The organism is Enterococcus sp. 12C11_DIV0727, from assembly GCF_002148425.2.
Taxonomy (GTDB): domain Bacteria; phylum Bacillota; class Bacilli; order Lactobacillales; family Enterococcaceae; genus Enterococcus_L; species Enterococcus_L lemimoniae.
The window spans coordinates 643528-758870 of the sequence record NZ_CP147248.1; the positions used below are offsets into that span (position 1 = coordinate 643528).

The window sequence follows — 115343 nt, forward strand, 5'->3', positions numbered from 1 at the left end:
ATTAGTAAAAGCTTGTATTTCGTCAGGAAAAGAAACTTCCTTCAATTTACCTTTTAAAGTAACTTTAACTGGCGTTTTTTTCTCAGCATTCCCGATGTAGTTAATAATTTCATAAGCGTCCATCAAATAACTCCCTTCAATTAGGTGTTTAGTTTATCAAAAAAATGAACAAAAGGGAAGAAAAATCAAATTACTTTCATTTCTCTAGACTCTCCTTCCGATTTTGGTAAAATGATATTTTTACGTTCTAGCTCGTGAGCCATATGATTGATCGCCTTTAACAATTCTTTGCGTGTAATGATTCCTTTGAAACATTGATTGTCATCAACAACTGGAAGAAAAGCCGCATCCACTAATAAGTGAAGGACATCTTCTAACTCCCATTGTTCACCGATCACTGGTACATTAACTTCCATAACATCTGCTACAGTAAAATCTTTTAATTTATCAAAGTCAATAGATGTAATGTCAAACATTTTATCCACTACATCAGATAAACTGATCAGCCCTACAAAGCGATCACCTTTATCCAATACAGGGATTTTTGAATACTTTACTTGAGATAAAACTAATAACGCATGACTCAACGGATTTAAGCACATCACGTTTGCGACATTTTCCGCAGGAATCAAAAAGGTTTCTTGTTTTTCTAATAATAATTCTTTTACAGCAGTTCCAATCATTTGGAGTGCCTCCATTTCATTTTCTTTGCCACAATTATCATTGTACAGAAAACGGATGCAAATGTCTTGAAATTCAAACTTTTTTCATAACTCTTAAAAAAAATTAACATTTGACCTTAGTTTCTTCATATTTGCTTTTTGGTAAAAGTAAGAACAGTGTTTGGGACAAAAATCGGTTCTCTTTTTGTTAAACACGCTAATCTCGAATAGACGGTGGATCGGAAGCAGGGACTACACTTCGTTTCGATCTCTTTAACCTCTACGCATGAAATATGCTAGAATTTGATATCTTCTGTCCCAAGCTCCATTTAATTATTTCCTATTAAAAACAAAATGAAGTTTTTTAAATGGTTGGTGATCTCGTCCATAATATTGAACGATAAAACGATCTGTCGTGCTCTCAATGATCGCGTATGATTTTAGTTGAATCGCGCCTCTAGGTTGGCTAATACTTCCAGGATTCAAATACAGAACATTGGCCCGAACCTCACAACCAATTTCATGCGTATGACCAAATAACACAATAGTCGCTTTGACTTGTTCTGCTTTTAAAGCAAGAGTAGTCAAGCCAGAACGCACATTAGCCAAATGTCCGTGTGTCATAAAAATTGTATCTTCATCTGTTTTTTCCACGATACTATCAGGAAACTCAGAACTATAATCACAATTTCCTCTCACGACGATAAAATCATTCCATAATACATCGTGAGCTTCCAATTCAGAATCACCACAATGAAACAGCTTATCTACTTTTCCTCGATAGTTTGCAACTAAATCAGCCAGTATGTCTCGATCACCATGATTATCACTTACTACTAAATACTTCATGCACAACCTCCTAGTTTTTCAACCAATTTTCCCATTGATCTTTTAGTTTGGCAACAGCTAACCCTCTATGGCTGATTTCATTTTTGCGTTCATCCGAAAGTTCTGCTGCTGTTTTTTGCTCTTCAGGCACAAAAAATAATGGATCATAGCCGAATCCATGATCACCACGCGGAATCGTACCGATTTCGCCTGCCCAATTGCCTTCTACGACTAAGCTCTCTTTATCTGGTGCTGCAAATACGAGCGTACAATGGAACATCGCTGTCCGTTTTTCTTTAGGTACTCCAGTTAATTCATGTAGTAATTTAGCGTTGTTTGCAGCATTATTCGTTGGTTCACCAGCAAAACGGGCTGAAAATATCCCTGGCATGCCATCTAGCGCATCGACGATTAAACCTGAATCATCTGCTAAAACAGGTTGTTTTAAAATAGCAGCAATTGTTTCTGCTTTTAAACGGGCGTTTTCTTCAAATGTTTTCCCTGTTTCCTCAACATCGGGTAATTCTGGATAATCTAATAGCGTTTTTACTTGATAGCCTTTTTCAGCGAAAAGTTTCGTGAATTCTTTGGCTTTTCCGGGATTTCTTGTTGCAATCACGATCGTTCTATCTTCTATTGGAAAACTCTTTTCACTTGTTTGATACATTAACGCTTCTTTTTGATAGGCGATCAAATGTTCAATCCCGGATTTGCCATAGAATAACAACGAGTTTAGTTCATCGCCTGAAAAAGTCGCTTCTTCCCCTGTACCTTGGAGCTCAACAAAATTACCTGATTCAGTCATCACCAAGTTCATATCTACAGCGGCTGTTGAGTCTTCTGTATAGTCCAAATCAAGAACACATTGGCCATCATTTAAAATCCCAGCGCTAACGGCAGCTAAGTACTCTTTGATTGGGTCTTCTTGTAAGTCGCCATTTTTCAGCATTTTAGCCACTGCGATTTTCATCGCAACAAAAGCACCTGTGATACTTGCAGTCCGAGTGCCACCATCGGCTTGGACAACATCACAATCCACGATAATACTTCTTTCACCCAATTTTTTCAAATCAATCACTGCACGTAATGATCGACCAATCAAACGTTGAATTTCCATTGTTCTTCCTGTTAATTTTCCTTTAGCACTTTCTCGGATATTTCTTGTATTTGTCGCTCTTGGAAGCATACTATACTCTGCAGTCACCCAGCCAGTCCCTTCACCTCTTAAAAATGGTGGAACTTTTTCTTCCACAGTCGCAGAACAAATTACTTTGGTATCACCAAAAGAAATCACGACAGATCCCTCTGGATGTTTGTAAACATTTGTCTCAATGGTGATTTTTCTTAATTCTTTCGCCTGTCTTCCATCATGTCTGATCATCATTCATTTCTCCTCATTTCTTAATAGGTAAGCGAACTTGCTCAACAGTTATAGTTTCTAGATTTAACCAATCATCAGCAATCGCTTTAAACATTTTCGCTGATCCAGTCGTATAAAATTCATTTGGCTCATTAACATAGTTTGGCATATTCGCTATATCAAAATAATCTAATAACATACTGACTTCACTTACCGTTTCAGCCCCCGAATCAATCAATTTTACTTGGCTACCCATAACATTTTGGATCAAAGGACGTAATAACGGATAATGCGTACAGCCTAAAATCAATGTATCTAATTTTTTCAATTGCAGTGGATTTAACGTTTCTGATACAACTTTTTTTGCTACAGAAGAGTGAAACTCATTACTTTCAACAATCGGAACAAACTTTGGACAGGCCAAACTTGAAACAAATGTATTCGGTGCTTTACTCTTTAATGCTGTTTCATAGGCACGGCTTTTGATGGTTCCAGCAGTTCCAATCACACCCACACGATTATTTTTTGTTGCTTTTAAGGCAGCTCTTGTACCAGGTAAAATCACGCCTACAACTGGGATATCCAATTCAGCTTTGATTTCTTCTAAGGCAACTGCAGTCGCTGTATTACATGCGATCACTAACATTTTAATGTTCTTCTCTAAAAGAAAATTGGTCATTTCCCAAGTAAATTGCACGACTTGCTCAGCCGGCCTAGGACCATACGGACAGCGTGCTGTATCACCAAGATAGATCAAACGCTCATTCGGAAGTTGCCTCATTGCTTCTTTTACTACCGTAAGTCCACCGACTCCGGAATCTATAAATCCTATTGCTTCATGATTATTCAAGTCAATCAACCTTTACAGTATTTTTTCAACACTCTTATTTTCTACTTTTTGGTGTCTTTTTTCAAGTTTTATTATCGTTTCTTCTATTATATCATTCTTTCTCTAATAATTTTTTATTTGATTATTAGTGTTGAAATTGTTCTTCTTTTTCAGCATTTCAAAAAAAACTGGTAATCTCATTTTCCATATGTTATAATTTCTAACATTAACAAACAGATAGATTTATGATGAAATCATTAGATATAAAAGAAAACTGTTTTTATAAAAAGAAAATAGAATAGTGCATTATTTTCTCAACAAAACCTATTCTACGTATACTATCCATTAATAAGTATTTCTTATCATTTTCTCAGTTTAACTTTTTGACGTTCTTTTTTTCATTTTTATCCAATCTATTCAATCACTGATAAATCAACAATCATTATAAATGATGTGATAATTTTATACATAAAGGAGAATGGCCATGATTTCGTTGGAACATGTAAATAAGTATTTTGGGGACCATCATGTATTGAAAGATGTTTCTTTAAAGGTCAACGAAGGAGAAAAAATTGTCATCATCGGACCTTCTGGCTCCGGTAAAAGCACTCTGATCCGTTGTATCAATCGTTTAGAAAAAGTTACCGACGGACACATATTAGTCGATGGCATCGATATCACAGAACCTAAAGCTCCCGTTCAAAAGGTTCGTCAAAAAGTAGCAATGGTTTTTCAAAGTTTTAACCTCTATGCACACAAAACAATTATTCAAAATCTTACATTAGCACCCATAAAAGTCAAAGGGGTCAGTAAAGAAGAAGCAACTAAAACAGGAATGGAATACTTAGAAAGAGTCGGTTTAGCAGATAAAGCAAATGCCTATCCTGCCCAGCTTTCTGGTGGGCAACAACAGCGTGTCGCGATTGCCAGAGCCTTAAATATGCATCCGGAAATCATCTTGTTTGATGAACCAACCTCAGCTCTTGACCCAGAAATGATCCAAGAAGTTTTAGATGTAATGGTTGACTTGTCTAAACAAAATATTACGATGATTTGCGTCACTCATGAAATGGGTTTCGCTCGTCAAGTCGCTGATAAAGTGATTTTTATGGATGATGGGCAAATCATCGAAACAGGAACACCAGAACATTTCTTTACTAGCACTGAAAACGAACGTGCTAAAGAGTTCTTAAGTAAAATCATTCATAATTAATACAATAAAATAGACCTAAGGAGGAATTTCAAATGAAAAAAACAAAAAAATTATTCGGTGCATTGTCTCTTGCGTTATTACTCGGCCTGATTGTCGGTTGTGGCAGTGGCGAAGATAAAAATTCGACTGATTCTGGTAACAAAGGAACGACTGATCTTCAAAAAATCAAAGATGCTGGTGTAATTAAAGTCGGTGTTAAAGAAGATGTTCCGAACTTTGGATATATGAATCCTGATACGAATAAAAATGAAGGTATGGAGCCAGATATCGCGCGCTTGATTGCAAAAGAATTAACTGGTAGTGAAGATAATGTTGAGTTTGTTGGTGTAACCGCAAAAACTCGGGGACCTCTATTAGATAATGGCGAACTGGATATGGTGATCGCAACGTTTACCATCACAGATGAACGCAAAGAAACCTATAATTTCACAACGCCATATTATAAAGACGAAGTTGGTTTTTTGGTTAGAAAAGCTGACAAATTTACCGACACTGCTAGTTTAGATGGTAAAACAATTGGTGTCGTTCAATCCGCAACGACCAAAGAAGCAATTGAAAAACAGGCAAAGGATTTGGGTGTAACGTTCAAATATCAAGAACTAGGCTCATATCCTGAACTAAAAACAGCCTTAACATCTAAAAGAATCGATGCTTTTTCAGTAGATAAATCAATTTTAACTGGTTATGTAGATGATAGTACCGAAATCTTGAAAGATGGTTTCTCACCACAAGAATACGGTATCGCTACGAAGAAAGCAAATACGGAATTAAACGATCAGTTAAATAAATCCATTGAAAAATGGGAAAAAGACGGTACTTTGGAAAAAATCTACAAAACGTGGAATCTGGACTAATTTTTCCCGATTCTATACAATTTCGTTAGAATTTGGGAGGAAATCAAATGTTCATTATAGCGAATTCAGGGCCATTTGCGCTTTATCGTTGGGAAGCTTTGCTTAAAGACTGGAGACTTTTTGGCGATGCTTTCCTTTATACCATTTTACTTGCGGTCGGATCATTGATCGTGGCGATGTTATTAGGGATATTTTTTGGGAGCCTCTCTGCGATGCACAACAAATTATTGAATCTAATCAGTCGAATTTATGTTGAATTTTTTCAGAACACCCCATTGTTGATTCAATTTATCGTTGTTTATTATGGTTTTCCATTGATTAGTCCAATGCTAACTTTTTCGACAACAACGATTGCGATCATTTGTGTGGGCCTTTATCATGGCGCCTATATCTCAGAAGTTGTTCGTTCAGGGATCGGTGCTGTGCCTAAAGGGCAATTTGAAGCAGCTTATTCTCAAGGTTTTTCTTATGGAAAAACAATGCGCTTTGTCGTATTGCCTCAAGCTTGGCGAATTATGCTACCGCCACTTACAAATCAAATCGTAAATTTAATCAAAAATACCTCAACAGTTGCGATTATTTCGGGAGCAGATGTGATGTTTACAGCAAATAGTTGGTCTTCGATCAATCTAAACTATATTCCGGCATTTGCGCTAGCAGGATTCCTTTACTTTATCCTGTGCTTCCCGTTAGCTAAATTGGCTCGGAAATTAGAAGAAAACAATAAGAAAGCTTATACCAGATAGGAGGTCGCAAATATGTCTTTTTCAGAACAAATGAGTCAACTTCTCACCGGCAATAACTTGCGCTTTTTATTCGATGGGTTGAAGCTTACTCTTTACATTTCTTTTGTATCAATTATTTTAAGTACGATTTTCGGTACTATTTTAGCTGTTTTAAGAAATCAAAAAAAAGGTCCTTTAAAGTTTCTAGCTAGTTTATATATCGAAATCGTTCGTAATATACCTAATTTACTATGGATCTATGTTATTTTCTTGATTTTTAAAATAAAGTCTACTCCTGCTGGAATTGTTAGCTTTACTGTTTTTACAACCGCTGCTTTAGCTGAAATTATCCGTGGCGGTTTAAATGGTGTTGACAAAGGACAAAAAGAAGCCGCCCGTTCTCAAGGCTTTAGCAATTTTCAAATTCTTATATATATCGTTTTACCTCAAGCCATTCGCAACGTATTGCCCGCAATTGTTTCACAATTTGTGACGGTAATTAAGGATACTAGTTTTTTATATTCCGTTATTGCGCTGCAAGAGCTCTTCGGGAAATCTTATATATTGATGGGCCGCTATGCTCAAACAAGTCAAGTTTTTGCAATTTACGGCCTTGTCGCCTTGATGTATTTTGTCATTAATTTTTCGATTTCTCAGTTTTCCAGATGGTTATCTAGAAATTGGGCTTAATCGACTAAAAAAAGTTCCGCAAAACTATTTAAGTTTTGCGGAACTTTTTCTTTTAGCGAATCTTCACAGCAAATTGCTCCACTAATGCCTTTTCTACTTTTTCCATTGATTGATTGATCTCTTCATCAACCAATGTTGCTTCAGCGTTGACAAACGTCAAGCTATAAGCCATTGATTTTTTCCCTTCAGCGATGTTCTCTCCTTGATAAACATCAAATAAGTGAACGGATTGCAAGAATTTTCCAGCATGTTTGGAAATAGTTCCTACTAATTCTTGGCTTGTTACTGATTCATCGACCAGTAAAGCAATATCCCGTGAAACTGCTGGGAATTTTGAGATTTGTTGATACACTAATGCGTCATTTTCTTCTGCGATGATTGCTTGAAGATTTAATTCAGCGGCGTATGTTTCTGGAATCTCGTATTCTTTTGCTACAGTTGGATGAACTTGCCCGATGAATCCGATGACCGTATCATTCAATTTTATCAAAGCCGTTCTTCCTGGATGTAGATCTTGATTTTCTTTTGTTGCTTCGTAAGAAATTTTATTTAAAATCCCAACAGAGTCAAATAATTCTTCAAGCATCCCTTTCACTGTGTAAAAATCAACAGTTGTTTCCTTGGTTTGCCAATCTTTCACTTTACTGTTTCCTGATAAGACGATCCCTAGATGGTTCTCTTCATAAGGCAATTCTTTTTTAGGATCATTGTCTTGATAAAAAACTCGTCCAACCTCATAAAGTGCAATATTGTTGTTTTTACGGGCAACATTATAGGCTACGTCATCTAATAATCCTGAAATCAAGTTCATTCTTAAGACAGAACGCTCTTCACTCATTGGCCATTGCAGACTTGTTGTTTGGCTTTCTCTCATCATAAATTGACGAGATTTTTCCTCAGTTGTCAAAGCATAGCTAATTGCCTCACTGGCACCGCATCCTTCAAGTAAACTCTTGATCTTACGAACTAATAGTTGTCCACTCGTTAAGCTACCTGCCACCGTTTCACCTTTTGGCAATGTGGAAGGTAAGTTATCATACCCATAAATCCGTGCCACTTCTTCGATCAAATCAGCTTCGATCTTAATATCCCAGCGTCTAGGGGGAACTGTCACAGTATATTTCTCTTGATCAAGTACATAGTCAAAACCTAGTGTGTCAAAAATTTCACTGACCGTTGCTTGATCCATTTTAGTCCCTAGATATTCATTGATTCTTGAAATCGTCACACTTACAATAACCTCTTCAAGTCTTACTTCTGAGCCAATCGCTTTACCTGAAACTACTGTTCCTCCAGCTAATTTAGCAATCATTGCAGCAGCCACATCCCCTGCTTCACCAATCGTTGCATGATTGATACCTTTTTCAAATCGGCTAGAAGACTCACTCCGCAAATTGAACTCTTTTGACGTTCTACGAACGGATAATGAATTAAACAAAGCTGACTCCAAAGCTACAGTTGTTGTTTCATCAGTAATTTCTGAGTCGGCTCCACCCATAACTCCAGCCAAAGCAACAGGAACTTGCCCATTTGTGATGACGATATTTCCTTCTGATACTTTGCGTGTTTCGCCATCTAACGTGACGATTTCTTCACCTGTTTTACCACGTCTTACTAAAATAGTTTTACTTGCTAGTTTATCATAATCAAACGCATGTAACGGTTGTCCGAATAATAAAAGAATATAGTTTGTGATATCAACTACATTATTGATTGGGCGAATCCCCTCATTCATTAAACGTGTTTGCAGCCATAGTGGGCTCTCAGCGATTTTTACATCTTTGATGACTCTGATTTGGTAGGCTGGTGTATCTTCTTTGTCGGTCACTTCCACAGAAATGTAATCTGCAGCTGTTTCACTTGTATCCTCTTTTAAGGGCTCATCATTAAACTTGGGTGTTTGACGGTAAATCGCCCCAACTTCATACGCAACACCACGCATACTCAATGCATCTGCACGATTTGGCGTGATTGATAATTCGATAATATGATCATCCATATCTAAGTATGAAAAAACATCATCGCCATTAACTGCGTCAGCTGGCATGTAATAAATTCCATCCGAATAGGCTTTCGGGATTACGTTATCGGAATAACCTAATTCTTGTAAAGAACAAATCATCCCATTTGACACTTCACCACGCATTTTACCTTTTTTGATTTTTTGATTACCAGTGATTCGAGAACCAGGCAAGGCCACAATTACTTTGATACCGACCTTGACATTCGGTGCACCACAAACGATTTGGGATAATTCTGCTTCACCGATATCCACTTGACAAATCGATAAATGATCTGAATTAGGATGAGGAACACATTCTTTGACCTCACCAACGACGATTTTTTTCAAACCATCTTCTGGAACTTCAACGCCTTCAACTTCGATCCCTGTCAAAGACATTTGATCAGATAATTCTTTTGCTGAGATTTTTGATAGATCTAAATATTCACTTAACCATTTATAAGAAACTAACATCGTCGACTACTCCTTTACCTTGAACTGATTTAAGAAACGTAAATCATTTTGATAGAAATTACGAATATCGTTAACGCCATAACGCAACATTGCAACACGATCTGGCCCTAAACCGAAAGCAAAACCAGTATATTCTTTTGGATCAATACCTGACATCGATAAAACATCTGGATGAACCATGCCGGCACCTAAAATTTCGATCCAGCCAGTTTGTTTACAGACATTACAGCCTGCACCACCACATTTGAAGCAACTAACATCCACTTCAACGGAAGGCTCAGTAAACGGAAAATAACTTGGGCGCAGACGAATCTTACGATCTTCACCAAACATTTTTTTCATCACAACTTCTAATGTGCCTTTTAGGTCACCCATTGTAATATTTTTATCGATAACTAGCCCTTCGATTTGATGGAATTGGTGGCTATGTGTTGCATCATCTGTATCTCTACGGAAAACTTTCCCAGGAGAAATCATGCGGAGTGCACCTTTTGAAAAATCATGTTTTTCCATCGTTCTTGCTTGTACAGGAGAAGTATGGGTGCGAATCAAGATATCATCTGAGATATAAAACGTGTCTTGCATATCACGTGCTGGGTGATCTTTTGGTAAATTCATCCGCTCAAAATTGTAATGATCAGACTCAACTTCATAGCCTTCTACAACTTGATAACCCATTCCTACAAAAATATCTTCGATTTCTTCCATCACTTGGGATAACACATGACGAGTGCCATGTGTCATCTGTTTACCTGGTAATGTTACATCAATTGTTTCCTGTTCTAAAGCTGCATTCAACGCCTCTGTTTCTAAAACTTCCTTGCGAGTTTCAACAGCTTCAGTCAATAAATCTCGGATTTCATTAGCAAAGCTCCCCACTACTGGACGTTCTTCTGCTGATAAATCTTTCATTCCCCTCAAGACTTCTGTAATGGGTCCTTTTTTACCTAGTGTTTCCACTCTGATTTGGTTTAAGGCTTTAAGATCCGCTACATTTTGAATATTCGTCAATGTTTCATCTCTTAAAGCTTCTAATTGAGCTTTTAATGTCATTTTTCTAATCCTTTCTTTTCTATAATAATTGAACTAAGTACATTAATTGTAGGTACTTGATAAAATAAAAAACGATAGCCCGCTCCTATCTAAAGGAACGAGCTATCGTGTTACCATCCTACTTCATGACAAAAAATCATGCACTCAATTCTTATAACGGCTTTCACCGGTCTGAACACTTGGAACAAACAAACTCCGGAAGTGAACTTCATTTTTCGATTACGTAACTTGTTTTCAGTCTAAGACAAGTTTTCCCTTTTCGTATCAGCCAAATTACTCTTTTCCATCAACGCTTTTTGCTATTCAATTGATTACAGTTTACAAGAAATTAGGTCTTAGGTCAACTGCATTCTTCAGCAGTGACCCATTTTTCTGCCCAATGTTGGATTTGTTCCATTGCTTGTTGTAAGTCCTTGCCTTTGATTGAGAGGAAATATTCAAGACGGCTACTCTCGTCACAGCGAACTGCTTTTGAGATGATCCCTTCACCTTCTAATTCTTTCAAGCGCTCGACTAATACGCGATCGCTTAGTTCAGGGATTTTTTGTCTTAACTCACCAAATCGTTGAGGACCGTTTTCCAACAAGACATCAATAATCAAACCATTCCATTTCTTCCCTAAAATCGCAAAAGCTTTTTCAAACTTAGGACATAATGAAAATTCGGTTGTTTTTACTTGCTCCATTTTCCTCACCTCGTGAACTGAGTATAGCACACAACTTACAATTTGTAAGTAGATTTGCTTTTGTTTTACTTCATTTTTTCAATGATCTGTTCTTCATCCATATCGATAATGATACCAGCAGATAATAAGACTAGAAAAACACTATTTACCTCTTTGCTCGTAGCTTGAGCAAGTGCTTTTCGATATAAATTTAACTGACCACGGTACCGCTGAATGACTTTCTTGATCTCTTGGACGTTTTCGATATCTTGGACAAAATCTGTTTTATAGTCGTAAAGAATGCAATTGTTGTCTTGTTCAAGATAACCATCAATCATTCCATGGATCAATAAATCATCTTGTGTTTCTCTGGGATAATCTTTGATCAATTCTTCTGCTCTCAACAACATTGAAAATGGTTGTTCTCGCACAACTTTAGTTGGATTTTCTAACAGTTGTTGGCCCAAGTGTGTCTGATAAAAAGAGAGTACCTGATCAATCTTGATTTGTTTTGCTACATTTTCTTGAATAATTTTCGTTTGGACTAATTCTTCGATCAATTGGGTAATACTATCTTTGGTTGGTTCTTCGTTTAAATCCAGCAATTGTAATAAATAATGAGTTGCTGAACCAACCTCCACTGCTGATGGTTTTCGGATCGTTTCAATAAATCTAGGTTTCCCCAACTCGCCTTCACTCATTCGGTGAACGATCATTGGAGTTGGCTGAAGTGTATTTTTTTCATCTACTTCGATTTTAGCGATTTCTTTATTATCCGGGTCTTCAAATACACGTTTGATTTCTGATACTGATTGGTAATTAGTCGTTTTGGTTGAGAGCTGGTAGGGGTAATCATAGTTTAAACGGTATAACCCTTGCTCTACTAATTTAGGATCACTACTTTTAGAATTTTCGGCTTTACTCAAACCTGTATCGATAAATTGAAAGGCAGCAAATTGTTCTTGGATGGCTTGTTCAGTCATGAATGAAACCGAGAATCCCGCTGGATGTTGTGTGATTCCCACAATTTTTTCAGTTGTAAACGCCGATTGGAATTCAGCCATTTTCTGATGACGAACCAAACTCATTCCCACCCAGTTCATCAAACTACTCTTTCCTTGTAACCGATTTTCGCTTGGTAATACTTTAGTTTGAACATCAGCCACTTTCAGCCACTCTTTAAATGTTGCTTCTTGATTGTTATATGACCCCACAAGATAAAGCTTTTGTTCTGCACGAGTCAACGCTACATACAATTTGCGCATCTCTTCTGAGAGTAATTTTTTTAATTTTGCCTGCTTGATTGCTAAAAACGGCAATGTCTCATAAAGCATCCGATCTGTTTGATCCAAATAACGAATCCCAACACCAAGTCGGTCGTCAAAGATATACCGTTCATTCAGATCGCCAAGGTTGAACTCTTTTGTCATATCTAAAATGAAAACAACTGGGAATTCCAATCCTTTACTAGCGTGGATCGTCATAACGCGAACAGCATTTTCTTCGCTCAAAATAACAGGTTCTGCTAAGTCCTTATCTTTTTCCTGCATTTTTTCAATAAACCGAACAAATTGAAATAGGCCACGGAAACTGGTTTGTTCATAACTGGCGGCTCGATCGATCAATGCAAATAAATTCGCCTGTCTTTGTTTCCCCGCTGGCATACCGCCTACGTAATCTAAATAAGCCGTATCTTGATAAATTTGCCAGATTAAAGTTGCTAATTGATTTCTTCGTGCCATTTCGCGCCATTGTTCAAGTTGAGCTGCAAATGCCTGTGTTTTTTCTTTCAATGCCAATTGAGCTGACTCTTTCGCCTCAATTTGATTAAAGGTCAGGAACGCTTCATAATAAGAACTTTTTTTAGCAGCTAACCGAAGCGTTACTAATTCATTTTCTTTTAATCCTACAATTGGCGAACGCAACACCGCGGCCAAGGGGATATCTTGATAGGGATTGTCAATAATTTGCAAAAGAGCCACCATTGTCTGAATTTCGGTTGCTTGAAAATAATTTTGGGCATCGTTTACTTGGATTGGGATACCTGCTAATTTAAATATCTCTAAAATCGTCAAATTATTTTTCTTAGTTGGCGTCAACAATACAATATCCTTATAAGTCAATGGTCGATTTTCTTTTGTTGTTTTGTCATAGATCAAAAATTTTTTATCGATCAATTCTCTGATTTTCAGCGCTGTCATATGCAATTCGCCTTCTGTTTTATCTTCCAAAATCAGCTGAGAATCGTCCAGTCCGAGTACTTCCTCCACACGTTCTGATTTTTTTTCATAGAGCAATAGTTCGGTATCATAATTTTCTGCTTCTGCAAACTGATCAAAACCATGAACGAGTTGGGCTGCTTCATCATAAGCGATTTGTCCGACACGTTCATCCATCAATTGTTCAAAAACTAAATTGGTAAAATCTAATACATTCCTTCTAGAGCGGAAATTCTCGGCTAAAACGATTCGCTTTCCCTCTTTATTTGCTCCATATTGATTGTATTTTTCGATAAATAAGGTTGGGTCAGCTAAACGAAATGAATAGATCGACTGCTTAACATCACCAACCATAAACAGGTTTCCTTCAGAAGCCGTTGGTCTTCTTAACCAATAAAGAATTGTTTCTTGTAATCGATTAATGTCTTGATATTCATCAACTAATACTTCATCAAACTTCTCACGATAATAGTTTGATGCTTCTGTTGGGAGCCACTCACTTACCTCTTTTTTTGCTAATATATTCAGGGTGAAATGTTCCAAATCATTGAAATCAACTAACCCTTTTTTTAGTTTCTGTTGGCTATAAGTATCAATGAAGGCTTTTCCAACTTGTGCCATTTCCTCAACTAGTGGTTGAGAACGTTCTAAAATTCCTTTCATTTCCTCTGGTGATAAAGTGAATAGGTTCTCTAAAATAGCATTGATTGCTTTTTTATTTTGTTCTCGTAAGTTTTTGGCTTGTGCGGCAGTTTCTTTTAATTCTTCTACTCGCACTGTTGGATAACGTCCAAATGTGATTGTTTTTGAAACGTCAAAGCCTGATTCTAGATCATTATCTGCTAGCTGGCTACTGAATGTTTCCACAAATTCTTTTTCATTTCTAGCAAGATTTGCAATTTTTTCTAGCTTTTCTTCTCCTTCAGTTAAACGAATCATCTCTTCGTAACGCTCTACACAACGGAATAGACTTTCCATAACTTGAGGTTTCAAATAGTCTTGGAATAGCACCGAGTCACCTAACTGCCCAGTCACTTGATAGCTGTCAGCTAAATGGGTCAACCATTCCTCTGGATCAGGATTAGCACGGGCAAAATCATACAAGGAAAAGATTAATCGAGTCAGTCCATCATCACTACGATCATTGGAAAAATTACTTGTCAGCTGATAAAAAGCTTCTTGGTTTTCACCATAAAATTGTTCCCTAAGTTCATCCCAAACATCTTCTTTCAAAAGTAACATTTCCGTTTCATCTGTCAATAGTCGGAAAACTGGATCCATTTCGATCAGATAATAAAAACGACGAATCACTGTTAAACAAAATGCGTGTAGCGTACTGATATTGGCAGTTGGAAGCAAGGTCAACTGTTTAATAAAATGGTTTTTTTTCTCTTGCTCACTCTCGTTTGTAATTACTTTTTGTAATGCTGCTTGGATTCTTTCTTTCATTTCCTTTGCGGCCGCTTCTGTATAGGTTACGATCAACAAGCGATCGATATTCACACCACTTTTGAGTTTTTCGATAACTCTGCGTACTAGAACCGTTGTTTTTCCAGAACCAGCAGAAGCAGAAACTAAAATGTTTTCATCACCATCAAAAACGGCTTGCCATTGATTATCAGTAAATTGCTCATTTTCTGGACGTAACGGGATAGTCTTACTCATCAATAGTTCCTCCTTCCGACTCATTTTCAAGTAAACGATCCATTACTTCTTTTTTCGTCAATGTTTCAATTCGATTATAGTTATTCTCCTTTAACATAACATCAAAATTGCAAACACTCCTAAACGGACAGTAACGGCAAGCAATTCGCTCTTTGCCTTGATAAGCTGGGTTTAAATCAATTTCGCCACTGGTAACTTTATTACCTGCTTCGATAAACTTGCTGCGGTTATGAATCAATAAGGCATCTAATTCAGGCTCTATCACAAATTTATCTTCTTGGCGGCGTCCTGGTTTAATAATTTCTTTAGCAGATTCTTCAATTGGAAAAATCAGCGAACTTTGTTTAGCTTGTAGACTTTTATCCAGATTTTCAAGCAAAACGGGATCATTCAATAACAGTCCGTCAAATTGGAATTTCTTTAAAAGCTGCTGTTCTTTCTTATCTTCTGTTTCATAAGGAAGAATCGGGTTATGAACATGTAGGTAGAATGAGCCCGCTGGTTTAGCTGATTGACCGACTAGATTCACAGCATCCATCAACGCGACGTCCAAATAGGTCAACATTTGCATCGCTAAACCATAGTAAGCTTCTGTAATATTAAATTTTTTGTGGCTTGATTTATAATCAACAACACCTAAATATAAAGAATCTGGTGTCACTAATTGATCTAAACGGTCGATTTTCCCTCTAACGCTGATATTACCACCGTTATCAAGTGGCAATTCTAAGCCCTTGATTCCCTTTTGACTGGCAATCTGACCAAACAAAACTTCTGTCTGAACCGTTGACATCCCACTACGCTCACTTTGACGTTTTAAAGCCCAACTAACTTTTTTGATCGTTTGACCTAATTGATAGCGAATATAATTCATCCGACTTGACGTATCAAGAATCGAAAATTTGATCTCACCAAATACGGCATTAAGGATTTGTTCTGTAAATTCGTTCACTTCACGATCAGTCAATTCAGATAGCTGCTTATTCTGCGTAATCAGTAATTTGAAAAACTGATCTAGTGCCTCATGGAAAAAATCTCCTGTTGCAGCAGGTGTCAGCCCAAAAACATCTCTTTCTTTTAGACCTAGACCAAATCGAATAAAATATTGATACTGACAACGATAGAAACTTTCCATTCTGGAAACGGATGTATAAATGTGTTTTGTATATAATTCATCAGCTAGCTGTTCCTCTAGGTTTTCTGGCAGATTTTTATGGCTTAAACTTTCAAAAACACGGTGAGCCAAATTCGCTTGTTCCTGTTTCATTAATTTGCGTTCCAAAGTAAGCCAAAAAGCTAGGATGCCTTCCTGTGTTTCTTTTTTCTGACGCTTTAAGTTCGTTAAATCACTGATCAATGTTCGATAAGTCCCTACATGCTCTAAACTAATTTGTTCGTTATCTAATATTGTCAGTGCATTTTTTAATTGCATTTGTACGCCGAAATCTTTTTGAATATTTTTTAAGTATGCCGAAACTTTAACGTCTTTAGCAGTATCTTTTACACTTGGGTAAGAAAAATACAACCGATCTGTTGCCGAAGCAAACATGATATAAGCCGTAAATGGCTCTTTGGCAATGCTTTTTCTAGTATCATTTAGTAAAAACTGCCCTTCCTCTAGATAGCCATTCACATATTGGCGCTCTTCATCGGAAAGTAATGTCTTATTATCAAATTTTTGTGGTAAAACTTGATCTGTCAAACCAATTGCAAAAACTATTTTGGCTTGTCCGGGTCGTGCTAGATCGAGTGAACGAATTTGAACTTGATCGATCGCTGTGGGAACTTTATTATAGCGTAAACCTTCTAAACCACTAGAAAAAATTTCTTCAAATACTGAGAGATCAAATGCTTCCTCCCCATAAATCGTGACGTATTCATCCAGTAACGTCATTAAAGCTTCCCAGGTCTGCTCATGGTTGCGAGCTGCTTCTAATTGACCGCTCTCAATGGCTTGATTCCGCCACATCATCAATTGCTTTTCGATACCGTTATTGACTAAAAATCGATAGAAATAATCCGCCGCTTCGATCCCTTTATGCGCTTTTTGCATTTGTTTGAAAAAAGCTGGTACTGTTTGTTGGACTCTATTTCGCACAGCATTGGCATCTTTTTCAATCAATTCTGTGTCGTCTTGTTGTTCGGCTTCAAAATCATAGCGGATAAAATGCCAGTCCTTATCTTTTTCCCAATGATATCCCTCATAACCATAAGCCAAGACAACATTCTCAGCTAGGTCGATTTTCCGCCGCCATTCATTGCGCTGTATTTTCCATTCTTCCATAGTCATTTGATCTTCTATAGGAAAAAATAGTTCTGTTCTTAAAAAGCGTAAGACATCTCGATAACGGTAATGGTAACTATTGATTGCAAATAATGATTGAATAAATTCAACTAACGGATGCTGTTCCATCGCCATATCTCGATCCAAATAGACAGGGATTTCATGCATGGAAAATAACGGTTCGATCATGGTTTCATAGCTGTCCAATTCTCGTGTTAGCACTTGAATATCTTTATACCGATAATTTTCTTCAGCAACTAATCTTCTGATTTCCTTTGCAATATGATTGATTTCTTCTTTAGGATTTTCTGCACACCAAAACTGAAGATGATCATCATTGATCCTTTCTTTTGCTTTCTTCGGATGACTTTCTTGGGCATTAACCCAATATTTTTCCAGTGTTTGAAGGCTGTCATTTTTAATCAACCTTTTCTTTTGTTCAACATAGTCAGGTAATATTGCTACATTAGAATTTCTAGCTAACTGATAAAGTTTATAATAAGTCGTACCCGTTTCGTAAAATAAATTCATCAACTGCGGCACGTCATTTGGGTATTTTTTATCTAAAACCAAAGATATTTTGACTTGACCACCACGACGCATCAATGTATCGAGCAATTTTAGCTCTCTAGCAGAAAAATTATGGTATCCATTGACTACAAATAGAACGTGACTTAAGTCTTTTGTTTCTAAATAGTCCGTCAAATAATTGATGATTTCTGCTGATTTTATGCCGTACTGACTCATAGTTTCTTCAAATTTTGAAAAAACTAATTTAATATCTTGGATTTTTAATTGTAGATCTTGCTCTTTACTATCTGAATTTGCTCCTGATAAATGAGCAAATAAGTCGTCTAAATCAACATTGCCTTCTTTTATTTCCTGATACAGATCAAATAATTGCTGAATAAACCCTGATTTATTGACTTCTCCACGAAAAACCTTTAATGCTTCCTCGTTTTCCGATAAGATTTTTCTAAAAACCATTGCAGCTCCAGCTTCAGTAAGTACTTCTGAACTGTAAAATTGAGTATGCTGTAAAAAATACCAAGCCAATCGATAAAAGCTAAACACTTGAAAACGCATTGTTGCGATAGAATCACTTTGATTATTTTGGATGATTTTAATGCGTTTAAGGGCATTGATTTCTTGTTCAAACTTCATATGGTTGGGCACTAAATAGAAAACTTCATGTGCATCATCTTCAGCTAACCACTGAACAGATGTTTGCAAAAGCGCCTCTTCCAAGTCCATCTCAGCTGTTCCTCGAATAAATTGCAAACTCATTTCATCACATCCTTTATTTCAGTCTTACCTTCTTAGTTTATCATAAAATCACCTTGAACACGCCTTTCATTGTCCAACAAAAAAAGCCTCTTAATTAAAAGAGAACTTTTTTATATTATATAACCAATACTTAGATGGTACCGAAACGATTTAATGGCCATAAGACGAATTTAACATCACCTGATATATCTTTTTTGTTGATAAATCCGATCATTCGTCCATCTTTTGAATTTCTGCGATTGTCTCCCATCACAAAATATTCCCCTTCAGGGACTTTTTTCTCACCAGTGACTTCACTTAAGGTAAAATCAAGCGTCAAGGGTGAGCCATCTGTTACTGCGCTTTTAAACTCATCCAAATAGGGTTCTTTTACTTCTTTGTCATTAATATACAGAACATCAGCTTTGTATTCCACGGTATCTCCTGGTAAGCCGATCACGCGTTTAATGTAACTTTTTTTCGGTTCATCTGGTGCTGGGAACGTCACAATATCAAAGCGTTTGATTTCCGTATTTTTTAATGCAATCACACGTTCACCATCTGCTAATGTTGGATCCATCGAATGCCCTTTGACCACAACTGGGGTAAAAACAAACTGCCTTAATAAAAATAGCAGCGCTGCTAGACCAAAAAAAAATAATATAGTATTTAATAACTCTTTAGATTTCAAATTCATTCCTCCAAAAACTTGCTTTCTATAGTTTACCACAGACCAAGAAATTTCTACAGATTTGTTTCCTTTTTGGGTAAATTTTTAGCATTTCTCTTAAGATTTCATGTATTCAATTATTTTGGGAATGAAGTTAAAAAGTTAAGACCATTTTAATCTTACATATCTTTTACAACGATATAACAAACAGCTAAAGGTCCATGTAATCCAACAACCAATTGCATTTCTATATCACCCGAATTGGAAGGTCCTGAAATAAAATGAATCGCTGACCCGACTTTCTCACCATTTTTCTGTTTTTCTCCATAGAACGCCGCAGCTTGAGTAGAGCGAGGTACAATTTTACTCATTGGGATAATTGAAATATAGTGTTGTGGCAAGAAATGGAATGAACGACCTTGACCTGCATTGGTTTCAACAACGATCGAGCCTGATTCAGCCAATAAAAATTCGGCAAAAGCTATTGCAATGTTAGCAGTTGCTACAGTTGCTATATTAGTCTCTCTATACTTTGGTCCAGGTTTCCAAAAAAGTAACAGTTCATCCTGCATTGCTTCTGATTCTTGATCTGGTGTAAACTGTTGCAAGCCAAATTCTGCAAATCGGTCATCAATCGGCAGCACTATTTTCCCGCCTCCAAATGATTCTACCATTTGATCGATCGTTTCTTTTAAGTTGGCTTTCGTGGTTTCAACAAGAGTGGTATTGATTTTCGCTACTCGTGCTTTAGCAATTTCTAACAATTCATCTTGAGTTTTATCTGCAAGCGTTGTTTCGGGCAAATCATTAATTGGCTTGAATGGATGCTCTAAAGTGTCTTGACGTTTTGTACCAAGTTTTTCCGTCAGCTTATTTAAAAAAGACTCTCTATTTTGTATATTGGCATTAGTCATTTTGTTCACCTGCTTTATGCTTTTTATACCAGCTTCTAAAATTTTCTGAACTTTTTGGCGGACGTGGTAAATCACGAACATCTGTCCAACCTTTCACAAGACCTGGTCCTTTTGCAACATAGCCACCGTACTGGAACATATTATCTACAGTAATTCCTTTTTTCTTACTTAATGGTGCTAATCCCATATGATCGACTTTCATGGCTGTTTTAAATAAGCTTGGCGTTGCTGTCGCTTTTCCTACAACCCGCATTTGAAAATCATCAAAGCCATGTTGCATCTTTAATTCATCGGTCATTACACGGCGATGCTCGATCAATAATTCATGTAATGGAATCTTCACTGGACAAGTATCCCTACACGCACCACAAAGACTAGAGGCATACGGTAACTCTCCAAATTGATTGTAGCCGCCTAACACTGGGGATAACACCGCGCCAATAGGGCCAGGATAAATTGATCCATAACCATGACCGCTAATATGGCGATATACTGGACAAACGTTTAAACAAGAACCGCAACGAATACACTGTAAAACAGGTTCAAAAGCTGTACCTAACGCATTAGAACGACCATTATCTAAAATCACAACATGAAACTCTTCAGGACCATCTGATTCATCTTTTTTTTTGATACCAGCAAAAGTGACATATGTTGTTAAACTTTGTCCAACAGCACTTCTAGCTAAGAGGTTATCTAGCACCTCAACCTCCCTCATGCTGGGTACGATTCGCTCCATCCCCATCAAGACGATTTGTGTTTTAGGGATACTTATTGTTAAATCAGCATTCCCCTCATTCGTATTCAGATTGATTAAGCCACTGTCAGCAATCGCAAAGTTACACCCTGTTATTCCTACTTCCGCTTCCAAGAAAAACTTACGCATAACCTCTCTAGCACATCGAGCTAAGTTAACTGGATCGTTATCCCCTTTATACCCTAATTTTTCTGCAAAAACTTGCCGAATTTGCTCGCGATTTTTATGAATGCTAGGGAAAACAATATGAGAAGGCTCATCCCAATCATCCATTTGCAAGATAAATTCCGCTAAATCTGTCTCCATAACACTGACACCATCTAGCTCTAACAACATAGGATCAATATCAACTTCTGTGGTTACCATTGATTTTGATTTCACTACTCTTTTTGCATTTTTCTCTAAAACCACTTGTTTTACATATTCCGTTGCTTCTTCCGCTGTCTGAGCAAAAAAGACTTTTCCACCTTGTTCAGCAACCATATCGCTAAACTGCTCTAGATAATCTGGTAAATACGAAATCGTATGCTGCCTGATTTGTTCTCCAAGTTCTCGCCAATGCTCCCAGTGACCGAGTTCTGCTCTTGCGCCTTCTCGTTTGATCCACTGATCATCTTGTGCTTTTGCTACAGCTTTTTGCATGAAAACATCGTTTTTGCTCTCTTCTAATCGTTGTTTGAAAGGCTTCGTACTAGTCGTTAATCCCACACTATTTCCCCCTAAATGACCGTCATTATTTTTGGTTGATCCATTCGTTTCTTATCCACCTGTTGATTTAAAACCTCTGCAATATGCATAATTTTGATTGGTTTACCGACTCGATTGAACTTCCCACCAATATTCATTAGGCAGCCCATATCTGCGCTAATTAAAATTTCAGCGCCAGTGTCGATCACATCATTCATTTTTTCTGTAACCATTTGTTCAGAGATTTCCGGCATTTTTACTGAAAAGGTACCGCCGAATCCACAACAATTTTCAATATGATTTAATGGAATCATCTCTAAGCCTGCTACATGGTCTAACAAGATAAATGGTGCTTCACGTTCCTTTAAAATTCTGGTCATGTGGCATGAACGGTGATAAGTTGCTTTGGCATTTAACGTTGCGCCAACATCAGTGACGCCTAAAACTTGGTATAGAAATTGGCTAAATTCAAATGATTTAGCCGCTAGAGCTTCCGCTTTGGGGCCATAAATAGGATCGTCTTTTAAAAAGTGGCGATACTCTCTTAGCATTCCCACACATGATCCAGCAGGTCCCACCACATACTCTGCATCCTCAAAACAATCGATTTGATTTTTCAGCGTGGCATAACTTTCCTCAACATAGCCACTATTATAAGTTGGCTGTCCACAACAAGTTTGCTTATCTGGGAACGTTGTTTCGCAACCTAACCGCTCCAAAACTTCTACCATCGCCTGTCCCACATTTGGAAATAGTAAATCAACAACACAAGTGGAAAAAATGCTTACTTTCAAAAAAAGCCCTCCTCGTAAGTTGTGCGAGCAGGACAAAGCAGTCATCTATATAGTCAAAAATAACGTTGGCATATACATTCGTTTTTACCTAGGTAAAAGTCGATCACTAGTCCAGTCATCATACAACTTATAATCAAAATCATTTTGTAACAATTATTATACAAGAATAATTTTATCAAGAATATGGCTATTTAGCAATCGATTTCAGTATGCTTTTTCGCATACTAACATTTCATTTAATCCGGTAATAGTGCAATTGAACGTACAGGGAAACCTGGAGCATTTAGTAGATTAGGAAAACTAGTTACAATCACACTCCCAACAGCAGGCACTTGATTTAGATTCCGCATCACTTCGACTTGATACTTGTTTTGCTTCAACCAATAATATTCACCTAGTAATCCCTGATTTTTTCTGAAATCAGCAGCACTATCCGTATCCAAAGTCTCATGCCCAATCGCCGCAACATTTCTTATCTCACTTAAATATTTCAACGCTGCTAGACTCCATCCTGGTGTATGAGCTGTCCCTTCTTTATCACAATTATAATAGGCTTCTGTAGATTTCCAGCGACTTGACCAACCACTTGCAAACGCAACAAAAGAGTCTTCTGGAATCGAACCAAATTCTGCTTCGAAATCAAGTATATCCTGAACCGTCAAACAATAATCATGGTCATTTTGAACAACGTCTTCTTTATGAATCACATACAATGGTAAAACTAATTCTTTTAATTTTATTTCATGTAAGTAACGTTTTCCTTCAGCAAAATGTATAGGCGCATCGATGTGTGTACTATATTGCGTTGGCAAGGTATATTCTTTAGCAAAAAAGCCATCTTTTTTAATTGTAAATAATGTTTTTTCTTGAGATCCGTTAAAAGCACCGAACCTAGGTATTGACTCATGTATCTCATGACTTAAATCAATCCACTTTTTCTTCTTTAAATAATTCATTGCGTCCAATGTATTCATCTCTATTCCCCCATTAATTCCCTATTTTTTATACTAATCAAACTTAATTACTAATATACAAGAAAAATAGATGACTGTATACGGATCTTTTGATAAACTGATGGAGTATAGGTTGAACAAAGGAGGGATAGCATTATGTTTATTTCATTCGGCATGTTTATTGGTTTAATTATAGTAACAATTATTATGATTGCATTAATTATTTATTTAACGTTTACAGGAGGTAATAAGCAACCGCGTCATAACAAGATACATCAAGCTGAAGAAGCTGCTAGAGAGCGATTAGCTCAAAACACCCCTACGCCTCCATCAGAGCAGCAATTTAGGCAAAATAATTCAGATTATCATAATAAATTCAGAACAGAGTCGGAAACAAAAAATCATTATGAGCAGAATTCACATTCTCAAGATATTATTGAAGAGGAAGATCCTTTACAGATTCTTCCTTATCCAAAAGATGATGATTTCAAATAAAAAAAGCGCAAAACTACAATTTAGTTTTGTGCTTTTTTTATTTTACAACTTTCATTGTCCTCTGAACTCAATAAAAAATACCGCTAGCAAGATTCTAGGTTCCTGCTAGCGGTACATAATTTATCATATTGATTACAGACGTGCATTCAATTCTTTCGCTAAATCTTCAAAGCCCGGTTTTCCAAGTAAAGCGAACATATTTTTCTTATAAGTTATTCTTTATTATAACTATCATAGTAGTCATGAATGGCTATTTATAGGCGTTTCCGTTATCTACTTTTATCATATAAATCTTTTTATTGGCACTTTTATCAAAATATGCCACCAAAATACCACCAAAAATTATCAATCATATATATTATATCTTGCTTTACTGAAGGTTAAATATCTCATGCTAGACAAACACGAACAAACGTTTGTATAATGTGTTTAGGTGATGATAATGAGATATGTAAAAACTGTACATTTAAAGGATCATATAAGACCAGCGCAATATTTTTACTCGTTGCATCTGGTCCCGTTCCGCAAAGTGTCATCCAAGCGGATTAATATCGAGGGTACTGTATACAATTTCTGGTCATTTCCCAAGATTAAAAAAAGAGATTACCTAATAGCATTTCCGCTGAAAAAAATTGATCATTTTATTGTTTTTGAATACGTAGACCCCTATCAATATCTAACTTTATCGAGTAAAAAAGTTTATCAGAAAACAGACTTTAAAATGCAAAAGAAGAAAGTTGAATATATCTACGATGATTGGGAGAGTGCGGAATCGTGAATTTAATCGATGAATATGAAGCTGGATTACTGACCTATCAAGAATTCCAGTCGTACATATAGAGCTGTGGACAACGGTTAATTAATGAGATCGGATTAGATAAGTTTGTTTTTTACTTAAACGATGAGGAGGGCGAATATTATGCAAAAGAATAGTTATGTAGGAGTAGTAGATAAGATCAGGGTTATAAAGTCGTTTCCCAATATGTTAGTACGTTTTACGCTACATGCTACCGCTGGTGACATTAACTGCCTAGTCAGCAAGAAAGAACTCGCTAACCTTATTCTTTTTCTTGAGGATGGTAAATTTGAACTTGCTACCTTTGGTCACTATAACAGTAGAAATCAACTTGTGATAGAAAAGTTTACCGTCAGAAATCCTGACAGTTTTGTTCGAGAATTTATATTAAAACCGATGAAGTCAATTGCTTAAGCCTACAACTCAACGAGTAGTAGGTTTTTATCATATTTTTAAGCCAACACGGCCGGACCAATAATGTAAATTTCACAATATTAAAGGGCATACATATAGACCAATTTATAAAAAAAAGCTATTTCTCTTGCAATTCTCCGAATTTAATAGTATTTTATTTTTAACTTAAAGAAAGGTTGTGTAATTATTTTAACCGTTTATTCTTCACAAAACTGCACTTCTTCTATCAAAACGAAAAGGTGGTTAGAAAAAAACAATGTTGACTTTATCGAAAAAAGTATTGCCCCTCAATCTATGAAATCAAAAGATATTAAGTTACTTTTGAGAATGATTGAAGATGGTCCCAGTGAACTTCTAAATATTTATTATAAAAACATTTACTGCGAATTCATAAATCATCTAAATATAAACGAACTTAAATTTTTTCTTAATGATAAACCATATGTTATACAGACACCTATTTTAGTGGATGAATTCCGAATTGTCACAGGTTATAATGAATTTGAGCTTTTGAGATTCTTACCCAAGAGGATTGAGAGATTTGACTTAGCTTCAATTTAATCATTTACGAAATTAACTTCTTTTACATACTCCGATAATATCTCGAAGGGATATACTTTAGAAACTTTAAAGTTTTCTTTGACTACAACTTTTATCTCTGTTCCTTTTCTATTCTATCATTTTTTGGAATCGTGGTAAGTATCCTTCCTTCGTTTGATATTGCTGAAATCAATTCTGTATCTGAGAATACTATTAAATAATTATCAGGTCCTTCATATTGAGTAGGATCATGTGAAAGCTCAGCCTTTATTCTAAAGTTTTTTTCTTTGTTAGATTTCATTACCCAACGCTAAAAAGAACAAAAACATTATAGAGATTGATATTAAGCACACTATAATAGCTCTCATCTTTATTTCGACCTCTCCTTTAAAATGAATTGGATTTTTTTAACGAAGATTAATTCCTATAGCCAACCGTTCATTTAAATATATATAGCTACATATAATTATTCAAATGAAAAGCTCAATAAAAAACACTGGAATGTGATCTTTGCGGGAATCACAACCAGGGCCTTTAACTACTTTAGGTATATAATATAACGAAAATCTTAATTCCAGTAAATTTATATGCTCAAAAAAACCGCCTCTTAAGAGACGGCAAACAATAAATAATTATTCTAGGGAATCTTCTGACTTACACTGAAAGAAGATACTCCTATAATAAGTTAGGCACACCTAAAAGTCAAGTGCTAAATAAAACCGCCCCGACGAAAGGGCGGCATTATGATTATGACGAACACATAGATAGGTGTGTCCATTTTTTAGTTTATAAATATTTGTCGGAATTGTCAAAAAGAACGAATGATACTTCTACTAGATATTAAAATGGACCTTGTAGGACTCGAACCTACGACCGGACGGTTATGAGCCGTCTGCTCTAACCAACTGAGCTAAAGGTCCTAAAAAATCCCACCTCGAAAGAGATGGGCAAGGAAATGATGTAAAAGTTATATGTCCTTATTAATAGAATATATTCGTTTACGACTGAATTCAAATGATATGCATTGTCTAATAAAAAAATCCAGTCCCCCAGGTCGTGTCCACGTGTCCATCATCTGGACCAACGGCAACGTATCGACGATTTCCACCGTAATCAATGTAGCTAATCCATGCATAACCATTGCCCAAGACGTAACCATCATACTCCATTGACTCAAACGGATCGTACCATGCTGATGCTGGACTCTCAACCGTGCTATCTGGTGACAATGGCAAACTTTGATCAGTCGTAAACGTCCCAACCATTGAAACTAAATTAGAATCTTGTGGTTTAGACGGTGCAGTAGGTTGACTGGGATTCCAAATTTCTACGATATCTCCATCATTAACATAACCTAATAACTTACCGCTATTTTCGACCTTGTAAAGATTTTTACGACCGTCTAGTTTTTGAGTGATAGTCCATTTTTGATCAGCATTGATATGCTTTTCTGTCGGATCATCAGGAGTATTGTAAATTGACGCAAAACGAATATGTTGACCAACTTTATATTTAGGTGTATTCGGCTTGTTAGGTTTAACGATTGTCTCTCTACCATCTTCAGGTAAACCGTTCATTAAAACTTGTGCTAAACGAGCTTTGCTTACTCCCCACTGTGCCAAATATCCATATCTGATTATAAGCTAAAGGATCACCAGGAGTACATCAATAATTTGTACGGTCTTGGATTGGCCACTACTACCATTAGATTAATAAACGGGACTTTGCATAATGCATTTAAAAAAGCCATCTCTTTGGGCATGATTGAAATTAACCCTTGTAACGGTGTTGAATTCAGGAAATCAATCACTTCTAAAGAAAAGGAGTTTCACTATTTCAATAAAGACCAAATCGAAACCTTTTTAGCATATGCCAAAGAGGAAAATGAATATATATATTATTACTTCTTTCTCACCGCCATCTATACTGGCATGCGTAAAGGAGAGTTAATGGCGTTGCAATGGAGTAATGTGGACTTCTTGAGGAATACGATTAAAATTGATCAGACACGCTTGTATCGCAAAGAAAAGCGCGGACAACTTGAACTGTCCACACCTAAGACTGAATCAGGATTCAGAACCCTTGTAATGTCAAAAACAGTGAAACAAGCATTGCTAGAATTAAAAAATAGGCAACAAAACTATCTCCCCTTCTACTCAGAAAGAAAATATCCTAACACAGATTTCGTGTTTTGTTTCAAAAATTTCAACCCGATAGCAGACAGAACGGTAAACGGTGCTTTTGAACGCATTAGTAAAAAAGCGAAGTTACCTAAAATCAAGGTTTATGATCTAAGGCACACGCATGCTGTCCTACTCCGTCAAGCCGGAGTTAGTCTAGAAGATATACAAGATATACTAGGACATAAAAATCCGACCGCTACCCTCATCTATGCTCACATAACAGAAGAAGTAAAGCAGAGCGCTATGGATAAATTAGATAGCCATATGGAAACCAAAACTAAATCGAATGCCACCAAAGCAATTTTAGCACATGCTTTAGTGGCATTCTTTTTACTATTACAAACACGATATAAACGTTGTTCTATAAGCGATCATTCAATTCTTTCGCTAAATCTTCAAAGCCCGGTTTTCCAAGTAAAGCGAACATATTTTTCTTGTATGCTTCAACGCCCTCTTGGTCAAATGGATTCACACCATTCAAGTAACCAGAAATACCGACCGCAATCTCAAAGAAATACATAACATAACCTAATGAGTAAGCATCCATTGCTGGAATCTTAACGATCATATTTGGCACACCGCCATCAGTATGAGCAAGTAAGGTTCCTTGGAAGGCTTTTGTATTGACGAAGTCGATTTCTTTGCCTTGTAGGTAGCCTAATCCGTCTAAGTCTTCAGCCAATTCAGGGATTGATACAGCATGACGTGGTGTTTCCACTTTTACAACTGTTTCAAATAAGTTGCGCATGCCATCCTGCACGTATTGTCCCATTGAGTGTAAGTCAGTTGAAAAATCAGCAGCAGCTGGGAAAATACCTTTTTGATCTTTTCCTTCTGATTCACCGAAAAGTTGTTTCCACCATTCAGAAAAATAATGCATCCCAGGTTCATAGTTGATCAACATTTCAGTTGTTTTACCTTTACGATATAAAATATTTCTTAACGCTGCATATTGGTAAGCTTGATTTTTGCTTAAATCAGTTGTAGAAGCATATTCCTTACGGGCGTCATTAGCACCTGTCATTAGGCCATCGATATCAGCACCGCTAACGGCAATTGGTAATAAACCTACTGGTGTCAACACAGTGAAACGACCACCAACATCGTCAGGAATCACAAATGTTTCCCAACCTTGCGCATCAGCCTCAACTTTAACAGCACCTTTGGCACGATCCGTTGTAGCATAAATCCGTTTGTTTGCTTCTTCTTTACCATATTTTTTCACTAATAATTCTTTAAATACTCTAAAAGCGATTGCTGGCTCTGTTGTTGTTCCAGATTTAGAAATCACATTAACAGAGAAATCACGGTCACCGATCACATTGATCAAATCAGCTAGATAAGTTGAGCTGATGCTATTTCCAGCAAAGAAAATTTGTGGCGTTTTTCTTTCATCTGCGGGTAGTAAATTATTAAATGAATGATGTAAAAATTCGATAGCTGCTCTTGCACCTAAGTAAGAACCACCAATACCGATCACAACTAAAACTTCTGAGTCAGATTGGATTTTTTCAGCCGCTTTTTTAATACGGGCAAATTCGTCTTTATCATAATTTTCTGGTAGGTCAATCCAGCCAGTAAAATCACTGCCAGCTCCAGTTCCTTCTCTTAATGCTTTGTCCACTGCAGTCACTTGTGTTTGCATGTATTCCAATTCATGATCAGCAACAAATGGTGTCAAATTGGAATAATCGAATTGAATGTGTGACATTCCTTCTCCTCCTTGAAATTAAACTTAATACAGTATCTACTTTACGTTCTTTTCACCCTTTTTTCAAGCAATTTATGAACGTCTGTACCAATTTTATTTTAAAACACTTAAAAAGGTAATTTTCTAATGCAAATTTTGAGTGGTTCTTCCAAAATGAAAGAATGACCGTGAGAAAAAATCACGGTCATTCTTTTTTAACCATCCTCTATTAAACTAAACCTTGACTAAGCATCGCTGTTGCAACTTTTTCAAATCCAGCAATATTCGCGCCCAGCACAAAATTATTAGCGGCATCATATTTATTGGCCGTATCACGACAAGTTTCATAAATATTTTTCATAATGTCGTCTAACATACCATCAACTTTTTCAAAAGACCAAGATAAACGTTCTGAATTTTGACTCATTTCTAATGCAGAAACGGCTACTCCGCCAGCATTAGCAGCTTTACCTGGGCAATATAGAACACCAGCGTTATCAAATACTTCAACAGCAGCTAGTGTACAAGGCATATTTGCTCCTTCTGCCACAACTTTGGCGCCGTTTTTCACTAAGAGTTCAGCTTGTTGATCATTGATTTCATTTTGAGTCGCACAAGGTAAAGCAATATCATAAGCGACTTCGAAATCCCAAACAGACTGACCATCATAGTAAGTAGCATCGCTGCGTGTCTCAACATATTTTGAAATTCGTTCACGATTTTTTTCTTTTAATTCTTTGACTAATTCAACATCAATACCAGCTGGATCATAGATAAAACCATTTGAATCAGAACACGTTAACACTGTTGCGCCTAATTCTTTCGCTTTTTCCATAGCATAGATTGATACATTACCGCTTCCTGAAACAACGACTTTTTTACCTGCAAACGAATCATCTGCATCAGCTAACAGGTGTTTTACAAAATAAACACAGCCATAACCTGTTGCTTCCGTTCTAGCCTGGCTTCCCCAGTACCCTAACGGTTTACCTGTTAAAACGCCTGCATCGTAATTTCTCAAGCGCTTGTACGTCCCAAATAAGTAACCGATCTCCCGTGCACCTACACCGATATCACCTGCTGGTACATCAGTGCTTGGTCCAATATGTTTTTGCAACTCTGTCATAAAGCTTTGGCAAAAACGCATGACCTCAGCATCTGATTTCCCTTTAGGATCAAAATCGCTACCGCCTTTGCCGCCACCGATCGGTAATCCAGTTAGGCTATTCTTGAAAATTTGTTCAAATGCTAAAAACTTCATCACACTTAAATTCACGCTAGGGTGAAAACGTAAGCCACCTTTATAAGGACCAATCGCTGAATTGTACTGTACTCGGTAACCACGGTTTACGCGCCAATTGCCTTGATCATCCTGCCACGGTACTCTGAATTGTAACATTCGTTCAGGCTCAATTAAAACCCCTAAAATGTTGGCTTCAATGAATGCTGGATTCTCTTTTAAGAATACCTCAACCGTTGGTAAAAATTCGTCTACTGCTTGCAAGTATTCCACTTGCCCTCGATCGTTTTCATGAATCTTCTTTTGAATCTCTTCCACGTACTGTTTTGCTTCCATTTAATCACCCTCTCATCGTTATAATCCTATTTTAACCTAAATTCTGAAAATTTCCACAATTTTTTACTATGAATTGCAAAAAAAGTAGAAAAAGTTTTGAAAATTGTGTTAAACTACCATTGAATCGGAGGAGAATGTATGAAATTATATGACGTTATTGTCGTTGGCGCTGGAACTAGTGGAATGATGGCCGCTATCGCAGCAGCAACAGCCGGCAGCAAAACTTTACTAATAGAAAAAAACAAACGTGTCGGAAAAAAACTATTATTGACTGGTGGTGGGCGGTGTAATGTCACTAATAACCGACCCGCTGATGAGATCATTGCCCACATCCCAGGAAATGGTAAATTTTTATATAGTGCTTTTTCACAATTCAATAATTATGATATTATGGAATTTTTTGAGTCAAATGGCACCCACTTAAAAGAAGAGGATCATGGACGGATGTTTCCTGTTACTGATCGTTCTAAAACAATTGTAGAAACACTCTTCAACCAATTAGAACAACTTGGTGTGACAATTTATACGGAAGCAAAAGTGGAGAAAGTATTACACAAAGACGGTCAAACGATTGGAATCGCATTGGAACATGAAAAAATTTATGCACCATGTGTCATTTTAACAACAGGTGGACGCACCTATCCTTCTACCGGTTCCACAGGTGATGGATATAAGTTAGCAAAAAGACTTGGACATACCATCAGTCCTTTATATGCCACAGAATCACCTATTATCTCAAATGATTACTTTATTCAAGAGAAAACACTACAAGGACTTTCATTACAAAATATTGCTCTTTCTGTTTTAAATGAGAAAGGCAAAGTAGTTGTTACACATCAGATGGATTTGCTCTTCACTCATTTTGGTATTTCAGGACCTGCTGCTTTAAGATGTTCAAGCTTTGTGAATCAAGAACTGACTAAACACGAACAGCATCCCGTTACTTTACAATTAGATCTGTTCCCCGAAGTAGAAAGGCAAAATCTGAAAAAAGAAGTTAATACAAAGTTTTTCGAGCAACCTGAAAAATCTGTCAAAAATGCTTTGAAAAATTTTATTCCAGAACGTCTAATGGATTTTATTTTAAGCCAACTTATCATGTCTGATCTTTCAGCTAAACAAGTCTCTGATCAACAACTAGATCAATTTATCCAGCAATTAAAGTCTTTTAAGATAACTGCTGAAAAAACTTTGCCAATTGAAAAGTCTTTTGTAACTGGAGGAGGTATTTCGTTAAAAGAGATTCAACCTAAAACAATGGAAAGTAAATTAGTTAATGGTTTATTCTTTGCTGGCGAACTACTGGATATTAATGGCTATACAGGCGGTTATAATGTTACAGCAGCTTTTGTGACAGGGCATGTTGCAGGAACCCATGCTGCCGCTATTGCCGAATATACTTGTTTACCTGATCTAGAATCTGATTAAGCTTTTTAATTCGTACTAAGACTTTAGCATGAGAAAAAATATGAAATAAATCAGCCTTTTGCTTGATTCTCATGAGCAACTTTCATGAGAAAATAATCTCAAGAGGTGATTAGGATGAAAATTAACTTAAAAAGACAAACTACTTGGGGTTGTGTCCGCTATTTTACAGTCTATAAAAATGGCATTCGCCAAGGAAATTTATTTAACAATATTCCGACAGAAATGGATGTTGAATTAGGTGATACACTTGAGTTCAGAGAAGGTCTTTTCCGTTTTTCTCAAAAAGTCGTCGTTACAACAGAGACCAAAGAAATTTCAATTACAAACAGTTATCGTCTTCAGCAATTATTTTCTTTATTCATTATCTTATTTTTAGCAATTTCTCTACTTTGTCTGTCTATCAATTCCATTCAAGTTTTTTTGGCAGTTGAAATAACTTCTTTTGTCATTTTAAACCATTTGTTTCGTTATCGTTCTTATCAATTCAATGTTGAAACAAACCGACCAATACAGTCATTGTTGAAGTCTATCAGTGGTATTAAACCCGCTTGATTCTTGCTGCTTGATCTTTTTCGATAGATAACTAAAAATGTGAACCGTTTCTCTGAAAAAACTTTTTCAGGAAACGGTTCACATTTTTATAGTTAAGTGTCAATTTTATTAATTAATTACTTTTCATCAATTCTGTCACGTAAGCAACTGTCTCTGGTTGTTCACTTTCAATTTTAGCAATTGCTTCAGCAAAGTTTGGTAGATGATCTTTATGAGCAATCAATAACTCATCTAATAATGTTTTAGCCATTGAACCACCAGGCACTAAAGGATTGATCGTAAATGCGTGTAATGCTGCGCCATAATTCCCTTCAATCGCTGCACGAATCACTGTTTCTTCCATGCCTTTCATTACTTGGATGATCCCACGTGCTGCCGGTGGAAAGGCACCCCAGTTATAAGGTTCATGGCCGTGTGCTGTTACTGGACCTGAAACTTCAACAACACAGTCATATGGTAAATCAGTGATCGTTCCATTATTTTCAGTTGAAACAACCATATCCGTACGTTTATCGTTATGGATGGATGCAATCAATTCACAAGCAGCATCACTATAATGCGTGCCTCCACGTTGCTCTAGCTCTTTTGGTTTGTAATCTAAATTAGGATCTTTATATAATTCAAACAAACGAGCTTCCGTTTCTTTTACAACTTGTGCTCTAGTTTCCCCTTTTTCGAATTCTTCAATCGAATGTTTTAGCATTTCATCTTCAATATAGTAATAACGATGATAACCACAAGGCAACATACCTAAATCTTTGATTTGTTCGTAGTGGAATGGTGCATTATGAATATTTTTTAAGTGACTTTCAGAATCTTCTTGTGGTCCATAAATCAAATCGATCAATTCTTGTGTGCGTTCATTGCCTTGTTTATCCCATACACGGTGCCAATGGAAGTGGTTGATCCCAGCAAATTTGAAGAATAAATCATCTTCTGGAATGCCTAGCTTTTCAGCTGCTTGTTTTCTATGACCTATCGGCACATTACATAATCCTGCTGTTTTTTTCCAACCGCCATGTTTGATAGCAGCTTCTGTAACCATTCCGGCAGGATTGGTAAAGTTGACTAACCAAGCATCTGGACATAGCTCTTTCATATCTTCGATGATACCAAGGATCACAGGAATCGTACGGAACGCTTTAAACATACCGCCTGCTCCATTTGTTTCTTGGCCTAACACCCCATGTGACAATGGAATACGTTCGTCTTTGATTCGCGCATCAAGTAATCCTACACGGAATTGTGTGGAAACGAAGTCAGCATCTTTCAAAGCCGCACGACGATCTAATGTTAAATGAACTTCCCAATCTAATCCAGCTGCTTTGACCATACGCTTAGCCATAGCACCAACTGTTTCTAATTTTTCTTTTCCTGCTTCAATATCTACTAACCAAATCTCTTTGATTGGCAACTCATCTTTTCTTTTGATATATCCTTCGATTAATTCTGGTGTATAACTTGATCCGCCACCAATTGTTGCGATTTTCAATGCATCTCTTGTCATGTGTTTCCCTCCTGATTTCTTGTTCAGAATATGTTCTGATATCGTTTACATTCTTATCATAATATGTGGGAATGTTCCCATGTCAAGCTCTTTTTTTAATTTTTTTATGTTATACTGATAAAGTAAAAAGGTCTCAACCCTGTATAGAAAGTAAGATTCAGCTAAATGAAATAAACTCGGTAGTGAGGAGTATTTATGACAACTATTATTGATGTAGCAAAACAAGCGAACGTATCAAAATCAACTGTCTCTAGAGTTATTTCTGGAAATGGTTATGTTAGTCAAGAAAGTCGAAAAAAAGTGTTGGAAGCAATGGAAGCGTTATCGTATTCTCCTAATCTGATTGCACGAAACCTTCAAAGCGGCGAGACCAAGACGATTGGTTTTCTCGCTCAAGGCTTTTTCGATCCTTTAGGTATTTTTCTTCAAAGTTTTATTTCTATTGCCAAAAAATACAACTATTATGTTACATTATACTTTACTGACGGAGATAAAAAGAAGGAAATCGATGCCTTGAACCAAATGAAATACAAACAAATCGATGGTGTTTTTATTTTAACCCGAGCCAATAAATGGGACCTAATCGAGCCATATAGCATCTATGGTCCAATTTCTACTTGGCATCGTATTGACTCTGAGCGTATCTATTCTTCTTACATTGACCACTATTCTGGTTATTATCGCTCATTGGATTACCTTTATCAACGTGGATACCGTTCGATTGGTCATGTTTTAGGGAATTTTGAAAATTTGAATACTAAGGCCCGTTTAAAAGCTATTGATGATTTTCATCGAGCTAAACAGATTCCAATCAACGATGAGTGGATTTTCCAAGATAAATCCAGAATCAACAATGGACGGACGATTGCACAACTTTGGCATAAAATGACCAGTAAAACAGATGCAATGGCTTTTTATACAGATTCAGTTGCCGCAGAATTCATATCCGAACTTCAATTATTAGGCTATTCTGTTCCAGAAGATGTTGCTGTAATCGGATTCGATAACAGTGAAATTAGTCGTTTAATGCATATAACAACTGTGGATTATTCAATCAAGCGTCAAGCGGAAAATTCGTTTATCTATCTTCATAATCAACTCAATAAAGCGACGATCCCCGAACAAGAAATCAGTGTCCAGCTTATTGAAAGACAAACTGTTCCCTTGCGAAAACAAGAAAAAGAGCACTGAGATTTTTTCCTCAGTGCTCTTTTTTGGCTATTTCGTTACTTTTTTACGTTCATTTTTTAAGATCGAAATTGATTGTTTCAATGATTTCAAGACGCCACCTTCACTATAAACCAAGACATTTGATTTATACAATTTCGCTGAAAACATCGTCAATAATACTCCGAAAACAACTAGAATCAAAACAGAAATCATTGCCCCTGTATTTGTTACTGTTTCGCTGGCTAAACGAATCGGCATAATAAACGATGAAATCAATGGGATGTAAGAAGAGACTTTAATGACAATATTTTGCGGATCCGTTGTACCTAACGAAATCCCAATAAAATACCCAATCATTGCGATATAAATAATGGGTTGAACCGCTTTGGCAGTATCTTCTGGTTTTGATACTAACGAACCACAAAGTGCTGCTAAAACAGAATAAACTAAGACTCCTAAAACAAAGAATGCTAATGTGAAGTATAAGAAACTACCAAAAATATTGGTCGTTGAAAGTCCTTCCAACAAGCTCTTCACCATATCTAAGTTTTTCAACTGTGAATAACCAATACCAATTGCTGCAGCATAAATCACGATTTGAGTCAGCGCAACCAAAATGACACCTGTTAACTTCCCATAGAAATGAGTTTGAGCTTTTGTACTTGATAAAATAACTTCCATGATCCGAGTGCCTTTTTCAGAGGCAATCTCTTGAGCGATAATGGATGCATACGTGATGATAATCACCCAAAGAATAATCGTAATGACAAATGACATCGCTGACTGAATCCCAGTATTATCTTGTCCTGTCGTCATTTTACCATTATCATCAAAACTGACTTTTGTTTTTTCAAAATTAGCTGGTTGACTTAAACTGGCTAACTGGTCAGCTGTTAAATTTAATTTACTTGCTTTTAGTGAAGATTGCAGTCCGTTGAGCATTTGGCTCATCATTAGTTCGGTCGTTGTGCCTAAAGAAGATTCAGCATACAATTTTCCTTGAACTTGATCATTTTTCGTATCTAAAACTAGAAATGCTTCAAGATCTTTATCCTTTAACTGTTTTTCTGCCTCATCTTGTGAGGAAACCACTTTAAACGTATAATCATCTGTTTTCGATTTAGCTAATTGGGTTGCTAATTCTTGATTATCGGACACAAGCCCAACTTTCGTCTCTTCTGAAAAACCGCCTGCTAGTGAACCCGCAGCATAAATTATCCCCATCACAATAAATGGTACCAATATCATAATAACAAAAGAAACAGATTTTACATTCTTTTTATAAACATCACTTGCTATGATCCAGAATTTACTCATTTGGTTCACCTGCTTTCATCTTAAAGATTTCTTCTAAGGTTGGTGGCTGCTGATTAAACATGGGAATATAACCGAATTGTGTGGCCCGTGCAAAAATTTCTTCCCCGGCTTTTGGATCAGCTAACGTTACTTCAACCACACCATCACCACGTTTGACAGCTGTTTTTACACCATCGATAGCTAATACGTCTTCTGGAGTCAAAGGCGATTCCAAGAACACTTTTGTACGACCAAAGCTTTCACGAATATCATGAACTTTGCCATTGAGTACCATCTCGCCACTACGTAGCATCACAAGATGATCACAGATTTTTTCAACATTATCCATATTATGGCTGGAGAAAATGACACAAGAGCCTTTTTCTTTTAATGCCAGAATGCCATCTTTTAAAAGCTCAGCATTAACTGGATCTAATCCGCTAAAAGGTTCATCCAAAATAACTAATTTAGGTTCATGGATCAACGTTGCGATCAGTTGAACTTTTTGTTGGTTCCCTTTAGAAAGTGATTTTACTTTATCTGTTTTTTTGCCTTTAACTTTGAATTTTTCCATCCATTCGTCGATTTTTGGTTCAATTTCTTTTTTCGATTTCCCTCTCAATTCTGCAAAATAAATCAGTTGTTCTTGAATGGAGACCTTAGGATACAAGCCACGTTCTTCTGGTAAATAGCCAATATCATTGTAATCTTTACCACTTAATTGATGACCGTTCCAAAGTACAACCCCGCTGTCTTGGGTTAAAAAATCTAGAATCAAACGGAATGTTGTTGTTTTCCCTGCACCATTTTGACCAATCAGCCCAAGTATTTTTCCATCTGGGATTTCAAAAGACATATTGTCTACAGCTGTATAATCACCAAATGTTTTAACCAAATTCTTTACTTCTAACATTTCCCATCCTCCTATATTCAGTTCTTATTTAAAAAGTATCTTACCCGATTTAATGGTCCTGTTTTTAGTTGATGCTGAACAGATTTTACCACGTATTTGCGGTTTTTAAAAAGAATTCCTTAGTAAGATACTGACTAACATACCTACAATAAAACCAATCATTGCCAGTATTATAGAATCCCTCAAAACTTTTTGCTTTCTAGCAAATCGTTCTGGCTGATTGTAGTATTTTGTCCGATCTCTATAAATAACCAATGAAAAAATAACGCTGATCGCAACACCTAGTGGTAATACGGTAAATAACATTCCAAAAAAAATCAGTATCGTTCGAATCCACAGGTTAGCAAAAAAAATAGTTTTAGATGTTTTAGTAAAAAATAGCATGATTAGCAAAACTATCCCAATAGGTAGGTAAGCCAACGAACGAATCAGCAACCAGTTCCATTCTTTTTTCATGCGAATCCAATAGCTTTCAGCATCTGAATAAATAGTTGCCGTACCACAATCCGCTTTAAAATAGAAATATCTCTTTTTATAATTTGCTATGTTTTCCCAACCAGCTTGTTTGTAGATTACTAAATATTCAGATAATTCTTCTGATGAACCGTCAAAAAAATCTACTGAATATTCCTTTTCTTCTGACTTTCCTTTTTCAAAAACCAATAACCCAACTTGATTCATTTTTCTAAAATGCCAACCCTTTTCTCCTTGTTTCTTTAGTAGCTGCATTTCCTTCTCAGGATAAAAGGCAATTCCTCTAGAAAAAATATATTTCTTCCCCCTAAATATCTCCATTCATATCTCCCTTTTTTCAGCTAACAGACGATTTCCAGCTCGATAAAGAAGTTTACGGCGCTCAATATCCTTCTGCAAGATATCGTATCCTTTCTCTGTAATCAAATACGTTTTTTTTCGTTCATTACTATCTTCCAGAGTAATAAACTCATTTTTTTGTAGCTTTTTTAATATGGTATACATACTTGCCGGACCAATATCTACCTGCCCATTTGTTAAAACATTCACTTCTTTCATGATAGCATAACCATGTTGCGGTTTCAGTAACGCTAACAGAATTAGATAAGTAGAGTCCGTCAGTGTATCTTCCATGATATCTTACTCCTTTATATCACCTAATGATATATCACATACTGATATAATACCGAAACTTGACCTTACTGTCAAACCTTGATTTAAAATCCAAGGCATATTACTTGACAATCCATTAAAGAATAAAATGACTAGGTTACAACTCACAGAGTTATATCCTAGCCACATGAAAGTCAACTAAATAGTGAGAGCAACAGGAATTCCTTTAGAAGTAAAAAGGTTTAGATCCTCATCTCATCCTCAATCAGTTATGGATTATTTTCTTCTAAATTTATTTTTTCTTGATGCAAATGATCATACACATTTTTAGCGACATTTTTCGGTAAACCAGAGGCAATTAATTCATCAATAGTTGCTGCTGTAATATTCTTCAATGACTTAAATTGTTTTAACAGTTCTTTTTTTCGCTTCGGTCCCAATCCTTCAATATTATCTAAACGAGAAGCAAAACTGTTTTTACTACGTAATTGTCGATGAAAAGTAATCGCAAATCGATGAACTTCATCTTGGATACGCTGCAGCAAAAAGAATTCCTGGGAGTTTCTTTCTAAAGGAACAATTTCTAAATTAGGACCAAATAATAATTCACTTGTTTTGTGCTTATCATTTTTTGCAAGCCCCGCTATCGGAATGTCTAAGCCTAATTGATTATCCAATACTTCTTTTGCTGCATCTACTTGCCCTTTTCCACCATCGATCACAATCAAATCAGGGAACGGCAGATTCTCTTTTAAAACTCTTGCGTAACGGCGATAGATGACTTCACGCATCGATGCATAATCATCTGGACCTTTGACTGTTTTGATTTTGTATTTACGATATTCTTTTTTATCAGGACGTCCATCGATAAACACAACCATCGCTGAAACTGGATCAGTTCCCATGATATTCGAGTTATCAAACGCTTCGATTCTGATAGGTGCTGGAATATTCATGGCATTTCCTAATTTTTCAACTGCTCCGATTGTACGTTCTTGTTTACGCACAATAAGATCAAATTTTTCTTGCAAAGCAACTGTCGCATTCTTTCCAGCTAATTTGACTAATTTCTTTTTCTCGCCTCTTTGCGGTTGGATGACCTTAGTCGATAGCATGGCTTCAACACTAGCAATATCAATATGATCTGGAATCAAGACTTCTTTTGGAATAAAATGCTCGTTTTCTTGATAGAATTGTCCAACGAATGTTAGAAAATCCTCTTCTTCTTCATTATAAAAAGGAAAAATAGAGACATCTCGCTCAATCAATTTTCCTTGGCGAATAAAGAATACTTGCACACACATCCAACCTTTATCAACAGCAAATCCAAAAACGTCTCGATCAACTAAATCAGCATTGGTCATTTTTTGACGTGTCATCACCGTCTCGATTGCTTTGATCTGATCACGATATTCTGCCGCTTTTTCAAATTCCATGTTTTCAGCGGCTTCGTTCATCTTCCTTTGAATTTCTTCTTGAATTACAGGGTGCCCACCATTTAAAAAACTTTTGATTTCCGCAACCATTTTTGTGTACGTAGATTTAGGAATATCAAAGACACAGGGCGCTAAACATTGCCCCATATGATAATACAAACAAACTTCCTTTGGTAAGACTCGGCATTTTCTTAAAGGAAAAAGTCGATCTAACAAACGTTTAGTTTCATTGGCTGCACCTACATCTGGATACGGACCAAAATATAATGCTTTATCCTTTGATACTTTCCTAGTAATTAATAAGCGTGGATAATCTTCATTGGTGATTTTGATAAATGGGTAACTTTTATCATCTTTCAGCATTATATTATATTTAGGATCATTTTTGTGAATCAAATTAATTTCCAGTAGTAGGGCTTCAATATTGGATTCTGTTACAATATATTCAAAATCTTCGATCTCACTAACGAGCCGTTCTGTCTTTGTATCATGGCTACCAGTAAAATAAGAGCGTACGCGATTTTTTAACACTTTGGCTTTCCCAACGTAAATGATCGTACCGTTTTTATCTTTCATCAAGTAACAACCTGGTTGGTCAGGAAGTAAGGCTAACTTATTTTTGATTCTTTCGTTCATAGTACTTCCTTTCTAATCCATTGATAGAGTATATTATACCATTTTCTCCATACTTAGGCATAAAAAATAGGATGAAGAAATACTCCATCCTAAGTTTTTTTTACAGATGTTTGTCGATCAATGCACGTAACTGTTCTTTTGAATGAACACCTACTGCTTTTTCTACAACTTCTCCATCTTTTTTTAAAAGTAAAGTTGGAATACTCATGATTCCGAATGAAGCTGGTGTTGCTGGATTTTCATCTACATCCATTTTCGCAATTTTTACTTCACTTTCATCATATTCTTCACTTAATTGTTCTAAAATCGGTGATTGCATCCGACAAGGACCACACCAAGTTGCCCAAAAATCGATCAAAACAAGACCGTTATCTGTTTCTGCTGAAAAATCTTTATCTGTAATTACTTGTGTCATATTATAGACCTCCTAATTTTTAAAGCATAGCGGGTTCATCTAGCCTTGACAGGAAAATAGTAAAAATTGATTGGGATGATTTTAGTCTCACTCCATTTTATCTTTTTTCTGAAGAGTTAACCCGTGAAGCTCGGTAATCATTTCTAAAATTAGTATAGCACTGGTTCGCTGATTCGACCAGTTTTCTGCTTACTAAAGGTAAGCATCTTATTTAAACTTTACGATAGTAGCGCCATTGCCACCTTGATTGCCTGGCGCAAACTCAAAGCTACTAACACTGCGATGATTTTTTAAATAGTCAGTAATCCCTGTTCTTAAAGCACCTGTTCCTTTGCCGTGAACGATCGTGACTTGAGGGTAACCTGCTAAAATTGCTGCATCAAGATACTGATCAACTTCAGCCAGAGCCTCTTCATAGCGTTTTCCACGTAGATCCAATTGGTTCGCTACATGACTACTTTCATTTGAGCGAACAGCGGTTACTCTTTGTGTAGGTTCCTTTTCAGGTGCAACTGGGGTCATATCGCTTTCTGCAACAGACATCTTTAAGATCCCTAATTGCACTTGCCATTCATTATCGCTAGACTTACGAATTAATGTGCCTCGTTGCCCAAACGTATTAACGATAACTTCATCACCTGATTTAAGTTTCTTTTGTTCTTTCGCTTTTTTCAGCACTTTATTTTTTTCTAAATGGGTTTCTTCCTGATGCAGTTGAGAGAGTTTTGACTTAGCATCGATCAATTGGTGTTCTTTCACACCACCTTGGTTTCCACTAGTCAACTGCATTTTACGGATATCTGAGATAATACCGCTCGCTTCTTCTTCTGCTTGAGAAACCAATTCATTGGCTTTTTGACGAGCTTTTGCCATTTCTTTTTCACGCTCATCGAAAAAGTACCCATAGGCTTCTTTTAATTCTTTATGCAAGCGTTCAGCCTCATCCACGTAATGACGAACCTCTAAATACTCAGTTTCAGCCATTTTACGACGGTTTTCCAAATCAGCAATCATTTCATTTAAATCTTGGCTTTCACCATCCATGATATGTTTTGCTTCATCGATGATTGATGTATCTAACCCTAGACGTTTTGAAATTTCAAATGCATTACTACGTCCTGGAACACCAATCAATAGGCGATAAGTCGGGCTTAGTGTGTCTACGTCAAACTCCATACTAGCATTGATTGTGCCTGCTCGATTGTAGCCATAAACTTTTAACTCAGGGTAATGAGTTGTTGCCATCACATAAGCACTTTTGCTACCCAGTGCATCTAAAATGGAAATGGCTAGTGCTGCCCCTTCTTGAGGATCCGTTCCAGCACCTAATTCGTCAAATAGGACTAAACTATGGTTATCAACTTTTTTCAACACCTCAACAATGTTTGTCATGTGCGAAGAAAAAGTACTCAAACTTTGCTCGATCGATTGTTCGTCACCGATATCTGCAAAAACTTCGTCAAAAATCCCCATACGGCTTTCTTCGCCTGCTGGAATTGGCAAGCCTGATTGTCCCATCAATTGAAGTAACCCGAGCGTTTTCAATGTAATCGTCTTACCACCCGTATTGGGTCCTGTGATCACGACAGCTTGATACTCTTTACCAATTGTTATGTCGTTTGGAACAGCCTTCTCTTGATCTAAAAGAGGATGTCTCGCTTGTTTAAAATAAATGTGATTTTCTGCACTGATTTCAGGAACGACTGCTTTTAATTCCTTACCAAAACGAGCTTTTGCGTTTACAAAGTCTAATTTGCCGATAACATACGCATTGTGCATGATATCATTGCGATGAGGAACTAACTCTGCTGATAACTCAGCTAAAATCCGTTCAATTTCATTGCGCTCTGCAATTTGATGCTGACGCAAGCGATTATTCAGATCAACGATTTGTTTTGGTTCAACAAATAATGTTTGTCCTGAAGCACTTTGGTCATGGACTACACCGCCAAAAATACTTTTGTATTCTTGTTTAACTGGAATTACATAGCGTTCATTTCTCATTGTCACAATTGCATCACTTAAATATTTAGCATTTTTCCCTCTAACAATGCCATCTAATTGTTCACGAATTGTTTGTTCGCTTCTACGAATATTATTGCGAATGATTTTTAATTCAGGTGACGCTTCATCTGTCACTCGACCATCTTCATCGATTGACTCTTTTAATCTGCGACTTAATTCTGGTAAAACAATCAATTGATCGATCCAAGAATACAGTCGAAGTAATTCGATTTCGCTCTCCTGCAAATCGTTAAAAAAGCGAATAACTTCAGAGGTGGTAGAGAGTACTCGCCCTACATGAGCCAATTCGATACCATTCAAATCAGCGCCTATTTCGATACGTTTCATATGAGGACGAATATTCTCTAGCTTAGGAATTGGGATACCCCCTCGTAAGCGTTGGATTTTTAATCCATCTTCCGTTTCTTCCAACCAAGCCTGAATTGTCATTGCATCATTTACAGGGACAAGCTGTTCGATCTCTTCTCCCCCTTGAGCTGTAACGACGTATTGGGAGATCAACTGTTTGACCTTGTCAAAGCCTAGTGTTGTTAAAATTCGTGTATTCATTTTTTCACCTTCTGTTCTTGTAAGACTTGCTACAAGTACTACTTGAAACTATTTAATCATCTGTTCTACCCACAAATGATAGATTTGCTTTGAAAATATTGGTGTATCTTTTACAATATAACTTGCCAAGCCACTATTTTTGAATTGGTTTTGGACGGCATCAACAGGTAACATCGATAACGTACTCAATACTAAAAATATTCCGATATAGATGACTACTAAGCTGATTAATCCGCCTGCTAGCCAATTTGCTTGTTTTAATACAGGTATGAAAACTAAGCCATGGGCAAAAATAGCCAAAAATCGGACCACTAACCAACCAGCTGCTAGAATGAGTAAAAATGCCACTGCTCCATAAAAAGCTTGATCTAAATCAAGCGTAAGCTCCTGATTGAAAAAGACCAATTTAGTATCAGCTGTCGGCGAAGGATACGGGATGAACAATTCCAGATGAGAGGCTAAACTCTTATAATACGTTTTAGCTACAAAATAAGTAATCAGATAACCAAATGTATATAAAACTTGTAGAATCAGTCCGCGCCTAGCGCCTGTATAAAAACCAATGGCTAATAGTAGTAAAATAAGTAATGTTAACATCCTGTCATCCTCTCAGATTATTAGTCTTGAGTACTTTTGCTTTGAATCTGTTGTTTACGATTTTCATTTAAGATTTGTTGTGCTTCCATATGATTATGGATCTCAACATCTTCTTGTCCATTCTTTTTCAAGACACCTCTGGCTTCTTCTTCAATTGCTTCGATGCGTTTGATCCGATTTTCCAATTCAGCTAATCGAATGGTTCTTTTCTTTAATTCAGCAACTTCTTGCTCTAAATTAAGCACTTTTTCTTGTTTTTTCAATTGATCAGAAATTGCATTGATCGCAAGTAAAACAGATGCTTGTTCGTCATTTGTTTGTGGTGATATGTGTTTAATTTCAGCTAATTGTTCATTAACTAATTTAGTGACTAAATCCATATGTTGTTTGCTTTCTTGACCGATAATTGTGTACGTATGATCGGCAATTACAGCTTTATATCTTGTTTTTTCTTTAACCATGATAGTGTTCCCTCCTGTATAGATCCATTACATGCTATTGTACCATGAAAATCACCAATATGTGTTTTCAAATAACCCTTTACTATTATATGCTACTAAAACGGAAAATTAAAGGTTTAGTGTTATTATTATAACTTTTATTAGGTTTCTCTCTCCACCTAAAATACAAAACCACTACCTTAGTAAAATTCGAATAGCATAAATAAGAGAGTGAAACAAAACTGAAAATCAGTCTTGTTTCACTCTCTAAACCTGAATAAACCCTTTCATCTCGTTTATAACATATCAAACAGTGATAATTGATTTTCATCTGGTAAATCTTTTAAAACACCATTTTCAGTCATATACTCAATCAACGTTTTAGAAACTTTTCCGCGACTTGCAAGATCTTCCTTAGACAAGAAGGGTTCTTCTCTTGCTTCCACAATCGATTTAGCTACGTTAAGTCCTAAGCTTGGAACTGCTCTAAAAGGAGCAATCAACGTATCACCATCGATCACAAAATTTTCAGCATCCGATTTATACAAATCGATCATACCAAACTTGAAACCACGCTCAATCATTTCATTGGCAAGTTCCAAAACTGTTAATAGATTTTTTTCTTTTGTAGACGCTTCTAAGCCTTTATCTTGAATTTCTTTCATACGCGCTTTGACCGCTTCTTTTCCTTGTGACATTGCAACTAAATCAAAATCATCCGCACGTACTGAAAAATAAGCACAGTAGTAAAGGATTGGGAAATAAACTTTAAAGTAAGCAACACGTAAGGCCATCAAAACGTAAGCTGCCGCATGGGCTTTCGGGAACATATATTTAATTTTAGAACAAGAATCAATATACCAATCTGGTACGTTATTCTCTTTCATCGCCGTTAAATACTCTTCCCTTAGTTCATCAGGGATTTTGTTCCAAAGTCCCTTACGTACGGTTTCCATGATCTTAAATGCCATACCACTATCTAATCCAGCATGGATCAGGTAGACCATAATATCATCCCGACAACCGATAACTTCAGCCAAGGTCGCTTCGCCTTGACGGATCAGTTCTTCAGCGTTTCCTAACCAAACATCGGTACCATGAGATAGACCAGATATTTGCAGTAATTCTGCAAACGTTGACGGATGTGTTTCTTCTAACATACCTCGAACAAAACGAGTTCCAAACTCGGGAATGCCCAATGTACCTGTTTTAGAATAGATTTGTTCCGGTGTTACACCTAGAACTTCTGGTCCTGCAAAAATCCGCATCATTTCCGGGTCATCTGTCGGAATCGTTTTTGGATCGATTCCAGACAGATCCTGCAGCATCCGGATCACAGTGGGATCATCATGTCCTAGTATATCAAGTTTCAAAATATTATCATGGATCGAATGGAAATCAAAGTGAGTCGTTTTCCATTCAGAATTTTGATCATCAGCGGGATATTGAATTGGCGTAAAATCATAAACATCCATATAATCAGGAATAACGATGATCCCCCCAGGATGCTGTCCGGTCGTCCGCTTCACACCAGTCGAGCCTTTTGCTAAACGATCCACTTCAGCTCCTCTAAAATGAAGATTATGATCACGTTCATACCCTTTTACGAAACCGTAGGCGGTTTTATCTGCAACAGTACCAATCGTACCAGCTCGATACACATATTCCTCACCAAATAAAACTTTTGTGTAGTTGTGCGCTTCCGCTTGATAATCCCCTGAAAAATTCAAATCAATATCGGGTACTTTATCTCCATGGAACCCTAAGAAGGTTTCAAATGGAATATCATGACCGTCTTTAAATAGTCGTTGACCACAATTGGGACAATTTTTCTCTGGCATATCAAAACCAGAACCATACGAACCATCTTCAAAAAACTCAGAATGTTTACAATTAACGCAATGATAGTGCGGTGCTAAAGGATTGACCTCCGTGATACCAGTCATCGTTGCAACAAAACTCGAGCCAACCGAGCCACGTGAACCAACTAAGTAACCATCTTCCATACTTTTATGCACTAATTTTTGTGAAATCAAATAGATAACTGAAAATCCATTCCCAATGATACTATCTAGTTCTTTTTTTAAACGTTTTTCAACAATATCAGGTAATGGATCCCCGTAAAGCTCTTTTGCACGTGTGTAACTCAAATTTCGAATTTCATCTTCTGAACCTGGAATTTTTGGTGTATACAAATCGTACTTCACCGGGGTGATTTCATCACACATGTCAGCAATAGCATTAGGATTTTCGACAACAAGGCGATGAGCCGTTTCTTCTCCTAAAAATTGGAAGGCAGTCAACATTTCATCTGTTGTCCTAAAATGAACATCTGGCAAACTATGACGATTGAGCGGATTTGCTCCTCCCATAGAACCAACTAATATTTTACGGTAAATACTATCTTCTTCATTTAGATAATGAACATTTCCAGTCGCCACAACAGGCTTATCAAGTTCATCACCAATTTTGACTAAGTTTGCAATGATTTCTTCTAAATCTGCCTCACTTTTTACTAATTCTTGTTCAAGTAAAGGAGCATAAACGGCTTTGGGCATCACTTCAATATAATCGTAAAACTTCGCTCGATTCTTTGCTTCTTCTACCCCTTTTTGCATCATCGCTTCAAAAATTTCACCACTTGAACAAGCTGAACCAATGATCAGCCCTTCCCGTAATTTGCTTAATTGAGAACGAGGGATTCTTGGAATTCTGAAAAAATAATCGATGTTAGACATGGAAATTAATTTAAAGAGATTTTTTAACCCTGCTTGTGTGGTTGCTAAAATCGTGGCGTGAAACGGTCTTGCTCGTTTATAAGAATCCCCTTCCCCGATATGCATATTCAATTCATCATGATAGTTCATATTATGGTTTTCTTTCGCATCTTTCAAAAAGATCCAACATAAATGTCCCGTTGATTCAGAATCATAGATAGCTCGGTGATGTTGTTCTAGATTAACGCCAAATTTCTTCGACAAAGTATTTAATCGATGACTTTTGAAGGTCGGATTTAAATAACGTGATAGTTCCAATGTATCAATGACCGGATTTTCAGCTTCCGGAATATCATATTTTCCATAACTCGTATTTAAAAAGCCCATATCAAAAGACGCATTGTGGGCAACTAAAATAGTGTCCTCTGAAAACTCTCTAAATAAACGCAGAACTTCTTCTTCTGATTTTGATCCACGAACCATTTCATCTGTAATTCCTGTTAAATTGATCGTAGTTTGCGATAAAGGATGACCTGGATCGATAAATTGTTCAAACGTATCGATAATATTTCCCTTATGCATTTTCACAGCGGCCAATTCAATAATCGTGTCATAAACAGCTGATAACCCGGTCGTTTCAACGTCAAATACTACATAAGTTGCATCTGTCAATTCGATATGAGCTTCGTTATAGGCAATTGGCACACCGTCATCTACTACGTTGGCTTCAACTCCATATAAAATTTTTACACCCGCTTTTTTTCCTGCACTATGAGCATCGGGAAAGCCTTGCGCACCACCATGATCAGTGATTGCAATTGCCTTATGCCCCCATTTACCCGCTTGTGCCACGTAATCAGCAACATTATTTGTTGCATCCATCGTGCTCATATTGCTATGTAAATGAAGTTCAACCCGTTTATCGCCTTCTGGAGCGTAATCTTTACGTGGTGCATGTTTGACTTCCATTAAATCTTGACAGTTCATAACTAAGTCCCGCATAAATGTATCTTCTTGAATACTTCCGCGTACTCTTACCCAGCTATGTTTTTGGATCGCATCAAAAACTTGTTCATCTTTCTCACCATTAGAGAATTTTTTTACAATAAAAGATGATGTATAATCCGTAATTTTTAATATCAAGATTTTCCGTTTAGAACGTAATTCCCGCACTTCAACATCAAAGACAAACCCTTCGATCGTTACGCGACGTTCTTCTTCTAGAATATTACCCATCGGCATAATTGGTTCGTCATTTGGAATGTTCCGACCAAGTCGAATGGGGCCTTCAAGTGCCGGACCTTGTTGTTGCTGTTGTTTTTTCTTTTGCTCATGTTTAACCAGTGATTCAGCTGCTTGTTGTTGGAATGCAGCATCTTGCTCTTGCTTACGTTCTTCAAATAGCGCTAATACACGTTTCGCTTGCTGTTCATCCATTTTTGGTTCGATATGAAATTTTTGAAAGCCGTAATTGATATATAGCTCCTCAATAATTGGTAGATATTGTTGTTTTAGATATGGAATCACAGCATCGTTATCGACAGGTAAAATAATTTTTTTATCTTCAATAATCGGTGTTTGGTTTTTGATTACACGTTGAACTAAAGGCGTATCACATTGACTATTCAATAATGCTAGTTGCCAATAATCCGTCAATTGCTCTTCTGTAAATTCACTTTTATCAGTCGAAATTTTTACAGTTACACCTGCAATTTGTTGAAAAGCAAGTTCTAATTGCTGCATAAATGATTTATACAACATCACTGGTAAAATCTCAGCAAAGCCTAAATGAAATTCCCATAAACGACTTTGCTGATGAACAACGACTTTATCGATTCTTCCCTGTTGAATAAGCGGATGTTGCCGCTCTTGTTCATTTAATTGAATTTGATCAATCAACTGTGCAAATAACTCTTGTGCCTTTTCTGCCATTAAATGAACCTCCTTATAATAAAAGCGTAGCGGGCTCGTTCAACTCCGACTGAAAAATCGATTGTGGTGCTTTTTACCACAAACTATTTTTATCTTTTTCCTAAGGAGTTATCCCGTGCAGCTAGATAACGCATGGTAACGACGTTCCGCTTTGCTACACCTTGTACTTTTCAACATCAGTTCATTTTATTCACTGTGTTTCAAAGCAAAAGCGTAGCGGGCTCGTTCAGCTCTGTCTGAAAAATAGGAAAAATTAAATGTAATGTTTCTTTATCACATTTAATTTTTATCTTTTTTCCGAGAGACTAGCCCATGCAGCTAGATAAACTACTCCAGCCTCTATAATCCAAATATAGTCAAAAATCATCCGTTTTAAACTGGACATTTTTATAAGAAAGAGGCCCTTAAACATTTCTGCCAAGTGCCTCGCCACAATTAAGTATACTATTTTTTCCGAGGAAATACAATGTAAAGTAAGAACACTCCGAACCAATTTAACTCACTCACAAAGTAATAGACATGCTAATAGATAAAGCCTATGAAACCAATCATTGATTAGTTTCACAGGCTTATTTGTCTTAGTCTTTATCTGCATTCAACAATATAGATAATGTACTTTCAAGCTCTTCTTTCCGAACTTCAACCATTTCGCCAGTGCGCTTGATTTTGACTTCTACGACACCATCAACAGCCTTTTTACCGACAGTGATGCGGATTGGACAACCGATCAAATCAGCATCAGCAAATTTTACCCCTGCTCGCTCATTTCGATCATCTACTAATACTTCATAACCAGCTGCTGACATCATTTCTTCAACTTCTTGTGCTAGTTTTATTTGATATTCATCTTTTATGTTCATTTGAACAACATGTAGATCAAATGGTGAAATGCCAGCTGGCCAATTAATACCATTCTCATCGATATTTTGTTCAACGATTGCAGAAAGTAAACGGCTTACACCGATTCCATAACAGCCCATGATCACATGTTTTTCTCGACCATTTTCATCTAAAACTGTTGCACCCATTGCTTCACTATAGCGAGTACCTAGTTTAAAGATATGACCGATTTCGATTCCTTTAGTAAATTCTAAAGCACCGTTGCCATCTGGTGAAGGATCTCCTTCTTGAACAAATCGTAAATCTTCATAGCTGATTGGTGTAAAATCACGTCCAGGATTAACATTGCTTAAGTGGAAACCTGTTTCATTAGCACCCGTGATCGCATTCGCTAAATCTTGAACATGAAGATCAGCAAATAGCTTCACTTCTTCTGATAATTCAACGGGACCAACTGAACCAAAATCAGCACCTAAATATTTCCGTGCATCTTCATCCGTTGCTTCCTCTAGGAAATCAACACCCAAGAAGTTTTTTAATTTAACGTCGTTTACTTCATGATCACCACGAACTAGTACTAACACAGGTTCTTCGTCGGCCATAAATAAAACAGACTTGATAATGCGCTGTGGTTCCACGTTGAAAAATGCTGCAACTTGTTCAATTGAGCTAACATCAGGTGTTGCAATTTTTTCGATGTCTAATTGCGTTTCATGTGATTTTTTCGGAGTATATAGACTCGTTGCCATTTCTAGATTGGCAGCATAATCACCATCTGTTGAAAAACAAATTGTATCTTCACCGATTTCAGAAATCGCCATAAATTCTTTAGAATCTTTTCCACCCATTGCTCCGCCATCACCAATGATTGCTCGGAAATTCAAACCGCAACGCTCAAATATAGCAGAATACGCTTTTTCATAATCGCGATAAGATTGGTCCAAACTTTCTTCATCTGCATGAAATGAATAACCGTCTTTCATGATAAATTCTCGACCCCTCAATAAGCCAAAGCGAGGACGTTTTTCATCACGGTATTTTGTCTGAATTTGATAAAGATTTAACGGTAACCGTTTGTATGAGTTCACTTCATCTCGGATCAATTCTGTAAACGTTTCTTCATGTGTAGGACCAAGAATATAGTCCCGTTCATTACGGTCTTTTAAACGATATAAATTAGGACCATAAGTTTCGTAACGACCAGATTCTTTCCATAGCTCTGCAGGTAGCAACGCTGGCATCAACATTTCGATCGCATCGATCTTATCAAACTCTTCTCGCATGATTCTTTTTAATTTTTCAAGTACTCGATTTGCTAATGGTAAATAAGAATAAATCCCTGCTGAGACTTGGCGAATATACCCTGCTCTAAGTAACATTTGGTGGCTCAAGACTTCTGCATCATTAGGCACCTCACGTAAAGTTGGGATTAGCATTTTTGACTGTTTCATTAGAACTCTCCTTTGTTTAAACGAATAATTGACACTCCTCAAGTGCTTCGTTGTAAAATCAAATTATTTAAAAGAAAAAACGTTGAATATCATTCCAAGTCACTAACACCATCAATAGCATGATGAAACCAAAACCAATCAATGTTAGTAAACCTTCTTTTTCTTGACTTAAAGGTTTGCCTCTAAGTCCTTCAAAAATATTTAATACGATTTTACCGCCATCAAGTGCTGGTATTGGCAATAAATTGATGATACCTAGATTGACTGATAACATTGCCATTAACCAAATCACCGTGTTGACACCTGCTTTTGAAGCTTCTGCAGACATTTGAAACATCATTACTGGACCACCCAATTTATCTAAACTAAATCCAGTAAATAATGATTTTAGCGCTGTAAATATTTGCATAGAACTACTTAATGTTGTTTGAACTCCACCAAGTAACTTATCAGCTAGACCCGTTTTCTTTGGTGGCAAGATCCCTATCACACCAATTTCTTCCTTACCAGATTTTTGACTTTTAGGCGTTATATCCACTTCTCTTGTTTTACCAGCTGATTCGACCATCAGATTTAGTTCTTTATCTGGGCTATCTTGAATGATCTTTGTGAAATCGTTCCAATCATCGACAGATTGTCCATCGATCGATACGATACGATCATCTGCTTTCAAGCTTGCTTTTTCAGCTGGACTATCTGGTTGGATACCACCAATTAAGTTAGTATTTGTGTACGTCACGCCACCTTGCATAAAGACATAGACTGTAAATAACACGAGAGCCAGAATAAAATTATTCATCGGTCCAGCAAAATTGGTCAACATTCGTTGCCATAATTTTGCTGATTGGAATTGGACATCGATTGGTGCAATCCTAACTTCGGTTCCATCTTGCTCAATAATAGTTGCATCATGATTTACTTTATAGGTGATTTCTTCCGACTCATCACCATTGACATACCCTTTAATGAACAACTCTTTTTCCAAATCAGCTGCTAACATTTCCATCGGAATACTATTGGTCAACTGGACTTTTTTACTTGTATTGATTTTTACAACTTCTTGCCGCTCATTTAGCTCAACAGAAAGCGGCATTCCAGGAGCTAACTCTGTTTCATCTTCCCCCATGCCCGCCATGCGAACATATCCGCCGATTGGCAGTATCCGAATCGTGTAAGCTGTTCCGTCTTTGCCTTGATGAGCAAAGATCTTTGGACCCATACCAATCGCAAATTCTCGCACTAAAATACCTGAACGCTTTGCGAAGAAAAAATGTCCAAATTCATGTACTAAAACAAGAATTCCAAAGACAATAATAAATGTAATGATTGTTTTCATAACCGACCTTCTTCCTTTATCCATCTTTCTACGATAGTTCTTGTTTGTTTATCGATTTCGATCACTTCTGATAAAGTGACTTCGGTAGTCTCTTGGTAATGATCGACTGCTCGTTGAACGAATTGTTCGATTTGTAAATACGAAATCTTTCCATCTATAAATGAAGTTGCCGCAATTTCATTTGCCGCATTATAGACAGTTGGATAGGCACCACCTTTTTTCCCGACTGTAAAAGCTAGATCCAACATTGGAAAACGATTGAAATCCATCGGTTCAAAATTCAATTGACCAATCTGAGTTAAATCAAATGCCAACTCATTTTTGATTGGCAACCGATCCGGGTAAGTTAATGCATATTGAATTGGTTCTCGCATATCACTTGGTCCCATTTGAGCCAAGTAAGCCCCATCTTTTAATGCAATCATTGAATGAACAATACTTTCTTTATGTAAAACAACTTTTATTTTATCATAATCTGTACCAAATAACCAATGAGCCTCGATAACTTCTAACCCTTTATTCATCATTGTAGAAGAATCTATTGTAATTTTTTTCCCCATCGACCAATTTGGATGGTTTAAGGCTTGTTCTAAGGTCACAGTTTCCAACTCATCACGTGTCTGGTCTCTAAAGCTGCCTCCTGAAGCGGTAATCACTAACTCCTTCAAGTTATCAGCTTTCTGCCCTTCTAAACATTGGAAAATCGCTGAATGTTCACTATCGACTGGTAAGATGTTGACATTATTTTTTTCTGCTGCTTCCATGACCCATTTTCCTGCCATGACCAAGGTCTCTTTATTGGCTAAAGCAATATCTTTCCCTACTTCGATGGCCGCCATCGTAGGGAGTAACCCTACACTTCCTGTTATAGCGGTTAAGACAACATCCACTGCCTCATGTATGGCAGCTCCTACAAGACCTTCTGCTCCTACACCAAACTCGATATCGGGAAAGCGGTCCGTTAACTCTGCTTTGATTTTTTCTGAGCCCACACCGACATATCGTGGTTTCAAGCGTTCTATTAATTCTGTCCCTTTTTCACTATTGGAATGAAACGTCAGCGAAACGATTTTAAAGAGTTCAGGGTATGCCATAACAACATCTACGGTGTTTGTGCCAATAGAGCCTGTTGCTCCTAATAATGCTATATTTTTCATATTAAAAAGAAAAACCCTGAACATTCAGAGTTTTTCACCTTCCCTTCTTGTTTAGAAATTAAAATAGTCCGAATAAATGCATAATTGGAAAAACAAAAAGTAGGCTATCAAATCGATCTAAGATCCCGCCATGCCCTGGTAAAATAGTTCCAGAATCCTTCACATCATAGTGTCGCTTGATTGATGACTCGACTAAATCGCCAAACTGACCAACAACCGAAAAAACTACTGTGATAAGTAACATGATTGATAAATTATAAGTGAATAACTCTTTATTAGGTGTCAATGTCAAGAATAAGAATGCTACTACAACCGCACAAAGGATTCCCCCTAGTGAACCTTCAATTGTTTTATTGGGCGAAACTTCTGGCCACAATTTTCTTTTGCCAAATCGTTTACCAATAAAATATGCACCAATATCCGTCGACCAAACAACAAATAATGCATACAACAAGACAACAAAACCAGTATGTCTAGCACTCACAAAGTTTTGGAAACCAACACCCACATATAGGCTAGTGATCACCGGAAATCCTGCTTGGGAGATTGTATACATATTTTTCGACGCAACTAAGCCACCTAGCAAAATCATGACAGTTAGGTAAAATAAAATGAAATTATCTGCTTTTTCAGGTAAAAAGAAGAACCAACGGTCTTTAGGTAGCACTAAAAATATTGCCCCTAGAGCAGAAAGAACGCCTTCAAAACTAGCGATTTCCAATCCTTTCATTCTAAATAACTCATAGACTCCAACTACAGCTAATAATGCTGCTGCGAGTTCGATCACGAAACCGCCGTACCAAATAATCGGTATAAAAACAACTAATGCTACGGCCGCTGTAATAACGCGTTGTCTCATTTTTTTTCCTCCTCAGTTTTTTTTAAACCACCAAAACGGCGATTCCGATTTTGAAACGATGCTAGTGCCGATTCTAATAATGTATCATTAAAGTCAGGCCATAAAGCATCTGTGAAAAATAACTCACTATAGGCAATTTGCCAAAGTAAAAAATTACTGATTCTTTCTTCTCCGCTAGTCCGAATCAACAATTCAGGATCTCTTAAATCATCAGCCAGAAAACCAGTCATCAAATGATCTGCTATTGTATTTTCCGTGATTTCTTCAGCAGAAAGTTCATTATCCGCTGTTTTTTGGGCAATTTCTTTAACTGCCGTAACGATTTCAGCTCTTGAACCATAATTTAAAGCGAAGTTTAAAACCATCCCAGTATTGTTTTTTGTTTGGTCAATTGCTCGCTCTACCGCATCTTGAGTATGTTCTGGTAAGAATTCTTTGTAGCCCATCACATGAACTTTTACATTTTCTTTGATCAGTTCGGGCACAAATGTATCAAAAAAATCAACTGGTAGCTGCATTAAAAAGCTTACTTCCTCAGAGGGCCGTTTCCAGTTCTCTGTAGAAAATGCGTATAGGGTTAAAACCTTGACCCCTAACTTACTAGCATGCTTCGTGATTTTTTTGACAGTGTTCATCCCTTCTTTATGCCCAGCTATCCGAGGTAAACGACGATTTTGCGCCCATCTTCCATTTCCATCCATAATAACTGCCACGTGTTTGGGTATAGGTCCTTTACTATCAAATGTAAAAGTACTTTCTTCTTGTATGTATTTATTCTTTTGTGGAAAAAAACGTAACATATTTTTCCCTCCATTCCAAAAATCTGTCTAGACTATTATAGCAATATCTTTCAAAAATGCCTATGCAAATGAAAGAATTTCGATATTATTTAATCTTTTTCTTGCTGATTTGCTGTAATCCACAATCAAAAAGCACTTTTTAACACTCCATTTTCAAAAAAGAAAGTATAAAACAAAACTAAAATCAGTTTTATCTCATACTCTTAAACGAAATAAATGGCTACTCTGGTTTGTCAGAGGGTTTATTTTCTTCTGGTTTTAAATTCCCTTTACTGATCCCAATTTGAACCACAGAATTGATTGGGATGAATTCATTGTATTGACTCATTTTAACTACCGTTCCTTTTGTCACAGTAGAATCTACGTAATAAACTTGATACGTGATGTTCGCACCTTTAGATTGATATTCATCATAAAAAATCTTTTGAAGATCGCCTTCTAACGTACTATCCCGTAAATCTTTAAGGTATGGTTTCCCAAATGAATAGACTACTTGGACCACAGGTTTCTCTTCTTTTTCAGTATATTTTTTTCCAATTTCTACTGATTGACTAATAAATTGGCCATAAGGAACTTGATCATTAAACAACTGCTTTACTTGTACTTGTAAGCCATTTGCTTTTGATTCTGCTTCTTCGGCAGTAAACTGTGAAAAATCAGGTACTACGATAGCTTTACCTGTTGAGACAGTGACCGACATCGATTCTTTTTTCGCAACTTTAGTATCTTTGCCAATACTTTGTGAAATGACTTTGCCACTCTCCACTGTTTCGGAATCGGCTTCATCGGTTTTCAGCGTAATCTCATTTTTCTTCGCCCATTCTGTTGCTTCTTCTTTCGCTTTTCCAGCAAAGTCAGGTACTGAAATATTTTTTTCAAAGACTTCTTTGCCTTTGGAGAAATAAACTTTTGCTTTATCTTTACGTTTATAATTTTCAGCTTTTACATCTTTATTGGTTATCTCAAATTTTAGATAATCACCAGCTGCAACTTTGTCACTGTACTCTTCAATGATTGCCAAGTTTTCAGCTTTTTGTTCCTTGATCCAGCTTTTTGCATCGTTTAATTTCATTTCTTTAAAATCAGGAAGCAAAATAGCCTCTTCAGGATCTGCACCCAGACTTGCATCAACAACTAATTCTTTGCCTTTTTTTATTTTTTTATTTTTCACATTTTGATGGATAACGATGTTTGCTTCTTTAGCAAAATCATATTTCTGTTCAACTTGGAGTTTCACACCATTTTCCGTAGTCCAGACGCGTACTTCTGATAATTCTTTTCCTTCAAAATCTGGTACTTTGACATGGGTCAATTGGTAATACCCAAAGTATAATAATAGGGCAGCGACTAAACCACCTAAGCCAAAAAGAATAAATTTACGGATTTTTTTCTTTTTATATGTGGGATCTGTTTCGATCACTTCTTCAGGATTCTTGGACTGATTTACAGTTGCTGTTGTCACTGGTTCACTAGTAGTGGTTGCTTTTTTCGGTTCGTTTTTTTTCTTTTTGATGCGTTTTTTGGTATAGATTAAGTCTTCTGGCTCGCTTGTTAGGCTCTTGTACTGTTCCCCAGTAGAGTTCCCCTTATTTTCAGGACTGTTTTGGGGTCCAAAGGAAGCTTCAGGTTGGACTGCTTTATCCGCTAACAGCTCTTGCTTGCTTGCTTTTTTTTCTGGTCTTGCTATTTTTTTCCGTTCCAGTTTGTCTGACTGCTCTTTTTGCTTATTTTTTTCCTGACGGGTTTTTTCATAGTTTTCCCCGCTGAAATTTGATAGAAAATCACTCATATTTTTTTAACACACCTTTTTTCAGGTAGTAAGTCTCATCAGACTGGTCAGCAATATCATTGGAATGTGTCACAACAATAACACATTTATTATGGACTTTAGCAAGGTTTTGAAAGATGTCGACAATTTCTTGTTCCATACCTTCATCTAAATTTCCTGTTGGTTCATCCGCTAAAATGATATCGACATTTGTTGCTAAAGCTCTAGCAATTGCAACACGTTGTTGTTCACCACCAGAGAGTTGGTTTACAAGTCGGTCTGCCTTTTCGCTCGTAATACCAATATAATCCAAGAGGTTATAGGCCACTTCTTTTTGATTCGCTGGCAGCTCATTATCTGTAATCGACATTGCAACTAAGACATTTTCTAAAGCAGTCAAATAAGGAACTAAATTATAGCTTTGAAAGATGATACTAATATCATCACGACGGTATTTTTCATAGCCAATTGCCTTAATATCTTGCCCATTTAGTAGAACTTGTCCTTCTTTTGGCGTATCTAAAGCACTGATCAGAGAAAGAAAGGTCGTTTTTCCTGAGCCAGATTGTCCTAAGATCGTGTAAAATTTTCCTTGTTCAAATGAAACACTGGTATCTTTTAAAATAAAACGGCGCTGATCGCCATCTTGATAAAAATAGCTGAGATTTTTCGTTTCTAAAATCGCCATTTTTTCTAACCCCCTACATCATGATTTTCTTTGGATTCAAGCGAACAATATAGAGCAACGGTAAAATAGCCGCTAACAATACTGTTCCTAATCCAACAACTAAATAGGTAATGATATAGCCTAATGAGAATTTCACTTCATACGCATTCATGATGTCATCCGATGTTAACATGGTTGACCCTAATCCATCTAATCCCATATACATATTCATTTGATCGTTAGAATTACTTAATAGATCACTATTTAGTAAGGACTCTGAAACTATTTTCCCTAAGAAATTACCTGTGATCAGCGACAAAATCAATGCGATTCCACTTATTATCAGCATTTCAATGATAATTTGTCCCATGACATGACTTCGTTTATCACCTAATGATAGATAAATGCCTAATTCATGTTTACGATCACGCATAAACAATAAAACCACAAGGGAAATAATCAACAATGTGGCGATAACGGCAATCATCACGACATAACCTGAAATTTGAGACATTTTTTTCATACTGCCGCCGATTTGTTCGTATTGATCAGTCGATGCTTTGACTGTATACAACTTAGGTAACAGAGGTTGCGTCTCTTGTTTAAAGGCTTCTACGTCATCTGGGCTTTTTAGTACGTAGATAGGTGTGTAATATTCTTCTTGGTCTTCTTCTGGAATAAACATACTATCTGGTGCGACTTTTTTTAATTTTTCTGTATAGTCTTTATTGATTTCTAGTACAGTTTTATTTGGTAAGTAAATCGTATTGATTTGTTGTAATGACATAAATTGCTTATTCATTTCTTGTTCATCATTCTTTTTCTTCTCTTTATCTTTCATTTCTACCGTAGTTGGCTCAAAAATCCCTATAATTTGTATAGGAACATCTATTTTAAATAATTCCTTTTCTTCGCCACTCTCATTATAGTCATAGCCTCGAGTATCCATCACCATTTGATCTCCAACTGAAAGTCCATTTTCTTCTGCAACTTTCGAAGAAATCAGCCCAACGTTTTTACCATTATCAATCTCTTCTTGAGTAAACACTTTACCGTCTACTAACTTTATACTTTTTTCTTCAACATCTAAAATTTTATGATAGTTTGAACCTTTTAAGGTAAATCCTTCCATCATTGCTCCTGATTGTTCTGCATCTAATGTTGCACTTTTCAACTCTTTCGTTTGTGACATTGATAGAGCATTGTAATCATAGTATTTCACATAAGGAGAGTCTCCGATTTTTTTCATCAAATCAACTTTAAGTTGATCAATTTTAAGGTCTTCTTTTGCAAACTCTTCTTGATTATTTTCGTAATCAAGTTGAATAGTCGCCATACCACCTAACTGTTTTTTGACGCTTTTTTCAACATTCTGTGTCGACTGCTGAATTGCGATCGATCCTGCAATAACATTCCCCAAGACAAATATCACTGCAAATAAAATGAGTGATTTCCCCTTTTTTCTTGTAACGCTGCATAATGCACGATTAATAAAATTCACTTTCTCATCTCCTTTTAAAAAAATAAAGTTACTCTCATTATTCCATAACACTTCACCTTTAACAAGATGTTTTTCAGCATAGTTACTTATTCATACTCATTCAATAGATTATAATTTTATGTTTTTTGTTTTATACTAATAAAATAACAATTATATTAAATAAAACAAAAAACAACTAGACTCACCACTGGAAAAAGCGGGAATCTTGTTGTTTTTTCTATTAATATTCTTAAACTTCTAGAAGTTCTTTTTCTTTTTCAGCAGTAATAGTATCAATATTTTTAACACTATCATCTGTTAGCTTTTGTGCGTCTTTTTCCAAGCTACGTAATTCATCTTCAGTAATATCGTTACTTTTTTGTTGTTTTTTTAGTTCATCGATTGCATCACGACGAATGTTTCGAACAGCAATTTTAGCGTTTTCTGCAGCTTTTTTCACGTCTTTTGCTAATTCTTTACGACGTTCTTCTGTTAATTGCGGAATCACTAAACGAATCACCGTGCCGTCATTGGTCGGGCTAATACCGATATCACTTGCTTGGATAGCTTTTTCGATATCTTCCAGTGAGTTTTTATCAAATGGCGTGATCATTAAAACACGTGCTTCTGGAATATTAATTCCAGCAAGTTGGTTCACTGGTGTAAGTGCGCCATAGTAATCCACTTGAATTCTGTCTAACAGACTTGCATTGGCACGTCCTGCACGGATTTGGCCAAGTTCACGTTGTAAACTTTGTTCTGCTTTACTCATTTTTTCTTTGGCTGTTGCTAATACAGTTCCACTCATTTTTTATTTCCCCCTTACGGTTGTTCCAATATTTTCGCCAAGACATGCGCGGCGAATGTTACCTGTTTCATTTAAATTGAAAACGACTAATGGAATATCATTATCCATGCTTAGCGAACTAGCTGTTGAGTCCATTACCTGCAATCCTTTTGAGATTACATCTAAATGTGTCAATTCTTCAAATTTGACTGCGCTTGAATCCAATTTAGGATCGGCAGAGTATACACCATCAACATTGTTTTTAGCCATTAAAATGACATCGGCATTGATTTCTGCTGCACGTAACGCTGCAGTAGTATCGGTAGAGAAGTATGGGTTCCCTGTTCCCCCAGCGAAAATCACGATACGTCCTTTTTCTAAATGACGTTCCGCACGTCGACGGATATATGGCTCCGCAATTTGACGCATTTCGATGGATGTTTGAACACGAGTTGGAACACCTATATTTTCTAAGGTATCTTGTAAGGCTAAAGCATTCATTACAGTAGCCAACATTCCCATATAATCTGCTTGAGCGCGTTCCATACCCATTTGAGCACCAATTTGCCCACGCCAGATATTTCCACCACCAACAACAATTGCCATCTCGATACCTAATTCATGAACTTCTTTGATTTCTTCTACAATCTCTTTGATTGTTGGAGGTTTTATTCCAAACCCTTCTTCTCCGGCCAAAGCTTCGCCACTTAACTTTAATACAACACGTTGATATTTAGGTTTTACCATTTTTGTTTTCCCTCCACCATTTGTCTAAGAACATTTTAACATACTCTAGGCATTCTGCCAGTCTATTTCTTTTGATTTGCCTAAAAAAAGAGTGTGGGACAAAAGTAAAAAACACTTTTGTTTCACACCCTAAATACGAATAAACGGTGGGACCAGAAGCAACTCTTTCGGAAATAAGCTGAAATTCACAAAAATTTGAAGAGCAATTTTCGTGAATTCCTTCTTATTTCTCAGGGTTAAACACTTCTGTCCCAACCTCAACTGTCACATACGTGACAGATTTATTTTTTGATTTGGCTCATTACTTCGTCTGCAAAGTTATCTTCACGTTTTTGAATTCCTTCGCCAACTTCAAAGCGGATAAATGATTTAACTGTCGCACCTTTAGATGCAACATATTTTTCAACGGTCATATCAGGATCTTTAACAAATGGCTGATCTACTAATGAAATCTCAGCTTTAAATTTGTTCAAGCGTCCTACGACCATTTTTTCAACGATATTCGCTGGTTTGCCTTCGTTTAATGCTTGTTCAGAAAGAATTGATTTTTCATGTTCTAATTCTTCTTGAGGAATTTGAGTTTCGTTAACATAACGAGGGTTGATTGCTGCAACATGCATTGCAACATCTTTAGCAACTTCTTCATCCGTTGTTCCTTCTAATACTGTTAATACGGCAATACGGCCACCCATGTGTAAATAAGCACCAAATGCTGCATTGTCAGCTTTTTCTACTAATTCAAAACGACGGAAACTGATTTTTTCACCGATAACAGTTGTTGCTTCGATCAATTCAGTTTCAAGAGTGCCTTTGTCTGTTTTAATTGCTAAAGCTTCTTCTAAGTTAGCTGGTTTGTTTGTTGCAATTTCAGTTGCGATTTTTTTAACTAAATCTTGGAACATTTCGTTTTTAGAAACGAAGTCTGTTTCAGAGTTCACTTCAACGATAGCTGCAAAGTTACCATTTGAAGCAACATTTGCTAAACCTTCTGCTGCAACACGATCATTTTTCTTAGCAGCTTTGGCCATACCATTTTCACGTAAATGATCAACTGCTGCTTCCATGTTACCTTCTACTGCTACTAACGCTCTTTTTGCGTCCATCATACCGACACCTGTCATGTCGCGTAATTCTTTAACTAATTTTGCTGAAATATCTGCCATTTTTTGTTCCTCCTAAGTTTTAAAAGCGTAGCAGGCTCGTCCGGCTCTGACTGAAAAATAGGAAAATATAACTGAGGTGCTTTTTGCCTCGTTTATATTTTATCTTTTTTCCGAAGAGCTAGCCTGCGTAGCTAGATAATTTTAAAAGCTAAATGAGCTCGTTCAGCCTTGACAGGAAAATAGGAAAAATTGATTGAGATGCTCTTCATCTCACTCCATTTTTATCTTTTTCCCGAAAGGCTAGCTCATGAAGCTAGATAATATGAATTGTAAAATTCGTTTTAAAAAAGCTATCTCAAAGGAGAATCAGGCTTTTTCGCCTAGCCTTCGAGACAGCTCCGTTATTTTAAATTATTCTGCTGAATCGTTTGCGCCTTCAACAACATCAACGATTTCTTCGATTGAAGTTGCTGCTTCTGGAGCTGCTTCAACAAAGATTTCTTCTACAGCTTGATCTTCACCTTGGTTTCCTTCGATGAAAGCGTCAGCCATTTTAGCAGTGATCAATTTAACCGCACGAATCGCATCATCATTTGATGGGATTACTACATCGATTTCATCTGGATCACAGTTTGTATCAACCATCGCTACGATTGGGATGTTCAATTTTTGAGCTTCTTGAACAGCAATACGTTCTTTACGAGGGTCAACAATGTACATTACATCTGGAATTCTAGGCATATCTTGAATACCACCTAAGAATTTTTCTAGACGTTCACGTTGTTTGTTTAAACCAACAACTTCTTTTTTAGGAAGAACATCAAAAGTTCCGTCTTCTTCCATTTTATTGATATCTTTCAAACGTTTGATACGTTTTTGGATTGTATCCCAGTTAGTCAATGTTCCACCTAACCAACGGTGGTTAACAAAGTATTGACCTGAACGAATCGCTTCGTCTTTAATCGCTTCTTGTGCTTGTTTTTTAGTTCCTACGAATAATGCAACGCCGCCGTCTTCAGCAACATTTTTCATGTAATCGTAAGCAGCATCTACTAATTTAACTGTTTTTTGTAAGTCAATGATGTAGATTCCGTTTCTTTCTGTGAAGATGTATTTCTTCATTTTTGGGTTCCAGCGACGAGTTTGGTGTCCAAAGTGTACGCCAGCTTCTAGTAATTGTTTCATAGAAATTACTGCCATGTGTTGTTTCCTCCAGTTTGGTTTTTATTTGTTCCCTCTCCTGTTCTCATATCTATAAGGAACTACTAAAAGTAGCACCGCCTTACAAATCAAATCAGGATGTGGATTTAGTGTTTTCACACCGTTGTCTAGTATACATGATTATTTTATAGATTTCAACCGAATCAAGTATTTTTTTTAGAAAGTCATTGAAAAAACGAATGAAATCTTGTATTTCAGTTAGCTAGTAAATGGTACTACTTATTAAGTTCCAGATGATACATTAAAATTCCCGCTGCAATTGCAACATTCAAGGATTCAGCTGCCCCTCTGATCGGAATATAAATAGTTTCGTCTGTCAGTTCTAAAATTTCAGATGAAACTCCTTGCCCTTCATTCCCCATAATCAAGGCATACTGATCTAATCCAGTTAATTTCTGATAGGCAATGGCTTCTGGATTTAATTCGGTTCCATAAACAGGTATTTTGGCTGCTTTAAATTTGTTGATCATTTCAACTAAAGGTTTACGGATGACAGGTAAATGATAATTACTTCCCTGCATTGCTCTAAGTACCTTGGTATTATAGATATCTGAGCTGCCTTCGCCTAAGATCACACCAGAAAGACCTGCTGCATCAGCCGTTCGAATCATAGTGCCAACATTCCCAGGATCTTGGACATTATCTAAAAGTAACCACCCACCTTCTAATTGGATGTCTTCTTCTGTCGGCATCATAATGATTGCGATCATTCCTTGAGGCGTTGGTAATTCGGAAATAGACTCTAGGACTTCATCAGAAACACGAATTAGTTGTTCTTGTGATTGATTGTTTAACCAAGCTGACCATTCTGATTCCCCTCGTTGATTAAAGAGGATCCATTTGATTTGCGCATTTGCTTTAACTGCCTCTTCAATCAAATGGAAGCCTTCAATCATATATTCTTGATTGTCTTCACGATGCTTTTTTTTATGTAGTTTTTTTAACTCTTTGATCATCGTATTCTTTGTTGATAAAATTTCTTTCATTTCTACACCTCACACGAGCATTATACCATGTTTTTTTTCAATCAAACAATCACAACTTTACTTGCCATATGTTCAAAAAATCGCTATCATTAATTTAATTAAAAGCGAGGTGTAGAATCAATGAGAAAGGTACGTATGAATGTACAGGGAAGAGTTCAAGGTGTTGGGTTTCGCTATATGACTAAAATGGTTGCAGATGAATTAGGTATTCACGGCACTGTACGAAATGAAGATGACGGTTCTGTTTCTATTGAATCTTTGGGTGAAGACGATGCTATGGTACAATTTATCCAAAAAATCAAAGACTCTCCTAGTCCTGTAGGTCGTGTTACGTATGTTGATATTCAAGAAGACCCGTTGATGGAAGAATATACTAGCTTCAAAGTAACAAATTGATTTAGATCAAGAAGAATCTTGCTCAGTCTTGAGGCGGATTCTTCTAATTTTTATTGAAAAAAAACGCTTTTTCAAGTATAGTTAACCTTGTGCAAATTTTTTAGAAAAGGAAAGAATAAAATGAGAAAATTAAATAAGTGGCTACTGAGTTCTGGCCTATTTACTTTAGTCCTATTTTTATCTGGATGTGTAAAAACGGGATCGGATGGTCAACCAACTGGTGAAGGAATCATCTACAATTTTTTAGTAAAACCAATGAGTAGTGCCATTACATACCTTGTTGATAATTTCAATTGGAATTATGGCTGGGCAATCATTTTTATCACGATCATCGTTCGCTTGATTATTATGCCTTTAGGCTTGAATCAATCGAAAAAAAGTATGATCCAAACAGAAAAAATGCAAGCAATCAAACCTCAAATCGATGCGGCTCAAGCCAAGGTCAAAGAAGCAACAACACGTGAAGAGCAAATGCAAGCTCAAGCTGAGATGCAACAAGTCTACAAAGAGAACAACATGAGCATGATGGGTGGAATCGGTTGTCTACCATTATTGATCCAAATGCCAATCTTCTCTGCCTTATTCTTTGCTGCTCGTTATACAAAAGGTATTGGGGACGCCTCATTTTTCGGCGTTAATCTTGGTCAACCAAGCATGATTTTCGTTATTTTAGCCGGTGTTGCCTATTTACTTCAAGGGTATCTTTCTACTATTGGTATTCCAGAAGAACAAAAGAAAACCATGAAATCAATGTTGATCGTGTCACCTTTAATGATTGTATTTATGTCAATCAGCTCTCCAGCTGGTGTAACATTATACTGGGTAGTCGGTGGGATCTTCAGTAGTATCCAAACATTAATCACAAATCAATTCTTAAAACCAAGAATCAAAGCGCAAGTGGCAGAGGAATTGAAACAAAATCCACCGAAACAAGTGATTACACCACGTAAAGATGTAACACCAACACAAGAGAAAACAGTACAAAAAGCAACACCTCAAAACAATACTTCTAAAAAAGGTAGAAATGCTGGAAAACAAAATAGAAAGTAACAAAAAAACAAGACCCAACGGATTGACTGCGTTGGGTCTTGTTTTTTTTAATTTGCTGAGACACCAAACACAAACAAATCAACTACCTGTGCAATACCTAATACGGAGCTTCTTTGCTCTGTTTTGATATAAGGAGATAAGGTGTTAAGAAAGTGTGTCGTTGCAACCTCTGGTGACAAGCCTTTACGAATATTAAAATCACTCTTTTCAAAAAGCTCCAACAAAGGTTTCTTATACGATTGATTCCATAATGTAAATAATTTGAGTTGCGTCTCTTTCGTTAATTTGGTCCGAAAATCATGCATCATTAAATCAAAATCAAATGGATGCTTCGTTTTCAGACAGACTGCAAATCTTTGTAATTTATTGATTGTATCAAGATGTTGATCTTCCACGATCAACACTAGTTCTTCGTTTACATCGCCTAACAAGCTTTCAATGACACCCACATAAACGGCCTCTTTATTCTTAAAATGATGATATAAATTAGGCTGGGTCACCTCAGCTAGCTGTGCGATTTGTCTCGTCGAGGTGCTCTGATAGCCGTTGTCCATAAATAATCTTGTTGCGACTTGAATGATTTTCTCTCTTGTATTTTTCGTTTCTTTATCCATTGTTTAGCCACCTATAGTTGATTTCACTCCTATTTTAACAGAAGCAGACCAAGAAACCTATACTAGATAACACTCTTTTTATGTTTAAAAAGTTGTGCTGCTTCATACAGACAGAGAATCGCTAAAATTCCTAAACAAATTGCCACCGTAGTAATAATCTCTGGATATGCTCCAGCCCACCCATCGAGAGCCTGGTGTTTGAGCAAAATTCCATAATACGCCCACAATGTTGCTAGACCATAAGCTATATCTTTATTCCGAATGATTGTTGTGGCAATAATGACTAAACCCACGATCAAGATAATAATCGTCCACACGACTTGGTTATTTTGCAAAACAGCGATATTTTTATCGACTAAGAAAGCTGTGATATTGGCGATTGTTGCAATCGTGATCCAGCCAAAATAAATGCTAAAAGGCAACCGGATAAAAAAGTAATCCTTCTTCGTTAATGAAGCTTTAGTCAGCATATGATTTGTATAAATCAAAACGATTAACAAAACCAACATGATCACCACTGATAAATCAATTTGTAGATATTGCCATGCCAATAGCCAAGCACTATTTAGAATAGAAGAAGTAATAAATAGTATGCTAAGTTTTCTACGAATTTGCCGGTCGTTTAAAACAGATTGATCAGCTGGTTTAAACCATTGATACACAACGAATCCTGCTAAACTTAGATAAATTACTGACCAAATCGAAAAAGTTAAACCAGCTGGAGCAAATAAATTGGGATAAGTATCTGAAACTTCTTGTGTCGTCATCCCATTTAATGGCAATAATACAGCTGCTGCATTAACTGCAATCATAACGAAATAAATAATCGTCAGCAATAATTTCGGACCTAAAGAGTTACTTTTAGACATGCTAATTCCTCCTTATAAACCTTTTTTTCCAAAAAATGGAACAAATTTTGGTGTTTTATCTGCATAGGCAATAAAATCCGGACGATCTTTGTATTTTTTTTCTAACAAAGGAACACCTGATACAAATAAAAGCAATAAAGTGATTGTCAAAGGACCAATAAGTCCCCAACTATTTCGCAGCTCGCTCAAAGTGACCAGAAAAATCCCCCACCAACTAAGGGCTTCTCCAAAATAATTGGGGTGTCTTGTGATAGACCACAGGCCAGTTGTTAAAAGCTTCCCCTGATTACTGCCGTTCTTTTTGAAATTTGTCAACTGAGCATCACCAATCGTTTCAAAAGCAAACCCTACACCCCAAATCACAATACCTAATCCATTCCACCAGTAAAATGCATCTGTTGAACTTGTCATAACAAATAGTATTGGCATTGAAACCACTAATAGCAAGACTCCTTGAAGAACAAAAACATTTAGATAAGCTTTCAATTTTGCAAAATGATGCCCCCAGCGCTTTCTCATATTTACGTAACGGTAGTCTTCCGGTTTTCCGATGTTCCGTTTAGCTAAGTGAAAAAACAAGCGTAACCCCCATACCGTCACTAATACCAGTACGATTGTACTAGCGGTTGTTTTTTGGGGCATAATGAAATATCCTGTAATTGCAACAAGAACAAAACCAATCCCCCAAGCTAAATCTACAATAGAATTATTATGAAGATACTGCGCTAAAAAAAATAACACCGTAAAATAAGTAAAAATAACACCACTAATAATCAAAATAGTCATACTACTCCCCACTTTCTTCTTCAAATGCTACTGCTATACTGCCTTGACCCGCACTCATCGCGACCACAGTTGAAATATCCATCATGTAACTTGGTTGAAAGCCTAACGCTTCACTTAATTTATTTTTCAACTGTAATGCTCGTTCCTCTTCTCCTGCATGGATGACAACATAGCGTCGTACTTTATTTTTCTTATGATGTTTTTTTAATTGCTGAATAACCTTTCGCTCATTCCCTTTCAAACTAAACGCAAAATCACTCAGCTTCCCTTCACCAGTTTCATTTAAACTGACGATTGGTTTCAAATTAATTTTTTTTGCTATTTTACCAGCAAATTGTGGAATTCTGCCAGATTCGATCATCGGATCTAAATCATCTACACTAACCACTATTTTAAGCTTATTCCGCTTGTTCTCAATGTGTTTCACCACGTCTTCAAAACCTGCTCCAGATTGGATTAATTCATTTGCATTCATCACTAATAACCCTTGCGCTGCAGAATTTAGTTTGGAATCAATTACTTCGATTTTCACAGAGGATGTTTTTTTCTTTGCCGCTTCCTTAACTGTATGAAATGTGCCACTTAATTTTTTTGCAACTGTAATAACAATAACTGCTTCATATCTCGTTTCTAAGAAAGAAAAAAGATTCTCTACAGTCTTTAAAGTTGGTTGTGAGCTAGTTGCTCGGTCATGTAGTGCGTTAGTCAATTCAAAGAATTGTTTACTTTGAATCGTTAGTTTATCAAGATAACTAGTACCTCCAATCAGGATATTCATTGGCAGGACATGAATTTGATTAGCTAACAAATACTCAGAAGGAATGTCAGCAATTGAATCCGTTACTAATGCAATCGACGCTTTTCTTTGTTGATTGATTTGATATTGCAGTAGCATGTCATCTGCCTTTTGTTGCATAGGCTGACCAACCTTACTTAAATAATGTAATACTTCATCTGGCCGATTAGAATGAATATGAATTCTTGCATTGTTGCGATTTACAGCCACGATCAAAGAATCCCCATACGGAGCCAAATCCATCTGAATTTCAGCCTTTGACTTTGTGACTTGATCTAATAAAACTTCGGTACAATATCTAAATTTCGGTTCAGCAGTATTTACGTGTCGTGTTTCAGATATCCCTATTTTGGGTGAATCGTCAATGTAATTTCTATCTGGGGCTTCAGTTTCTTTATCAACAAATGCTTGAGTAAACCCAACCATAAATAGATAAAAACCTTTTGCTCCAGCATCTACTACCTGATTTCTTTGTAACACTTTTAATTGGTTCGTTGTATGTTCCAACGCTTGTTCCGCTTTAGTCAAGGCTTTCGGAAGTATTTTATCTAGCCCGTGTACTGGATCGATGTCATTAAGGGCTTCTGCCCACGATCGAATAACCGTAATGATCGTTCCTTCAACAGGATCACTGATGGCTTGATACGCCTCGACAATTGCTAATTTTACACTATGCACAAAACTAGCAACAGAACTCTTCTCCTCTTGAATTAATAAGTTATTATAGATCCCATTAAAATATTGAGCAAGAATAATTCCTGAGTTTCCTCTAGCACCAACCAAAGAAGCGTCGGCAACTTTTTCAAACACCTCTATAACAGATGTCGATTCCTTTTTAGTTTCCTCAAGAATTGCTTGCATCAACGAAGCTAAATTACTTCCCGTATCACCATCTGAAACTGGAAAAACATTGATTTGATTCAATTCTCGTCTTTCATTCAATACGAGAATTGCACCTTGTTGAAATGCATTCACCAGCTCTTTATAGTCAATCAGTTGACTTTCCATACTCCATTCACCTCCAGTTAAAATATTGTGCTACATAAAAAGTGATACCACTAGTAACTGCTGTAACTGCTGTTCCCCATATTAGATCAATTATTGTGACTAAAATTGGCCAATCTTTGATCGTAGCTAAATTCGTCAAATCGTAAGTGGCGTAACACAATAATCCGAGAAAAGCACCCGCTAAAAGAGCATACATCATACTATCTTTTTCAAGCGCAGGATAAACAACGAAAAAGAGTAGCCCTACTAAATAAACTATATAGAATAATACAGCAGGTATTATCTTGGTTGTCCCCAATAAACTACCCAAATATTCTTGATACATTTGTCTAGCAATCAACAGTAACCAAGTAAAATCAAACACTAAAAATGCCAGCGCTGCAGTAATAAATAATTTCGCAAAATGACTCATCTTTTTACCTCCTAAAAATTTTATAAACCTTATCGATTGATAAGGTTATCCTACCACGTTGAAAATATTTATGAAAAAATTTTGCTTGCTATCTATTTAGATCTTTATAGCACAGTGAAAAAGGTGGACAGAATACTATAATCAGTATTCTGTCCACCTTTAGTTTATTTTACAATCAGTAAATCCAGACTAGCCAATGATAACGCCATTTTGGCAATTCGGTTAAGTTCTTTCAAACGATTTACTTTCACTTGCTCATCCTCTACCATGACCATTGTCTCTTCAAAATATTGTTCAATCAATGGACGCAGTGCTACTAGAGCTTGATAATTTTCCGACATTGTATTTTCAGCAAACTGCTCTTCAATTTTATTAACAGCTTGATGTAAAGCTTTCTCCGCATCATTTTCAAATAAGGCTGCATCTACTTTACTTTCTTGGTTTAGTAAATCACGCCCTTTTTTAGCTAAATTGATTACTCGCGTCAAAGCTTCAATGGAGGGTCTAAAATCTTGATCCAACAAATGCTTTTTCAAAATTGTTGCAGACGAAAATAGTTTGGCTAAATCTTTTTGTTCAGAAGAAATCACAGCATCGATGACATCATGACGTACATCTTTTGTCATTAGCAGTTGACGCAGACGCGCTTTTATAAAATCAATTACTTCTTCTTGTCCACTAGTCAATTGAACACCATATTTTTTACTATCCGCATTGACAGCGGCATCGATATCCATCTGTAACTGAATAAGTGGGAACTGCCAGCCTTTTTCTTCGACGATTCGAATGACCCCATATGTTTGTCGACGTAATGCATATGGATCATTAGAGCCGCTAGGAATCATGCCAACCGCAAAGAACGCGAAGACACTATCTAGTTTATCGGCTAAAGCTAATACAGCTCCAATTGTTGATTCTGGTAAGGCGCCATCGCTTGATGTTGGTAAATAATGTTCACGAATCGCTTGAGCTACAGTTGGTTTTTCCCCTTGAAGCAAGGCATATTTCTCACCCATGATTCCTTGTAGTTCTGGGAATTCTCCCACCATATTCGTTACTAAATCAAATTTATAGATTTCAGAAGCGCGTTTTAAATCGGTTAGTTCATCTTCAGACAATCCGACTTCTTTTCCAATGATTTGCCCAATAACACCCACCCGTTGCATTTTTTCATAAATCGTTCCGATTTTTTCATGGAACGTGACATTTTTTAATTTTTCAATGCATTCTTCAATTGATAGTTTTTTATCTTCATTATAAAAAAATTCTGCATCTTCTAAACGAGCTATCAAGACTTTTTCATTACCTTTGATCACATTTTCAATATGGACACTATCTCCATTTCTAACGGAAATAAAATGCGGAAGTAATAACCCCTGATCATTACGAACATCAAAGTAACGCTGATGTTCTTTCATTGAAGTAACTAAGACTTCTTCGGGCACAGAAAGATATTTTTCATCGAAAGCCCCTACAAATGCGGTTGGGTATTCAACTAAATTATTCACTTCTTCCAATAAATTCTCGTCTAAATCTAGCGTCCAATGATATTTCTCAGCTAATTGATTGGCTTGATCAATGATCATTGTTTTTCTTTCATTGGGATCAACGATTACAAACTGTTCTTTCATCTTTTCTTCGTACTCTTTTGAATGATCAAATGCCACATCATCCCCTAAGAAGCGGTGGCCGCGAGAACTTTTTCTCGTTGTTACATCTAATACAGAAAATGGAATCACTTCATCGTCCAATAATGCCACGATCCAATGAATTGGACGAATATATTCAAAATCATGATCTGCCCAGTGCATTGTAACAGGGAAAGTCAGACTTGTAATAACCTCTTTTAATCCTGCCAACACATCAAGTGTTTTTTGACCGTGGTTCTGTTTGGTCACATAGACATATTCTACACCGTTCAATTCTTTGAACGTGATAGCCTCTGTCGTCAAGCCTTGACCACGAACAAATCCTTCGGCTGCTTTGCTCCAATTGCCTTCACTATCTTGAGCAATTTTTTTAGCAGGTCCTTTGACTTCTTCTTGCGTATCTTCTTGCTGCTCCGGCAATTGCGTTACACGTACCGCCAAACGACGAGGTGTGGAAAAACTTTGAACCGTTTCATAGGTCAATTTATTTTCATCTAGGAATTTGACGATTTTATTTTCTAATTGTATGCGACTTGGGCTGACAATATGTGCTGGCATTTCTTCCAAGCCAATTTCAAGTAATAAATCTTTTGCCATGTTATTTTGCCTCCTTAGTAGTTTGATCCTCTTTATTTAAGAGTGGGAAGCCTAATTTTTCCCGCTCTGCAACAAAAATTTTCGCAACGGCTTTAGCCATATTTCTGATTCGTGCTAAATAGCCGGCACGTTCCGTCACAGAAACAGCACCACGGGCATCAAGCAAATTAAAGGTATGACTGCATTTTAAAATATAATCGTAAGCTGGATGTACCAAGCTTTCATCGATACAACGTTTCGCTTCTTTTTCAAATTTATCGAAGTTTTCCAGCAACATTTCTTGATTACTAACTTCAAATGAATATTTTGAATGCTCATATTCAGGCTGATTAAAGATTTCTCCGTACTTAACACCTTGTGTCCATTCTAAATCATACACACTTTCTACTTCTTGAATGTACGATGCAAGACGCTCTATCCCATAAGTAATTTCTGAGGTAACCGGGTGACAGGCTAAGCCACCAACTTGTTGGAAATACGTAAACTGAGTGATTTCCATACCATCTAGCCAAACTTCCCAGCCTAAACCAGCACACCCCATAGAAGGATTTTCCCAGTTATCTTCAACAAAACGGATATCATGAGCTAAAGGATCGATTCCCAATAATTCTAAACTTTCTAAATATAATTCTTGAATATTATCTGGAGATGGTTTCATTACTACTTGAAATTGATGATGTTGATATAATCGATTTGGATTTTCACCATAACGACCATCTGCTGGTCTTCTTGAAGGCTCTACATAAGCTGCATTCCAAGGTTCTGGTCCAATTGCCCGTAAAAAAGTATACGGACTCATTGTTCCTGCTCCTTTTTCCGTATCATATGCTTGCATCAGCATACAATCATTTGATGACCAAAATTTTTGTAACGTTAAAATCATTTCTTGTACAGTAAGTTTCTTTTCCATTGTGATCCTCCTATTTTAAAAGCGTAGCAAATCGGTCAATTCTGTAGAAAATTAGGAAATTGACATTGAAATGCTTTTTGCCTCATTTAGAATTTACTTTTTTCAAAAATCTAAACGAATAACTTAATGAAACCAATTAATTTTTTACAACGCTGTAACTACTGGATAAAACTCAATAACTTCACCTTGAACAACAGAAACTTCAACTTCCATAGTGTCCGTCAGCGTTGTATTGATAGTATAAATTTTTTCGCTAGAAACTGTTTCGAACGCTTCAATAATGGTACCATCATTATCTTTGATCTGGACTAACAATTTAACAAGCGACAAAACCTTTAACTTGTTCTGTGAAAAATCAGCAGGTAAGAAAGTTGCATTAAACTGCATGAATTTCCTCCTTTCCCTTGATTAAGAACGTAAAACATAGTGATCAAGAGCAAACAAAAAGTCCCTATGCCTCATAGAGACATAGGGACGAATAATCGCGGTTCCACCCTACTTCCGATAACAACTATCGGCAGCTTCATTTAAGTATACTCAAAAGCGCCCTTCAAAAGTTGCTTGTATCTGGCTCACACTTTTCCAGACTCGCTATCACAGCAGTTCTTTCTACTCTTCTTTCTCAACGTATTTATTTAATTACTCTTTATGATAATCTTAGATGAAGAAGATGTCAAATTATTTTTCAAGATTCAAATAATTTCTGAAAAAAATGCTCTTTTCTTTCGAAAATCGTCGCCCAATCTTGATAGATTTTTGTCTCTTCTAGTTTACGTTTAACGATGTCCCCATTCATAAATTCATAGATTGTTGCCTTTGGAAAAAACAATAAAATTGGAGAGTGGGTCGCGATTACGAATTGAGAATCCCTCTGCACTAAGTCTTGCATCAAGACCATTAATTGCAATTGTGTACTAAGAGATAATCCAGTTTCGGGTTCATCTAATAAATAAAAACCTCGTCCCAAAAATCGAGTTGCCACTAACTCATAAAACGATTCTCCTCTTGAATAAGTATGTAATGCCCTTTCAAAAAACCTGCACCTTGATCGATCGTTTCAATCTCGGTCATTAAATTATAAAAGGATTCAGCTCGATAAAAATAACTATCTTTGGGATGATCTGGATATTTGATTGGCCGAGTCGCTTCAACAAATGAAGGTTGTTCTTTGTAGGATGTAAAAATATTATTTTTGGACCCACCTTCTAGATTTAAGCCCATTAATCCAGCCATCGTTTCAATTATTGTTGATTTTCCAGAACCATTTTCACCAATTAAAAATGTAACTGGTGTTTCAAATATAAGTTGCTCAATATGCGCTGCAATAGGTAAATTAAACGGAAATTCAGTTGAAGAAAGAGCTTTATCGTATTTGATTCCTTTAAGATAAAGTTTTGCCATCTTCTTCCTCTTCTCTTTCTCGTTTAGGTATTTTCAACGTGTCTTCCCAACTTTTCATCTGATCAATAAATTTCTTGCTCTTCAAATTAATCCCAACATATTCATCATAGAGCTCATCCACTGTTTGTCTAATTGCAGTTTTCGTCTCTGCTTTCACATTGATATCCTGAACCTTATCATACGAAATGGCAGAAAACAGTCGAATAAAATGGATTGCCCTTGGATCAGCGTGGTAACGATGATCATCAAGGTGCCAATGTCGTTCACACAATACACCGCTATACTTTGATGAATAATCAAACTTTCCTCGTGTTTCTTGGCAAACACTACAGTGTCTCCATTCCGGCGTGATACCAAAACGACTCAGTAATTGAATTTCAAAAATATTAGTAATGATCTCTGCATCTTTATTCTCATTTAATAATTTTAGAGCTTGCTGCACAAAATGGTATAGATTAGGATCATAAGTCCGATCTTCGATAGCGGCATCGACTAAATTCAAGATATAAGTTGCATAGGCATTAACAAAAATATCTTCCTGAATCACACGAAGGGGATAGACTTCTTTACTGCCATTCAAAAAAGATAGACCCTCTTCTCTAAAATCGCCAATATAAACAGCTTCTGTAAAAGGCAAAATAGCAGGACCAATTGGATTATTTTTTCGGTGCGCCCCTTTTACGAAAAACATTAATTTACCAAATGACTCTGTAAAAATCTTAACTAATTTATCTTTTTCTTTATAGTCTTTGGTAAATAAAATAATCCCCTTTGTTTCGCCTAAAGTCATGATTTCGCCTCCCTTGTATTTTAGTCTATTTTAGCAGATGTAGAAGTAAAAGAACAATTCCGCTCCCACACAGAATTGTTCTTTTGGCATTTATTAATAATCGTCTTTACGATAACCAAAGTCTTGTAAATGAACTTTTTTATCGCGCCAATCTTTTTGAACTTTTACCCAAAGTTCCAAGTATACTTTATCGTCCAATAAATGTTCGATATCTTGTCTAGCCTTGGTTCCAATCTGTTTAAGCATCTTACCGCCTTTACCAATGATGATCCCTTTTTGGCTATCACGCTCAACGATGATTGTCGCTTGAATACGGATTTTATCATTTTCATCACGTTTCATTGAATCCACAACTACTGCAACAGAATGTGGAATTTCATCTCGTGTCAATAAGAGGACTTTTTCGCGTACTAGTTCAGAAACGATAAAGTACTCAGGATGATCTGTTACTTGATCATCTGGGAAATATTGCGGCCCCTCAGGCATTTGATCCACTAAAACATCCATCAATCGATCAACATTATTTCCTTCTGTTGCTGAAATTGGCACAACTTCTGCAAAATCCATCTGACTTGCATAATCTTCAATAATACCCAAAAGCTGATCTGGATGAACCGTATCGATTTTATTGATTACAAGATACACAGGGCTCGTCATTGTTTTAAGACGTTCAATGATAAAATCGTCACCCTTTCCTCTTTTTTGATCTGCACTGATCATAAACAAAGTTGCATCAACTTCGCGCAAAGCACTATAAGCCGTTTCAACCATAAAATCACCCAAGCGATGTTTTGGCTTATGGATACCAGGTGTATCAATAAAAACGATTTGTGCTTCGGGAACGGTATAGATCCCTTGAATCTTGTTTCTTGTTGTTTGAGCCTTATCGCTCATAATCGCAATTTTTTGTCCGACGATTCGATTTAACAGCGTAGATTTACCAACGTTTGGTCTCCCTACGATTGCTACAAATCCAGATTTATGTGCTTCTGTCATAGTTTCTCTCCTCTATAAAAAGTCTTGTAGTATTTGCCAAATTTTGGGAACAAACAGTAGCGCTCCCACGACTACGGCAAATCCGGTCGTTAAAAGAACTGCACCTGCCGCCATATCTTTGATTTTTTTCCCGATTGGATGAAAGTGAAAATCCGTCACCATATCGACGACATTCTCAAAAACTGTATTAATGATTTCCATCACCAATACCAGAAAGATTGCTAGCAACAGCCACAACCATTCTGAAAGCACTAATCGAAAAATAAAACCGAAAATAATCGCAATTATTCCCATAAAAATATGTGTCCGCATGTTTCGTTCTTCTTTAAATACCGTTTTAATTCCTTGAAGAGCAAACTCTAAGGATGTTATAAAATGCTTATTTTTCGCTGTCCGCTTATCTTTTGAGTCCATAGGCATCTAAGATCTCTTTCTGTAAACCAAACATTTCTTTCTCATCCTCAGGTTCCATGTGATCATAACCATTTAAATGTAAAAAACCATGCACAGCCAAGAAACCCAATTCACGTTCAAACGAATGACCGTATTCAACCGCTTGTTCTACAGCGCGTTCAGTTGAGATCATAATATCTCCAAGGTTTCTAGGGAAGGCTTCAGTCTCATCGTCAAAAATAATTGGCAATTCGTCTTCCCCTTCTTCTTCCAACACAAAGCTAATGACATCTGTTGGGGCATCTTTGCCTCGATAGTCTCGATTTATTACTTGAATGCCTGAATTATCCATAAAAGTCACGGACATTTCTGTATCCTTAGATATGTTCAGAAAATCAGCCGCAAACTGCAACAGATTTTCTACTTCTTCTAAATTATCTTTTGATAAATTCGTTGTTTCATCAATAAATGAAATGTCCATTAGTCATCTCTCTTTTCTTGTTCATCTTTCATTTCTTGCGCTTCTGATTTCATTTTTGGGTACTTGATTCTTGAATGGAATGTGCTACACAACCCACTAACTAAAGATTTCTCAACAATCCGAATCTCCTTCATGGTTAAGCCACAATCATCTAGTTGTCCATCTGAAATCCGATCTTGGATAACATTATGAACAAAAGCTTGAATTTTTTCGTTTGTCGGATGATCCATTGCACGAACTGCCGCTTCACATGTATCTGCAATACTTACGATCCCAGCTTCTCTTGTTTGAGGTTTAGGACCTGGGTACCGGAAATCTGCTTCTAAAATATCTGCATTACGTTCTTTGGCTTTAACATAGAAAAACTTCATTAACGTGGTCCCATGATGTTGGCGACAAATATCGATCACCATTTCAGGCATATGATACTCTTCCAATATCTTAGCGCCATCAATAACATGACCAAAAATAATCTGTTTACTATCTTCAGGTAATAAAAAGTTGTGCGGATTTTCTGCGCCCGCTGGTAAATTTTCAACAAAGAAATTTGCATGCTTGATTTTACCAATATCATGATAATAACAAGCAACACGAGTCAGTAACGAACGACCACCGATTTCAGCTACTGCATTGGCACTCAAACTCGCAACCATCATACTATGATGATACGTTCCAGGAGCTTCTTCAAGTAGTTGTTTTAATAATGGATGATTCGGGTTACTTAGCTCATTTAAAACAATCACACTATCATCGGTTACAAGTAATTCGATATATGGATGAAGTCCCATTGTTGCAAGGAAAGCCAAAACAGTCCCAGCAAGAGCACAAATCATCATCGTCCATGATTTACCATCAAAAAAGCTCATCCCTTGATAAATCATCAAAACAAAATCTAGACAAACTGGAAAAATGATTACCCAGAATACGGCAACTAAGCCTTGCTCACTAATACGAGTTCGTTTAACTACAGTTGCTAGCAACCCAGAAAACATATAGCTCACTATAATTACTGTCAATGTATTCGTTCCAATAGCATTATAAAAAACAAACAGTGAAAAAATCACTTGGAAAACAGCTGCTAAAACACCCGCTCGTCTACTAACAAAATAATTTAGGACTAGTGGCGTAAAGGCTGCTGGGAAGAACAAAGAAATATACATCATTTGTTCTGTTTGGAAGATTTGGAAAAACTTCATCAATACAACACTTAGAGACATTGCTCCTACATAAAATAATACAAAATGTCTTCGTCGACCCTCTTCTGTAACTTGCTTAGTGAAAAACAATAAAACTAAAACTTGTAAAACAATTGCTAGTGCCAAAGCAGCCATCGGAAATAAAGAAGTGCTTTGATTTGTCATACCCAACAACTCAAGTTTTTCCATCGCTTTACTATCAATTTGAGTCCCTTCACGAACAATGATTTCACCTTGATAAATCATTGAAGGCGGAATGGCATCCATCGCATTTTGACGTAGTTCTTTTGTCTTTTTATCGTTGGCAAAATCATTTGCCACGATTCCTTGGTTCACAATATAACGAATTTCTTGTTGCATCGTTCCGGTAACATCAAGAAATTGAATCTTTTCGATCGCACTTTGACGAACATTATCTAGATCAGCTTCACGAACATGATCTTTCATTTTCTCGTCTACGATTTTCAAGCTTTCGGTTTTTACTTGTTGAATCTGAGTTGCATCTAATGAGAAAATATTTTGATAAAACACATTGGGAAATTTTTGATAAAAAGCGACTTCATCTTGATCCAACGCTTCAAATTGAGCTTTTAAATTAGCGACTCTTTCCTCTATCGTTGGCCTTGGAATCGTTTCATCTTTTTTGGCCTTAGCGACCTTTTCTTGATAGTCTTTATCTGTTTTCTCATTTGCTGTCACAATCAGCTTAAAGAGCTTTTCAATACGTTTATGCTGAACATCGGCTGTTTCTTCTTGATAAATGTACTCTGGAGTAACCGCTTCAGCTGCTAGCTTTTTCTTCTGAGCTGTTTCATACGTGTTTTCAACATTTTTATTTGCTCGAATTGTATTTTCTGCTAGCTGTCCTTCTTTGATCTCAACTCTTTTTTGATGAACGCTGCCAAACATAATGATAAATAAAAAACAGGAAAATATAAGTAGTAGTAATGGAATATAGGCTTTTCCTAATTTATCACGTAATTTTAATAACGAATACTTCAACGGAATTTTCACTCCTTTCCGCAGGTTTAACTCTATTTTTGACTTTCATTTTCATACGCTCGAATGATTTGAGCAACAACTGGATGTCGCACCACATCTCCAGCATCAAAATGAACAAATGCAATCTTATCGATTGATTGTAACGTTTTTTCTGCATGGATCAGCCCGCTAGCAACGCCTTTAGGTAAATCGATTTGGCTCGTATCGCCATTAACGATCATTCTTGAGTTAAAACCCAGTCTAGTCAAAAACATTTTCATTTGAGCAATAGTCGTATTCTGTGCTTCATCTAAAATTACAAAAGCATCATCTAAAGTCCGACCTCTCATATAAGCTAATGGTGCAATTTCGATTACGCCTCGTTCCATTAAGCGATTTGTATGTTCCATACCAAAAACTTGGTACAACGCATCATAAACCGGGCGCAAATAGGGATCTACCTTTTCTTTTAAGTCACCAGGTAAAAATCCCAGACTTTCCCCTGCTTCAACAGCGGGACGCGTTAAAATTATTTTTTGGACTTCACCTTTTTTTAATGCTGACACAGCCATTACGACTGCTAAAAATGTTTTACCCGTTCCCGCAGGACCAATTCCAAAAATAATATCTCGTTTTCTTACTGCCTCAACATATTTTTTCTGCCCTACATTTTTGATACGAATGGCTCTGCCATGGTGGTCCTTTAAGATCTCCTCTTCATACATCGCAACAAATGTATCCAGTTCACCATTTTTTGCCATTTTCAAAGCAGAAACAACATCTGGCGTACTGATTTTAATGCCGCGCTGTATTAAGACTTGTAATGTTCTTACAACAGAAGCAACCAACTGTACTTCTGCTTCTTCTCCTAGCAACTGAATCGTCTCACCACGTGTATTGATCGTTACATCTGTATTATCTTCTAAGTATTTTATATGTTTATCATGGGTTCCTAAAAGCATACTAACATCGTCAGAATCATTTAACTTCAATTCCAAAGATATCGACTGATTTTCTGTCAAAAAATGCCCATCTCCTTTATTTTTTCATTCTTTACAATCATACCATATTATTAATTTATTAAAAAGAGAGCACGATTAAATCTAACAATTCGATTTAATATCTGGCTCTACTTTGGTTAAGTTGGACAAAAAAACCAACGGAATCCCGTTGGTTTTTTTATTTGACTAATTCTCTTGTAGTAATTCTTTTACAATTGCATTGACTTGGTTGCCGTCTGCTTTGCCTTTGACTTCTGGCATTACAGCACCCATAACTTTACCAAATTCTTTTGGTGAAGTCGCACCGGTCTGATCAATTGCCGTTTGAACAATCTGACGAATTTCTTCTTCTGAAAGTTGCTTAGGCATATATTTTTCAACAATTGTGATTTCGATTTTTACTTTGTCAGCAAGATCGTCACGTCCCGCTTTTTCAAACTCTGATAAAGAGTCTCTGCGTTGTTTCATCTCACGAGATAAAACTGTTAACTCTTCTTCTCCGTCCAAATCACGGCCAGCTTTAATCTGCTCATTTTGAATGGCTGCTTTCAACATACGAAGTACAGATAAAGTATCTTTATCTTTTGACTTCATTGCTGTTTTGATATCGTCATTCAATGTTGTTAGTAATGACATACAACCAACTCCAATTCATCGAAAACTAGAATTTTTTACGTTTTCTAGCTGCTTCAGATTTTTTCTTACGCTTTACACTTGGTTTTTCGTAGAATTCACGTTTACGAGATTCTTGTAAAGTACCCGCTTTTGAAACGGAACGTTTGAAGCGACGAAGAGCATCGTCAAGAGATTCGTTTTTACGAACGACAGTTTTTGACATGTTAATTCCCTCCCTCCGAGCTTAAAAAGTAACCGTTTTTTATATTTATGAGTTATTTGACATAAATAAAATACCGTTCTTTTTACATTATATCGAATGGTTATTTTAACGTCAACCTTTGTATTGAAAAAATGCATAAAAAAGTGCCAAAATGAGTAAAGTTTTACACTCATATGCAATATTCATGTTTTTTTCTGAAAAAAATGATCATCTGCACTCTTCACAACGACCAAAAATCTCAAATCGATGTCCTTCAATTTCACACCCGCTCAATTGTTCTTTAAAAAAATCCATCGGGCACATATGAATTTCTTTTGTTTTGCCACAAACTGTACAAATGAAATGATGATGATGCCCTACTTCTTGACAACAATGGAAGCGAAATTTTTTTTCTCCATTTAAATCTGTTGTCTCCAACAAATTCAACTGTTCAAAATCATGCAAATTGCGATAGATCGTATCATAACTCACACCTTGATATTCCTGATTCATAAACTCATAAACTTCCCTTGCCGAGATATAACGATTTCTTCTAATAAGGTAGGTAATCATCGCTTCTCTCTTTTTTGTATATTTCAAGCCATGCTCTTTCATCACGGTTAAAGATTGTTCTACTTTCGAGTTAGACTGTGCCATTTTAGATCCTCCACTTCTTAAATCAGAATCATTACGAATAATATTTATGAAGGTATGGTATAATAAATCTATAAAAAAAGCAAGAGAGGAATCCAATTATGACAATAAATGAAGAAAAAAAATGTGTGACAATTTTTGTTATTTCCGATTCGGCTGGCGAAACAGCTTCAAAATTAGCTGCAGCTTCTATGGCACAGTACCCTACCGTTGACTTTTCTCTATTTAGACGAACATTTGCTAAAGAAGAAGAAAAGTTGAGAAAAGCCCTTGAAGACGCCAAACGTGAAAATGCCATGGTGTTACATACAATCGTAAATGATCGTTTAGTTAAAATTGCGAATGATTTTTTTGAAGAAAATAATTTATATCACTTTGATATATTAACACCGCCAGTAGCTGAGATCGAACGGTTGACAGGCATTGCACCGACCAGAGAAGCTGGTGCATTGCATCATTTAAATGAAAATTATTTCAAACGAATCGAAGCAATGGAATTTGCAGTCAAATATGATGACGGGAAAGATCCGAGAGGTTTCTTAGAGGCAGACGTTCTCTTACTAGGTGTTTCTCGAACATCAAAAACCCCACTCAGTCTATTTTTAGCCAATAAAAATTTGAAAGTAGCCAATCTTCCACTGATTCCCGAGGCACATCTGCCAAAACAACTGTGGGAAACAAATCCTAAGAAAATTGTTGGCTTAACAAATGATCCTGATATCTTAAACGGCATTCGTAAAGAACGAATGAGAACTTATGGATTGCCAGCTGATACCTCCTACTCAGATATTGAAAAGATTAGAAAGGAATTAACCTTTGCTAATGATTTATATGAGAAATTAGGCTGTGTCGTGATCAACGTGGCATCATTGTCAATTGAAGAAACAGCATCAATGATTTTAAATGCGTTGAACTTAGAAGATCATAGTTATTATGCAACAGAGTCACCCGAAGCATAACAAGTCCAAATAGAAGAGCATGATTGAAGGTTATTTTTCGCCCTCAATCATGCTCTTTTTTAATTTAAAATACTTGAATTCCTTCTTGGTCTATCGATAGTACATTGATAGCAGCCGAATGAGGTAATTTTTCCAACTCTCGAACCATTTGAGTTGTTTTTTCTTCTGGCGAGATCACTAAAACAGTCGGTCCTGCTCCACTTAGAAATGCGCCGTAAGCTCCAACCTTGTGACTAAGATCCCGGATTTGCTCCAAATGTGGCACTAATTTTTTGCGATATGATTCATGCCACCGGTCTTTTTCCATCATTAAACCAGCTAAGGGCAAGTTGCCATTTAAAATCGCCGCAATCATCACATTTGCGATTGAACTTGCTTGGACCGCTTCTTTATATGGAATTGAAGCTGGCAATACGCTACGGCTTTCAGAGGTCAATAAGTGAGCTTCTGGAATATAAGCAATCACATCACACATTGGGAAGTGATGTTTAACAGAGTAAACTTCACCATCAACATAACTAGCTACAACAAAATCGCCGCAAATGGCGGGAGCAACATTATCTGGGTGACCTTCCATCTCCGTCGCTATTTGTACTTTATCTTTTTGAGATAAGTTCAAATTACCTAAGCGATTAGCAAGCTCAATACCGCCGACTATCACACTAGAGCTACTGCCTAACCCTCTAGCTAAAGGAATATCGGATGTCATCTTCAAAACTTTAGGTGAAAGGTCAGGTGCTATTTTCAATGCGGTTTGAATCAATAGATTCGTTTTATCACTTGGAATATCCGCACCTAAAGAATGGATGATTTTCCATTCTTCAGCATTTTTGACCACTTCGATATTCAGGTATTGCGACAACGCAATACCACATGAGTCAAAACCCGGACCTAGATTTGCACTGGTTGCGGGAATTCTTATTTTCATAATTCTGACACTCCATTACGTAAATGCATCCGCATTTCTTCTAAATCACTCATTTTAGAAATTTTTACGTCTGTTGCATTGATAGCTGTATCAGGATCTTTCAGACCATTTCCCGTGAAAACTGTTACTACTGTTTCACCAGGTTTGATTTTCCCGCTTCTCACATGTTGGATCACACCAGCTAATGAAGCTGCAGATCCAGGTTCAACGAATACCCCATCTTGCGCAGCAACTTTACGATAAGCATTCAAAATTTCTTCGTCTGTTACAGAATCGATATAACCATTAGATTCATCACGTGCAGCTTCTGCTAATTTCCAGCTAGCTGGATTACCAATACGAATAGCTGTTGCAATTGTCTCAGGTTGCTCAATCACTTCTCCTTTTACGATTGCTGCAGCGCCTTCTGCTTCAAAACCGTGCATTCTAGGTAAAAGAGTCCCTTTTTTATCATGCCATTCCTTAAACCCTTTCCAATAAGCTGAAATATTTCCAGCATTTCCAACAGGGATTGCTAAAACGTCTGGTGCTTGTCCCAGTTGTTCACAAACTTCAAAAGCAGCCGTTTTTTGACCTTCTAAACGATATGGATTAACAGAATTCACAAGAGCAACTGCTTCTGTTTTGGCAATATCTCGTACAGCTTTTAAAGCTTCATCAAAGTTTCCTGGAATCGAAATAATATCTGCGCCATAAACGATGGCTTGAGCTAATTTACCCATTGCGATTTTCCCATCTGGAATAACCACATATGCTTTAACACCGGCTCTTGTAGCATAAGCGGCAGCAGCAGCACTTGTATTCCCAGTAGAAGCACAAACGATTGCTTTAGCCCCTTCTTCAACAGCTTTAGCTACGGCCATGACCATGCCGCGGTCTTTAAAGGAACCGGTTGGATTCAACCCTTCATATTTTCCGTATAGATTGATTCCTAATTCTTTTGATAAACTGTGCAAAGGAATCAATGGTGTATTTCCTTCAGCTAGAGAAATCATGGGTGTTTTATCTGTAATTGGTAAATATTCCTTATATTGTTTTAATAGTCCTTCGTACATCTTTAGTCCTCCAATACTTTAAATGTATTTAATAGTTCGAATTCTTCAGTGGATTCGATTTCTTTCGTCACTTGTTTCATTTGTTCTTTCGTAATGGTATGAGTGATTGCAACGATTCTTGCTCTAGTTCCGTCAGATTTTTGCTGAACTAATTGATCGAAGCTAACATTGGCCTCCGTCATAATTTGTGTCAACTTCAAAATTTGACCACGACGATCTGGTACTTCGATCGAGAAATAATACTTCCCAGAAATCGTATCATCTGCGGCGATTTTAGTATCGTGTTGATAGGAATTGAACATATGTCCAGTTGTTCCTAGACGGATATTTTTAGCGATCGTAATAATATCACTCACCACACTGGTAGCAGTAGGTTTAGCGCCAGCTCCCGGTCCGTAATACATTGATTCACCAACACCTGAGCTTTCAATAAAGACGGCATTAAACTCATTGCGAACAGAAGCAATCGGATGCGATTTAGCCACTAACATCGGTCCTACTTCAACAGCAATACTTCCTTCTTGATTTTCAGAAGAACCAATTAGTTTCACTTCGTATCCTAACTCGGCAGCCATTGCAACGTCATCTAACGATAATCCGCGAATTCCACGTGTATCGACTTGATCCAATCTAATATTCATTCCAAAAGCAAATTGACTTAAAATAACCATTTTATAGGCCGCATCGATCCCATCGACATCATTCGTTGGATCAGATTCAGCAAAGCCTAATTCTTGCGCTTCTTTTAACGCTTGGTCGTATGATTTTTTTGCTGAAACCATTTGTGTCAGCATATAGTTGGTCGTACCATTTACGATGCCTAAAACTTTTTGGATATTATCAGCGGCTAAACTATTCGCAATCGTACGTAAAATCGGAATGCCGCCTGCCACGCTCGCTTCATAATACAAATCACAATGATTTTTTTGTGCTAATGCCACAAGCTCACTACCATGTTGCGCCAATAAATCTTTATTTGCTGTTACGATATGTTTGCCATTTTCTAGTGCTTTGGTAATGAAGGTTTTTGCTGGTTCTACTTTGCCGATTAATTCAACAATGATCTTGATTTCATCATCATTGATAATATCCTCAATATTTGTCGTGAGTTGAATATCGAATTTCTCAGCCTGACGTCTTTTTTCTTCTTCGTCTCGTACTAACGCTTTTGAAATAGCAATTTCCATCCCTGTTACTTGAGAAATTTTTTCTTGATGTTCTTGTAAAATGGTTGGTACACCAGATCCCACAGTCCCCAGTCCAAGTAAACCAATTTTCAGTTTTTCCTTCATTCTTCTTCCTCCAACTATAAAATTAGAAACATTTCATTTTCTTCTAATAAAACATGTCTCTAGTATAACGAAATGCCGAAAAAAAAACTACCCTTTTCTGTGAATTTCCCGAAGGAATCATAGAAAAAGATAGATTACTGATGTTTGATATGTTCAAATGTTTGATTAAGAATGTCGATAACATGATGGTCATCCAATGTATAATAAATTGTTTTCCCCTCACGTCTTGATCTCACTACATGGCTATCGCGTAATAATTTTAGTTGATGAGAAACCGCCGATTGTTCCATCGAAAGTTGCTCTGCAATTGCTGTTACGTTCAACTCTCCTTGCTTTAACAAAAGTAAAAGCCGCAATCTCGTTGGATCACTCAACACTTTATATAACTGACTTACTTTTTGAATCTCATCTATTTCTTTCATCGCTGAGCTCCCTTTCCTTTTTTCCTCTTGACTATTATAGCAAACTTTTTTCAAAAGAGGCTATATTTCATTCTTTTAAGCGGAATCAAAAAAACAGGTAGGACAAAACAACGCCCTACTTGCCTTTTCAATTGTTCTTGTTAATTATTTGCTTGTTTAACCGCATCAATCACGGCGTATCTAAATCCATTCTTTTCTAAAGCTGTAACGCCTTTGATCGTACTACCGCCAGGAGAGGTTACACCATCTTTTAATTCACCAGGATGCTTTTTAGTTTCTAATGCTAATTTCGCAGAGCCAAGCATCATCTGAGCAATGACTTCATAAGAAAGTTCACGAGGCATTCCTTCCAAAACAGCGCCGTCCGCTAAGGCTTCCATAAAGATATCCACAAAAGCTGGGCTACATCCGGCAACTGTTCCAAACGTACCTAAAATAACTTCGCTAACTTCTTCAACTTTCCCCAAAGACTCTAGTACACGAACGGCCTCAGCTTTTGTTGGAGCTGGCATATCCGCAAAAACAGCACCGATCATTCCTGCATTGACACTCACTGGTGTGTTGGGAATCGCATGAACAACATGGATTGTTTCACCTAACACAGCTTGAGCTTCTGCCACTGTATGACCTGTAGCTACTGAAATAAGAATGGTATCTTTGGCCATAAATGGTGCTGCTTGTTTTAAAATTTCTAAGACAATTCTAGCTCCGGTTGCAATAAAAATCACCTTACACGCTTTCAATTCATCATAGTCTTTGATCAATTGAAACCCGAGTTTTTCTTGAAGTGCTTCAGCAGTTCCGCTTGAACCGCCTTTTACGAATAAGTTTTCTGGCGCTACTGTTTTGGCTTTTAGCAAACCTTCGATCATCGCACTACCCATGTGACCTGCTCCAATAAATCCAATGTTCATATCCATCACTCCTTATAAATTTACAAATGAAAGGACTGAAGTAATACTGATTTCCAGTTTTTCAGTCCAAATCATTTTATTTGGTTATATCATTGACTGCTTGCTCAAAATTCTTGATTTTTTGATCTACTTCTAATTGTGAAGCAGCTTTAGTAGCTAAATAAAACTTAATCTTAGGTTCCGTTCCTGATGGACGAATGGCAATCCAACTACCATCTTCCAAGAAATATTTTAGCACATCTGAAGGTGGCGTTGTTAAGGATTCGACTTTACCATCCGCAAAGGTTCTCGTTAGTTCTTTAAAATCTTCTGTTTGAGTTACTTTGATATCTGCAAACGCAGTAGGTGCTTCTTCGCGGAATCTTTTCATCAAAGCTTTGATTTTTTCGCTGCCTTCGATGCCACTCAATGTAACTGAAATTGTTTTTTCTTCAAAATAGCCATATTCTTTAAAGATATCTTGTAATCCATCATAAAGTGTTTTTCCTTGTTTCTTGTAGAACGCCGCAACTTCTGCCAATAAAACCAGGGCTTGAATGGCATCTTTATCACGAACAAACGATTTTACTAAATACCCGTAACTTTCTTCAAAACCAAACATGAATGTTTGAGAATGATCGGCTTCATATTGCTCGATTTTTTCCGCAATAAATTTAAATCCTGTTAAAACATCAACCATTTTAGTGTTGTATTTTGCTGTAATTGCTGTAGCTAATTCACTAGAGACAATTGATTTTAAGACAACGGCATTTTCTGGTAGCGTACCTGCTTGTTTGTGTGCTTCTAAAATGTATTGAATCATAATCGAACCTAATTGGTTCCCTGTTAAAACTTGATAAGAACCATTCGGTAACCGAACTGCTGCGCCTAAGCGATCCGCATCTGGATCAGTTGCAATCAATAAATCAGCATCTTCTTTTTCACCTAAACGAATAGCATATTCAAAAGCAGAATGTTCTTCTGGATTTGGTGATTTGACTGTTGTAAAATCTGGATCAGCGATTGCTTGTTCCGGAACAAGTACAAATTTTTCAAAACCAGCTTGCTTTAATGCTTTTTCACCCAACATTTTACCTGTACCGTGTAAAGGGGTATAAACCAGTTTCAATTCTTTCCCCATCTCATTGATTAATTCTTGGTTGATCGTAACGTTTTTGATCTCTTTCAAGTAAGCAGTATCGACTTCTTCCCCAATGATTGAAATTAAGTCACGCTCTTTTGCCTTGTCTTCAGCTAAAACGTCAACTTTTAATGGATTTTCGACTTCGCGAACATACTTTGTTAATGCATCAGCATCAGCGGGCGGCATTTGTCCCCCATCTGCACCATAAACTTTATAACCATTATAAGCAGCCGGATTGTGAGAGGCCGTGATCATGATCCCAGAGAATGCATTGAGATGACGAACAGCAAAAGACAACTCAGGTGTTGGTCGTAAACTTTCAAAAACAAAAGCCGGAATATCATGGTTTGCTAATGTTTTAGCAGCTTCCATTGCAAATTCTGGTGACATGTGGCGTGAATCATAAGCAATCGCCACTCCCCGTCTTTTCGTTTCCATTCCTTCAGCATCCATAAAACGGGCTAACCCTTCAGTTGCTTGACGGATCGTAAAAATATTCATTCGGTTGATCCCTACACCTAAAATGCCGCGCATCCCTGCCGTGCCAAACTCTAATGGTGCATAAAAAGCATCTTGACATTTTTCAGGATCTTCTTTTAAATCTTTCAATTCTTTTTTTAGATTTTCTGGTATATTTTCTTCATTTATCCACTGTTCATAGACTTGTTCCCAAGACATATCAGCACCTCTTTTATCATTTGTTTTCTTACCCACTAGTAAGTATATCATTCTAGCGCTTTTGAGGAAAGCAATGCCTAAAAAGCACTCCTTCTGGTAATTACTTTAACAAGCCTTTAATTTGCAAGAGTTGATCTGTAAGCATTGAAGGTTCAGTAGCAAAGAAATCGGAAATTTTTTGACTCCAGCGTTTGGTTTCTCGTGCTTCTGCAAAGTTTTCCATCGTTTGATCGTATTCTTCAATCAATTGATACACATATGGTTGGTACTTATTATAATGAATGACAGTTGTCTCTGGTAAGCGTGGTTTGACCTGCATTTCTACGATTGGTTGTCCAATACTTAACCCAAATAGTGGAAATGTATGTTCCGGTAGTTCTAGTAATCTGCTAATTTCTTTTCCATGTTTGCGAATACTTCCGACGACGACAGATCCTAACCCAAAGCTTTCAGCAGCAATAACTGCATTTTCAAGTGCTAAGGCGGCATCTGTTGTGGCTAAGATAACTGGTTCGATACTTTCATTTATTGGGTAAGTGCTATCATACGCTTCACTGACCATCTTCGAACGATGGAGATCTCCAATAAAAAGTAAAAAAACCGAACTTTTTTTGATCTGAGGATTGCCAGGATTCCATTCTACTAACTGTTCACGGATTTGCTTGTCTTGAAGTACGATAATACTGTAAAATTGACCATTCATCCAACTAGGTGCCTGTCTTGCCGCATCTAATATTGCTTGTAATTGAGCTTGAGGTATAACATAATTTCCGTCAAAATCACGATAACTGCGGCGATTTTGTAATAATTCAATCGTTTGATTCATAAGAGCGAATCCCTCCTTTTTTTCTATTTTATCATAGTCTGTTTGAGTCCATACTCATTTTTTTAGTTATCTCTCGTAATTTCGTTTCAAATAGTGGGAAATTTATTTCATCTACTCTAGAAAAATTGATCCGGATACTATCTTGATTTTCACTAAAAAAGAAACTAGGTGCAATCAATAGTCCTTCTTGTAAAAAAACAGCCCAGTCTTTTTGTTGTAGTTTCCCCTGCTTCCATTTTGCCCAAATATAAAAACCACCCTCTGGCATCGTGACTTCCCATTCTGATAATTGATCTAGTAGTTGAAATACAGCTTTTCCTCTTTGTTCTAACTTTTGTTTCAGAGACGAAACCTTCATTGGAAAATTTTCATCAGTTAGCGCTAAATTTGCTAATAACTGTGGAAAGATACTTAATGAAAAATCCATCATTTTTCTAGCCTCAGCTAGCTGTTGATTAACAGAAGTTGGTGCACTTAACCAGCCAATCTTGGTTGTCGAACCAAGAATTTTTGAAAGCGACCCGATATAGAGCACATTTTCTGGATCTAATTTTTTTAACGGCTGAATTTTATCTGAGGGAACGAAATTTAATTTAGCAAAAACATCATCTTCTAAAATCGGTATTTGGTAGTTTTGACAAAGTTCTACAAGTGCTTTTCTACGTTTCATCGACATTGTTTTACCTGTAGGATTCTGAAATGACGGATTGACCATAACCATTTTGACGCGATGTTGACGAATCACTTTTTCTAAAGAGAACAAATCAATACCTTCTTGATCCATATTCACTCCGTAAAGACGGATCCCGGCTGCTTGAAAAATGGGAAGCGCATAAAGAAAAGATGGGTCTTCGATCGCAACGCTGTCACCCGATTGCAGCAGTACTTGCAAAATCAAGAATAACGCTTGTTGTGCACCAGAAGTAATCAAAAGACTTTCTGGAGAAAGAGAAAAGCCATATTCCTTTTCCGTTTCATTACTAATTGCTTGTCGCAAAGGATAATAGCCTAAATCATCTTGTTGTTCTTCTTCTAAAAAATGTTTCCAGGTCAGTGGTGGAAATGAAAAACTCGGAATTAGATCTAAGGGTAATTCACCTGTATACAAATCTAAAACGTCATGATCAGACTGTTTGATCAACCTTTCGATCTGTTCTGTGTATGGATCAACTTTAGCAAATACATTTTGTTCTAGATAACGACGCCAGTCCGTTCTTGGCGTGGTACTAATGCCCCATTTTCCTTCATTAACAATCGTACCGCTTCCTTGCTTTCTAAGAATCCAACCTAATGCAACCAATTCATCTAAAGCATGAACGACTGTAGAGCGATTGACTTGAAAGTAAGCAGCTAGTTTTCTTTCTGAAGGTAAACGTTCACCTGGAAGCAGGTCACCGTTTTTTATGTAGGTTAAAATTAGTTCGATAATACTTACGTAGACTGGTACGCCTTTTTCTTTTTTTAGTGACCACATGCTTTTGCCTCCTGTTTTTTTGTTTGGTGGTTTAAAGGATCAACTCTCCCTTTGGTCGTCTTGTACTGCTCAACATCAAATCACTTCGTTCTTTGTGTTTCAAACTAATAGATTACTTTTGGCTGATTAGCGAGATTTGATAAGAGATAAGAGCATGGATCAACTCTCCCTTTGGTCGTCTTGTACTGCTCAACATCAAATCACTTCGTTCTTTGTGTTTCGCAGTAATTGGATGACCTGAAAATAACCCAATTGGCTGTTTTTGTCAACTGATGTTTGTTTTACAATACGTATATCAAAATATTTTCTGAATAGAGGTTGAAGGATGATCAAAAAAGTATTAACAGTTGCTGGTTCTGATTCTAGCGGCGGTGCAGGAATTCAAGCGGATTTAAAAACGTTTGAGGAGTATGGAACTTTTGGTTTTTCAGCTTTAACTAGCATTGTAACCATGGATCCTGATGAAGGGTGGAGTCATTTAGTAACACCAATCGAGCCTGATTTAGTAGAAAAGCAATTGAAAACTATTTTTGCGGGCGGCGCTCTTGATACGATGAAAACAGGGATGCTTGGAACAATCGAAGCAATCGAAATCACTCGCACTTATATTGATAAATTTGCCATGGATAATATTGTGATCGATCCAGTTATGGCTTGTAAAGGGACTAGTGAATTATTACAACCAGAAAATGTGGCAGCGATGACTCGTTTACTTTTACCAAAAGCAACTGTTACCACGCCTAATTTAGTTGAAGCAGGGATTTTATCTGGAATGGGTGATTTGACTTCTATCGACCAAATGAAAGAAGCAGCTAAAAAGATTCTTGATTTAGGACCAAAAAATGTTGTCATCAAAGGTGGCCACCGCTTAAAAACGGATAAGGCAGTCGACCTTTTTTATGATGGAACTGATTTTACTATTTTTGAAAGTGAACTATTTTCAACTGATTATAATCACGGAGCAGGATGTACGTTCGCTGCTGCAGTAACTGCTGGTCTTGCCAAAGGTTATTCAGTTGTTGAAGCCGTTGCCTTAGCTAAAAAATTCGTAGCTGCAGCAATTAAAAATGGACAAAAAATCAATCCATTTCTTGGGCATGTCTGGCATGGCGCGTACAATCATGCATCCAACAGAATGACCAAAAATTAAGGAGTGATCCAATGAATAAACAAAGTTCAACAACGTCTATTGTGCTAGGTGGTTTATTTGCAGCCTTAACCGTTCTTGGTACAATGATTAAAATCCCTATGCCTACTGGCGCATTTGCTCATTTAGGCAATTCTGTTTTATTGTTAGCTGTTCTTTTGATTGGTTATAAAAAAGGCGCTTTAGCTGGTGGCTTAGGTTTTGCAATTTTTGATGTTTTAAATGGCTTTGCCGCTGAAGCACCTTACTTTATTTTAGAAAGCTTTATCGTTGGTGGTGCCGCTGCTTTGATTATTTTGCTTTTCCATCAAAATATTGATACGATTTGGAAAATTATTGTAGTAGCTACAGTAACTGGCATTGCTAAAATTATTATGACTCAAATTAAGAATACTGTGATGGGCCTTTTAGCTGGTGCTGATGTTAATGTGGCTTTTGCAAGCGCCCTATCAAAATTACCTGCAACATTTATTAATGTAGCTACGACAATTGTGATAGTAACGCTCGCTTATTTCCCATTGAAAAAAGCAATGGACGTCATTTTTACAAGGCAATCATTTTAGAGAACCAAACAAAAAACTTCGCCTAATTTGGTAAAATAACCAACTTAAGCGAAGTTTTACTATTTATCATTAGTAAAAATGCTTTCAAGCACCCAAAAGATGATTCCTGAAACTGGGAAAATCACCCAGTTTATTCCCCAATTTCCTAATAGTAACCCCTGACATACAAAGATTCCTACAATAATCGGCCAGTAGATTTTTTCCAGCGTTTCAAACCATGCAGGTCTTCTGCTATTTCGTTCTGCTATTGCTTTAGGACCTGGCTTTCCATCATCTGAAATAAAATAGGTTTGTTCTAGCATTTTAGTGAAACTTCCCATGATAACCCCTCCAAAAATGAAAAAGAAAACACCAAAAGATGCAAAAACTAAGAGACAAGCAATGCCAAAAAACTCATATTCATATAATGTTGCAAAAAAGATAACAGGTATTACCGATAAAATACACAACACCACCCCAGCAACCATACAGAAAATAAATGAACGCTGAAATACTTCTTTTCTCTTTTTCATTTCGTTTTTTACTTGAATTGGAATCAAACGATCATCTAATTTTTTACTTGTATTTGCAATAGTCGTTCCTGCAATAATAAATAGTGGAACGCCAATCGCTGCTCCTAAGAAAATAAACAGCAGCCCAAAACTCTCTGTAATCTCTCCACCATATATTTCCATGTTAGCAAAAAAGGCAGCCACTCCTAACATAATAATCATCACACCTAAACCGATCATTGTCGCAGCTCTGTGATACACTTTAAGAAAATCAACTGATTCGTCAAGAGTGATTTCATTTAATTCGTAGCCCTTCTCATCAATGAATTCTTGTTTAATATTCATTTCTTCCAATAGTTCATCGATTGAACCAAATTCTGCAATCACGCCTCCGATTGCTTCGTTCTCGGATTTTCCTTGACCCTTCAAATCTTCATATCGGTCTTCGGCACTAGCTAATAGATCTTCCTTCAATTGTTTCGTTTGACTTGTTTCTACTACTCCCAAAAATAAACTGTCAATATAATCCCTGATCGTTTTCATTACTTTTCCTCCTTGATGAAGCGTTCAACGACTTTTTTTGTAAGTGTCCACTCTGCTATCTTTTCCTCTAAATAGGTTTGTCCAGATGTTGTGATTTTATAGTATGTTCTTTTTTTCCCATGTGTGATTTGACCTGGAAAAGAGGCTATAAATCCATTTTTTTCTAAACGATTAAAGGCTGAATACAATGTCGTTTCTTTAATTGAATAGTTATTCTCAGAAATTTCCGTGATTCTTTTAGAAATGGCATAACCGTATGAATCACCTTCCTGCAATACAGACAAAATAAATGTATCGTTATAGCCTCTGATTGCATCACTTCCGATCATTGAATCACCTCCGATTACTGCATCTGATGTACTACGTCTGTCGTTGTAATTATCATAGCACGATTACTACGACAGGTAAAGTAAAAATAATCAAAATAAAAAAGAAGCGTAAAATACGCTCCTTTTTTATTGCAAACTCTAACAACTAATTGCTGAGTTGATGGTACGCAATCCTTGGTGATCAAAGGAAGAGAAGCCCCTTGTCTCTTTGATTAAATTGTATCACCATTAAATATTGAATTTTTAACGATCACATAGTCTACTTTACGAATCGCTTCAAGATCACGGCCACCAGCATAAGAAATGGAAGATTGTAAATCTTGCTGCATTTCTACTAGCGTATCCGCCAAACTACCTTTATGTTGGATCCAGATTTTCTTTCCTTCAACATTTTTCTTTTCACCCTTTTGAAATTCAGAAGCACTACCGAAGTATTCTTTATAAACAATCCCGTTTTCTACTTTTGTTTCACCCGGTGATTCCTCATGACCTGCAAATAATGAGCCAATCATCACCATCGTTGCGCCAAAGCGTACTGATTTTGCTACATCACCTGGCGTACGAATCCCGCCATCAGCAATAATTGGTTTTCTAGCTGCTTTTGCACACCAACGTAGTGCTGCTAATTGCCAGCCGCCAGTTCCAAATCCTGTCTTGATTTTAGTGATACAAACTTTACCAGGACCAATGCCGACTTTTGTTGCATCGGCTCCTGCATTTTCTAGTTCACGAACCGCTTCAGGTGTTCCCACATTACCAGCGATAACGAATGTTTCTGGTAAATGTTTTTTCAAATGCTGAATCATATTGATTACGGCATTTGAATGACCATGTGCAATATCGATCGTTACATAATCAGGAACCAAATTACGTTTAGCTAATTCTTCTACAAACCCATACTCAGCTTCCTTTACACCAACACTGATAGATGTGATCAAGCCTTTGGCATTCATTTTTTCGATAAATGGAATACGTGCATTTTCATCGAAACGATGCATAATATAAAAATAATTATTTTTAGCTAAAAATTCTGCAATTTCATCATCAATGATCGTCTGCATATTCGCAGGTACCACTGGCATTTTAAAGGTATGTTTCCCTAATTTTACAACTGTATCACATTCTGAACGACTGTTCACGATACACTTATTTGGGATCAACTGGACATCTTCGTAATCAAAAACTTTCATACTGTATTGCCTCCTAATAGGTTCTAATAAAAACACGCAAAAACACGAACATCAAACCATTAATAGTTCGCATTTTCAAGCACCTCTGTCAATTTACACCATCCATTTGTAAATGTCAAAGGTAAATGCCGAAAAACACATAAACTAAAAGGGTATTATTCGTGTTTTGATTCAAAATAGATTTCCGTCTTTTTTAGACGGCCTTTATTTCTTTCTGTTTGGTTATTTGTTCTTCATTTTTTTCTTCAGGTAAAAGACGATTTAAAAGAATTGCGGCAATCGATGCTGTTGCAACTGATGAACCAAATAGATATTGTAAAAATGATGGGAGTGATTGAATAAATTCTTTAGGAATCAAGGTCAACGCCAATGTTAAGATCATTGGAATCGCAATCACATACATGGCTTTCTCGTTGATTTCAACTTCCTTGATAACTTTCATCCCACTAATCGAAATGATTCCACAAACAATCACAAAAACACCACCAATCACAGGCGCAGGGATTGAAGAAATCAACGTCGATAACTTTCCAGATAAACCAAATACGATAAACCATGCGCCAGCCGCTACAAATACTTTTTTACTTGCAACTCCTGTAATCGAAATAATCCCAGCATTCGTAGAATAGCCTGTTACTGGTGTTGTTCCCAACATGGATGAGATCAGGCAGCCGATTCCTTCTCCGACCACTCCTCGATTGATATTTTCATCTGTTAAAGGTTCTTCACAAACATTGCTGACCGCAAACCAGGTTCCTGTCGTTTCAGCCATTAATACAACATAAATAATCATCATCGTCAAAATTGAAGACAAATCAAATGAAAAGTGAAAATCTACAAACGGCACTTGAGGAACACTAAGTAGCGGTGCATTCTTAACTTGAGATAAATCAAGGATTCCCATAAACTGTGCTGCTATACAGCCAATAACCAAAGCTAAAATCACAGAAGATATTCGGAAAATCCGTCCTTTCCCAGGAAATTGCGATCCGATCATCGCAAACAGCACAAGTGAAACAGCTGCAATCACTGCCAATAAAATATTTTGACCTAAATCTCCAGATGCCATGAAAACATTATCATTCAACGCTACTGGCATTAATGATAAGCCGACAATAAAAATAATAGTGCCACCGACGATGGGCGGTACAAAAGCTTTGATCAAGCGATTAAAAATACCTGTTAATCCTAAAATAATGACTAAGACGGCCCCAATCAAGCTAGCCCCTAAAACAGTCCCCCAGCCGCTTCCGTCTTGATTATTTGCAAAATAAATCCCTGCAATAGCGCCAATTGGAATAAAAGACGGTCCTTGTGCTACTGGCAGTTTCATACAAAAGTAAGATTGAATGATCGTTGCAATCCCTGCAGCAATGAAAGTAGCCTGAATAAGTGCTGATGATTCTTTAGTTGGCAAACCAATAATCGATGCAATAATAAATGGCACAACATAGACATCCATTGCTAAAACATGTTGGATCCCTAAAAGTGCTGACTGTCCAATCGATAGATCATCATTGGGTCCTACGGTTAATTTTGATGTTTTCACTTGATTTTCTGTCATTTTACTTTTCACACCTCTAGCTCTTTTTTATTTTTATCATGAACTTTTCTTCCTTGAATCCAAACTTCATCAATATTTTCAGGTCGAGATAAATACAGAATTTTTTGAAAAATAGCCATTAAAGGTTCTTCTTCCGAAAAAATAGGCAACTCTTTACTATCAATAATTTGAATATCCCAAGCATAGTCGACAGCAATTTTTCCAATTGGTAGACTTAATGATTCACCACCACCGGCAGTTGCGAGATAAAAAGCTTCATTCAAGGTAATGCTTGAACCAGAAACCCCACGTTTTTCACTACAACAATTGTTATCTACCCCATCTTCTAACATTCTAGAAGACATTACTGCTTGTCGAATATTATCAAATAAACTTGGAGAAAACCCGCCAGAAATATCACTTCCTAGACCTACTTCTACTCGATGTTCATGCAATAGTTTAGCAATTGGGGTAACGGCATTACCAAAATATGCATTGGAAATCGGACAATGAGCCACTGCCGTCCCTTTCTCAGCAAATAACTTCATATCTTCATCGGAAAGGAAGCCACAATGAGCCATCACTGATTTTTCTGTCATTAACCCAAAATCATTTAAAGCAAATGCGTCATTTTTTCCAAAACGCTCTTGCACAAAAGTATGCGCCCAATCGCTCTCACTACAATGTGATTGAATGTGAACATTATATTTAGCGGCTAAAGCACCTAATCCTTTTAAAGAGTCATCAGTACAACTTGGAATAAATCGAGGAGTGACAACTGGATATACTCCTTGTGGCGTATTTTTATTTAATTCTAATACTTCTTGAATAAATAATTCCGTTTCTTCAAGTGCTACCGCCGTTGTTGCATCTCGATAGTAAGCAGGATTCTGTTCTAGATCGTCCATCACAACTTTCCCCACTAAGCCTCTTTGACCTTTTTCGCTGCAAATTTCTGCCAAGCGTCGACTTGCTTCACGATGAACCGTGGCAAAATACAAAGCAGTTGTTGTTCCATTTTTGATCAACTTTGTCACTAAATCCGAATAGACGGTTTCTGCAAAGTCACTATCAGCAAATTTTGCTTCTAACGGAAAGGTATACGTGTTGAGCCAGTCATATAATGGTAAATCAAGCGCCGTACCGGCTTGTGCCCATTGTGGAGCATGAATGTGAAGATCGATAAATCCGGGTAGGATAAATTGATCTGGTGCCAATTCTTGAAATTTATTTTTTGCCGAATACTCTTCAATAATCTGATCATATTCTTCTGATTCTGGTGCAATAATCTTGCCGATCACACCTGATTCTGAAATACAAAATAAGCAGTTTTCTAATGTTTTAACATTTTTTGGATCAACACTTGAAAATGCAGTTCCTTTTACAACAAAATTAAACAAACTAAGGACTCCCTTCATAACGATACAAAGAGTATTATATACAATAATTCGTTTTTATTCTATATTTTTTTATCAAAAGATTAAAAAATCGCGCGAAATATCCAAAACACGAACATTAAACCAAAAAAACTTAAACAAAATGAATGAAGCATTTTGTTTAAGTCTTTAAAGAGAACTTTTTTAGATCCAAATGTTTTTTTGGATGACTTCTTTTGGAAGAGAGTTTCTATACAATGTGTGCTTAACAAGCTTAGCTTGGACAAGTTTTTTTCTTCCCTCTAGAGTTCTAGAGTAGATCAAGTTACTTTTACCTGAAAAATAGTGGTTGATTGCACATTGATAGATCATAGCCGTCTTTTTATTTCGACCAAATATCTCTGGTACACTTAGAATCTCAGAGTTTTTTAAATAAATAAAGTAGCGCGGATTCTCTATTGGTGAAAGAACTTCCTTCATTGTAGTATGAAAAAGTCGTTCTTCTTGGTAGTTTGCTTGAGTAAAATAACATGTACATTCACTAGTTGAAACATTGATTGTGATTCTTTTTAAAGCATCTGACTCAAATATGCCAAGCTCCACAAATGTTTCAGTTATACTGAGTACCAGATGACGAATGTGATTGACTTCTTTTTGCCACTCCTTTTTTCCGACATACACTTGATAGGTTTCCAAAACTTTTTCTCTATTGAAAGTCGCTAAAATTGCTAATCCATCCACACCAAAAATCATACCGCCCAAAATAGGATCCGCAATCATAGAGAAAATGCCAGCAATTGACAAAACAGCAATTCCTATCCCTGAATAAAGTCGCCCTTTATCAAAATATTTAGCCGCTTGCGGCTTAACGACTAACAAAGGTGTGGTAGGTTTATCTTCAGCTTGTTTTCTAATGATTAAAGGCATTGTCAAATGATTCCCTTTTTCTAACCCTTGCTTCCAACGTTGTTCCAACTGTTCTCTTTCATTGCACCAATACAGCATCTCTTGGTTGTAGACCGCAATTTCTTTTCCGGAACTAACACTTATTAAGTCGAAACGTTCTACACCACTTTCAATAACCGGCTGTGTCTCAAAAGTTAACCCACAGATGTATCCCATACGCTTCATGATTCGGTTAAGGTCTATTTGCTTAGAAAAGTCTAGTCCAGGTAGGACAACTGCTAAATGCCAGATATTCGTTGTTTTTCCTTTCTTATGCATTCGTAAGCCACGCCCTCTTAATTGCTGAGTTTGAGTAAATGAAGTAGAGTGATTTGCTAAAACAACCGTATTGATTGCAGGACAGTTCCAACCTTCCCCAAATAAACTACTAGTTCCGATCAGTAATTGAATCGCTTTTTGATCCACTAACTCTGTTACAATTGTTAAAGCTTTTGAACGCATTTGTTCATTAGAATAAACAACAACATATTCACTAAAATAAGGATGCTCGGTAATCTTGATTGAAATGTCGGAAAATAAGGTTTGAAATTCTTTTGAAATAATTAAAAATTCGCCACAAACTGCCGCTAAATTTACATCTTCACTGAAAAAAGGAACTAGATAATCGAATATTGGGATCAAGCCGTACTCCAACTCACCATTTTTCCCAGCTAGAACCTCTTTTTTTATAAAATCTGTTAAAACTAACCCACAAAGCTCACGCCCCATTTTCTCATATTCACAAAGTAATATACGACAGATCGCTTCTTTTTTTTCAACTGGCGCTTGGTTTACTATGCGATCTGAAAATTCTGGAAACAATTGTAACTGATTTTGGACTAGCCAACCTTTACTTTCTAAATAAGTAAATAAAGATAACTTGGGATCGCAGTCGTATAAATAAGTCAGCAAATGAATCATATGTTTTTTTTCAAGTGTTGGGAAGGATAATTTTTCCCCTTGCGAACGTGACACACCTAACATGTGCCAATGTTGCTCCTCTAATTGATAACCATGTAAATGCAAAAATAATAAAGCACTTAAATAAACATCAAAAAATTGATAGATAAATTCCTCTTGTTCTATTGGATTTTGGATAAAGTCTTTTTGCAACAGACAGTTTGAAATCTCAGTGCTTGCAGCAATTGTTTCAACGATTTCAGATTGATTTTGCATAAATTCTTCGTAACGTGCAACGATCCCTGTAGGTGCTGAAACTAAATAAAGATAGTCTTGGTGTGGCGCTAGCGCTTGCTCTTTAATTAGTTGAGGAATCGCTATTTCTTCATCAATAGGTCCATTTAAAAGTTGATATTGCTGCCATTCTTGTAAGTCAGCATCATATGGCGGCGTAGCTGTTAACGAAACAGTAATTAATTCAGGGGCTTCAATTTTTAAAGCAAGTAACACTTCTCCCCAGCTCTTCTTTAAGTGGTGTGCTTCATCTAAAACTAAAACACCGATTTTTTCTCTTTTAAAAAATGTTGGATCATTTTTTAATCGACTGTAAATCGTCTGATAGGTTTCAACTGTATTCATTTTTAATGAATCAATCGAATCAGAAACCTCAGATCGATCAGCTGTTTTTTTCAAAAATATCGTTTGTATTGTCCTAATCCATTGCTGCTTCAGTACTAAAGATGGCACTAAAATCAAGGTTTTCTCATTCAACTGGCGAATGATTTCGATTCCCAAGTATGTTTTACCTGAACCAGGAGGTACAACAAGATGAACCGACTGATTCTCCTTGTAGTTTGGTAGTCGTTCCAATAATTGCTTTTGGTATTTACGCCACGTTACAGTTTCACTTGTTAGAATCGTCATGAATTTTTTGTACATCCTTTCCTTGATTTCTTTGTTCCAAACGATCGATTTTTTCATGTAGTTCAGTAATTGTCTTTTGCAATTCATCATGCATAGTATCGTGCTTTTTATGTAACGTAGTCAAGCTATGATGAATAAGCGTACCACTTCCAGCTGCCAAAGAAGCTCCTAGAGCACTTAAAACATTCGTATAATTTCCCAGTATCAACTGCACATTAGCAGAAGGTTGCACATTTTTCAATATAGGTATCCACATAGTCAGTACCGCAAAAACTACTAAGTAGAAAAATAGGAATAAATAAATAAAAATAGACAGTTTACTTGATAATAAAGTCGGTATAGACGTTAAAAATTGATTGATTTTCTTCATTTTTATTGACTCCTTTTTTGTAGGTTACTAATAGAACACTTATTCATTATGAGTGATAGTAAAATAAAAGTAAACCTGTCGTATATTTTACAACAAGCGCTATTTTTGCTACTTATTTAAAAATCAAAACAAAAATGGCTCCACCTTTTGATTCTAGTCAAAGTTGCGTTATACTTGAAGAAGAATCTTATTAACTAGGAGGCAACAAACTATGTTGAAAATCGAAAGAATACAAACTGGCGTGATCCAAGAAAATTGTTACTTAATTTATAACGATACAAACCTTTTAATTATTGATCCTGGTGATGAAGCAACTAAAATAGCAGCACTTATCAAAAAAACAGGTAAAAAGCCAATCGCAATTTTACTGACCCATACCCACTATGATCACATCGGTGCGGTTGAAGAGTTGCGTCATCTTTACAATATTCCAGTGTATGTCAGCCCGCTTGAACAAGAGTGGCTTTCAAACCCAATCTTCAATTTATCTGGTCTTGGCCGTCATAACGATATTGCCGATATTATCGTCCAACCTGCAGAAGTAGAATTTGAATTAACTGATTATAATTTAGGCGGAATCAACTTTTCTGTTTTACCGACACCTGGTCATTCAATTGGAAGTGTTAGTTTTGTTTTTGATGATTTTGTAGTTACAGGAGATGCGCTATTCAAAGGTAGTATTGGTAGAACGGATTTACGCACAGGAGATATGCAGCAATTGTTGCACAGTATCACTACTTATCTTTTCACTTTGCCAGACGAGTTCCCTGCCTATCCTGGTCATGGCGACGCAACAACGATCGAACATGAGAAAAAAACAAATCCTTTTTTTAATTAACTCTTTTTAAACTCGTTGATTTACTTTGAGACACAGTGAATAAAATGAACTGATGTTGAAAATTACAAGATGTAACGAAGCGAAATGTTGTTACCATGTATTATCTAGCTTCGCGGGCTAATCTCTCGAAAAAAAGATAAAAATTAACTGTGATAAAGAAACATCACAGTTAATTTTTCCTATTTTTCAGTCGAGACTGAACGAGCCCACTACGCTTTTAGTGTTATCTAGCTTCGCAGGCTAGCGCTTCGAGAAAAAGATAAATTCCGAATGAGGTAAAGAACACCTCAGTCGGAATTCCCTATTTTCTTGTCAGAGTTGAGCGAACCTGCTGCGCTTTTAATTTAAGGAGGAAATTTGAGATGAATGAACCTACAACGTTATATATTATTCGTCATGGTAAAACAATGTTCAATACGATTGGTAGAACACAAGGTTGGTCGGATACACCATTGACTAAAGAAGGTGAAGAAGTCATTCACTATTTAGGTCTTGGTCTGAGCAATACGGAGTTCAAAGAAGCTTACTCTAGTGACAGTGGACGTGCTATGCAGACTGCTCGAATCATTTTACATGAGCATTCTAATGGTCAAGCAATTCCATATGGCACTGACAGCCGTATTCGCGAGTGGTGTTTCGGTTCTTTAGATGGTGGATACGATGGTGAACTTTGGGGAGTTGTACCTAGAATCTTAGCGTTTAAAAACTATGAAGATATGATGACCAATAGAATCAGTTATAAAGATCTAGCGGATGCTATCATTGCGGCCGACACTGCAAATTGGGCGGAACCTTATGAAAAAATTCGTGAACGAGTTTGGAGCGGATTTGAAGATATTGCTCATCATCGTGAGAAAGATGGCGGAGGCAACGTGATGATCGTTTCTCATGGTTTGACGATTTCATTTTTAATGTCCTTAATTGATGATAGTTTGCCAATGCAAATTGGTTTGGAAAATGGCAGTGTAACAAAACTTATCTATGAAAATGGGAAATTTACGATCGATACAGTCAATGATACTCATTATATTGATGATGGACGCCGGATTTCCACTCAGTATTGATGACCTTCAAAATAGACTATAAAAAGCAGCTATTGCTTTTTATAGTCTATTTTTTCTGATTTACAAATTAAATTTACTAAAATCCTCAATTCAATTCCTTTTTTACAATGCCAACGGCGCCTCTAGAATGCTTGATTTGCGTCAACGTTTCTTCGTAATTTTTAGCAGCATAAGCGAAAAAAAGTACATCCACAACATAGAGCTGAGCTGTCAATGATACAGTTGCCGCACTTCTTAATGGCGCTTCTCCACCAATAGGAGTCAATAATAAAATTGTGCTCTTTTGTGCTAATGCAGAGTCACTATTGGCAGTTAACCCGATCACTGTCAGACCTTTTTCAATGGCAAGATCAGCCAATGCATTGGTTTCTTGATTTGAACCTGAGTTTGAGACTCCGATAAAAATCCCTTTCAAGCGATTCGTTCCAATTGCAGAAGCGAATAAGTGATGATCCATTGTAAAAAACACACTTAACCCAAGACGCGTAAATTTTTGATAGATATCTTGTGCCACTAACGATGAAGCCCCTAACCCGTACACAAAAATGATCTCAGTAGTCTCAAGCTCGCTAACAGCTTCATCGATGGCTTGATCGTCTAGATGCTCATTCGTTCTTTCTAAGATATGAATCAAACGATGCTGGAGCTTTTCTTTGATTGCAGCTGTTGTTTCACCATCTTCAACCTCAGTATTCATTGGCGTGTCCACTGCTCCCAAGTTGGCTGAAAGCAGTAACTTTAAATCAGTAAAACCGCTAACTTCGATCGAGCGGCAAAAACGAATAATTGCTGCTGGACTTGATCCAGCTTTTTTGGCCAACTCTTGAGCACTTAAATTAATAACTTCACTTGTATTTTTCAAAATATACTCTGCCACTTTTTGTTCAGATCCAGGCAAATGGTCAAAATGATCTTGTATCGTTAAAATTATATTTTGCTGCATGGCCTACACATCCTTCTTTTATGCAAAAATCAAACTAAACTTAATAGAGAAATTTCGGCAAGATACTCTTCCATTATAGCTAAAAATAAGTAGAAAAGGAATCTATTCGCCAAACTGAAGTCACTTTTTGTAAAAAAATAACTGATCTCTTTCCATTTAGCAGTCAAAGTACCACAAATTAGGAGATCAGTTGTTTTTCAGTTGTTAAAATAACGTTTTATTTTTCTTGTAGATCTTTTGGAATCCCAAAGAAAAATGTTGCAACAAATCCACCAGCATAAGCAGCCAATAATCCTAAAACATAGGCTAACCATTGGTTGTTAGCAATCAGTGGAATCAACGCTACTCCACTTGGCCCGATTGCGATCGAGCCGACATTTCCAAAAGCACCGATCACGGCTCCGCCGATCCCACCACCAATACACGCTGTAATAAACGGACGTCCTAAAGGCAATGTTACACCATAGATCAATGGCTCACCAATTCCTAAAATACCCACTGGTAATGCACCTTTGATCATTTCAACTAGTTTTGTATCTGATTTACAACGAATCCATAATGCTAAAGCAGCACCGACTTGACCTGCACCTGCCATCGCAAGGATTGGTAGTAATAATGTCATGCCAGTTTGAGCAATCATTTCAATATGGATTGGCGTTAAAATTTGATGCAGACCAAACATAACCATTGGTAAGAAGGTTGCACCTAAAGTGAAACCAGCTAGCATACCACCTTTTTCTAAAACAACATTGATTACACCTACCAAACTATTAGAAATCAATCCAGCTACCGGCATGATTAGGAAAATCGTAATTAACCCAATCACAAGCAAAGAAACTGTTGGTGTAATGATAATATCAATTGAATCTGGAATAATTTTATGGAGTTGTTTTTCAATCAATGAAAGTAACCAAACTGCAAAAATCACGCCAATAATTCCGCCTTGACCTGCTGATAAAGTTCCACCAGTCAAAATATTAGGTAGTGGTGCTTCTGGATTCATTCCTGTTAACATCGTTACAGCACCAATCACGCCCCCAAGCGCTGGTGTTGCACCAAATTCACTTGCACTATTGATCCCAGTGTATAATGCTAAATAAGCAAAAATACCATTTTTGATAATATTTAATACATCAATATATTGTTGCCAAGAGTCTCCAATTGTGCCGGCAACTAATAAATTGGACATAACTGCGGCTATACCACCGATGATCCCTGCACCTACAAAAGCTGGAATCAACGGAACAAAAATATTAGAAATGGATTTCAAAACGGCTTTGAATCCAGAGTTATTTTTATTTTTTTCTTTCTGAGCTGCTTTGACTTGAGCTGCCTTTTCTTCCACTAACTGCTTCCCTGATTGCGTTATTTTCGGTTCAGGGAAAGGTTCTCCTAATTTTACACCCGCCATATCGACCATTTCTTGAGCTACTTTATTCACGGTTCCAGGCCCGATCACAACTTGCAGTGTATCGTCTTCAACCACACCCATTACGCCGTCAATTTCTTTTAATTCTTCTAATTTCACTTTATCATAATCCCGAATATCCATCCGGACACGTGTCATACAATGACGCAATTTTAAGACATTTTCCTGCCCACCTACCTCTTCATAAATTTCCCTAGCCAGACGTTTGATTTTATCTTCTGTCATGTCTTTTCCTCCTCATTTTTTAAATGGTATTTTTGATAAAATTATTGCCTTGTATTAATTTTTCTGTTGCTGCTTCTTTTGAAGAATTTGTCAGTAACATGACAATTGCTAATTTCACATTTTCATCGGCTTTGATAAAATAAGCTGCTGCAGTTTCGTAATCACAGTTTGTTGCTTCCATGATGATTCGTTTTGATCGTTCAACTAGTTTTTCATTTGTCGGTTTCACATCCACCATCAAATTATTGTATACTTTGCCAATTCCAATCATCGAAATCGTTGAGAGCATATTTAAGATCAATTTTTGCGCCGTTCCTGATTTCAAGCGAGTTGAACCTGTTAAGAATTCTGGTCCAGCATCGACTTCGATTGGAAATTTAGCATAGCGGCTGATTTCAGCATCTTTATTACATGAAATCGAACCCGTAACGGCACCAACTGAATCTGCATAAACCAATCCACCAATCACATAGGGGGTTCGACCACTTGCAGCAATACCAATTACAACATCTTTATTTGTCAATCCCAGCGCTTTTAAATCATTTTGTCCGAACGCTTTAGAATCTTCTGCCCCTTCTACTGCCACTGTCATGGCTTCTTGACCACCCGCAATCAAACCTTGAACCATCTCAGGTGAAACTCCGAAAGTCGGAACACACTCTGCTGCGTCCAATACACCTAAACGTCCACTTGTTCCGGCTCCCATATAAATCAATCTGCCACCGGCATTGAAAGCAGCAATAATCGATTGTATTACTGGTTCCATTTGTGGAAGTGCTTGTTTGACGGCTATTGCAACCTTTTGATCTTCTTGATTCATTTTCTCTAAAGCATCTTTTATTGTTAGTTCATCTAAATTCATTGTTTCCTGATTTCTTCGTTCAGTCGTTAATTTTTCTAAATCCATCTTATAGTGACTCCTTCTCAATTAAATTAAACGTTTTACCTGCGCTGATCAATTTAAGCAAAGAGTGATCTTCGGCTACAACTTTTGCTACAACATTGATCTTTTTATTTGCTGGCAACTGTTTTTTCACGATTTGTATTTCTCCCATATATCTCCCGTATTGAAAATTATCAATGGTCACGCTACCTATTTCACGCTCTCTTAACGTTTCTGGTTCGATCCTATTTATTTCCTTAAACCGTGCAGTTGCACTTCGGATTACATCCCGGGCTTCATCTTGACGATTAACATGTGTACCCAAAATAAGTGAATAGTAATCACTCCCCACAGGTTCTACTTCTAACTGCACTATTTGATCACAATTGTATCTAGCAAATTGCTGTATAGTTCGTTCGTTTATTTCAGGATCACCTAGATAAACACCTTCTATCTGATCATTTTCTTGTAGTTCAATCGCTGCTGCAAATGGGTTTTGGTAACGATGTTTTTCGAGTGTAGGTAATCCTTCATATAAAGGACCTCTTAGTTTCTTATTGCCCGGAACAAATGCAAAAACTTTAAATCCTGATTCTTGTAGCCAGCTATTTTTTTCTCTAAAAAAGGTACTGGACAAACCTGTTTCAGGTCTAGGGTAATAATTATGCCAAGCTTCAAATTTTGAAAAATCCACTTTAAGCATCTGCAATTCTTGGACATCTTGCGCAGTAATTGTACTGGCGTTTAAACCAATATTTAGATGGCGAGAGGCTTCAGCAATTACTTGATTTGAAATAGCATAGTCCATACGCAAGCCAGTAACGCCTATTGAAGTAATCTCATCCAAACGGTCAAATGAAAACCCTGCGTGTATCAGTGCTTCGCCTGAAATATCGACCATTAACTTCATATCCAATTTTTGAGCAATCGAACCAAGCTCTCTTAGCCGTTGATGGTACAAAGCAGAGTCGTCTTCCGGGATGTGTAACGAAGTAAAGATTCCATTAAAGCCAACTTCACTCATTTTTTGAATATAGTTGCGTGTGTCATCGGTGATCTCTTCGCCTAAAAATACTGAAATACCATACATTTTTATTTGCTCCCTCCTAATCCGCTTTCATTATAAAACAAATGAAATAATATTTCAACTTATTTATCATAGATATAATATAAATAAAATTATTTTTCAAATCAGAATAGAAAATAAGGCTGGAATATCACTCTAAGAGTCATATTCCAGCCTTACATAAACTGAATCACATGTTGTTTTAAGCTTAGCCTGATTGATTAGCTATGCTTTAGCAAGACCAACTTCATCGCCAGCCTTTACAAAGCCTGTTTTATTAAGTTCAAAGCTCTTCACCTTATCCATATTGGTGATCACAACAACCATATCTGTTGCTTTGCCAGCAGATTTGATCGCTTCTAAATCAACTGCTGCAATTTGTGTCTCTTGTGATACTCTAGTTCCTTCACTAACTTTTATATCAAATGGTGTTCCATTAAGTTCAACCGTATCGATTCCCATGTGTAACAAAATTTCAAGCCCATTCGCCATTTTCATACCGACAGCATGTTTTGTTTGAAACACACTTAGGATCTCCCCTACTATTGGTGAATAGATAGCTCCTGATTCAGGAAGAACTGCAAAACCGTCTCCCATCATTTTTTGTGAAAAAACAGGATCATTTACATCGCTTATTGGGATCAATTCTCCTGTAGCTACTGCGTATAGCGTTTCATTTAATTGAACTGGTTCTTTCTTCTTCAAAAATCCAAACATATTTTCTCCTCCAACTTTTATGAATAGTAATAGTATAGAAAATTCTTTGAATAATTACAATACAGAACAGACCAGTATCTAAATTTTTCTATTGGTCATGAAAACTTAGTTGGTTTTTCTGATCGTAAAAGGTATACTATTAGTGATTGACTATTTTATGCTGGAAAGGATTGAACCTATGCTTTTATCAAATTTATGGAAAGCAATTATTTTAGGCATTATCGAAGGAGTCACCGAATGGCTCCCTATTAGTAGCACCGGACATTTGATCTTGGTCGATGAATTCATTAAAATGAATCTCAGCAAAGATTTCATGGAAATGTTCAATGTCGTAATCCAACTTGGTGCGATCATGGCTGTGGTTGTTCTTTATTTCCACAAGCTAAATCCATTTTCACCTCAAAAAAGCGAGACAGAAAAGAAAGATACTTGGATTCTTTGGTCAAAAGTTATTGTGGCTTGTGCACCAGCTGCAATCATCGGTATTCCACTTGATGATTGGTTGGAAGCCAAATTTCATAACTTCTTTACTGTTGCACTGATGCTGATCGTTTATGGAATCGCCTTTGTGGTCATCGAAAAAAGGAATCGAGATCGTAAACCAAAATGTACCGATTTAAGAGACTTTACCTATAAAGCCGCAGCAATCGTCGGGTTCTTCCAAGTGCTCTCATTAATCCCTGGTACTTCACGTTCAGGAGCAACGATTCTTGGTGCAATTATTATTGGAGCTTCACGTTTTGTCGCAACAGAATTTTCATTTTTCCTTGGAATTCCGGTCATGTTTGGAGCAAGCTTTTTGAAAATTGTAAAGTTCGTAATGAAAGGAAATTCATTTGGCTTTACTGAAACTTTCATTCTATTAGTTGGCTCGATTGTAGCATTTGTTGTTTCAATTATTGTAATCAGGTTCTTATTGAACTACTTAAAACGCAACGATTTCACCGCTTTTGGTTGGTACCGAATTGTATTAGGTGTGCTACTCATAAGTTACTGGCTATTTTCATAATAACATTTAGAACCGATTTAATCGGTTCTTTTTTTATGCGGATTAAAACTATATTTTTTAGAACTTGTTTATTTATTATAGAATTACCTTGAATCATGTTGATAATGATTATCATTACTAATTAGAATAAATCTATTTTACATACATGCAAAAACACTATAAAAACAGCGTTAATCTAATTGATAATTACTATCGTTCTCAATTAAGTAATTTGATTATCAATTAGAATTTATTTGTGCTATGCTCATTGTAAGGAGTGATCACAATGAAACTTTCAGAGGAAAAAAAAGCAATTCTAGCTACTATCTTATGTTTACTATTTATGATCGTCGGTTTTATTTTAGAAAAATCAGGTGTCCGCTTTTATCCACTTATTTTTGTAACAGCTATTTTTTTTGGTGGTTTTAAACAAACAAAAGAAGGCCTTCTTGATACTTTGGAAAATAAACATCTTAATGTAGATTTATTGATGGCCTTAGCCGCGATCGGAGCTTGTATTATTGGAAATTGGTTTGAAGGTGCAATGCTGACATTCATTTTTTGTCTTAGCGGGGCTTTAGAGGAATACACAACAAACAAAAGTAAAAAAGAGATTGCCAGTTTGATGAACATGCAACCTGATACTGCCTATTTACTAGATGAATCCGGTAAAACAACAGAAATTACTGTGACTCAATTACAGATTGGCGACCGATTACTCGTCCCTAAAGGAGCTCGGATCCCAATAGATGGTACTTTGGTAAAAGGTACGTCAATCATTGATGAATCCGCGATCACTGGCGAATCTGTTCCAGTAGAAAAAGGAATGGATGCTCCACTCTTTGGAGGAACAATCAATTTAGGTGAAGCACTGACAATGACAGTTAGTAAAACAAGTGAGAACACTTTATTTGCCAAAATTATCCGCCTAGTTGATGAAGCACAAAATACTCCTTCTCAAACTGCAAGCTTTATTGAAAAATTAGAAAATACCTATGTCAAAATCGTCTTGCTTGCTATTCCTATGATGATTTTGATCCCCTATTTATTTTTAGGTTGGTCTTGGTCAGAAAGTTTTTATAGAGGAATGGTACTACTAGTTGTCGCCTCACCTTGTGCATTAGTCGCTTCTGCAACGCCTGCGACATTAGCTGCTATTTCTAACGGTGCCAGAAATGGTGTATTGTTTAAAGGCGGTGTCTACTTAGAAAATTTAGCTTCTCTAAAAGCAATTGCGTTTGACAAAACAGGAACTTTAACCCGAGGCACACCTGTCGTGACTGATGCTATCTTTTTAAATAATAAAGAAGAAGCTTTAACGATTCTTTTAGCCATGGAAAGACACTCAACCCACCCTTTAGCTCAGGCTATTCTCCTTCGCTTTGAAGACGAAGTTACTGCAGATTATAGTCATGTAGAAGTCAAAAATATTGTTGGCTTTGGTATGGAAACAACGATTGATTCTACAACTTGGCGCGTTGGTAAAGGTGCCTTTAATGATCAAGCTATTCTAAATAACGACTTGGAACTTGAAATCGAGCAACTTCAAAATGATGGAAAAACAGTGATTTACCTATTTCAAGATCAAGAACTTATTGCTTATTTTGGGCTCCTAGACGTTCCAAAGCCGGAAGCAAAAAGAGTCATCAATTATTTCAAACAAGCAGGAATCAAAACAACCATGATTACTGGTGATCACAAAAAAACAGCTCTTGCTGTTGCAGCCGAGCTTGGAGTAGATGACGTTTATGCTAATTGCTTACCAGAAGATAAAACCATTCTGATCAAAAAACAAAAGGAAACTTATGGCGTTAACGTAATGGTTGGGGATGGCATCAACGATGCTCCAGCATTAGCCAACGCGGCCATCGGTGTTGCGATGGGTGAAGGAACTGACATCGCAATGGATGTAGCCGATATGGTGTTAATGCAAAACGACTTGGAAAAGCTCCAAATGAGTCATTTACTTTCAAAAAAATTAAAACGAATCGTAACCCAAAATATTATTCTTTCTGCGGGAATCATCGTGCTGCTTATCTTATCAAATTTCGTTCAAATCATTAATTTACCACTAGGCGTTATTGGTCATGAGGGAAGCACGATTCTTGTCATTTTAAATGGTTTGAGACTGTTACAAACAATTCCCATTGAAAAATCTCACGCTACACGTTTTTCTGCACAAACTACCGAATTTATTTAAAAGACACCATCTATTCATATTCCTATTTTGATAAGCTGAAAGTGTCAGATAAACTTTTTTCCGTTTACCTGACACTTTCAATTTTTTTTGATCTTTCAATGCCATTCTTCCAAAAATTCTTGTAAAAAACCTTCTAAAAACTTTTGCCGCTTCTTGCCTTTTTCTTTAGCATAATCTGTATTTAATCTTTCGTTCAACAATAGAATCTTCTCATAAAAATGATTGATAACAGTACTTTCTTCTCGATATTCTGCCTTAGATTCGAGTGCTCTAGGTTTAATGTTTGGATCATAGATTTTGTTTCCTTTATGACCGCCGTAATAAATCGTTCGAGTAATCCCAATTGCGCCCATGGCATCTAAACGATCCGCATCTTGCACTATTTTCCCTTCAATCGTCAGTTTTTCAGCTGTTCCAGTCAATTCTTGGCTAAAGGAAAGATTTGTTATGATATGAATGATTTGCTCAATCTGTATTGTAGAAACATCAATTTTTTGTAAAAATTCTTTTAGTTGTTGATAAGCTTGTTTTGGGTTTGCGACTAACTTATCGTCCACTGTATCATGAAGGTAAGCTACAGCTGTTACGATAAAATGATCACAACTTTCAGTTTCCGCGATCTCACTGGATAAGCGCACCACTCTATTAATATGATCCATCCCATGACCTGATTGGTCGCTTTCCATTATCGTTTGTGCATAGCTTTTGATTGCTTCTATTTTTGGTTGATCCATCTAGTCCCTCCTATCAGTAAATAGAAATCGATCTATAGTATCTTCCCTGCCAGTCAGATAGACAATTAGGAAGTAACAACCTGTATTTTGTCCCTCTTTATTTAACTTGGAATCAACTATTTTTTATAACTAATCCACCAATCACATCAACTACAGATTCACTAGCGTTCAATAGCTCTTCTAATTGATCATATACATTTTTCCAACGAATTACTTCGATAGGATTTTGTTCGTTTGTAAATAATGCTTTTAAAGAGTCACTATATAGTTTATCCGCTTTTCCTTCGATTTCGCTTACTTCATCGATCATCGCATGCAACGTTTTAGAATTTTTGAATTTTGCAAACTCTTTTGTAGCCGTTAACACACCTGCTGTGGCTTCTACTGCAAACGTGATAAAGACCTTGGCATTTTCAGTCAATTCTTTCACAACTAAACTACTTAGCAAATAAGCAATACTATTGATCGTATCTAATACGTCATCTAACCGTTGCGTTATTTCGACAATATCTTCTCTATCGATTGGTGTGATAAACGATATATATAATTCCTTCATAATTTTTTGAACGATTTGATCGCCTTCACGTTCTAATAGATGAATTTGCTCTGCATCCGTTTCTAATTTTTCCAACGAATAATCACGAGCAATCACTTCTAGCAATTCTGCCGCTTGGTGCGCATTTTTTGCCAAATGTTCTAATTCCCCAAAATAATCAAATTGCTTCTTTCTAGCCATTTTATTCTCTCCTTAAAATAGTGCTATAAATAGTTTTGCCATAACAAAGGCAATGACACCACAACCTGGAAATGTTAAAATCCAAGCAATCAGCATCTCTTTGACAATCCGCCAATCAACGCTTGAAACTCGTTTGGAAGCACCTACACCCATGATGGCTGTTGTCTTAGTATGGGTAGTTGAAACTGGAATACCAAAAATAGAGGCCGCAAACAAGCAAATCGCTGTACTTAAATCAGCTGCAAATCCTTGGTAACGCTCTAATTTTACCATATCCATCCCAACTGATTTGATGATTCTCATCCCGCCAACAGATGTCCCAAACCCCATTGTGACAGAGCAAAGGACCATGACCCAGATTGGAATAATAAATCCTGAACCTGATTTTTCAGCTAGGTTATTATAATAAAGTCCTAGCATAAAGACACCCATGAATTTTTGACCATCTTGAGCACCATGTAAAAAAGCATTCGCAGCCGCACCAAATGCTTGCCCATAGGTAAAGACTTTATTTGCAGTCCTTCTAGCAACATCTTTGAAAAGGATTACAATTAGTTTTGTGACAAGGTAACC

General features: G+C 36.7%; 103 protein-coding genes, 1 tRNA gene, 1 pseudogene and 1 other annotated feature (2 of these 106 only partly in view). Of the genes and pseudogenes, 20 read left to right on the top strand and 85 right to left on the bottom strand.

The genetic code is table 11. The features are described from left to right. From dapD to racE, 5 genes are all read right to left on the bottom strand, one after another. Window positions 1-123, bottom strand: the beginning of a protein-coding gene (dapD, locus tag A5866_RS03200) for a 2,3,4,5-tetrahydropyridine-2,6-dicarboxylate N-acetyltransferase (protein ID WP_086279364.1). 579 nt of this gene lie to the left of the window's left edge; the window shows 123 of its 702 coding nt (coding positions 1-123); its start codon is at window positions 121-123; its stop codon lies off the left edge, out of view. Window positions 124-185: 62 nt separating this feature from the next. Continuing rightward, on the bottom strand, window positions 186-683 hold the full coding sequence (gene cbpB / locus A5866_RS03205) for a cyclic-di-AMP-binding protein CbpB (protein ID WP_086279363.1): 498 nt from the start codon (window positions 681-683) through the stop codon (window positions 186-188). Between the two features lie 312 nt (window positions 684-995). Then, window positions 996-1511 (bottom strand): metallophosphoesterase, encoded by a 516-nt coding sequence (locus A5866_RS03210; RefSeq protein ID WP_086279362.1) that lies wholly within the window; start codon window positions 1509-1511, stop codon window positions 996-998. 10 nt (window positions 1512-1521) lie between these two features. Further along, window positions 1522-2871, bottom strand: coding sequence for a ribonuclease PH (rph, locus tag A5866_RS03215; RefSeq protein WP_086279361.1), 1350 nt, complete (start codon window positions 2869-2871; stop codon window positions 1522-1524). Between the two features lie 13 nt (window positions 2872-2884). Beyond that, the gene (gene racE / locus A5866_RS03220) at window positions 2885-3700 is read right to left on the bottom strand and encodes a glutamate racemase (RefSeq protein WP_086279718.1); all 816 of its coding nucleotides are present in this window, start codon (window positions 3698-3700) and stop codon (window positions 2885-2887) included. Between the two features lie 463 nt (window positions 3701-4163). Here racE and A5866_RS03225 point away from each other — a divergent pair, with 463 nt between their 5' ends. Genes A5866_RS03225 through A5866_RS03240 form a run of 4 tightly spaced genes read left to right on the top strand, consistent with a single transcriptional unit; the run spans window position 4164 to window position 7161 of the window. Continuing rightward, the gene (locus A5866_RS03225) at window positions 4164-4892 is read left to right on the top strand and encodes an amino acid ABC transporter ATP-binding protein (RefSeq protein ID WP_086279360.1); all 729 of its coding nucleotides are present in this window, start codon (window positions 4164-4166) and stop codon (window positions 4890-4892) included. Between the two features lie 32 nt (window positions 4893-4924). Beyond that, window positions 4925-5746, top strand: coding sequence for a transporter substrate-binding domain-containing protein (locus A5866_RS03230; protein ID WP_086279359.1), 822 nt, complete (start codon window positions 4925-4927; stop codon window positions 5744-5746). Between the two features lie 47 nt (window positions 5747-5793). Then, window positions 5794-6492: an amino acid ABC transporter permease gene (locus tag A5866_RS03235; RefSeq protein WP_086279358.1), complete on the top strand. Its 699-nt coding sequence runs from the start codon at window positions 5794-5796 to the stop codon at window positions 6490-6492. 30 nt (window positions 6493-6522) lie between these two features. After that, entirely contained in the window at window positions 6523-7161 is a 639-nt protein-coding gene (locus A5866_RS03240) for an amino acid ABC transporter permease (protein ID WP_176271470.1), read from the top strand. A gap of 52 nt (window positions 7162-7213) precedes the next feature. Here the strand turns inward: A5866_RS03240 and pheT are convergent, their stop codons facing one another. From pheT to A5866_RS03290, 10 genes are all read right to left on the bottom strand, one after another. Beyond that, window positions 7214-9637 (bottom strand): phenylalanine--tRNA ligase subunit beta, encoded by a 2424-nt coding sequence (gene pheT / locus A5866_RS03245; protein ID WP_086444401.1) that lies wholly within the window; start codon window positions 9635-9637, stop codon window positions 7214-7216. A gap of 6 nt (window positions 9638-9643) precedes the next feature. Then, window positions 9644-10690, bottom strand: a complete 1047-nt coding sequence (gene pheS / locus A5866_RS03250) for a phenylalanine--tRNA ligase subunit alpha (RefSeq protein ID WP_086279355.1) — start codon at window positions 10688-10690, stop codon at window positions 9644-9646. A 90-nt stretch (window positions 10691-10780) separates the two neighbouring features. Next, window positions 10781-10989: a binding site (T-box leader), on the bottom strand. 41 nt (window positions 10990-11030) lie between these two features. Further along, on the bottom strand, window positions 11031-11375 hold the full coding sequence (locus A5866_RS03255; RefSeq protein ID WP_086444400.1) for a winged helix-turn-helix transcriptional regulator: 345 nt from the start codon (window positions 11373-11375) through the stop codon (window positions 11031-11033). Between the two features lie 65 nt (window positions 11376-11440). Continuing rightward, window positions 11441-15238 carry a helicase-exonuclease AddAB subunit AddA gene (addA, locus tag A5866_RS03260; RefSeq protein WP_086444399.1) on the bottom strand — a complete coding sequence of 1266 codons (3798 nt, stop codon included), beginning with the start codon at window positions 15236-15238 and terminating at the stop codon, window positions 11441-11443. Beyond that, on the bottom strand, window positions 15231-18809 hold the full coding sequence (locus tag A5866_RS03265; RefSeq protein WP_086444398.1) for a PD-(D/E)XK nuclease family protein: 3579 nt from the start codon (window positions 18807-18809) through the stop codon (window positions 15231-15233). Before A5866_RS03265 ends, addA begins: the two co-directional genes overlap by 8 nt. 130 nt (window positions 18810-18939) lie before the next feature. Next, window positions 18940-19485, bottom strand: coding sequence for a signal peptidase I (gene lepB, locus A5866_RS03270; protein WP_086444397.1), 546 nt, complete (start codon window positions 19483-19485; stop codon window positions 18940-18942). Window positions 19486-19637: 152 nt separating this feature from the next. After that, window positions 19638-20372 carry a LutC/YkgG family protein gene (locus tag A5866_RS03275; protein WP_086444396.1) on the bottom strand — a complete coding sequence of 245 codons (735 nt, stop codon included), beginning with the start codon at window positions 20370-20372 and terminating at the stop codon, window positions 19638-19640. Further along, on the bottom strand, window positions 20365-21837 hold the full coding sequence (locus A5866_RS03280; RefSeq protein WP_086444395.1) for a LutB/LldF family L-lactate oxidation iron-sulfur protein: 1473 nt from the start codon (window positions 21835-21837) through the stop codon (window positions 20365-20367). The genes A5866_RS03275 and A5866_RS03280 overlap by 8 nt, the downstream gene beginning before the upstream one ends. A gap of 11 nt (window positions 21838-21848) precedes the next feature. Continuing rightward, window positions 21849-22610, bottom strand: coding sequence for a (Fe-S)-binding protein (locus A5866_RS03285; RefSeq protein WP_086444394.1), 762 nt, complete (start codon window positions 22608-22610; stop codon window positions 21849-21851). A 236-nt stretch (window positions 22611-22846) separates the two neighbouring features. Then, a complete protein-coding gene (locus tag A5866_RS03290) occupies window positions 22847-23584 on the bottom strand; it encodes a cyclase family protein (RefSeq protein ID WP_086444393.1) in 738 nt (245 codons plus the stop codon). Between the two features lie 135 nt (window positions 23585-23719). On the opposite strand from A5866_RS03290, the gene A5866_RS03295 reads away from it, so the two are divergent. The 3 genes from A5866_RS03295 to A5866_RS17045 all read left to right on the top strand — a co-directional run bounded on the left by A5866_RS03295 (window position 23720) and on the right by A5866_RS17045 (window position 25829). After that, window positions 23720-24058 carry a hypothetical protein gene (locus tag A5866_RS03295; protein ID WP_086444392.1) on the top strand — a complete coding sequence of 113 codons (339 nt, stop codon included), beginning with the start codon at window positions 23720-23722 and terminating at the stop codon, window positions 24056-24058. A gap of 919 nt (window positions 24059-24977) precedes the next feature. Further along, the gene (locus A5866_RS03300) at window positions 24978-25268 is read left to right on the top strand and encodes a hypothetical protein (protein ID WP_086279344.1); all 291 of its coding nucleotides are present in this window, start codon (window positions 24978-24980) and stop codon (window positions 25266-25268) included. Between the two features lie 186 nt (window positions 25269-25454). Continuing rightward, entirely contained in the window at window positions 25455-25829 is a 375-nt protein-coding gene (locus tag A5866_RS17045; RefSeq protein ID WP_422389670.1) for an ArsC/Spx/MgsR family protein, read from the top strand. Window positions 25830-26654: 825 nt separating this feature from the next. Here A5866_RS17045 and A5866_RS03305 read toward each other — a convergent pair. Both A5866_RS03305 and A5866_RS03310 read right to left on the bottom strand, forming a co-directional pair. Next, a tRNA-Ile gene (locus A5866_RS03305) sits at window positions 26655-26728 on the bottom strand. Between the two features lie 108 nt (window positions 26729-26836). Further along, a complete protein-coding gene (locus A5866_RS03310) occupies window positions 26837-27430 on the bottom strand; it encodes an SH3 domain-containing protein (RefSeq protein ID WP_086444391.1) in 594 nt (197 codons plus the stop codon). A gap of 138 nt (window positions 27431-27568) precedes the next feature. On the opposite strand from A5866_RS03310, the pseudogene A5866_RS03315 reads away from it, so the two are divergent. Then, window positions 27569-28204, top strand: a pseudogene (locus A5866_RS03315) (site-specific integrase); the annotation flags it as partial. 148 nt (window positions 28205-28352) lie between these two features. Here A5866_RS03315 and A5866_RS03320 read toward each other — a convergent pair. Beyond that, a complete protein-coding gene (locus tag A5866_RS03320; RefSeq protein ID WP_086279340.1) occupies window positions 28353-29702 on the bottom strand; it encodes a glucose-6-phosphate isomerase in 1350 nt (449 codons plus the stop codon). A gap of 208 nt (window positions 29703-29910) precedes the next feature. Beyond that, the gene (gene gdhA / locus A5866_RS03325; protein WP_086444389.1) at window positions 29911-31257 is read right to left on the bottom strand and encodes an NADP-specific glutamate dehydrogenase; all 1347 of its coding nucleotides are present in this window, start codon (window positions 31255-31257) and stop codon (window positions 29911-29913) included. A gap of 138 nt (window positions 31258-31395) precedes the next feature. Here gdhA and A5866_RS03330 point away from each other — a divergent pair, with 138 nt between their 5' ends. Together A5866_RS03330 and A5866_RS03335 are read left to right on the top strand one after the other, a co-directional pair. Continuing rightward, window positions 31396-32685, top strand: coding sequence for an NAD(P)/FAD-dependent oxidoreductase (locus A5866_RS03330; RefSeq protein WP_086444388.1), 1290 nt, complete (start codon window positions 31396-31398; stop codon window positions 32683-32685). Between the two features lie 114 nt (window positions 32686-32799). Continuing rightward, window positions 32800-33237 (top strand): hypothetical protein, encoded by a 438-nt coding sequence (locus A5866_RS03335; protein ID WP_086444387.1) that lies wholly within the window; start codon window positions 32800-32802, stop codon window positions 33235-33237. A 112-nt stretch (window positions 33238-33349) separates the two neighbouring features. Here A5866_RS03335 and A5866_RS03340 read toward each other — a convergent pair whose 3' ends face one another. After that, window positions 33350-34744: a 6-phospho-beta-glucosidase gene (locus A5866_RS03340; RefSeq protein WP_086444386.1), complete on the bottom strand. Its 1395-nt coding sequence runs from the start codon at window positions 34742-34744 to the stop codon at window positions 33350-33352. 195 nt (window positions 34745-34939) lie between these two features. Here A5866_RS03340 and A5866_RS03345 point away from each other — a divergent pair, with 195 nt between their 5' ends. Further along, a complete protein-coding gene (locus tag A5866_RS03345; protein WP_086279335.1) occupies window positions 34940-35935 on the top strand; it encodes a LacI family DNA-binding transcriptional regulator in 996 nt (331 codons plus the stop codon). Between the two features lie 27 nt (window positions 35936-35962). Here the strand turns inward: A5866_RS03345 and A5866_RS03350 are convergent, their stop codons facing one another. From A5866_RS03350 to A5866_RS03460, 23 genes are all read right to left on the bottom strand, one after another. Continuing rightward, the gene (locus tag A5866_RS03350) at window positions 35963-37231 is read right to left on the bottom strand and encodes an ABC transporter permease (protein ID WP_086279334.1); all 1269 of its coding nucleotides are present in this window, start codon (window positions 37229-37231) and stop codon (window positions 35963-35965) included. Beyond that, entirely contained in the window at window positions 37224-38123 is a 900-nt protein-coding gene (locus A5866_RS03355) for an ABC transporter ATP-binding protein (RefSeq protein WP_086279333.1), read from the bottom strand. The genes A5866_RS03350 and A5866_RS03355 overlap by 8 nt, the downstream gene beginning before the upstream one ends. Before the next feature lie 105 nt (window positions 38124-38228). After that, entirely contained in the window at window positions 38229-38918 is a 690-nt protein-coding gene (locus A5866_RS03360) for a DUF2812 domain-containing protein (protein ID WP_086444385.1), read from the bottom strand. Next, window positions 38919-39230 carry a PadR family transcriptional regulator gene (locus A5866_RS03365; protein WP_086444384.1) on the bottom strand — a complete coding sequence of 104 codons (312 nt, stop codon included), beginning with the start codon at window positions 39228-39230 and terminating at the stop codon, window positions 38919-38921. Between the two features lie 248 nt (window positions 39231-39478). Beyond that, entirely contained in the window at window positions 39479-41281 is a 1803-nt protein-coding gene (gene uvrC, locus A5866_RS03370) for an excinuclease ABC subunit UvrC (protein WP_086444383.1), read from the bottom strand. 100 nt (window positions 41282-41381) lie between these two features. Beyond that, on the bottom strand, window positions 41382-41696 hold the full coding sequence (gene trxA, locus A5866_RS03375; protein WP_086279329.1) for a thioredoxin: 315 nt from the start codon (window positions 41694-41696) through the stop codon (window positions 41382-41384). Window positions 41697-41903: 207 nt separating this feature from the next. Continuing rightward, window positions 41904-44270: an endonuclease MutS2 gene (locus tag A5866_RS03380; protein WP_086444382.1), complete on the bottom strand. Its 2367-nt coding sequence runs from the start codon at window positions 44268-44270 to the stop codon at window positions 41904-41906. A gap of 48 nt (window positions 44271-44318) precedes the next feature. Then, window positions 44319-44867: a CvpA family protein gene (locus tag A5866_RS03385; RefSeq protein ID WP_086279327.1), complete on the bottom strand. Its 549-nt coding sequence runs from the start codon at window positions 44865-44867 to the stop codon at window positions 44319-44321. Window positions 44868-44887: 20 nt separating this feature from the next. Continuing rightward, window positions 44888-45328, bottom strand: a complete 441-nt coding sequence (zapA, locus tag A5866_RS03390) for a cell division protein ZapA (protein WP_176271431.1) — start codon at window positions 45326-45328, stop codon at window positions 44888-44890. A 275-nt stretch (window positions 45329-45603) separates the two neighbouring features. After that, window positions 45604-49956, bottom strand: a complete 4353-nt coding sequence (locus A5866_RS03395; protein WP_086444381.1) for a PolC-type DNA polymerase III — start codon at window positions 49954-49956, stop codon at window positions 45604-45606. A 578-nt stretch (window positions 49957-50534) separates the two neighbouring features. Further along, window positions 50535-52247, bottom strand: coding sequence for a proline--tRNA ligase (locus tag A5866_RS03400; RefSeq protein WP_086444380.1), 1713 nt, complete (start codon window positions 52245-52247; stop codon window positions 50535-50537). Window positions 52248-52314: 67 nt separating this feature from the next. Beyond that, on the bottom strand, window positions 52315-53583 hold the full coding sequence (rseP, locus tag A5866_RS03405; protein WP_086444379.1) for an RIP metalloprotease RseP: 1269 nt from the start codon (window positions 53581-53583) through the stop codon (window positions 52315-52317). Next, window positions 53580-54740 (bottom strand): 1-deoxy-D-xylulose-5-phosphate reductoisomerase, encoded by a 1161-nt coding sequence (locus tag A5866_RS03410; protein WP_086445522.1) that lies wholly within the window; start codon window positions 54738-54740, stop codon window positions 53580-53582. Before A5866_RS03410 ends, rseP begins: the two co-directional genes overlap by 4 nt. Before the next feature lie 58 nt (window positions 54741-54798). Further along, window positions 54799-55599 (bottom strand): phosphatidate cytidylyltransferase, encoded by an 801-nt coding sequence (locus tag A5866_RS03415; RefSeq protein WP_086444378.1) that lies wholly within the window; start codon window positions 55597-55599, stop codon window positions 54799-54801. Beyond that, a complete protein-coding gene (locus tag A5866_RS03420) occupies window positions 55596-56399 on the bottom strand; it encodes an isoprenyl transferase (protein ID WP_086444377.1) in 804 nt (267 codons plus the stop codon). Before A5866_RS03420 ends, A5866_RS03415 begins: the two co-directional genes overlap by 4 nt. Window positions 56400-56619: 220 nt before the next feature. After that, window positions 56620-58188, bottom strand: a complete 1569-nt coding sequence (locus tag A5866_RS03425; protein WP_086444376.1) for a PASTA domain-containing protein — start codon at window positions 58186-58188, stop codon at window positions 56620-56622. Beyond that, a complete protein-coding gene (locus A5866_RS03430) occupies window positions 58181-58855 on the bottom strand; it encodes an ABC transporter ATP-binding protein (protein ID WP_086444375.1) in 675 nt (224 codons plus the stop codon). The genes A5866_RS03425 and A5866_RS03430 overlap by 8 nt, the downstream gene beginning before the upstream one ends. 13 nt (window positions 58856-58868) lie before the next feature. Further along, window positions 58869-60335, bottom strand: a complete 1467-nt coding sequence (locus A5866_RS03435) for an ABC transporter permease (RefSeq protein WP_086444374.1) — start codon at window positions 60333-60335, stop codon at window positions 58869-58871. Window positions 60336-60564: 229 nt separating this feature from the next. Beyond that, window positions 60565-61122 (bottom strand): ribosome recycling factor, encoded by a 558-nt coding sequence (gene frr, locus A5866_RS03440; protein WP_086444373.1) that lies wholly within the window; start codon window positions 61120-61122, stop codon window positions 60565-60567. Window positions 61123-61125: 3 nt separating this feature from the next. Beyond that, window positions 61126-61848, bottom strand: coding sequence for a UMP kinase (pyrH, locus tag A5866_RS03445; RefSeq protein WP_086279316.1), 723 nt, complete (start codon window positions 61846-61848; stop codon window positions 61126-61128). A 281-nt stretch (window positions 61849-62129) separates the two neighbouring features. Then, complete coding sequence (gene tsf, locus A5866_RS03450) at window positions 62130-63011, bottom strand: translation elongation factor Ts (RefSeq protein WP_086279315.1); 882 nt, start codon at window positions 63009-63011, stop codon at window positions 62130-62132. A 351-nt stretch (window positions 63012-63362) separates the two neighbouring features. Next, window positions 63363-64151 (bottom strand): 30S ribosomal protein S2, encoded by a 789-nt coding sequence (gene rpsB / locus A5866_RS03455; RefSeq protein WP_010764803.1) that lies wholly within the window; start codon window positions 64149-64151, stop codon window positions 63363-63365. A gap of 236 nt (window positions 64152-64387) precedes the next feature. Next, window positions 64388-65158 (bottom strand): TrmH family RNA methyltransferase, encoded by a 771-nt coding sequence (locus tag A5866_RS03460; RefSeq protein WP_086444372.1) that lies wholly within the window; start codon window positions 65156-65158, stop codon window positions 64388-64390. A 120-nt stretch (window positions 65159-65278) separates the two neighbouring features. Between A5866_RS03460 and A5866_RS03465 the strand changes: the two genes are divergently transcribed. Together A5866_RS03465 and yidC are read left to right on the top strand one after the other, a co-directional pair. Next, a complete protein-coding gene (locus A5866_RS03465) occupies window positions 65279-65554 on the top strand; it encodes an acylphosphatase (protein ID WP_086279313.1) in 276 nt (91 codons plus the stop codon). Between the two features lie 120 nt (window positions 65555-65674). Beyond that, complete coding sequence (yidC, locus tag A5866_RS03470; protein ID WP_086279312.1) at window positions 65675-66604, top strand: membrane protein insertase YidC; 930 nt, start codon at window positions 65675-65677, stop codon at window positions 66602-66604. 47 nt (window positions 66605-66651) lie between these two features. On the opposite strand, the gene A5866_RS03475 is transcribed toward yidC, so the two are convergent. From A5866_RS03475 to A5866_RS03565, 19 genes are all read right to left on the bottom strand, one after another. Then, window positions 66652-67218, bottom strand: a complete 567-nt coding sequence (locus A5866_RS03475) for a TetR/AcrR family transcriptional regulator (RefSeq protein ID WP_086444371.1) — start codon at window positions 67216-67218, stop codon at window positions 66652-66654. Between the two features lie 62 nt (window positions 67219-67280). Beyond that, window positions 67281-68087: a TspO/MBR family protein gene (locus A5866_RS03480; protein WP_086444370.1), complete on the bottom strand. Its 807-nt coding sequence runs from the start codon at window positions 68085-68087 to the stop codon at window positions 67281-67283. Window positions 68088-68099: 12 nt separating this feature from the next. Further along, entirely contained in the window at window positions 68100-68873 is a 774-nt protein-coding gene (locus A5866_RS03485; protein ID WP_086444369.1) for a DUF1295 domain-containing protein, read from the bottom strand. A gap of 1 nt (window position 68874) precedes the next feature. Continuing rightward, the gene (locus A5866_RS03490) at window positions 68875-70677 is read right to left on the bottom strand and encodes a DegV family protein (protein ID WP_086444368.1); all 1803 of its coding nucleotides are present in this window, start codon (window positions 70675-70677) and stop codon (window positions 68875-68877) included. A 7-nt stretch (window positions 70678-70684) separates the two neighbouring features. After that, window positions 70685-71089, bottom strand: coding sequence for a DUF2177 family protein (locus tag A5866_RS03495; protein ID WP_086444367.1), 405 nt, complete (start codon window positions 71087-71089; stop codon window positions 70685-70687). A gap of 164 nt (window positions 71090-71253) precedes the next feature. After that, a complete protein-coding gene (gene glyS, locus A5866_RS03500) occupies window positions 71254-73335 on the bottom strand; it encodes a glycine--tRNA ligase subunit beta (RefSeq protein WP_086444366.1) in 2082 nt (693 codons plus the stop codon). A 1-nt stretch (window position 73336) separates the two neighbouring features. Then, window positions 73337-74245 carry a glycine--tRNA ligase subunit alpha gene (gene glyQ / locus A5866_RS03505; protein WP_086444365.1) on the bottom strand — a complete coding sequence of 303 codons (909 nt, stop codon included), beginning with the start codon at window positions 74243-74245 and terminating at the stop codon, window positions 73337-73339. A gap of 144 nt (window positions 74246-74389) precedes the next feature. Beyond that, window positions 74390-74632, bottom strand: a complete 243-nt coding sequence (locus A5866_RS03510; protein ID WP_086444364.1) for a hypothetical protein — start codon at window positions 74630-74632, stop codon at window positions 74390-74392. 298 nt (window positions 74633-74930) lie between these two features. Continuing rightward, window positions 74931-75212: an AAA family ATPase gene (locus A5866_RS03515; protein ID WP_254907551.1), complete on the bottom strand. Its 282-nt coding sequence runs from the start codon at window positions 75210-75212 to the stop codon at window positions 74931-74933. A gap of 14 nt (window positions 75213-75226) precedes the next feature. Then, window positions 75227-75646 carry an AAA family ATPase gene (locus A5866_RS03520; protein WP_254907550.1) on the bottom strand — a complete coding sequence of 140 codons (420 nt, stop codon included), beginning with the start codon at window positions 75644-75646 and terminating at the stop codon, window positions 75227-75229. Further along, window positions 75627-76436, bottom strand: a complete 810-nt coding sequence (recO, locus tag A5866_RS03525; protein ID WP_086444363.1) for a DNA repair protein RecO — start codon at window positions 76434-76436, stop codon at window positions 75627-75629. The genes A5866_RS03520 and recO overlap by 20 nt, the downstream gene beginning before the upstream one ends. Before the next feature lie 93 nt (window positions 76437-76529). Then, on the bottom strand, window positions 76530-77432 hold the full coding sequence (gene era / locus A5866_RS03530; protein WP_086279301.1) for a GTPase Era: 903 nt from the start codon (window positions 77430-77432) through the stop codon (window positions 76530-76532). 12 nt (window positions 77433-77444) lie between these two features. Continuing rightward, window positions 77445-77852 (bottom strand): diacylglycerol kinase family protein, encoded by a 408-nt coding sequence (locus A5866_RS03535; RefSeq protein WP_086279300.1) that lies wholly within the window; start codon window positions 77850-77852, stop codon window positions 77445-77447. Further along, window positions 77830-78306 (bottom strand): rRNA maturation RNase YbeY, encoded by a 477-nt coding sequence (gene ybeY, locus A5866_RS03540; RefSeq protein ID WP_086444362.1) that lies wholly within the window; start codon window positions 78304-78306, stop codon window positions 77830-77832. Before ybeY ends, A5866_RS03535 begins: the two co-directional genes overlap by 23 nt. Beyond that, window positions 78306-80504: an HD family phosphohydrolase gene (locus A5866_RS03545; protein WP_086279298.1), complete on the bottom strand. Its 2199-nt coding sequence runs from the start codon at window positions 80502-80504 to the stop codon at window positions 78306-78308. Before A5866_RS03545 ends, ybeY begins: the two co-directional genes overlap by 1 nt. A gap of 32 nt (window positions 80505-80536) precedes the next feature. After that, window positions 80537-81505, bottom strand: coding sequence for a PhoH family protein (locus A5866_RS03550; RefSeq protein ID WP_086279297.1), 969 nt, complete (start codon window positions 81503-81505; stop codon window positions 80537-80539). 165 nt (window positions 81506-81670) lie between these two features. After that, window positions 81671-82120 (bottom strand): GatB/YqeY domain-containing protein, encoded by a 450-nt coding sequence (locus A5866_RS03555; protein ID WP_086444361.1) that lies wholly within the window; start codon window positions 82118-82120, stop codon window positions 81671-81673. 25 nt (window positions 82121-82145) lie between these two features. Continuing rightward, window positions 82146-82322, bottom strand: coding sequence for a 30S ribosomal protein S21 (gene rpsU / locus A5866_RS03560; RefSeq protein ID WP_002356740.1), 177 nt, complete (start codon window positions 82320-82322; stop codon window positions 82146-82148). Window positions 82323-82529: 207 nt separating this feature from the next. After that, window positions 82530-82958 (bottom strand): Fur family transcriptional regulator, encoded by a 429-nt coding sequence (locus A5866_RS03565; RefSeq protein WP_086279295.1) that lies wholly within the window; start codon window positions 82956-82958, stop codon window positions 82530-82532. 98 nt (window positions 82959-83056) lie between these two features. On the opposite strand from A5866_RS03565, the gene A5866_RS03570 reads away from it, so the two are divergent. Then, on the top strand, window positions 83057-83914 hold the full coding sequence (locus tag A5866_RS03570; protein ID WP_176332558.1) for a pyruvate, water dikinase regulatory protein: 858 nt from the start codon (window positions 83057-83059) through the stop codon (window positions 83912-83914). A gap of 64 nt (window positions 83915-83978) precedes the next feature. On the opposite strand, the gene thrB is transcribed toward A5866_RS03570, so the two are convergent. The 8 genes from thrB to A5866_RS03610 form a co-directional block, all read right to left on the bottom strand. Next, window positions 83979-84842 (bottom strand): homoserine kinase, encoded by an 864-nt coding sequence (thrB, locus tag A5866_RS03575; protein ID WP_086444360.1) that lies wholly within the window; start codon window positions 84840-84842, stop codon window positions 83979-83981. Then, window positions 84839-85897: a threonine synthase gene (gene thrC / locus A5866_RS03580; protein ID WP_086444359.1), complete on the bottom strand. Its 1059-nt coding sequence runs from the start codon at window positions 85895-85897 to the stop codon at window positions 84839-84841. Before thrC ends, thrB begins: the two co-directional genes overlap by 4 nt. Before the next feature lie 2 nt (window positions 85898-85899). After that, the gene (locus A5866_RS03585) at window positions 85900-87189 is read right to left on the bottom strand and encodes a homoserine dehydrogenase (RefSeq protein WP_086444358.1); all 1290 of its coding nucleotides are present in this window, start codon (window positions 87187-87189) and stop codon (window positions 85900-85902) included. 134 nt (window positions 87190-87323) lie between these two features. Beyond that, window positions 87324-87611, bottom strand: coding sequence for an ArsR/SmtB family transcription factor (locus A5866_RS03590; RefSeq protein ID WP_086279291.1), 288 nt, complete (start codon window positions 87609-87611; stop codon window positions 87324-87326). Between the two features lie 140 nt (window positions 87612-87751). Further along, on the bottom strand, window positions 87752-88525 hold the full coding sequence (gene proC, locus A5866_RS03595) for a pyrroline-5-carboxylate reductase (protein WP_086444357.1): 774 nt from the start codon (window positions 88523-88525) through the stop codon (window positions 87752-87754). 76 nt (window positions 88526-88601) lie between these two features. Continuing rightward, window positions 88602-90326 carry a phospho-sugar mutase gene (locus A5866_RS03600; RefSeq protein WP_086444356.1) on the bottom strand — a complete coding sequence of 575 codons (1725 nt, stop codon included), beginning with the start codon at window positions 90324-90326 and terminating at the stop codon, window positions 88602-88604. Between the two features lie 100 nt (window positions 90327-90426). Continuing rightward, window positions 90427-91152 (bottom strand): nitroreductase family protein, encoded by a 726-nt coding sequence (locus tag A5866_RS03605; RefSeq protein ID WP_086444355.1) that lies wholly within the window; start codon window positions 91150-91152, stop codon window positions 90427-90429. A 31-nt stretch (window positions 91153-91183) separates the two neighbouring features. Further along, window positions 91184-92626 carry a PLP-dependent aminotransferase family protein gene (locus tag A5866_RS03610; protein WP_086444354.1) on the bottom strand — a complete coding sequence of 481 codons (1443 nt, stop codon included), beginning with the start codon at window positions 92624-92626 and terminating at the stop codon, window positions 91184-91186. Window positions 92627-92951: 325 nt separating this feature from the next. Between A5866_RS03610 and thiD the strand changes: the two genes are divergently transcribed. Together thiD and A5866_RS03620 are read left to right on the top strand one after the other, a co-directional pair. Further along, entirely contained in the window at window positions 92952-93776 is an 825-nt protein-coding gene (gene thiD / locus A5866_RS03615) for a bifunctional hydroxymethylpyrimidine kinase/phosphomethylpyrimidine kinase (protein WP_086444353.1), read from the top strand. Window positions 93777-93787: 11 nt separating this feature from the next. After that, window positions 93788-94336 (top strand): ECF transporter S component, encoded by a 549-nt coding sequence (locus A5866_RS03620; protein WP_086444352.1) that lies wholly within the window; start codon window positions 93788-93790, stop codon window positions 94334-94336. A gap of 59 nt (window positions 94337-94395) precedes the next feature. Here A5866_RS03620 and A5866_RS03625 read toward each other — a convergent pair whose 3' ends face one another. The 7 genes from A5866_RS03625 to A5866_RS03655 form a co-directional block, all read right to left on the bottom strand. Further along, window positions 94396-95370 (bottom strand): permease prefix domain 1-containing protein, encoded by a 975-nt coding sequence (locus tag A5866_RS03625; RefSeq protein WP_086279284.1) that lies wholly within the window; start codon window positions 95368-95370, stop codon window positions 94396-94398. Continuing rightward, on the bottom strand, window positions 95370-95699 hold the full coding sequence (locus A5866_RS03630) for a PadR family transcriptional regulator (protein WP_086279283.1): 330 nt from the start codon (window positions 95697-95699) through the stop codon (window positions 95370-95372). Before A5866_RS03630 ends, A5866_RS03625 begins: the two co-directional genes overlap by 1 nt. A gap of 212 nt (window positions 95700-95911) precedes the next feature. Then, window positions 95912-96889, bottom strand: a complete 978-nt coding sequence (gene guaC / locus A5866_RS03635) for a GMP reductase (RefSeq protein WP_086444351.1) — start codon at window positions 96887-96889, stop codon at window positions 95912-95914. Window positions 96890-97082: 193 nt separating this feature from the next. After that, window positions 97083-98453, bottom strand: a complete 1371-nt coding sequence (locus tag A5866_RS03640) for a uracil-xanthine permease family protein (RefSeq protein WP_086445520.1) — start codon at window positions 98451-98453, stop codon at window positions 97083-97085. Between the two features lie 8 nt (window positions 98454-98461). Then, complete coding sequence (gene guaD / locus A5866_RS03645) at window positions 98462-99832, bottom strand: guanine deaminase (RefSeq protein ID WP_086444350.1); 1371 nt, start codon at window positions 99830-99832, stop codon at window positions 98462-98464. A 180-nt stretch (window positions 99833-100012) separates the two neighbouring features. Continuing rightward, entirely contained in the window at window positions 100013-102577 is a 2565-nt protein-coding gene (locus A5866_RS03650; RefSeq protein WP_176332557.1) for a DEAD/DEAH box helicase family protein, read from the bottom strand. Next, window positions 102558-102947, bottom strand: a complete 390-nt coding sequence (locus A5866_RS03655) for a hypothetical protein (protein WP_086444348.1) — start codon at window positions 102945-102947, stop codon at window positions 102558-102560. The genes A5866_RS03650 and A5866_RS03655 overlap by 20 nt, the downstream gene beginning before the upstream one ends. 211 nt (window positions 102948-103158) lie before the next feature. On the opposite strand from A5866_RS03655, the gene A5866_RS03660 reads away from it, so the two are divergent. Beyond that, window positions 103159-103785 carry an MBL fold metallo-hydrolase gene (locus A5866_RS03660; RefSeq protein WP_086444347.1) on the top strand — a complete coding sequence of 209 codons (627 nt, stop codon included), beginning with the start codon at window positions 103159-103161 and terminating at the stop codon, window positions 103783-103785. A 362-nt stretch (window positions 103786-104147) separates the two neighbouring features. Further along, window positions 104148-104849, top strand: coding sequence for a histidine phosphatase family protein (locus A5866_RS03665; protein WP_086279277.1), 702 nt, complete (start codon window positions 104148-104150; stop codon window positions 104847-104849). 85 nt (window positions 104850-104934) lie between these two features. On the opposite strand, the gene A5866_RS03670 is transcribed toward A5866_RS03665, so the two are convergent. The 5 genes from A5866_RS03670 to A5866_RS03690 form a co-directional block, all read right to left on the bottom strand. Then, window positions 104935-105792, bottom strand: coding sequence for a MurR/RpiR family transcriptional regulator (locus tag A5866_RS03670; RefSeq protein ID WP_086279276.1), 858 nt, complete (start codon window positions 105790-105792; stop codon window positions 104935-104937). A gap of 217 nt (window positions 105793-106009) precedes the next feature. After that, window positions 106010-107446, bottom strand: coding sequence for a PTS transporter subunit EIIC (locus A5866_RS03675; protein ID WP_086444346.1), 1437 nt, complete (start codon window positions 107444-107446; stop codon window positions 106010-106012). 19 nt (window positions 107447-107465) lie between these two features. Next, window positions 107466-108353, bottom strand: coding sequence for an N-acetylmuramic acid 6-phosphate etherase (gene murQ, locus A5866_RS03680; RefSeq protein WP_086444345.1), 888 nt, complete (start codon window positions 108351-108353; stop codon window positions 107466-107468). A 1-nt stretch (window position 108354) separates the two neighbouring features. Beyond that, on the bottom strand, window positions 108355-109419 hold the full coding sequence (locus A5866_RS03685; protein ID WP_086444344.1) for a DUF871 domain-containing protein: 1065 nt from the start codon (window positions 109417-109419) through the stop codon (window positions 108355-108357). Between the two features lie 201 nt (window positions 109420-109620). Further along, a complete protein-coding gene (locus tag A5866_RS03690; RefSeq protein WP_086444343.1) occupies window positions 109621-110112 on the bottom strand; it encodes a PTS sugar transporter subunit IIA in 492 nt (163 codons plus the stop codon). A 178-nt stretch (window positions 110113-110290) separates the two neighbouring features. On the opposite strand from A5866_RS03690, the gene A5866_RS03695 reads away from it, so the two are divergent. Together A5866_RS03695 and A5866_RS03700 are read left to right on the top strand one after the other, a co-directional pair. Continuing rightward, entirely contained in the window at window positions 110291-111121 is an 831-nt protein-coding gene (locus A5866_RS03695; protein WP_086444342.1) for an undecaprenyl-diphosphate phosphatase, read from the top strand. Window positions 111122-111386: 265 nt separating this feature from the next. Next, window positions 111387-113300, top strand: coding sequence for a heavy metal translocating P-type ATPase (locus tag A5866_RS03700; RefSeq protein WP_086444341.1), 1914 nt, complete (start codon window positions 111387-111389; stop codon window positions 113298-113300). A gap of 95 nt (window positions 113301-113395) precedes the next feature. Here the strand turns inward: A5866_RS03700 and A5866_RS03705 are convergent, their stop codons facing one another. The 3 genes from A5866_RS03705 to A5866_RS03715 form a co-directional block, all read right to left on the bottom strand. Beyond that, complete coding sequence (locus A5866_RS03705) at window positions 113396-114034, bottom strand: HD domain-containing protein (protein ID WP_086444340.1); 639 nt, start codon at window positions 114032-114034, stop codon at window positions 113396-113398. Window positions 114035-114146: 112 nt separating this feature from the next. Beyond that, entirely contained in the window at window positions 114147-114770 is a 624-nt protein-coding gene (locus tag A5866_RS03710; RefSeq protein ID WP_086279270.1) for a DUF47 domain-containing protein, read from the bottom strand. A gap of 12 nt (window positions 114771-114782) precedes the next feature. After that, window positions 114783-115343: the 3' portion of an inorganic phosphate transporter gene (locus tag A5866_RS03715; protein ID WP_086445519.1), read on the bottom strand. It continues 432 nt past the right edge of the window; only the last 561 of its 993 coding nucleotides appear in the window; its start codon lies off the right edge, out of view; it ends in the stop codon at window positions 114783-114785.

Coding starts and splice junctions, on each gene's coding strand:
- cbpB (WP_086279363.1), bottom strand. CDS start 683: ATGATTGGAACTGCTGTAAAAGAATTATTATTAGAAAAACAAGAAACC.
- A5866_RS03210 (WP_086279362.1), bottom strand. CDS start 1,511: ATGAAGTATTTAGTAGTAAGTGATAATCATGGTGATCGAGACATACTG.
- rph (WP_086279361.1), bottom strand. CDS start 2,871: ATGATCAGACATGATGGAAGACAGGCGAAAGAATTAAGAAAAATCACC.
- A5866_RS03225 (WP_086279360.1), top strand. CDS start 4,164: ATGATTTCGTTGGAACATGTAAATAAGTATTTTGGGGACCATCATGTA.
- A5866_RS03230 (WP_086279359.1), top strand. CDS start 4,925: ATGAAAAAAACAAAAAAATTATTCGGTGCATTGTCTCTTGCGTTATTA.
- A5866_RS03235 (WP_086279358.1), top strand. CDS start 5,794: ATGTTCATTATAGCGAATTCAGGGCCATTTGCGCTTTATCGTTGGGAA.
- A5866_RS03240 (WP_176271470.1), top strand. CDS start 6,523: ATGAGTCAACTTCTCACCGGCAATAACTTGCGCTTTTTATTCGATGGG.
- pheT (WP_086444401.1), bottom strand. CDS start 9,637: ATGTTAGTTTCTTATAAATGGTTAAGTGAATATTTAGATCTATCAAAA.
- pheS (WP_086279355.1), bottom strand. CDS start 10,690: ATGACATTAAAAGCTCAATTAGAAGCTTTAAGAGATGAAACATTGACG.
- A5866_RS03255 (WP_086444400.1), bottom strand. CDS start 11,375: ATGGAGCAAGTAAAAACAACCGAATTTTCATTATGTCCTAAGTTTGAA.
- addA (WP_086444399.1), bottom strand. CDS start 15,238: ATGAGTAAGACTATCCCGTTACGTCCAGAAAATGAGCAATTTACTGAT.
- A5866_RS03265 (WP_086444398.1), bottom strand. CDS start 18,809: ATGAGTTTGCAATTTATTCGAGGAACAGCTGAGATGGACTTGGAAGAG.
- lepB (WP_086444397.1), bottom strand. CDS start 19,485: ATGAATTTGAAATCTAAAGAGTTATTAAATACTATATTATTTTTTTTT.
- A5866_RS03275 (WP_086444396.1), bottom strand. CDS start 20,372: ATGACTAATGCCAATATACAAAATAGAGAGTCTTTTTTAAATAAGCTG.
- A5866_RS03290 (WP_086444393.1), bottom strand. CDS start 23,584: ATGAATACATTGGACGCAATGAATTATTTAAAGAAGAAAAAGTGGATT.
- A5866_RS03295 (WP_086444392.1), top strand. CDS start 23,720: ATGTTTATTTCATTCGGCATGTTTATTGGTTTAATTATAGTAACAATT.
- A5866_RS03300 (WP_086279344.1), top strand. CDS start 24,978: ATGCAAAAGAATAGTTATGTAGGAGTAGTAGATAAGATCAGGGTTATA.
- A5866_RS03320 (WP_086279340.1), bottom strand. CDS start 29,702: ATGTCACACATTCAATTCGATTATTCCAATTTGACACCATTTGTTGCT.
- gdhA (WP_086444389.1), bottom strand. CDS start 31,257: ATGGAAGCAAAACAGTACGTGGAAGAGATTCAAAAGAAGATTCATGAA.
- A5866_RS03330 (WP_086444388.1), top strand. CDS start 31,396: ATGAAATTATATGACGTTATTGTCGTTGGCGCTGGAACTAGTGGAATG.
- A5866_RS03335 (WP_086444387.1), top strand. CDS start 32,800: ATGAAAATTAACTTAAAAAGACAAACTACTTGGGGTTGTGTCCGCTAT.
- A5866_RS03340 (WP_086444386.1), bottom strand. CDS start 34,744: ATGACAAGAGATGCATTGAAAATCGCAACAATTGGTGGCGGATCAAGT.
- A5866_RS03345 (WP_086279335.1), top strand. CDS start 34,940: ATGACAACTATTATTGATGTAGCAAAACAAGCGAACGTATCAAAATCA.
- A5866_RS03350 (WP_086279334.1), bottom strand. CDS start 37,231: ATGAGTAAATTCTGGATCATAGCAAGTGATGTTTATAAAAAGAATGTA.
- A5866_RS03355 (WP_086279333.1), bottom strand. CDS start 38,123: ATGTTAGAAGTAAAGAATTTGGTTAAAACATTTGGTGATTATACAGCT.
- A5866_RS03360 (WP_086444385.1), bottom strand. CDS start 38,918: ATGGAGATATTTAGGGGGAAGAAATATATTTTTTCTAGAGGAATTGCC.
- A5866_RS03365 (WP_086444384.1), bottom strand. CDS start 39,230: ATGGAAGATACACTGACGGACTCTACTTATCTAATTCTGTTAGCGTTA.
- uvrC (WP_086444383.1), bottom strand. CDS start 41,281: ATGAACGAAAGAATCAAAAATAAGTTAGCCTTACTTCCTGACCAACCA.
- trxA (WP_086279329.1), bottom strand. CDS start 41,696: ATGACACAAGTAATTACAGATAAAGATTTTTCAGCAGAAACAGATAAC.
- A5866_RS03380 (WP_086444382.1), bottom strand. CDS start 44,270: ATGAATACACGAATTTTAACAACACTAGGCTTTGACAAGGTCAAACAG.
- A5866_RS03385 (WP_086279327.1), bottom strand. CDS start 44,867: ATGTTAACATTACTTATTTTACTACTATTAGCCATTGGTTTTTATACA.
- zapA (WP_176271431.1), bottom strand. CDS start 45,328: ATGGTTAAAGAAAAAACAAGATATAAAGCTGTAATTGCCGATCATACG.
- A5866_RS03395 (WP_086444381.1), bottom strand. CDS start 49,956: ATGGCAGAAAAGGCACAAGAGTTATTTGCACAGTTGATTGATCAAATT.
- A5866_RS03400 (WP_086444380.1), bottom strand. CDS start 52,247: ATGAAACAGTCAAAAATGCTAATCCCAACTTTACGTGAGGTGCCTAAT.
- rseP (WP_086444379.1), bottom strand. CDS start 53,583: ATGAAAACAATCATTACATTTATTATTGTCTTTGGAATTCTTGTTTTA.
- A5866_RS03410 (WP_086445522.1), bottom strand. CDS start 54,740: ATGAAAAATATAGCATTATTAGGAGCAACAGGCTCTATTGGCACAAAC.
- A5866_RS03415 (WP_086444378.1), bottom strand. CDS start 55,599: ATGAGACAACGCGTTATTACAGCGGCCGTAGCATTAGTTGTTTTTATA.
- A5866_RS03420 (WP_086444377.1), bottom strand. CDS start 56,399: ATGTTACGTTTTTTTCCACAAAAGAATAAATACATACAAGAAGAAAGT.
- A5866_RS03425 (WP_086444376.1), bottom strand. CDS start 58,188: ATGAGTGATTTTCTATCAAATTTCAGCGGGGAAAACTATGAAAAAACC.
- A5866_RS03430 (WP_086444375.1), bottom strand. CDS start 58,855: ATGGCGATTTTAGAAACGAAAAATCTCAGCTATTTTTATCAAGATGGC.
- frr (WP_086444373.1), bottom strand. CDS start 61,122: ATGAGTGGAACTGTATTAGCAACAGCCAAAGAAAAAATGAGTAAAGCA.
- pyrH (WP_086279316.1), bottom strand. CDS start 61,848: ATGGTAAAACCTAAATATCAACGTGTTGTATTAAAGTTAAGTGGCGAA.
- tsf (WP_086279315.1), bottom strand. CDS start 63,011: ATGGCAGATATTTCAGCAAAATTAGTTAAAGAATTACGCGACATGACA.
- rpsB (WP_010764803.1), bottom strand. CDS start 64,151: ATGGCAGTAATTTCTATGAAACAATTACTAGAAGCTGGCGTACACTTT.
- A5866_RS03460 (WP_086444372.1), bottom strand. CDS start 65,158: ATGAAAGAAATTTTATCAACAAAGAATACGATGATCAAAGAGTTAAAA.
- A5866_RS03465 (WP_086279313.1), top strand. CDS start 65,279: ATGAGAAAGGTACGTATGAATGTACAGGGAAGAGTTCAAGGTGTTGGG.
- yidC (WP_086279312.1), top strand. CDS start 65,675: ATGAGAAAATTAAATAAGTGGCTACTGAGTTCTGGCCTATTTACTTTA.
- A5866_RS03475 (WP_086444371.1), bottom strand. CDS start 67,218: ATGGATAAAGAAACGAAAAATACAAGAGAGAAAATCATTCAAGTCGCA.
- A5866_RS03480 (WP_086444370.1), bottom strand. CDS start 68,087: ATGTCTAAAAGTAACTCTTTAGGTCCGAAATTATTGCTGACGATTATT.
- A5866_RS03485 (WP_086444369.1), bottom strand. CDS start 68,873: ATGACTATTTTGATTATTAGTGGTGTTATTTTTACTTATTTTACGGTG.
- A5866_RS03490 (WP_086444368.1), bottom strand. CDS start 70,677: ATGGAAAGTCAACTGATTGACTATAAAGAGCTGGTGAATGCATTTCAA.
- A5866_RS03495 (WP_086444367.1), bottom strand. CDS start 71,089: ATGAGTCATTTTGCGAAATTATTTATTACTGCAGCGCTGGCATTTTTA.
- glyS (WP_086444366.1), bottom strand. CDS start 73,335: ATGGCAAAAGATTTATTACTTGAAATTGGCTTGGAAGAAATGCCAGCA.
- glyQ (WP_086444365.1), bottom strand. CDS start 74,245: ATGGAAAAGAAACTTACTGTACAAGAAATGATTTTAACGTTACAAAAA.
- A5866_RS03510 (WP_086444364.1), bottom strand. CDS start 74,632: ATGCAGTTTAATGCAACTTTCTTACCTGCTGATTTTTCACAGAACAAG.
- A5866_RS03520 (WP_254907550.1), bottom strand. CDS start 75,646: ATGGCAAAACTTTATCTTAAAGGAATCAAATACGATAAAGCTCTTTCT.
- recO (WP_086444363.1), bottom strand. CDS start 76,436: ATGACTTTAGGCGAAACAAAGGGGATTATTTTATTTACCAAAGACTAT.
- era (WP_086279301.1), bottom strand. CDS start 77,432: ATGACAGAAGCACATAAATCTGGATTTGTAGCAATCGTAGGGAGACCA.
- A5866_RS03535 (WP_086279300.1), bottom strand. CDS start 77,852: ATGCCTATGGACTCAAAAGATAAGCGGACAGCGAAAAATAAGCATTTT.
- ybeY (WP_086444362.1), bottom strand. CDS start 78,306: ATGGACATTTCATTTATTGATGAAACAACGAATTTATCAAAAGATAAT.
- A5866_RS03555 (WP_086444361.1), bottom strand. CDS start 82,120: ATGTCATTACTAACAACATTGAATGACGATATCAAAACAGCAATGAAG.
- rpsU (WP_002356740.1), bottom strand. CDS start 82,322: ATGTCAAAAACTGTCGTTCGTAAAAACGAATCTCTTGACGATGCTCTT.
- A5866_RS03565 (WP_086279295.1), bottom strand. CDS start 82,958: ATGGCACAGTCTAACTCGAAAGTAGAACAATCTTTAACCGTGATGAAA.
- A5866_RS03570 (WP_176332558.1), top strand. CDS start 83,057: ATGACAATAAATGAAGAAAAAAAATGTGTGACAATTTTTGTTATTTCC.
- thrB (WP_086444360.1), bottom strand. CDS start 84,842: ATGAAAATAAGAATTCCCGCAACCAGTGCAAATCTAGGTCCGGGTTTT.
- thrC (WP_086444359.1), bottom strand. CDS start 85,897: ATGTACGAAGGACTATTAAAACAATATAAGGAATATTTACCAATTACA.
- A5866_RS03585 (WP_086444358.1), bottom strand. CDS start 87,189: ATGAAGGAAAAACTGAAAATTGGTTTACTTGGACTGGGGACTGTGGGA.
- A5866_RS03590 (WP_086279291.1), bottom strand. CDS start 87,611: ATGAAAGAAATAGATGAGATTCAAAAAGTAAGTCAGTTATATAAAGTG.
- proC (WP_086444357.1), bottom strand. CDS start 88,525: ATGAACATTGGATTTATTGGAGCAGGTCACATGGGTAGTGCGATGATC.
- A5866_RS03600 (WP_086444356.1), bottom strand. CDS start 90,326: ATGTCTTGGGAACAAGTCTATGAACAGTGGATAAATGAAGAAAATATA.
- A5866_RS03605 (WP_086444355.1), bottom strand. CDS start 91,152: ATGAATCAAACGATTGAATTATTACAAAATCGCCGCAGTTATCGTGAT.
- A5866_RS03610 (WP_086444354.1), bottom strand. CDS start 92,626: ATGTGGTCACTAAAAAAAGAAAAAGGCGTACCAGTCTACGTAAGTATT.
- thiD (WP_086444353.1), top strand. CDS start 92,952: ATGATCAAAAAAGTATTAACAGTTGCTGGTTCTGATTCTAGCGGCGGT.
- A5866_RS03620 (WP_086444352.1), top strand. CDS start 93,788: ATGAATAAACAAAGTTCAACAACGTCTATTGTGCTAGGTGGTTTATTT.
- A5866_RS03625 (WP_086279284.1), bottom strand. CDS start 95,370: ATGAAAACGATCAGGGATTATATTGACAGTTTATTTTTGGGAGTAGTA.
- A5866_RS03630 (WP_086279283.1), bottom strand. CDS start 95,699: ATGATCGGAAGTGATGCAATCAGAGGCTATAACGATACATTTATTTTG.
- guaC (WP_086444351.1), bottom strand. CDS start 96,889: ATGAAAGTTTTTGATTACGAAGATGTCCAGTTGATCCCAAATAAGTGT.
- A5866_RS03640 (WP_086445520.1), bottom strand. CDS start 98,453: ATGACAGAAAATCAAGTGAAAACATCAAAATTAACCGTAGGACCCAAT.
- A5866_RS03650 (WP_176332557.1), bottom strand. CDS start 102,577: ATGACGATTCTAACAAGTGAAACTGTAACGTGGCGTAAATACCAAAAG.
- A5866_RS03655 (WP_086444348.1), bottom strand. CDS start 102,947: ATGAAGAAAATCAATCAATTTTTAACGTCTATACCGACTTTATTATCA.
- A5866_RS03660 (WP_086444347.1), top strand. CDS start 103,159: ATGTTGAAAATCGAAAGAATACAAACTGGCGTGATCCAAGAAAATTGT.
- A5866_RS03665 (WP_086279277.1), top strand. CDS start 104,148: ATGAATGAACCTACAACGTTATATATTATTCGTCATGGTAAAACAATG.
- A5866_RS03670 (WP_086279276.1), bottom strand. CDS start 105,792: ATGCAGCAAAATATAATTTTAACGATACAAGATCATTTTGACCATTTG.
- A5866_RS03675 (WP_086444346.1), bottom strand. CDS start 107,446: ATGACAGAAGATAAAATCAAACGTCTGGCTAGGGAAATTTATGAAGAG.
- murQ (WP_086444345.1), bottom strand. CDS start 108,353: ATGGATTTAGAAAAATTAACGACTGAACGAAGAAATCAGGAAACAATG.
- A5866_RS03685 (WP_086444344.1), bottom strand. CDS start 109,419: ATGTATGGTATTTCAGTATTTTTAGGCGAAGAGATCACCGATGACACA.
- A5866_RS03690 (WP_086444343.1), bottom strand. CDS start 110,112: ATGTTTGGATTTTTGAAGAAGAAAGAACCAGTTCAATTAAATGAAACG.
- A5866_RS03695 (WP_086444342.1), top strand. CDS start 110,291: ATGCTTTTATCAAATTTATGGAAAGCAATTATTTTAGGCATTATCGAA.
- A5866_RS03700 (WP_086444341.1), top strand. CDS start 111,387: ATGAAACTTTCAGAGGAAAAAAAAGCAATTCTAGCTACTATCTTATGT.
- A5866_RS03705 (WP_086444340.1), bottom strand. CDS start 114,034: ATGGATCAACCAAAAATAGAAGCAATCAAAAGCTATGCACAAACGATA.
- A5866_RS03710 (WP_086279270.1), bottom strand. CDS start 114,770: ATGGCTAGAAAGAAGCAATTTGATTATTTTGGGGAATTAGAACATTTG.